103 protein-coding genes and 2 pseudogenes (2 of these 105 only partly in view) are annotated in these 115,343 nt (G+C 56.1%); 80 read left to right on the top strand and 25 right to left on the bottom strand.

Annotated elements, in window-relative coordinates; translation table 11 throughout:
- Both ABVR31_RS17425 and ABVR31_RS17420 read left to right on the top strand, forming a co-directional pair.
- On the top strand, window positions 1-3,271 hold the 3' portion of the coding sequence (locus ABVR31_RS17425) for an autotransporter outer membrane beta-barrel domain-containing protein (protein WP_372773677.1). Its footprint begins 2,789 nt before the window's first position; the window shows 3,271 of its 6,060 coding nt (coding positions 2,790-6,060); the start codon falls outside the window, past its left edge; the stop codon is at window positions 3,269-3,271.
- A gap of 373 nt (window positions 3,272-3,644) precedes the next feature.
- Entirely contained in the window at window positions 3,645-5,189 is a 1,545-nt protein-coding gene (locus ABVR31_RS17420; protein WP_372773675.1) for a methyl-accepting chemotaxis protein, read from the top strand.
- 3 nt (window positions 5,190-5,192) lie between these two features.
- Here ABVR31_RS17420 and ABVR31_RS17415 read toward each other — a convergent pair whose 3' ends face one another.
- Window positions 5,193-6,149 carry an AraC family transcriptional regulator gene (locus ABVR31_RS17415; protein WP_021507815.1) on the bottom strand — a complete coding sequence of 319 codons (957 nt, stop codon included), beginning with the start codon at window positions 6,147-6,149 and terminating at the stop codon, window positions 5,193-5,195.
- 102 nt (window positions 6,150-6,251) lie between these two features.
- On the opposite strand from ABVR31_RS17415, the gene ABVR31_RS17410 reads away from it, so the two are divergent.
- From ABVR31_RS17410 to ABVR31_RS17395, 4 genes are all read left to right on the top strand, one after another.
- Window positions 6,252-7,439 (top strand): MFS transporter, encoded by a 1,188-nt coding sequence (locus ABVR31_RS17410; protein WP_058757539.1) that lies wholly within the window; start codon window positions 6,252-6,254, stop codon window positions 7,437-7,439.
- A gap of 291 nt (window positions 7,440-7,730) precedes the next feature.
- Window positions 7,731-7,940, top strand: a complete 210-nt coding sequence (locus ABVR31_RS17405) for a DUF1471 domain-containing protein (protein WP_058757538.1) — start codon at window positions 7,731-7,733, stop codon at window positions 7,938-7,940.
- A gap of 211 nt (window positions 7,941-8,151) precedes the next feature.
- A complete protein-coding gene (locus ABVR31_RS17400) occupies window positions 8,152-9,207 on the top strand; it encodes a YncE family protein (RefSeq protein WP_222951368.1) in 1,056 nt (351 codons plus the stop codon).
- Window positions 9,208-9,328: 121 nt separating this feature from the next.
- Window positions 9,329-10,969, top strand: coding sequence for a dihydroxyacetone kinase subunit DhaK (locus ABVR31_RS17395; protein ID WP_372773672.1), 1,641 nt, complete (start codon window positions 9,329-9,331; stop codon window positions 10,967-10,969).
- Window positions 10,970-11,171: 202 nt separating this feature from the next.
- On the opposite strand, the gene sbmA is transcribed toward ABVR31_RS17395, so the two are convergent.
- On the bottom strand, window positions 11,172-12,407 hold the full coding sequence (gene sbmA, locus ABVR31_RS17390) for a peptide antibiotic transporter SbmA (RefSeq protein ID WP_021507809.1): 1,236 nt from the start codon (window positions 12,405-12,407) through the stop codon (window positions 11,172-11,174).
- Window positions 12,408-12,701: 294 nt separating this feature from the next.
- Between sbmA and ABVR31_RS17385 the strand changes: the two genes are divergently transcribed.
- The 4 genes from ABVR31_RS17385 (at window position 12,702) to ABVR31_RS17370 (ending at window position 20,219) form a co-directional block, all read left to right on the top strand.
- Entirely contained in the window at window positions 12,702-13,439 is a 738-nt protein-coding gene (locus ABVR31_RS17385) for a gluconate 2-dehydrogenase subunit 3 family protein (RefSeq protein WP_058780874.1), read from the top strand.
- A 2-nt stretch (window positions 13,440-13,441) separates the two neighbouring features.
- Entirely contained in the window at window positions 13,442-15,226 is a 1,785-nt protein-coding gene (locus ABVR31_RS17380; RefSeq protein ID WP_021507807.1) for a GMC family oxidoreductase, read from the top strand.
- A gap of 11 nt (window positions 15,227-15,237) precedes the next feature.
- On the top strand, window positions 15,238-16,557 hold the full coding sequence (locus ABVR31_RS17375; protein ID WP_372773669.1) for a cytochrome c: 1,320 nt from the start codon (window positions 15,238-15,240) through the stop codon (window positions 16,555-16,557).
- Window positions 16,558-16,754: 197 nt separating this feature from the next.
- The gene (locus tag ABVR31_RS17370; protein ID WP_372773667.1) at window positions 16,755-20,219 is read left to right on the top strand and encodes an Ig-like domain-containing protein; all 3,465 of its coding nucleotides are present in this window, start codon (window positions 16,755-16,757) and stop codon (window positions 20,217-20,219) included.
- Between the two features lie 140 nt (window positions 20,220-20,359).
- On the opposite strand, the gene ABVR31_RS17365 is transcribed toward ABVR31_RS17370, so the two are convergent.
- From ABVR31_RS17365 to ABVR31_RS17350, 4 genes are all read right to left on the bottom strand, one after another.
- Entirely contained in the window at window positions 20,360-21,769 is a 1,410-nt protein-coding gene (locus ABVR31_RS17365) for an MFS transporter (RefSeq protein WP_372773664.1), read from the bottom strand.
- Window positions 21,770-21,955: 186 nt separating this feature from the next.
- On the bottom strand, window positions 21,956-23,476 hold the full coding sequence (abgT, locus tag ABVR31_RS17360; RefSeq protein WP_058759275.1) for a p-aminobenzoyl-glutamate transporter: 1,521 nt from the start codon (window positions 23,474-23,476) through the stop codon (window positions 21,956-21,958).
- A 182-nt stretch (window positions 23,477-23,658) separates the two neighbouring features.
- Entirely contained in the window at window positions 23,659-25,104 is a 1,446-nt protein-coding gene (locus tag ABVR31_RS17355) for a M20 family metallopeptidase (protein ID WP_372773662.1), read from the bottom strand.
- A complete protein-coding gene (locus tag ABVR31_RS17350) occupies window positions 25,101-26,414 on the bottom strand; it encodes an amidohydrolase (protein ID WP_059011921.1) in 1,314 nt (437 codons plus the stop codon). The genes ABVR31_RS17355 and ABVR31_RS17350 overlap by 4 nt, the downstream gene beginning before the upstream one ends.
- A 113-nt stretch (window positions 26,415-26,527) precedes the next feature.
- Here ABVR31_RS17350 and ABVR31_RS17345 point away from each other — a divergent pair, with 113 nt between their 5' ends.
- Complete coding sequence (locus ABVR31_RS17345; protein ID WP_021507800.1) at window positions 26,528-27,427, top strand: LysR family transcriptional regulator; 900 nt, start codon at window positions 26,528-26,530, stop codon at window positions 27,425-27,427.
- 71 nt (window positions 27,428-27,498) lie between these two features.
- Entirely contained in the window at window positions 27,499-27,936 is a 438-nt protein-coding gene (gene yjdN, locus ABVR31_RS17340; protein ID WP_058770044.1) for a VOC family metalloprotein YjdN, read from the top strand.
- Window positions 27,937-27,981: 45 nt separating this feature from the next.
- Here the strand turns inward: yjdN and ABVR31_RS17335 are convergent, their stop codons facing one another.
- The 3 genes from ABVR31_RS17335 to ABVR31_RS17325 all read right to left on the bottom strand — a co-directional run bounded on the left by ABVR31_RS17335 (window position 27,982) and on the right by ABVR31_RS17325 (window position 31,194).
- Complete coding sequence (locus ABVR31_RS17335; RefSeq protein WP_021507798.1) at window positions 27,982-28,848, bottom strand: nucleoside-specific channel-forming protein Tsx; 867 nt, start codon at window positions 28,846-28,848, stop codon at window positions 27,982-27,984.
- Between the two features lie 331 nt (window positions 28,849-29,179).
- Window positions 29,180-30,538, bottom strand: coding sequence for a sensor histidine kinase (locus ABVR31_RS17330; protein WP_372773659.1), 1,359 nt, complete (start codon window positions 30,536-30,538; stop codon window positions 29,180-29,182).
- Window positions 30,535-31,194, bottom strand: coding sequence for a response regulator (locus tag ABVR31_RS17325; protein WP_021507795.1), 660 nt, complete (start codon window positions 31,192-31,194; stop codon window positions 30,535-30,537). The genes ABVR31_RS17330 and ABVR31_RS17325 overlap by 4 nt, the downstream gene beginning before the upstream one ends.
- A 188-nt stretch (window positions 31,195-31,382) precedes the next feature.
- Here ABVR31_RS17325 and ABVR31_RS17320 point away from each other — a divergent pair, with 188 nt between their 5' ends.
- The 3 genes from ABVR31_RS17320 to ABVR31_RS17310 all read left to right on the top strand — a co-directional run bounded on the left by ABVR31_RS17320 (window position 31,383) and on the right by ABVR31_RS17310 (window position 34,074).
- A complete protein-coding gene (locus ABVR31_RS17320; protein ID WP_021507794.1) occupies window positions 31,383-31,751 on the top strand; it encodes a helix-turn-helix domain-containing protein in 369 nt (122 codons plus the stop codon).
- A 108-nt stretch (window positions 31,752-31,859) separates the two neighbouring features.
- Window positions 31,860-32,750 (top strand): LysR family transcriptional regulator, encoded by an 891-nt coding sequence (locus ABVR31_RS17315; RefSeq protein ID WP_058759280.1) that lies wholly within the window; start codon window positions 31,860-31,862, stop codon window positions 32,748-32,750.
- Between the two features lie 112 nt (window positions 32,751-32,862).
- Entirely contained in the window at window positions 32,863-34,074 is a 1,212-nt protein-coding gene (locus ABVR31_RS17310) for an MFS transporter (RefSeq protein WP_059011917.1), read from the top strand.
- 77 nt (window positions 34,075-34,151) lie between these two features.
- Here ABVR31_RS17310 and ABVR31_RS17305 read toward each other — a convergent pair whose 3' ends face one another.
- Window positions 34,152-36,539, bottom strand: coding sequence for a glucose/quinate/shikimate family membrane-bound PQQ-dependent dehydrogenase (locus ABVR31_RS17305; RefSeq protein ID WP_372773656.1), 2,388 nt, complete (start codon window positions 36,537-36,539; stop codon window positions 34,152-34,154).
- A 282-nt stretch (window positions 36,540-36,821) separates the two neighbouring features.
- Window positions 36,822-37,421 (bottom strand): hypothetical protein, encoded by a 600-nt coding sequence (locus ABVR31_RS17300; protein WP_150059166.1) that lies wholly within the window; start codon window positions 37,419-37,421, stop codon window positions 36,822-36,824.
- 418 nt (window positions 37,422-37,839) lie between these two features.
- On the opposite strand from ABVR31_RS17300, the gene ABVR31_RS17295 reads away from it, so the two are divergent.
- The 6 genes from ABVR31_RS17295 to ABVR31_RS17270 all read left to right on the top strand — a co-directional run bounded on the left by ABVR31_RS17295 (window position 37,840) and on the right by ABVR31_RS17270 (window position 45,103).
- Complete coding sequence (locus ABVR31_RS17295) at window positions 37,840-39,078, top strand: MFS transporter (RefSeq protein ID WP_031279748.1); 1,239 nt, start codon at window positions 37,840-37,842, stop codon at window positions 39,076-39,078.
- Between the two features lie 310 nt (window positions 39,079-39,388).
- On the top strand, window positions 39,389-40,810 hold the full coding sequence (locus ABVR31_RS17290; RefSeq protein ID WP_058759283.1) for a sodium:solute symporter family protein: 1,422 nt from the start codon (window positions 39,389-39,391) through the stop codon (window positions 40,808-40,810).
- Window position 40,811: 1 nt separating this feature from the next.
- Window positions 40,812-42,002 carry an exo-alpha-sialidase gene (locus tag ABVR31_RS17285; protein ID WP_059011852.1) on the top strand — a complete coding sequence of 397 codons (1,191 nt, stop codon included), beginning with the start codon at window positions 40,812-40,814 and terminating at the stop codon, window positions 42,000-42,002.
- Complete coding sequence (locus tag ABVR31_RS17280) at window positions 41,999-42,676, top strand: SDR family oxidoreductase (protein WP_059011851.1); 678 nt, start codon at window positions 41,999-42,001, stop codon at window positions 42,674-42,676. Before ABVR31_RS17285 ends, ABVR31_RS17280 begins: the two co-directional genes overlap by 4 nt.
- Before the next feature lie 210 nt (window positions 42,677-42,886).
- Window positions 42,887-43,855, top strand: coding sequence for a glycosyltransferase family 8 protein (locus ABVR31_RS17275; protein WP_372773653.1), 969 nt, complete (start codon window positions 42,887-42,889; stop codon window positions 43,853-43,855).
- Window positions 43,856-45,103 carry an O-antigen ligase gene (locus ABVR31_RS17270; RefSeq protein ID WP_223815699.1) on the top strand — a complete coding sequence of 416 codons (1,248 nt, stop codon included), beginning with the start codon at window positions 43,856-43,858 and terminating at the stop codon, window positions 45,101-45,103.
- Between the two features lie 29 nt (window positions 45,104-45,132).
- Here the strand turns inward: ABVR31_RS17270 and ABVR31_RS17265 are convergent, their stop codons facing one another.
- A complete protein-coding gene (locus ABVR31_RS17265) occupies window positions 45,133-46,062 on the bottom strand; it encodes a glycosyltransferase family 2 protein (RefSeq protein WP_058774904.1) in 930 nt (309 codons plus the stop codon).
- A 205-nt stretch (window positions 46,063-46,267) separates the two neighbouring features.
- Here ABVR31_RS17265 and ABVR31_RS17260 point away from each other — a divergent pair, with 205 nt between their 5' ends.
- Window positions 46,268-47,362 carry a YncE family protein gene (locus ABVR31_RS17260; protein WP_125311530.1) on the top strand — a complete coding sequence of 365 codons (1,095 nt, stop codon included), beginning with the start codon at window positions 46,268-46,270 and terminating at the stop codon, window positions 47,360-47,362.
- A gap of 75 nt (window positions 47,363-47,437) precedes the next feature.
- Here the strand turns inward: ABVR31_RS17260 and ABVR31_RS17255 are convergent, their stop codons facing one another.
- The 3 genes from ABVR31_RS17255 to ABVR31_RS17245 all read right to left on the bottom strand — a co-directional run bounded on the left by ABVR31_RS17255 (window position 47,438) and on the right by ABVR31_RS17245 (window position 49,730).
- A complete protein-coding gene (locus ABVR31_RS17255) occupies window positions 47,438-47,728 on the bottom strand; it encodes a DUF1330 domain-containing protein (RefSeq protein ID WP_372773650.1) in 291 nt (96 codons plus the stop codon).
- A complete protein-coding gene (yghU, locus tag ABVR31_RS17250) occupies window positions 47,728-48,609 on the bottom strand; it encodes a glutathione-dependent disulfide-bond oxidoreductase (RefSeq protein WP_021507780.1) in 882 nt (293 codons plus the stop codon). Before yghU ends, ABVR31_RS17255 begins: the two co-directional genes overlap by 1 nt.
- A gap of 101 nt (window positions 48,610-48,710) precedes the next feature.
- Window positions 48,711-49,730, bottom strand: coding sequence for a LacI family DNA-binding transcriptional regulator (locus ABVR31_RS17245; protein WP_059011843.1), 1,020 nt, complete (start codon window positions 49,728-49,730; stop codon window positions 48,711-48,713).
- Window positions 49,731-49,830: 100 nt separating this feature from the next.
- Between ABVR31_RS17245 and ABVR31_RS17240 the strand changes: the two genes are divergently transcribed.
- Window positions 49,831-50,841: a Gfo/Idh/MocA family oxidoreductase gene (locus ABVR31_RS17240; RefSeq protein ID WP_141496182.1), complete on the top strand. Its 1,011-nt coding sequence runs from the start codon at window positions 49,831-49,833 to the stop codon at window positions 50,839-50,841.
- Between the two features lie 78 nt (window positions 50,842-50,919).
- On the opposite strand, the gene ABVR31_RS17235 is transcribed toward ABVR31_RS17240, so the two are convergent.
- The gene (locus ABVR31_RS17235) at window positions 50,920-51,804 is read right to left on the bottom strand and encodes a sugar phosphate isomerase/epimerase family protein (RefSeq protein WP_372773647.1); all 885 of its coding nucleotides are present in this window, start codon (window positions 51,802-51,804) and stop codon (window positions 50,920-50,922) included.
- Between the two features lie 320 nt (window positions 51,805-52,124).
- Between ABVR31_RS17235 and ABVR31_RS17230 the strand changes: the two genes are divergently transcribed.
- Entirely contained in the window at window positions 52,125-53,144 is a 1,020-nt protein-coding gene (locus ABVR31_RS17230) for a LacI family DNA-binding transcriptional regulator (protein ID WP_372773645.1), read from the top strand.
- A gap of 29 nt (window positions 53,145-53,173) precedes the next feature.
- Here ABVR31_RS17230 and ABVR31_RS17225 read toward each other — a convergent pair whose 3' ends face one another.
- Window positions 53,174-53,344 (bottom strand): hypothetical protein, encoded by a 171-nt coding sequence (locus ABVR31_RS17225; RefSeq protein WP_372773643.1) that lies wholly within the window; start codon window positions 53,342-53,344, stop codon window positions 53,174-53,176.
- On the opposite strand from ABVR31_RS17225, the gene ABVR31_RS17220 reads away from it, so the two are divergent.
- Window positions 53,343-54,266, top strand: coding sequence for a TIM barrel protein (locus ABVR31_RS17220; RefSeq protein WP_059011837.1), 924 nt, complete (start codon window positions 53,343-53,345; stop codon window positions 54,264-54,266). The genes ABVR31_RS17225 and ABVR31_RS17220 overlap by 2 nt on opposite strands.
- 10 nt (window positions 54,267-54,276) lie before the next feature.
- Complete coding sequence (locus ABVR31_RS17215; protein WP_058774901.1) at window positions 54,277-55,446, top strand: Gfo/Idh/MocA family protein; 1,170 nt, start codon at window positions 54,277-54,279, stop codon at window positions 55,444-55,446.
- Between the two features lie 94 nt (window positions 55,447-55,540).
- Here ABVR31_RS17215 and ABVR31_RS17210 read toward each other — a convergent pair.
- A pseudogene (locus tag ABVR31_RS17210) lies at window positions 55,541-55,795 on the bottom strand (LysR family transcriptional regulator); the annotation flags it as partial.
- 405 nt (window positions 55,796-56,200) lie between these two features.
- Here ABVR31_RS17210 and ABVR31_RS17205 point away from each other — a divergent pair.
- The 34 genes and pseudogenes from ABVR31_RS17205 to ABVR31_RS17040 all read left to right on the top strand — a co-directional run bounded on the left by ABVR31_RS17205 (window position 56,201) and on the right by ABVR31_RS17040 (window position 87,498).
- A complete protein-coding gene (locus ABVR31_RS17205) occupies window positions 56,201-56,566 on the top strand; it encodes a type II toxin-antitoxin system RelE/ParE family toxin (protein WP_372774082.1) in 366 nt (121 codons plus the stop codon).
- Window positions 56,553-56,852, top strand: coding sequence for a helix-turn-helix domain-containing protein (locus ABVR31_RS17200; RefSeq protein WP_010615565.1), 300 nt, complete (start codon window positions 56,553-56,555; stop codon window positions 56,850-56,852). The genes ABVR31_RS17205 and ABVR31_RS17200 overlap by 14 nt, the downstream gene beginning before the upstream one ends.
- Window positions 56,853-57,063: 211 nt before the next feature.
- Window positions 57,064-57,987 carry a ParA family protein gene (locus ABVR31_RS17195; RefSeq protein ID WP_104187892.1) on the top strand — a complete coding sequence of 308 codons (924 nt, stop codon included), beginning with the start codon at window positions 57,064-57,066 and terminating at the stop codon, window positions 57,985-57,987.
- Window positions 57,977-59,344 (top strand): SPI-7-type island replicative DNA helicase, encoded by a 1,368-nt coding sequence (gene dnaB-PI, locus ABVR31_RS17190; RefSeq protein WP_372773640.1) that lies wholly within the window; start codon window positions 57,977-57,979, stop codon window positions 59,342-59,344. Before ABVR31_RS17195 ends, dnaB-PI begins: the two co-directional genes overlap by 11 nt.
- Window positions 59,341-61,047, top strand: coding sequence for a ParB family protein (locus ABVR31_RS17185; RefSeq protein ID WP_372773638.1), 1,707 nt, complete (start codon window positions 59,341-59,343; stop codon window positions 61,045-61,047). The genes dnaB-PI and ABVR31_RS17185 overlap by 4 nt, the downstream gene beginning before the upstream one ends.
- A complete protein-coding gene (locus ABVR31_RS17180; protein WP_372773636.1) occupies window positions 61,040-61,297 on the top strand; it encodes a TraR/DksA C4-type zinc finger protein in 258 nt (85 codons plus the stop codon). Before ABVR31_RS17185 ends, ABVR31_RS17180 begins: the two co-directional genes overlap by 8 nt.
- Window positions 61,287-62,030, top strand: coding sequence for a DUF2786 domain-containing protein (locus ABVR31_RS17175; RefSeq protein ID WP_166712267.1), 744 nt, complete (start codon window positions 61,287-61,289; stop codon window positions 62,028-62,030). Before ABVR31_RS17180 ends, ABVR31_RS17175 begins: the two co-directional genes overlap by 11 nt.
- Before the next feature lie 84 nt (window positions 62,031-62,114).
- On the top strand, window positions 62,115-62,723 hold the full coding sequence (locus tag ABVR31_RS17170; protein ID WP_104187900.1) for a DUF2857 domain-containing protein: 609 nt from the start codon (window positions 62,115-62,117) through the stop codon (window positions 62,721-62,723).
- Complete coding sequence (locus ABVR31_RS17165; RefSeq protein WP_059012802.1) at window positions 62,723-62,953, top strand: hypothetical protein; 231 nt, start codon at window positions 62,723-62,725, stop codon at window positions 62,951-62,953. The genes ABVR31_RS17170 and ABVR31_RS17165 overlap by 1 nt, the downstream gene beginning before the upstream one ends.
- A 78-nt stretch (window positions 62,954-63,031) precedes the next feature.
- The gene (locus ABVR31_RS17160; protein ID WP_255152401.1) at window positions 63,032-64,264 is read left to right on the top strand and encodes an STY4528 family pathogenicity island replication protein; all 1,233 of its coding nucleotides are present in this window, start codon (window positions 63,032-63,034) and stop codon (window positions 64,262-64,264) included.
- Between the two features lie 365 nt (window positions 64,265-64,629).
- Complete coding sequence (locus tag ABVR31_RS17155) at window positions 64,630-65,352, top strand: PFL_4669 family integrating conjugative element protein (protein WP_372773633.1); 723 nt, start codon at window positions 64,630-64,632, stop codon at window positions 65,350-65,352.
- A 17-nt stretch (window positions 65,353-65,369) separates the two neighbouring features.
- The gene (locus ABVR31_RS17150) at window positions 65,370-67,382 is read left to right on the top strand and encodes a DNA topoisomerase III (protein ID WP_372773631.1); all 2,013 of its coding nucleotides are present in this window, start codon (window positions 65,370-65,372) and stop codon (window positions 67,380-67,382) included.
- A 636-nt stretch (window positions 67,383-68,018) separates the two neighbouring features.
- Window positions 68,019-68,510 (top strand): STY4534 family ICE replication protein, encoded by a 492-nt coding sequence (locus ABVR31_RS17145; RefSeq protein ID WP_372773629.1) that lies wholly within the window; start codon window positions 68,019-68,021, stop codon window positions 68,508-68,510.
- A gap of 72 nt (window positions 68,511-68,582) precedes the next feature.
- The gene (locus tag ABVR31_RS17140) at window positions 68,583-69,131 is read left to right on the top strand and encodes a single-stranded DNA-binding protein (RefSeq protein WP_372773627.1); all 549 of its coding nucleotides are present in this window, start codon (window positions 68,583-68,585) and stop codon (window positions 69,129-69,131) included.
- Between the two features lie 143 nt (window positions 69,132-69,274).
- The gene (locus ABVR31_RS17135) at window positions 69,275-69,559 is read left to right on the top strand and encodes a DUF1778 domain-containing protein (RefSeq protein WP_088515933.1); all 285 of its coding nucleotides are present in this window, start codon (window positions 69,275-69,277) and stop codon (window positions 69,557-69,559) included.
- Window positions 69,550-70,032 (top strand): GNAT family N-acetyltransferase, encoded by a 483-nt coding sequence (locus ABVR31_RS17130; RefSeq protein WP_372773625.1) that lies wholly within the window; start codon window positions 69,550-69,552, stop codon window positions 70,030-70,032. The genes ABVR31_RS17135 and ABVR31_RS17130 overlap by 10 nt, the downstream gene beginning before the upstream one ends.
- 230 nt (window positions 70,033-70,262) lie before the next feature.
- Entirely contained in the window at window positions 70,263-71,561 is a 1,299-nt protein-coding gene (locus ABVR31_RS17125) for a TcpQ domain-containing protein (RefSeq protein WP_372773623.1), read from the top strand.
- A gap of 1 nt (window position 71,562) precedes the next feature.
- Complete coding sequence (gene pilM, locus ABVR31_RS17120) at window positions 71,563-72,006, top strand: type IV pilus biogenesis protein PilM (protein WP_372773621.1); 444 nt, start codon at window positions 71,563-71,565, stop codon at window positions 72,004-72,006.
- Between the two features lie 19 nt (window positions 72,007-72,025).
- Window positions 72,026-73,698, top strand: a pseudogene (locus ABVR31_RS17115) (PilN family type IVB pilus formation outer membrane protein).
- A gap of 3 nt (window positions 73,699-73,701) precedes the next feature.
- A complete protein-coding gene (gene pilO2, locus ABVR31_RS17110) occupies window positions 73,702-74,982 on the top strand; it encodes a type 4b pilus protein PilO2 (RefSeq protein WP_372773619.1) in 1,281 nt (426 codons plus the stop codon).
- Window positions 74,969-75,466, top strand: a complete 498-nt coding sequence (pilP, locus tag ABVR31_RS17105) for a type IV pilus biogenesis protein PilP (RefSeq protein ID WP_059009391.1) — start codon at window positions 74,969-74,971, stop codon at window positions 75,464-75,466. Before pilO2 ends, pilP begins: the two co-directional genes overlap by 14 nt.
- A 7-nt stretch (window positions 75,467-75,473) precedes the next feature.
- Window positions 75,474-77,051: a GspE/PulE family protein gene (locus tag ABVR31_RS17100; protein WP_059009393.1), complete on the top strand. Its 1,578-nt coding sequence runs from the start codon at window positions 75,474-75,476 to the stop codon at window positions 77,049-77,051.
- On the top strand, window positions 77,038-78,153 hold the full coding sequence (locus ABVR31_RS17095) for a type II secretion system F family protein (RefSeq protein WP_059009395.1): 1,116 nt from the start codon (window positions 77,038-77,040) through the stop codon (window positions 78,151-78,153). The genes ABVR31_RS17100 and ABVR31_RS17095 overlap by 14 nt, the downstream gene beginning before the upstream one ends.
- Before the next feature lie 9 nt (window positions 78,154-78,162).
- Complete coding sequence (locus ABVR31_RS17090) at window positions 78,163-78,759, top strand: type 4 pilus major pilin (RefSeq protein WP_088515942.1); 597 nt, start codon at window positions 78,163-78,165, stop codon at window positions 78,757-78,759.
- 4 nt (window positions 78,760-78,763) lie between these two features.
- Window positions 78,764-79,243: a lytic transglycosylase domain-containing protein gene (locus tag ABVR31_RS17085; RefSeq protein WP_372773616.1), complete on the top strand. Its 480-nt coding sequence runs from the start codon at window positions 78,764-78,766 to the stop codon at window positions 79,241-79,243.
- The gene (locus ABVR31_RS17080) at window positions 79,240-79,908 is read left to right on the top strand and encodes a prepilin peptidase (RefSeq protein ID WP_349843977.1); all 669 of its coding nucleotides are present in this window, start codon (window positions 79,240-79,242) and stop codon (window positions 79,906-79,908) included. Before ABVR31_RS17085 ends, ABVR31_RS17080 begins: the two co-directional genes overlap by 4 nt.
- Window positions 79,908-81,230, top strand: a complete 1,323-nt coding sequence (gene pilV / locus ABVR31_RS17075; RefSeq protein WP_372773614.1) for a shufflon system plasmid conjugative transfer pilus tip adhesin PilV — start codon at window positions 79,908-79,910, stop codon at window positions 81,228-81,230. The genes ABVR31_RS17080 and pilV overlap by 1 nt, the downstream gene beginning before the upstream one ends.
- 310 nt (window positions 81,231-81,540) lie before the next feature.
- The gene (locus ABVR31_RS17070) at window positions 81,541-82,392 is read left to right on the top strand and encodes a plasmid transfer protein (protein WP_372773612.1); all 852 of its coding nucleotides are present in this window, start codon (window positions 81,541-81,543) and stop codon (window positions 82,390-82,392) included.
- Window positions 82,393-82,409: 17 nt separating this feature from the next.
- Window positions 82,410-83,123 (top strand): TIGR03759 family integrating conjugative element protein, encoded by a 714-nt coding sequence (locus ABVR31_RS17065; RefSeq protein ID WP_260642318.1) that lies wholly within the window; start codon window positions 82,410-82,412, stop codon window positions 83,121-83,123.
- A complete protein-coding gene (locus ABVR31_RS17060; protein ID WP_222985794.1) occupies window positions 83,102-83,713 on the top strand; it encodes a transglycosylase SLT domain-containing protein in 612 nt (203 codons plus the stop codon). The genes ABVR31_RS17065 and ABVR31_RS17060 overlap by 22 nt, the downstream gene beginning before the upstream one ends.
- On the top strand, window positions 83,710-84,237 hold the full coding sequence (locus ABVR31_RS17055) for an integrating conjugative element protein (RefSeq protein WP_372773610.1): 528 nt from the start codon (window positions 83,710-83,712) through the stop codon (window positions 84,235-84,237). Before ABVR31_RS17060 ends, ABVR31_RS17055 begins: the two co-directional genes overlap by 4 nt.
- 103 nt (window positions 84,238-84,340) lie before the next feature.
- Window positions 84,341-86,452 carry a type IV conjugative transfer system coupling protein TraD gene (traD, locus tag ABVR31_RS17050; RefSeq protein WP_372773608.1) on the top strand — a complete coding sequence of 704 codons (2,112 nt, stop codon included), beginning with the start codon at window positions 84,341-84,343 and terminating at the stop codon, window positions 86,450-86,452.
- Window positions 86,439-87,200: a TIGR03747 family integrating conjugative element membrane protein gene (locus tag ABVR31_RS17045; protein WP_372773606.1), complete on the top strand. Its 762-nt coding sequence runs from the start codon at window positions 86,439-86,441 to the stop codon at window positions 87,198-87,200. The genes traD and ABVR31_RS17045 overlap by 14 nt, the downstream gene beginning before the upstream one ends.
- 49 nt (window positions 87,201-87,249) lie before the next feature.
- Window positions 87,250-87,498, top strand: a complete 249-nt coding sequence (locus ABVR31_RS17040) for a hypothetical protein (RefSeq protein ID WP_372773604.1) — start codon at window positions 87,250-87,252, stop codon at window positions 87,496-87,498.
- On the opposite strand, the gene ABVR31_RS17035 is transcribed toward ABVR31_RS17040, so the two are convergent.
- Window positions 87,488-88,399, bottom strand: coding sequence for a hypothetical protein (locus ABVR31_RS17035; RefSeq protein ID WP_372773602.1), 912 nt, complete (start codon window positions 88,397-88,399; stop codon window positions 87,488-87,490). The two genes, ABVR31_RS17040 and ABVR31_RS17035, sit on opposite strands and share 11 nt — an antisense overlap.
- A gap of 186 nt (window positions 88,400-88,585) precedes the next feature.
- On the opposite strand from ABVR31_RS17035, the gene ABVR31_RS17030 reads away from it, so the two are divergent.
- The 12 genes from ABVR31_RS17030 to ABVR31_RS16975 all read left to right on the top strand — a co-directional run bounded on the left by ABVR31_RS17030 (window position 88,586) and on the right by ABVR31_RS16975 (window position 98,480).
- Window positions 88,586-88,903, top strand: coding sequence for an RAQPRD family integrative conjugative element protein (locus ABVR31_RS17030; protein ID WP_372773600.1), 318 nt, complete (start codon window positions 88,586-88,588; stop codon window positions 88,901-88,903).
- Window positions 88,894-89,139 carry a TIGR03758 family integrating conjugative element protein gene (locus tag ABVR31_RS17025; protein ID WP_058770096.1) on the top strand — a complete coding sequence of 82 codons (246 nt, stop codon included), beginning with the start codon at window positions 88,894-88,896 and terminating at the stop codon, window positions 89,137-89,139. The genes ABVR31_RS17030 and ABVR31_RS17025 overlap by 10 nt, the downstream gene beginning before the upstream one ends.
- A gap of 12 nt (window positions 89,140-89,151) precedes the next feature.
- On the top strand, window positions 89,152-89,514 hold the full coding sequence (locus ABVR31_RS17020; protein ID WP_104187946.1) for a TIGR03745 family integrating conjugative element membrane protein: 363 nt from the start codon (window positions 89,152-89,154) through the stop codon (window positions 89,512-89,514).
- Window positions 89,515-89,523: 9 nt separating this feature from the next.
- Window positions 89,524-89,898: a TIGR03750 family conjugal transfer protein gene (locus ABVR31_RS17015; protein ID WP_104187948.1), complete on the top strand. Its 375-nt coding sequence runs from the start codon at window positions 89,524-89,526 to the stop codon at window positions 89,896-89,898.
- Window positions 89,895-90,539: a PFL_4703 family integrating conjugative element protein gene (locus ABVR31_RS17010; protein WP_372773597.1), complete on the top strand. Its 645-nt coding sequence runs from the start codon at window positions 89,895-89,897 to the stop codon at window positions 90,537-90,539. The genes ABVR31_RS17015 and ABVR31_RS17010 overlap by 4 nt, the downstream gene beginning before the upstream one ends.
- An 11-nt stretch (window positions 90,540-90,550) precedes the next feature.
- Window positions 90,551-91,444 (top strand): TIGR03749 family integrating conjugative element protein, encoded by an 894-nt coding sequence (locus ABVR31_RS17005; RefSeq protein ID WP_372774080.1) that lies wholly within the window; start codon window positions 90,551-90,553, stop codon window positions 91,442-91,444.
- On the top strand, window positions 91,444-92,964 hold the full coding sequence (locus tag ABVR31_RS17000; protein WP_372773595.1) for a TIGR03752 family integrating conjugative element protein: 1,521 nt from the start codon (window positions 91,444-91,446) through the stop codon (window positions 92,962-92,964). The genes ABVR31_RS17005 and ABVR31_RS17000 overlap by 1 nt, the downstream gene beginning before the upstream one ends.
- Window positions 92,965-92,975: 11 nt before the next feature.
- The gene (locus tag ABVR31_RS16995; RefSeq protein ID WP_211725654.1) at window positions 92,976-93,236 is read left to right on the top strand and encodes a hypothetical protein; all 261 of its coding nucleotides are present in this window, start codon (window positions 92,976-92,978) and stop codon (window positions 93,234-93,236) included.
- Complete coding sequence (locus ABVR31_RS16990; protein ID WP_321474377.1) at window positions 93,223-93,639, top strand: TIGR03751 family conjugal transfer lipoprotein; 417 nt, start codon at window positions 93,223-93,225, stop codon at window positions 93,637-93,639. The genes ABVR31_RS16995 and ABVR31_RS16990 overlap by 14 nt, the downstream gene beginning before the upstream one ends.
- Window positions 93,639-96,437, top strand: a complete 2,799-nt coding sequence (locus ABVR31_RS16985; protein WP_372773593.1) for a conjugative transfer ATPase — start codon at window positions 93,639-93,641, stop codon at window positions 96,435-96,437. Before ABVR31_RS16990 ends, ABVR31_RS16985 begins: the two co-directional genes overlap by 1 nt.
- A gap of 11 nt (window positions 96,438-96,448) precedes the next feature.
- Window positions 96,449-96,853, top strand: coding sequence for a hypothetical protein (locus ABVR31_RS16980; RefSeq protein ID WP_372773591.1), 405 nt, complete (start codon window positions 96,449-96,451; stop codon window positions 96,851-96,853).
- A gap of 508 nt (window positions 96,854-97,361) precedes the next feature.
- Entirely contained in the window at window positions 97,362-98,480 is a 1,119-nt protein-coding gene (locus tag ABVR31_RS16975) for a hypothetical protein (protein WP_372773589.1), read from the top strand.
- 390 nt (window positions 98,481-98,870) lie between these two features.
- Here ABVR31_RS16975 and ABVR31_RS16970 read toward each other — a convergent pair whose 3' ends face one another.
- The 4 genes from ABVR31_RS16970 to ABVR31_RS16955 all read right to left on the bottom strand — a co-directional run bounded on the left by ABVR31_RS16970 (window position 98,871) and on the right by ABVR31_RS16955 (window position 104,421).
- Window positions 98,871-101,087 carry a hypothetical protein gene (locus ABVR31_RS16970; protein WP_372773587.1) on the bottom strand — a complete coding sequence of 739 codons (2,217 nt, stop codon included), beginning with the start codon at window positions 101,085-101,087 and terminating at the stop codon, window positions 98,871-98,873.
- Entirely contained in the window at window positions 101,065-102,288 is a 1,224-nt protein-coding gene (locus ABVR31_RS16965) for a hypothetical protein (protein ID WP_372773585.1), read from the bottom strand. Before ABVR31_RS16965 ends, ABVR31_RS16970 begins: the two co-directional genes overlap by 23 nt.
- A 790-nt stretch (window positions 102,289-103,078) precedes the next feature.
- Window positions 103,079-103,789 carry an aspartate/glutamate racemase family protein gene (locus ABVR31_RS16960; RefSeq protein ID WP_372773583.1) on the bottom strand — a complete coding sequence of 237 codons (711 nt, stop codon included), beginning with the start codon at window positions 103,787-103,789 and terminating at the stop codon, window positions 103,079-103,081.
- Between the two features lie 398 nt (window positions 103,790-104,187).
- The gene (locus tag ABVR31_RS16955) at window positions 104,188-104,421 is read right to left on the bottom strand and encodes a PerC family transcriptional regulator (protein ID WP_372773581.1); all 234 of its coding nucleotides are present in this window, start codon (window positions 104,419-104,421) and stop codon (window positions 104,188-104,190) included.
- Window positions 104,422-104,551: 130 nt separating this feature from the next.
- Here ABVR31_RS16955 and ABVR31_RS16950 point away from each other — a divergent pair, with 130 nt between their 5' ends.
- The 6 genes from ABVR31_RS16950 to ABVR31_RS16925 all read left to right on the top strand — a co-directional run bounded on the left by ABVR31_RS16950 (window position 104,552) and on the right by ABVR31_RS16925 (window position 111,794).
- Window positions 104,552-106,978 carry an ATP-binding protein gene (locus tag ABVR31_RS16950; protein ID WP_372773579.1) on the top strand — a complete coding sequence of 809 codons (2,427 nt, stop codon included), beginning with the start codon at window positions 104,552-104,554 and terminating at the stop codon, window positions 106,976-106,978.
- Window positions 106,979-107,111: 133 nt separating this feature from the next.
- Complete coding sequence (locus tag ABVR31_RS16945; protein WP_059009527.1) at window positions 107,112-107,519, top strand: TIGR03757 family integrating conjugative element protein; 408 nt, start codon at window positions 107,112-107,114, stop codon at window positions 107,517-107,519.
- Window positions 107,520-107,521: 2 nt separating this feature from the next.
- The gene (locus ABVR31_RS16940) at window positions 107,522-108,487 is read left to right on the top strand and encodes a TIGR03756 family integrating conjugative element protein (protein ID WP_372774078.1); all 966 of its coding nucleotides are present in this window, start codon (window positions 107,522-107,524) and stop codon (window positions 108,485-108,487) included.
- 11 nt (window positions 108,488-108,498) lie between these two features.
- Window positions 108,499-109,923: an integrating conjugative element protein gene (locus tag ABVR31_RS16935; RefSeq protein WP_233209822.1), complete on the top strand. Its 1,425-nt coding sequence runs from the start codon at window positions 108,499-108,501 to the stop codon at window positions 109,921-109,923.
- Between the two features lies 1 nt (window position 109,924).
- The gene (locus ABVR31_RS16930) at window positions 109,925-110,263 is read left to right on the top strand and encodes a hypothetical protein (protein ID WP_211725669.1); all 339 of its coding nucleotides are present in this window, start codon (window positions 109,925-109,927) and stop codon (window positions 110,261-110,263) included.
- A gap of 10 nt (window positions 110,264-110,273) precedes the next feature.
- Window positions 110,274-111,794: a conjugal transfer protein TraG N-terminal domain-containing protein gene (locus ABVR31_RS16925; RefSeq protein ID WP_372773577.1), complete on the top strand. Its 1,521-nt coding sequence runs from the start codon at window positions 110,274-110,276 to the stop codon at window positions 111,792-111,794.
- Between the two features lie 49 nt (window positions 111,795-111,843).
- Here ABVR31_RS16925 and ABVR31_RS16920 read toward each other — a convergent pair whose 3' ends face one another.
- Window positions 111,844-112,065 (bottom strand): hypothetical protein, encoded by a 222-nt coding sequence (locus tag ABVR31_RS16920; RefSeq protein WP_372773575.1) that lies wholly within the window; start codon window positions 112,063-112,065, stop codon window positions 111,844-111,846.
- Window positions 112,066-112,681: 616 nt separating this feature from the next.
- Between ABVR31_RS16920 and ABVR31_RS16915 the strand changes: the two genes are divergently transcribed.
- Window positions 112,682-113,014 (top strand): hypothetical protein, encoded by a 333-nt coding sequence (locus ABVR31_RS16915; RefSeq protein ID WP_372773573.1) that lies wholly within the window; start codon window positions 112,682-112,684, stop codon window positions 113,012-113,014.
- On the opposite strand, the gene ABVR31_RS16910 is transcribed toward ABVR31_RS16915, so the two are convergent.
- Window positions 112,995-113,357: an alpha/beta hydrolase family protein gene (locus ABVR31_RS16910; RefSeq protein ID WP_372773571.1), complete on the bottom strand. Its 363-nt coding sequence runs from the start codon at window positions 113,355-113,357 to the stop codon at window positions 112,995-112,997. The genes ABVR31_RS16915 and ABVR31_RS16910 overlap by 20 nt on opposite strands.
- A gap of 286 nt (window positions 113,358-113,643) precedes the next feature.
- Between ABVR31_RS16910 and ABVR31_RS16905 the strand changes: the two genes are divergently transcribed.
- Window positions 113,644-115,343, top strand: the 5' end (the start) of a protein-coding gene (locus ABVR31_RS16905; RefSeq protein WP_372773569.1) for a P-loop NTPase fold protein. The gene runs 2,116 nt beyond the window's last position; the window shows 1,700 of its 3,816 coding nt (coding positions 1-1,700); the start codon lies at window positions 113,644-113,646; the stop codon falls past the right edge of the window.

Raw genomic sequence — 115,343 nt, 5'->3', positions numbered from 1 at the left:
GGTGAATATCGCCGCCGGATCGACGCCGATCTTTAACAATAGCGACCAGATCGCCTATCACGCTGCGGGTAACGGTTCACGCATCCGCGCCGCCACCAGCGCGCTGGATGTCAGCACGCGTGGTTCCACCGGCTACCGCCTTGACGACGGCGCGGCACTGAGCTTCAGCACGCCGAACAGCCTGAGCGCCAGCGCCGCCAGCAGCACCGGCGTGATTGTTTCCGGCAGCGGCAGTAACCTCAACAGCGCCAACCTCAATCTGACCGCCAGCGGCGAGGAGAGCACCGCCGTGCGCGTCGAGGGCGGCGCAGCGGCGACGCTCGACGGCAGCAGCACCATCACGCTCAGCGGCAACAACGCGGTGGGCGTGCTGGTGAATACGCTGCGCAGCGATCTCAGTAATGCGCTGGACGGCAGCGCTGCCGCCACCCGCGTCACCAGCAACGCCCGCATCAGCGGCGCTGGCAACGGTGCCGTTGGCTTTGACCTGACCAACGGCGCGGCACTGGAGAACAATGGCGCACTGACGCTGACCGGCAGCAACAGCGTCGGCATGCGATCGCGCGCCGGCAGCACGCTGACCAACAATGGCGTGGTTAACGTCAGCAGCGGCACCGGGTTAGACGTCGGCGGCAGCGGCACCACGCTGGCGCAGGGCGGCAGCATCAATGTTGATAACGGCGTGGCCGGCGTGCGCATCAGCGACGGCGCACAGCTGGCGCTGACTGGCAGCGATACGCTGATCACCACGCGCGGCACGGCGCATGGCATTTTGCTCGACAGCGGCGCGGCGGCGCTCAGCGCGCGCGACGCCACCATCAACGTACTGGGCAGCGGCAATGGCATCGAAAACCGCGCGGAGCTGGACAACGTTAGCCTGAGCAACCTGACGCTTAACGTCGGCGATGGCAACGGCATCCGCACTGCCGTCGCGTTCGATCCTGCCTCCACCGTGACCACCAATGTAACCGGCAGCGGTAACGGCCTGACTATCGCCAACGCCGATGGATCGACCACCGGCGGCGATCTGACGCTGGCTTCGGGTTACGTTTTCAATGTTACCGGCGCCGGCGGCACCGGGATTCGCGCCAACACCACGGGAAATATCGTCACCGCTGCCAGCGTCAATATCACTAATGCGGCAGGCGGTTCGGCGCTGGTCTCCAGCACCGCCGGCACCATCGTCAACCGCGGCACGCTGCGCTCCAGCAGCCTGACGGCACCGGTGGTCGATCTGCGCGGTGGCAAAACGGTGTTTGAGAATCTCGGTACTATCGTGACGGCCACGGCGCAAAGCGTGGCGGTGGCGGGCAGTAACGCCGACGATGTGATTTTGCTGACCCAGGGTGACGTGCTGGGCGACATCAATCCTGGCGGCGGCAGTGACACGTTCCGCTGGACCGGCGGCACGCTCAACGGCAGCCTGACCATGGGCGCAGACAACAACAATATTGCCGACGTCAGCGGCGTCGATCTCAGCACCACTTACCATCTCACCAGCGGCAACGGCACCGGTAACAGCCTGACCTTTGACCAGATTACGGCGCGCGGCGGCAGCTTCAGCGCGGATGACCTGAGCAAAGGCGTTAACCTCGGCAGCGGCTGGAGCATCATTAACTTCGCGGATAGCCGCTGGACGCTGACCGACAATCTGCAGCTGGCGCACAGCACCATTAACATTGATGGGCGCTCAACGCTGTATGCCGGTGACAACGTGCATCCCACGCTGGCGGGCGGCACAGCGGATTCGCTGCAGGTAAATAACAGCGGCACGCTGGATCTCACCAATGGCAGCGGTTCGCCGGGCAATACGCTGGACATCAACGGCTCGCTGGCGTCGATGGGCGGTCAGGCGAATCTGGTGACGCGCCTGAATGAGGGCGGCACGCTGAGCAACCAGTTTAACGACCACATCAACGTCAGCGGTAATGCCAGCGGCACCACGCTGCTCAACGTCAGGCTCGATGCGGCAAGCAGCGCGGCGCTCACCGATCGCAACCGCAACGGCGGCATTGAGGGCAACGAAGGCATTTCGCTGGCGCAGGTAGGCGGCAACGCCGGCCAGAACAGCTTTGCGCTCAGGGATGGCTATCTCGGCGCCGGACCGTGGCAGTACCGGCTGTACAGCTTCGCGCCGGGCAGCAGCGATCCGGCGCAGCGCCTGCTGAGCGGCAGCGGCAACAATTACTGGGACTACCGGCTGGCAAACTACTACGTGTGCGAGGACAGCGACAGCTGCCAGCCGGCGCTGGTGACCAGCGGATTTGGTACGCCACAGCGCTACGATGCGCGTCCGGCGGTGGTGCCGCAGGTGCCCTCGTACATTTCGGCACCGGTTGGCCTCGCCTATTACACCGCCGCGATTATTGATGACCTGCACAAGCGTCTCGGCGAACTGCGTCACGAGCAGACGCGCCCGGCGGGTAACGGCGGTGAGATGTTCCTGCGCTACATCGGCTCAAACCTGAAATACAAAAGCGACCGCAGCTTTAGCGATTACGGCTACGGGTTTGATCTCGATTACAGCGCGGTGCAGCTTGGCGGCAACCTGCTGCGTCTCGACGGTGAGCAGGACAGCCTGCGCGGCGGCGTGGCCTACACCCGCGGCAATACGCGCATTCGTCCGCAGGCGGCAGACGGTTACAGCAGCACCAGCTTCGATAGCGACAGCCTGGCGCTGTACGGCACCTGGCAGCGCCAGAGCGGCTTTTACCTTGACGGCGTGCTGTCGTTTGACTGGCATCGTGGTGAAACCGACATTGCGCGCCAGCAGCGCGAGGCCAGGCTGAAGGGCCACGGCTGGAGCGCCTCGCTGGAGAGCGGTTATCCGTTTGAACTCGGCGAGGGCTACAAGCTGGAGCCGCAGGCGCAGCTGATGTACCTGAAACTGAACATGAATGATTTCACGGACGAGGACAATAACCAGGTGCGCTATGGCGATTATCACCAGACGATTGGCCGTCTCGGCGCGCGTCTCGACCGCAGCTGGACCGATGACAGCAACCGCCAGTACACGCCTTATCTGCGCGCGAATTATTACAAAGGCTGGGGCGGTACGGCGCAGACATCGGTGTCGGCAGCCGATAACCCGGCGCTCGGCGCCAGCTTCAGCAGCGGTAATTTTGGCCAGATGTGGGAAGTGGGTGCCGGCGGCACGGTGACGCTGCAGCAGGATGTGTCGCTGTACGCCGAAGCGGATTACCGCAAGGAGTTCGACGGCAACGGCGCCAGAGGCTGGCGTTACAACCTTGGCGTGCGCTGGCAGTTCTGACAGTATGTGCGCATGACGCGGTCGCCGTGAACGGTGTAATGCCGACCGGTCAGGGCAGCCGCAAATCGCACAAAATTTGTAGCGGCGCGATTTATCGCGCAATAAATTGCGCCGCTACCAAATGTGCAACGATTGTCGAACAGTTTGAGGTTCAACTGACAAACTTATCGTACTCAGCCAAAGCTCGATCTCATTTACCCTAAATGATTTTTTATCGATCCCGCCCGCGGCCAGAACTGTGAAGCGCCGCGCACTCCGGCTTTATTAAGAACAAAAATTAAATAGCCGCGCTAAAGCCAGGCCATTGTGCTGCCGAAAAGGTAAAAAAGTATTATCGATTTCTCTTCAGCCTGCGTTTTGCAAGGACTCACACATGCGTAATAACCAGCCCATCACCCAGCGTGAATTCGTCTTTGACGATCGCGCCACGCTGATGTCGACCACCGATCTCAACAGCCACATTACCTACGCCAACGACGCCTTTATTGAGGTCAGCGGATTCAGCCCGGAGGAGGTCAACGGCCAGCCACACAACATGGTGCGTCATCCGGATATGCCGCCGGAAGCGTTCGCCGATATGTGGAGCACGCTGAAGCAGGGCGAACCCTGGACCGCGCTGGTCAAGAACCGGCGCAAGAATGGCGATCACTACTGGGTGCGCGCCAATGCCATTCCGGTGGTGCGCGAGGGCAAGCTGCAGGGCTATATGTCGGTACGCACCAAACCGTCGGCGGAGGAGGTCCATCAGTGCGAGGCGCTGTACCGTGATTTTCGTGAAGGACGTGCCAAAGGGCGTCGCTTTCATAAGGGACTGATTGTTGGCAGCGGCTGGCGGCGGCTGACCTCAGTGCTGAAAACGCTGCCGCTGCGCTGGCGCATCCGCAGTACGCTGATCGCGCTGCTGCCGTTGTCGGTGCTGAGCGTCTGGCTGCTGGGCATGGCACCGCTGGCGATCGGCTGCTTCAGCGGCGGCATGGCCGGGCTGCTGCTGCTGGCCAGTCTGTGGCTGGAGCAGCAGATTTCGCGCCCGATGGAGCGCATGTGCCGCCAGGCGCTGAGCGTGGCCACCGGCGCCAGCCACAAAGTCGAGCACATCGATCGGGTGGATGAGATCGGCATGACGCAGCGCGCTATCGGCCAGCTGGGCCTGATGTTCCGCTGGCTGGTGGATGACGTCAGCGGCCAGGCGATCAACGTCCTGAGTGCCAGCGACGCCATCGCGCGCAGCAATGATGAACTGAGCCGTCGCACCGAGCAGGCGGCGGCGAACGTGCAGCAAACGGCGGCGACCATGAACGAAATGACCGCCACGGTCAAAAGCAACACGGAAACCGCCAGCGAAGTGAATACGCTGTCGGCCAGCACCAGCGCAGCGGCGATCAAAGGCGGTGAAGTGATGCAGGAGATGGTCGGCATGATGGCGGAAATTGCCGACAGCTCGAAGCGTATCGCCAACATCACCAGCGTGATTGACGGTATCGCTTTCCAGACCAATATTCTGGCGCTGAACGCGGCGGTGGAAGCGGCACGTGCCGGTGAGCAGGGCAAGGGCTTTGCGGTGGTGGCGGGCGAGGTGCGCAGTCTGGCACAGCGCAGCGCCAAAGCCGCCAGCGAGATCAAAAACCTGGTGGAAACCAGCGCCGGCCGCGTGCAGTCGGGCAGCGATCACGCCGATGCGGCCGGCCACACGATGCAGGCGATTGTCGATCAGGTGCAGAATGTCACCGCCCTGATCGCGCAAATCAGCGCGGCGACGGCCGAACAATCCATCGCGCTGAGCGAAGTCAGTAGCGCGGTGGAGGATCTCGACGACATCACCCATCAGAACGCGGCGCGCGTGGCGGAAGGCGCGGAAGCCTCCGGCCGAATGGCGCATCAGGCCAACCGGCTGGTTGAAGCGATCAGCGTGTTTCGCTAAGTTTCACGACGCTTCACGTCCGGCGCGCAGTGCGCCGGGCGGTGTGCCGACAATGCGTTTGAAGGCGCGACTGAAGGCGGCCAGTGAACCGTAACCGAGGTGGAACGCCACGCTCTCCACCGCTTCGCCATCGTTAACTATGCGCTCCACTGCCAGACGCATGCGCAGTTCGGTGAGGTAGCGCAGCGGCGTCATGCCGGTGGCGTTTTGAAAGCGCGCGGCAAACACCGAGCGTGAGCTGCCGGATTCGCGCGCCAGCCGCTCCACCGTCCAGTTTTCGCCGGGCGCGCGGTGCATGGCCGCCATCGCCAGGCTGAGGCGCGGATCGCGCAGGGCCTGCACCAGCCCGCTGCCCTGACCACAGCCATTCTCCACCCAGCCCCGTACAATTTGCGCCGCCACCACATCGGCCAGCCGCGACAAAATGCCGGCAAAGCCCGCCTTGCGCTGACGCGTTTCACGCTCCATGGCATCCAGAATCGGCTGGATTTCCGGGTATTGCGCCAGTAGCGTGCTGACCAGCATCACGTCCGGCATGGTGTGCACCAGCGGCTGCATGCCGCCCAGCTCAAACGCCATGCAGGCGCTGAATAAAATCACATCGCTGTCGTCCGGGCAGGCATCCGCGTCCGGCGCATCGTTAATCGCGCACACGCTGTCACAGATGGGTTTGCTGTTAAACGTGGCGATTGGCACGCACACCGCATCTTCGCCGGAGATCAGCGCGTGTGGCTTACCGTGCGGAATCAGCAGTGCATCGCCCGCCTGCAGCGGATAGACGGTGCCGGAAGCGGAGCGAATCAGCAGCGAGCCGCGGCCAACAAAGTGCAGCTGTGCCTTGCCCGGCGCGTCATCATATTGCAGGCCAAACGGCGCATGCAGCGCGATGCGCTGATATTTGACGCCGTACAGGCGCATGCCCATCAGCAGTTCGCTGGTCAAATCTTCATAGCGGCTCATACAATCCAGACGAATTATCAAAAAACAAAGTTTCTGTATCATAGATCGTCTTGCGTCGTCTCTCTATGCTTACAGCCTGATATTTTGTGATGGGGATCGCAGATGAGTCTGGATACTGAAGTAGTGGAAACAAGCATTGCGGTAGAGAAACCCGCATGGGGCGCGGTGTTCGCCATGGCGTTTGGCGTCTTCGGCCTGATCACCGCAGAATTTCTGCCGGTGAGCTTGCTGACACCGATTGCCGACTCGCTGCGCGTCAGCGAAGGGCAGGCGGGCCAGACGGTCACGGTTACCGCGCTGGTGGCGCTGCTGACCAGCCTGGTGATTGGTAACGTCACGCGCCGCCTCGACCGCCGCCTGGTGATGCTGGCGTTCACGTTGCTGCTCATCGCCTCGGCGCTACTGGTGGCGTTTGCCGAAAATCTGCCGATGATTTTACTGGCGCGCGTGCTGCTCGGCATGGCGATTGGCGGCTTCTGGACGCTGTCGACCGCCATTACCATGCGGCTGGTGCCCGCCGATCAGGTGCCGCGCGCGCTGTCGATTGTGTTCAGCGGTATTTCGCTGGCCACCATCATTGCCGCGCCGCTGGGCAGCTATCTTGGCGGGCTGATTGGCTGGCGTAACATCTTCCTGCTGACCGGTGTTTTGGGCGTGCTGGCGCTGTTCTGGCAGTTCTTCACCCTGCCATCGATGCCGCCGGAGAACAAAGCGCGCAGCGGCGGCGTGCTGGACCTGCTGCGTCAGAGCGTGATGCGCTGGGGTATGCTGGCGGTGATCATGATGTTTACCGGCCATTTCGCCTTCTTTACCTATCTGCGCCCGTTCCTGGAAACCAGCGCGCAGCTGAATGTGAATCAGCTGTCGCTGGTGCTGCTGGCGTTCGGCGTGGCGAACTTCTTCGGTACCTCGCTGGCTGCGTGGCTGGTGACGCGCAGCGTGTCGCTGACGCTGACCGGCATGGCGCTGGTGATGAGCGTGACGGCGGTGCTGCTGGTGAGCTTTGGCCACGTCTCCTGGCTGGTGGCGAGCGGCGTCGCGCTGTGGGGGCTGGCGTTTGGTTCAATGCCGACTGGCTGGTCAACCTGGCTGTCGCGCGCGGTGCCGGACGACGCCGAATCGGGTGGCGGACTGCTGGTGGCCACTATTCAGCTGGCGATCACCGCCGGTGCGGCAGCCGGTGGCTGGATGTTCGATCTGCAGGGCGCGGGCGGCGTCTTCCTTGCCAGCGGCGTGCTGATGCTGCTGGCCGCCATCACCATCTTTACCCGCGTGCGGCATCACGGTTAAATCCGTTTACCGCCATCAGGCGCGCCGCGACACGCTTCAGGGTGTGTCGCGGTGCCGCTTTTGCCGCGTACGCCTAGTCTCACCAATCACAGCAATAAATCCTGCCTTTTATTCAAATCTTGGTTTTTTAACCCTTTGCGCACAGGTTGCGCTAAACGTGCTTTTTATAGTCAAAATATTCGAATGACTTAGGCAAATCTCTGCGCTTTTTTTTGATCGGTTGCCAGCCTATTATATCTCTCATCAAGGCGATGTCGCCTTATTTAATCAAACATCATTAAGGAAATGACCATGAAAACCATCAAAACTTTTGCTGCTGTTATTGCTCTCTCTGTTCTGCCATTTGCCAGCTTCGCGCAAAGCGTGACCGCTACCGCCTCTACGCTTGACGGTGCTGAAGCGCAAATCGCTGCTAAAGCGCAGGAACTTGGTGCTTCCTACAAAGTGACTGAAGCCAACTTCAACAACGGCGTTCACATGACTGCAGAACTGACCCAATAAGTTCGCCTTACCCTCTGTGCTGACAGGGTGCCTTCGGGCGCCCTGGCGGCGTTGCTAACGCCATAAAATCCTGTCCCTTTTCCGCATAAATGATTATTATTCGCAAAAACTAACATCCTTATCGGCTCGCCTCGGGCTGAATTTCCTATTGGTTGCAATGTCGGGCTTTCATTTCACTGCCGCACGGCGGTGGTTTTGCTATGGAGAAGTTATGAAAGCGAATAAAACAATGCAGTGGGCGCTGCGTCCGCTACTGGTGGCCACGGCGCTGCTGTCCTGCAGCGCGCTGCAGGCGGCGGAAACGCAGCCGCTCAATCAGCCGATCGCCAAAGGTGCCTACGAACTGGCCTTCAGTAACAGCGACAACGCGCTGTTCCTCGCCACGGCGCAAAACGCCGGCAATCCGCAGGGCGGTACCGTGTACCGTCTCGATCCGCAGAATCTGGCGGTGAAACAAACCATCAGCACTGAGCTGAAGACCTTTGGTGCCGCCATCAATCAGCACACCAACGTGCTGTACTTTGGCAACACGGTTAACGGCGCGCTGACGGCAGTGGATGCCAGCAGCGGTGAGGTGATCAACACGCTGGTGCTGGATGGCCGCAAGCGCGGTGACACGGTTCGTCCGCTGCAGCCGCGTGAACTGGTCGCGGATGCGCTAACCAATCGCGTGTACATCACCGGTCTCGGTGCGCAAAGCGTGGTGTGGGTGGTGGATGGCAAAACGCTGCAGCTCATCAGCACTATCCCGAATACCGGCAAAATGGGCACCGGGCTGGCACTGGATGCCGCCGCGCAGAAACTGTATGTCACCAATGCCGATGGCGAACTGGTCACCATCAATACCCGCCTGAACGCGATTGAAAAGCGCCAGAAAATTGACGGTGATAAAGAGCACTTTTTCCTGAACATTGCGCTGGATAGCAAAGGCCACCGCGCTTTCCTCAGCGATGCGAAGCAGCCGCAGGTGCTGGTACTGGATACCCGCACACAGCAGGTGATTCAGCGTATTGAGGTACCGGAATCGCTGGCGGTGCTGTTCAATGCTGACCGTGACGAGCTGTATGTCACGCACCGTAAAGCCGGTGAGATCAGCATCATCGATGCCAGCAGCTATAAAGTGAAACGCACGGTGAAAGCGCCGGGCCTGCCGAACAGCCTGGCGCTCTCCGCCGATGGCAATACGCTGTTCGTCAGCATCAAGCAGCCGGGCTCACGCAAGGAACCGCCAAAAAACCCGGACAGCGTGTTACGCATCGCGCTGTAGGGCGTAATTATCCGAAACTCAGGGGCGACGTGTGTCGCCCTTTGCATTTCCGGCCTTGATCCCCCCTTTCCCGCCCGGCTTACGCTACCTTTAGGACGACAACACCTAAGGGGAGAGTGCAATGAGCCAGTTTTTTATGCATGAAAAAAACGATCTGGTGAACGAAGCGATCGAAGGCGTGTTACTCAGCACACCGTGGCACAACCTGACCCGTCTCGATCTGGGCGATGAGATTCGCGTAGTGGTGCGTTCGGACTGGGATAAAAGCAAAGTCGCACTGATTTCCGGTGGTGGCTCCGGCCACGAACCAGCGCACGCGGGCTTTGTCGGCAAAGGGATGCTGACCGCTGCGGTGTGCGGCGATATCTTCGCCTCGCCGAGCGTTGATGCGGTGCTGAACGCCATCGTTAACGTCACCGGTGAGGCGGGCTGTCTGCTGATTGTGAAGAATTACACCGGTGACCGCCTCAACTTTGGCCTCGCAGCGGAGAAGGCGAAAAATCTTGGTTACAAGGTGGAGCTGGTGATGGTGCAGGACGATATCGCGCTGCCGGAAAATCCGCAGCCGCGCGGCATTGCCGGCACCGTGCTGGTGCACAAAATCGCTGGCTTCGCCGCGGAGCACGGCCAATCGCTCGACGAGGTTAAAGCGCTGGCGCAGCAGGCGATTGACGCCACGTTCTCCATCGGCCTGGCGTTTGCCACCTGTCACATTCCGGGTGAAAAGCGCGACGATCGCGTGGCAGCCGGTCATAGCGAGCTGGGGATGGGCATTCACGGTGAGCCGGGCGTGATCACGCTGGATACGCAAAACAGCCGCAAAATTACCAGCATCATGACCGATCAGCTGGCGCAGGCGCTGCCCGACGGCAAACAGGCACTGTTGATGATCAACAATCTCGGCGGCTTTTCCCAGCTGGAGCTGGCGCTGCTCACGCGCGAGGTACTGCAGTCGCCGCTGGCGGCACGCATCACCCATTTAATTGGCCCGGCAACCCTGGTCAGCGCGCTGGATATGAAAGGGTTTTCGCTGACGCTGCTGGCGCTGGAAGAGGCGTTTTTCGAGGCGCTGCATGCGCCTGTGCAGGTGCTGGGCTGGACGCCGATGTACGACTTTGCGCCCATCAGCCTGCAGCGCGCTGAACGCATCGGCAGCGTGCTGGATTTCGATCCTTCTGATAACGCTGAAGTGGCGCAGGTGGTTGAGCGCGTGACGCAGACGCTGATCGATCTGGAGAGTGAGCTGAATGCGCTGGATGCCAAAGTCGGCGATGGCGATACCGGCTCGACCTTTGCCGCCGGCGCGAAGAAAATCCAGCGCGGCCTGCGTGAACAGCAGCTACCGCTGGATGAGCTGCCTACGCTGCTGGCGCTGGTAGGCGAACAGCTGGCGACGGTGATGGGCGGATCGAGCGGCGTGCTGATGTCGATTCTGTTTACTTCGGCCGGACAGCAGCTGGAGGAGGGCAGCACGCTGCCGCAGGCGCTGATGCACGGGCTGGAACGGATGAAGCACTACGGCGGCGCGCAGCCGGGACATCGCACCCTGGTGGATGCGCTACAGCCGGCACTGGAGGCGTTAGCGGCCGGAGAGTCGCTGGCTGCGGCGGCGGCCGCTGCGCAACAGGGTGCCGACGCGACGGCGCAGATGCAGAGTGCGAAGGCAGGTCGTTCGGCTTATCTCAATCAGCAGAGCCTGGATGGCGTGAAGGATCCGGGCGCGTACGCTATCGAGAAGGTGTTTGCGGTGCTGGCGGGCTGAAGATGGGGCGGATGGGTGCGGGGTTTGCCCTCACCCTAACCCTCTCCCGCGGGCGGGAGAGGGGACTGTCCGGAGCGATGTCGAAGTACAGTGCGGTTCTGCACCCGGCCCTCACCCTAATCCTCTCCCGCGGGCTGGAGAGGGGACTGTCCGGAGTGATGTCGGAGTATAGCGCGCGCTCCTGCCGCCCAGCTTTTTCCGCTTACTCCGAGGCTTCGCGCAGCATCTCGTCGTGCGGAATATCCTGCAGAATCTGCTCGAAGCTGCGCAGACGTTTATAGATAGACATCAGCGTAATCAGCGTGGACCACGAGGTGATCAGATACTGGAATGAGGAGCGCACCTGGTCGAACACGTTGGTGATCTGGTTAAGCAGCCCCAGCGTGATGGTGCCCGCAACAATCGAGGGGAACAGCACGAACAGCCCGAACACATTGTCCACCTGCAGATAGAGAATGCGCGTGATGTTGAAATAGAGATAGTGGAAATAGAGGCGGAAATAGTTGTGACGCACGCGGCTGAACAGCTCCTGCACCGTAGGCGGCGCGGCGCGCTGCGGATCGTCCTCGCCGTACACCAGTTCTTTACGGTACGCGGCTTCCACCCGCTGATTGCGGAACTCCAGCCCCGGCAGTTTAATCCCCACCAGCGCCAGCAGCGCGGTACCAAACAGCGACCACAGCAGCGCGGCGATCACCAGCGCATAAGGGATATTGCCGAGGATCGGCACTTCTTTCACATGATGCGATAGCGTCACCAGTACCGGCAGAAACGCCACCAGCGTCATGATGGCCTGGATAAAGCTGATGCCCCAGTCCTGCAGCGTACTGGCGAAGCGCATGGTGTCTTCCTGCACACGCTGTGCGGCACCTTCTACCAGACGCAGGCGCTGCCAGTTATGCATGTAGTAGTTGTTCATCGCGGTACGCCAGCGGAACACCCAGTGGCTGACGAAAAACGAGTTCATCACGCCGATCACTACCGCGATCAGCGCAATGCCGAGAAACGCCAGCACCTGCACATAGAACTGATTGATGCTCACCGAGCCGGCTTTGGTCAGCGCCTGCTGAATCATGTCGTAAAACGGACCATACCAGGCGTTAACGCCGACGCCTACCTGCACGCCAAACCAGGTGACAAAGATAATCAGTAACGATCCCCATACCGACCAGCGCTGCCACGGATGGTTGTCGATGATGCGCCACACCAGCGCAAAGGCGCCGCCCATGATCCAGTAATAGGCATAAAACCACAGCTGGCTGGCGTGGATAAAGCGGCTGGCGTTGGTCGGCAGCGGCTGCTGCATCGCCGCCTGCAAAGCGGGAAAGCGCGCCGGAAAATCATTGAAAAAGCCAAACCAGGCAAAAATGGCAATCAGGCTCCAAATCGCGGCCGAGCTGAAAAACAGCGCCGGCCGCGGAAAATAGGACTTAAACATAGGCACTCCGCTGTTGTGTGTACTCTTTATACCGCTTCCGGCATTTATCTGTCTGTTGTCGGTTGTATCCGACGATGACAGCATCGCCGCATTTATGTAAAGCGGCAGAGTTAGTTGTTAAGTTTTTTGTGCTCATTTGTTTCGGGAAACTAAATTATTAACGGCGATGGTGTTACACTATGCCAACTGTTACCGGTAACAGTCTTGCTGTATCCCTTAAAACGCCAATAAAAATCATTACAACGCAACTACTTAACTTTCATGCCGCATTATATGCGGTAATGAGGCAATGTCATGTCAGAAGAAAAAAAGGGTCACACTCGCCGGGATTTCCTGCTGAGAACCATTACCCTGGCGCCGGCAATGGCGGTAGGCAGTACGGCGATGGGCGCACTGGTCGCGCCAATGGCCGCCGGTGCGGCAGCGTCGTCGGCCGCGGCGCCGCAGCAGGCGCGCGAGTATCAACCGGTGTGGTTTACCGCCGAAGAGTTTGCCTTCATCAAAGCCGCCGTGGCGCGCCTGATCCCCAACGATGAACGCGGTCCTGGCGCGCTGGAAGCCGGCGTACCGGAGTTTATCGATCGCCAGATGAATACGCCGTATGCCACCGGCAGCAACTGGTATATGCAGGGACCGTTCAATCCGGATCTGCCGAAAGAACTCGGCTATCAGCTGCCGCTGGTGCCGCAGCAGATCTACCGTCTCGGCCTGGCCGATGCCGATGGCTGGAGCAAACAGCAGCACGGCAAGGTATTTGCTGAGCTGACGCCCACGCAGCAGGACGCGCTGCTGAGCGCCTTCGAAAACGGCAGCGCGCAATTCCCGCAGGTGCCGGCCAAAACCTTCTTCGCCTTTCTGTTGCAAAACACCCGCGAGGGCTACTTCAGCGATCCGATCCACGGCGGCAATCAGGGCATGGTGGGCTGGAAGCTGATCGGCTTCCCTGGCGCACGCGCCGACTTTATGGATTGGGTAGAGCGCGGCGAACGTTATCCGTTCCCGTCAGTTGATATTCGCGGCGAGAGGGCGTAACCGTGGCAAATGCGTTAAAAAAAGTGGATGTGGCGATCGTCGGTTTCGGCTGGGCCGGGGCGATCATGGCGAAAGAGCTGACCGAGGCCGGTCTGCATGTGGTGGCGCTGGAGCGCGGGCCGCATCGCGATACCTATCCGGATGGATCCTATCCACAGTCGATTGATGAACTGACTTATAACATCCGCAAAAAGCTGTTCCAGGATCTGTCAAAAAGCACCGTAACTATCCGTCACGATGCCTCACAAACCGCCGTACCGTATCGTCAGCTGGCGGCATTCCTGCCGGGCACCGGCACCGGCGGCGCCGGGCTGCACTGGTCGGGCGTGCACTTCCGCGTCGACCCGGTCGAGCTGAACCTGCGCAGTCACTACGAGCAGCGTTACGGCAAAAACTTTATCCCGGAAGGCATGACCATTCAGGATTTCGGCGTCAGCTATGACGAGCTGGAACCGTTCTTCGATCAGGCGGAAAAAGTGTTCGGCACCTCCGGCAGCGCCTGGTCAATCAAGGGCAAAGTGGTGGGCAAAGAGAAAGGCGGCAACCCGTATGCGCCGGATCGCTCCAGCGACTTCCCGCTGCCCGCGCAGAAGCGCACCTGGTCGGCACAGCTGTTTGCCCAGGCGGCGGAATCGGTGGGCTATCACCCTTACGATATGCCGTCGGCTAACACCTCCGGTCCTTACACTAATACTTACGGCGCGCAGATGGGGCCGTGCAACTTCTGCGGCTACTGCAGCGGCTACGCCTGCTACATGTACTCCAAAGCGTCGCCGAACGTTAACATTCTGCCCGCGCTGCGCCAGGAGCCGAAGTTTGAGCTGCGCAACAACGCGTATGTGCTGCGCGTCAATCTGACCGACGATAAAAAACGCGCGACCGGCGTCACCTATCTGGACGGTCAGGGACGTGAAGTGGAGCAGCCGGCGGATCTGGTGATCCTCTCCGCCTTCCAGTTCCACAACGTGCACCTGATGCTGCTGTCCGGCATTGGCAAGCCGTACAACCCTATCAGCAACGAGGGTGTGGTCGGCCGTAACTTTGCCTACCAGAACATCTCCACGCTGAAGGCGCTGTTTGATAAAAACACCACCACCAATCCGTTCATCGGTGCCGGTGGCGCGGGTGTGGCGGTGGATGATTACAACGCCGATAACTTTGACCATGGTCCGTACGGCTTTGTCGGCGGTTCACCGTTCTGGGTCAACCAGGCGGGCACCAAGCCGATCTCCGGCCTGCCGACGCCAACAGGCACGCCGAACTGGGGCAGCCAGTGGAAAGCGGCGGTGGCGGATACCTATAACCATCACGTGTCGATGGATGCGCACGGCGCGCACCAGTCGTATCGCGCTAACTACCTCGATCTCGATCCCAACTACAAAGATGCTTACGGCCAGCCGCTGCTGCGTATGACTTTTGACTGGCAGGACAACGACATCAAAATGGCGCAGTTCATGATCGGCAAGATGCGCAAAATCACCGAAGCGATGAATCCGAAGATGATCATTGGCGGCGCGAAAGGGCCGGGTGCCCATTTCGATACCACCGTGTACCAGACCACACACATGAGTGGCGGCGCCATCATGGGCGAAGATCCTAAAACCAGCGCGGTGAACCGCTATCTGCAGAGCTGGGATGTGCCGAACGTATTTGTCGCCGGCGCTTCTGCCTTCCCGCAGGGACTGGGCTACAACCCCACCGGCATGGTGGCGGCGCTGAGCTACTGGTCCGCCAAAGCGATTCGTGAACAGTATCTGAAGAACCCCGGCCCGCTGGTACAGGCATAAGGAACATGGCGATGATCAAAAGTTTAACAGCCCTGTTGCTGGGCACCCTGTCGTTCGCCGCGCTGGCGGAGGACACCGCCGCCGATGCGCTGGTGCAGCGCGGTGAGTATCTGGCGCGCGCCGGTGACTGCGTCGCCTGCCACAGCACCGCAGGCGGCAAACCGTTTGCCGGCGGCCTGCCGATGGCGACGCCGATTGGCACCATCTACTCCACCAATATCACGCCGGATAAGGCAACCGGCATTGGTGACTACAGCTATGACGACTTCCAGAAAGCGGTGCGTCATGGCGTGGCGAAAAACGGCGACACGCTCTATCCGGCGATGCCCTATCCATCTTATGCGGTGGTCAGCGATGACGACATGAAGGCGCTGTATGCCTACTTCATGCACGGCGTGGCGCCGGTGACGCAGGCTAACAAAGAGAGTGACATTCCGTGGCCGCTGTCGATGCGCTGGCCGCTGGCGATCTGGCGCGGCCTGTTTGCGCCAGATGTGAAGGCGTTCCAGCCGGCAGCGCAGGAAGATCCGGCTCTGGCACGCGGTCGCTACCTGGTGGAAGGGCTGGGCCACTGCGGTGCCTGCCACACGCCGCGCAGCTTCACCATGCAGGAGAAGGCGCTGAATAACGGCCAGGGCAATGATTATCTTGCCGGCAGCAGCGCGCCGATTGACGGCTGGACCGCCAGCAACCTGCGCGGTGACAACCGCGATGGCCTGGGGCGCTGGAGCGAAGCGGATCTGCAGCAGTTCCTGCGCTATGGCCGTAACGATCACACGGCAGCGTTTGGTGGCATGACCGAGGTGGTGCAGCACAGCCTGCAGTATCTCAGCGATGCGGATATCAGCGCAATTGCCCGTTACCTGAAATCGCTCGGCGCGAAAGATCCGTCTCAGGCGGTGTTCCATGAGGATGACGCAGTGGCCCGGGCGCTGTGGAAAGGTGATGACAGCCAGCCGGGTGCCGGCGTGTATGTCGACAGCTGTGCGGCGTGTCATAAAACCGACGGCAGCGGCTATCAACGCTTCTATCCGGCACTGCGCGGGAATCCGGTGGTGATGGCAGAGGATCCGACGTCGCTGATTCACATCGTACTGGTCGGCGGCACGCTGCCGGGCGTGCAAGGCGCACCGACCGCGATCACCATGCCGGCGTTTGGCTGGCGTCTGAACGACAGTCAGGTGGCGGATGTGGTGAACTTTATCCGCAGCAACTGGGGCAACGGCGTGCAGACCAAAGTCACGGCGAAACAGGTGGCGAAACTGCGCCAGGATGACAGCGTGCAGCCAAAACAGGGCAGCGCGGATATCCGGGTGCTGGAAAAGCAGTAAGCCTGTCTTAAGCATTTCCTTCAGGTCATGACGCGGTTCATGGCCTGAAGAGTGCGAAAAATCCCACTTAAATTCATTACCTTAGATTTTCCTTTCAGACGTTTCTTGTAAGAGATTCCTTCCCCTGCGTTTAAAAATCCCTGCCGCTTATTAAGCGTTACTTTAACGATATTAACTCTGGCGAAAAGGATGACCATATGTCTGTAGGCTATTACGTCCCGACCAAACCGGGGCAGGAGAACTACGTCAATTCACCTTATCAGTACTGGAAAGGGGTGATTGAGGATAAGAGCGTCAGCTATATCGAATTTGCCATTAACGGCCAGCTGTTTACTACGCAGGTAAACGCGGACGGCAGCTGGGAGTATCAGCTGCCGCTGCGGCTGGAAGAGGGGAGCCACAATCTCACCATCCGCTTTTTCGACCGGGCCGGCAACGCCGGGATTCCGTTCCAGACGCGGCTGGAAGTCGATCTCAGCCCGCCCGATATGCCGGCGATTATGCGCGTACTGGATGATTTTGGACCGGTGCTGGGCCCGGTTGGCAACAAAGGCTTTACCGATGATAAAACGCCAGCTATTTCCGGTTATGCCGAGCCGGACAGCATTGTCCGCCTGTACAGCAACGGCGTGCTGACTGGCAGCGTGCAGGCAGCGAAAAATGGTCAGTGGACCATTACGCCGGCACTGAGCGACGGTGAACAGCGCCTGTCCGTCACCGCCACCGACAAATTTGGTCAGGTGAGTGTCGATTCCCCGGTCTATACGCTGTTCGTCAATACGCCGCGCATCGATAAGCCGCAGCTGCTGGAAGTATTTGATAATGAAGGGGTGAATACCGGTGTGATCAAAGCCGGCAGCGCAAGCGACGATCGCAGCCCGCGCCTGAGCGGCAACGCGCCGCTGGATGCAGAAAACGTCATCATCTACGTCAACGGGGTACGCGTCGGCGTGGCACCGGTGATTGACGGGCAATGGCGCTGGGAGAGCAACATTGATCTGCTGGGCTACGGTGAAAACACCATTACCACCCGTGCGCAAAATAACCGTGGTGAGTTGAGCCATGCGAGCGAGCCGTTTACCTATACGGTGGTGCCCACCGCGCCGGTGAAGATTGAGTATGCGCTTGATAATTTTGGCCCGGCACAGGGCAAACTGGAAAACGGCGCGATGACCGATGACTTCACCCCCACGCTCAAAGGCACGGCGGAAGCCAACAGTATCGTCTATGTGTATGCCACGCGCGAAAACGGCAGCTGGTGGCTGAAAGGCAGCACCCAGGCGGATGCCTTTGGCCACTGGCAGGTGGAAATCGCCCGACTGGATGGCGGTGCCGGCCCGTATCACTTCCAGGCCAGTAACAGCCCGACGCGCGATCCCGCTGCGCCGCTGTTCGACCTGTATGTGTCAGACAACGGCACCCGCCTGAAGCCCACCATCAACGCGGCGCACGATAATGTCGGGCCCGAGCAGGGCAAATTAATCAACGGTGCCACCACCGATGACATGGCGCCGACGCTGCAGGGCAAAGCCGAAGCCAACAGCATGGTGTATATCCATGCGCGGCATATTGATGGCCACTGGGTGGTGTTAGGCAGTGTTAAGGCCGATGCCTGGGGCAACTGGATAACGGAAGTGCGCGCGCTGCGCGGGGGATACGGCACTTATGAGTTTCAGGCTGCCAAAACTTTTGAGCGCGACACCAGCGCCGAGGTGTTCAGTCTCAACATGGTGCCGGAAAAACCCGGCATCGTTTCTGCCTGGGATAATTTTGGCGCGCAGACCGGCGTGCTGCATCAGGGCGATGTCACTGATGACCTGACACCAACGCTGAAAGGCCATGCTGCAGCAAACAGCGTGGTTTATATCTATGCCCGCCACGTGAACGGGGTGTGGGTGACGCTCGGCAGCGCCGTTGCGGATGCCCATGGTCACTGGCAAAGCGAAGTGCGCGCGTTACGCGGCGGCTTTGGCAAATATGAGTTCCAGGTCTCAGACAGCCCGGTGCGTGACGCCGCCGCCGACGTTTTCGACCTGACGATTATCTCCGGCAAGACGGAGATTATTTCTGCGTGGGATGATAGTGGACCAAAGCAGGGCCAGCTGAAAAGCGGTGATATCACCGATGATATGACGCCAACCCTGAAAGGCACGTCTGCACCCAATAAGGTGGTGTACATCTTCGGCTGCCATATTGAGGGCCACTGGGTATTAATGGACTCGGTCACAGCGGATGCTACGGGTAACTGGAGCTACCAGTCTTACGATCGCTCGCCGTGGAAAGGACTGACGCAATTTCAGGTCAGTAATAGCGCCATTCGTGATGTGAATGCGCCAACCTTTCTGCTGGAGATCAATGTCGATCCGCCGAAGGTCGATCACGGACTGGTGTGGAACTTTGATGATGGCACCTTGCAGGGGTGGCTTGCTGCTGGGGTGTACAAAAAATATAACCAGCTGAGCACCACCTACTGGAAAGGTGCCGACGGTTCTCATGTCCTCGGCACAATGACTGACTACGTAGAGGGACGTGATTACAGTGGCGACGTAGTTTATCGCTACATCGAAGTCGAAGCGGGTAAAACCTATGAATTTGGTTTTGATGGCTGCAGCCTGAATCAGAGCTGGGCAGTGCCGGTGATCGGCATTGAGATAGACGGCAAAAAGGTGATTGCACCGAGCGCGCTGACATCGTCATGGCAGCATAAAAGTGGCATCTATGTCGCAACCGAGACCAAAGTAGTCAAAGTTGCGGTTACTAATGCCACCGCCAATGGCTACGGCAACGATTTCCTGCTGGATAACCTCGGTATAAAGCCGGTCAACGTAACGCCGGTGGATAAACAGCGTCTCGACTGGAATTTCAACGACGGCACGCTGCAGGGCTGGATGGCCGCCGGACTGTACGAAAAATTTAACCAGCTACGCACCACTTACTGGAAAGGCAAGGATGGCTCCAACGTATTGGGCACAATGACTGACTACGTTCAGGGGCGCGATTACAGTGGCGAAGTGGTTTACCAGTATATCCAGGTTGAAGCAGGTAAGAGTTATACGCTGGGCTTCGATGGTCAGCGCCTCAATCAGGGCTGGGTAGCACCGGTCATCGGGATTGAAGTGGATGGCAAGACAGTGATTGCGCCCTCGGCGTTATCAACCACCTGGCAGCACAAAACAGGGACTTATGTTGCCACTGAAACCAAAGTGGTAAAAGTAGCTGTCGTGAATGACACGGCTGACGGTTACGGTAATGACTTCCTGCTGGACAATCTTTTTATCCAGCCGCGGACGCATAACGGTGCGATCACCGTAGCGGAAGCTGAAAGTGTGCTGGCAGAGAGCCTGGCCAGCGGTGAAGAAGCCGCGGTAATCGACATGCTCGGCAACGGTAAAAATACGCTTAGCGTTAGCGTGGCGGATGTTCTCAGTGCTGGCAGCAAAGACCTGTTTATTGTTGACGGCAAAACCCAGCTGCTGATCAAAGGCGATGCGCAGGACGTGGTGAAACTGGATGACATCCTCGGCGACGGCGGTGACGTGGGCGATTGGGTGAAACAGCAGGGCAGCACCACGGTGGCTGGCGTGAAGTATCAGGTTTACAGCCACAGCGGCGTCGATGCCGACGTGCTGATCCAGGAAGGGGTGAAAACCGAACTGGTGTAAATCCGGCGGGGGCGGAAACGCCCCCCAAAGGTTTGCACCAGGACGTAGCGGCGCGATTTATCGCGCGATGAATCGTGCCGCTCCAAAGGATGCGCATTGCCGGGCTGAACCGGCCGCCGCCCACCTTGTGCCCGTCCGGTTTAAATGTTTTCCAGATCCAGTCCCCGCGTCTTCGGCCCGTAAATCCCGACCGACAGCATCACCATCAGCATGCTCAGCACGATAAACACGATCACTCCCTGACTGCCGGCATACTGCAGAATCAGGCCAATCAGAATACTGCTGAAAGCGGTCGACAGCCGACTGAATGAATAGCAGAAGCCAACGGCGCGCGCACGAATGTGCGTCGGGAAGATCTCAGTCTGATAAGCGTGATAGCTGAAGGTCAGCCAGGCGTTGCTGTAGGTGATCAGGAAACCGCACACCACCATCAGCAGCGGGTTGCTGGTCAGCGCGAACAGCGTGCCGAACACCACCGTCATCAGCGATGAAAAAACGATCTGCCATTTGTTTTCCAGCCGGTCGGCGTAGCGGCTGCAGATCAGCGAGCCGAGCGGATAGGCCAGCGTGATGAAAAAGGCGTACAGCAGGCTGTGGGTGACGGTGGCCCCCTTGCCGGACAGCAGCGCCGGCAGCCAGTTACCGAAGCCGAAGAAGCCAATCGCCTGGAAGAAGTTCATCACCACCAGCATCAGCGTACGCTGGCGATAAGCCGGTGCCCAGATTTCGCTAAAGTGCCCTTTTTTCGGCAGCTGTGTCGCCGCATCGCGCTGAGAGAAATCGTCTCCCGGCGCAATGCCGCAGCGTTTTTCCATCTCGCTCAGCACCCGGTGCGCGTCCTGATGCCGCCCCTGCTGTGCCAGCCAGCGCGCCGACTCCGGCAGATTTTTACGGATAAACCAGATCACCAGCGAGCACAGCGCACCGGCGATCACGACCCAGCGCCAGCCTTCGAGGCCAAGCAGGGTTTGCGGTACCAGCCACCATGACATCAGCGCTACCGTCGGCACCGACAGGAACTGAATGAAAAAAGAGAAGGCAAACGCGCGGCTGCGCAGATGGGCCGGCACCCACTCCGACAGATAGGTATCAATGGTCACCAGCTCGACGCCCAGACCGATTCCGACCAGGAAGCGGCACAGAATAATCATCTCCGCGCTGTGCTGGAACGCCATCAGCAGTGAGAACGCACCGTACCACGCCAGCGCGCACATAAAGGTCAGGCGACGGCCGAAGCGGTCGGCATAGGGCGTCAGCAGGCTGGCACCGACAAACAGGCCGAGAAAGGTCGCCGAGGCGAACGCCGCCTGATCGGCGATACCAAACACGCCCGTGGCGCCGGTGTGGAACACGCCTGCGGCGACCAGCCCGGCGCTGATGTAGCCGGTTTCAAACAGATCGTACAGCTCGAAGAAGCCGCCGAGCGCCAGCAGCGTAATAAAGCGCCACAGCCCGGCGGAAGAGGGCAGAGCGTCGATGCGCCCGGCCAGCGTCTGGCGTTCGGTCGCGATGCGATCGGTCGCCACCCCTGTCGAATAGGTGGTTGTCATTATGATTGTTACCTCGGTGTTTGCAGGATCCGCCCGGTGGTGGTTTGTCAGAAATCATTAACCGTTAGCAAGCGAAGAAATAGCAGAATAATCAATTCGTCCGGGGTTGCCGAGAGGCGCAGCGATGACATTTTGGCAACGTGCGTTGCAGTTCACAGAAAGCGGTACGCCGTCCATGGCGCCAGGTCAGGGCAGATGCGGATAAACGCCCGGACCGATGGGCAGGCCCAGCAGATACCACACCAGCAGCAGCGCGATCCACGTCACAAAGAACACCAGCGGATACGGAAAGATCAGCACGTAGTAGGTCCCGAGCTGCGCGTCTTTTTGATAGCGCTGCAGGAAACCGAGGAACAGCGGCAGAAACGGCGACATCGGCGCCAGCGGCAGCACGGCGGAATCGGCGATGCGGAAAATCATCTGGGCAAACGCCGGGTGAAAGCCGAGCAGCATAAACATCGGCACAAACACCGGCGCGAGGATCGACCAGATCGCCGAGCCGCTGGCGATAAACATGCACAGAAATGCCGAGAGGAACATCAGGCCGAGAAAGGCCGGCGCACCGCTGATGCCGGCGCTCTCCAGCATATCGGTCAGGCCGATGGCCATAAACTTGCCCATGTTGCTCCAGTTGAAGAACGCCACGAACTGCGACAGCGGAAACACCATGACGATAAAACCGGCCATGCTCTTCATCGGATCCACCAGCAGTCGGGGGATGTCGTCAGCGCGGCGAATCTGCTGCGTCACCGCGCCATAGGCAATCGCCACCACAAAGAAGAACAGGATGATGATCGGCACGATGCCCTGAATAAACGGCGAAGGGATGATGCCGCCGGTTTTCGGGTTGCGCAGCGGCGCATGCTCCGGCACCACCAGCAGCGCCATCACGCCGATGAACACCAGTGCGGCGAGACCGGCCGCCTTCAGGCCGCGATTCTCCTGCGCCGTCAGTGGTGGCAGGCGATCGTGGTGGCCGCTGTTCCAGACGGGCAGGCGCGGCTCGACAAATTTATCGGTCAGCAGCGCGCCGGCCACGGTCAGTACGATGACCGAGCTGGCCATGAAGAACCAGTTATCGATCACGCTGACGTGGACCGTGTCGCTGACCGCTTTGGCGGCCTCTGTACTGATGCCGGAGAGCAGTACGTCGGTGGTGACGATCAGCAGATTCGCGGTAAAACCCGACGCGACGCCGGCAATCGCCGCCAGCAGGCCCGCCACCGGATGACGCCCGACGGCAAGGAAGATCAGCGCGCCGAGCGGCGGCATCACCACCAGTGCGGCATCGGAAGAGATATGGCTGAAGAACGCGATAAACAGCACCATATAGCTGGCGTAGCGACGGCTGACACGCGACGCCATCTTCACCATCAGCGACTGCAGCAGCCCGACTTTTTCCGCCAGCCCGGCCCCGATCACCAGCGCCAGAATGGAGCCCAGTGGGGTGAAACCGCTGAAGTTTTTGATGATGTTGGGCAGGATCCACTGAATGCCCGCCACGCTGAGCAGGTTATTGACCCGCACCAGTTCGCCATTGGCCGGATTTTTAACGGCCACATCAAGGCTGCTGAGAAGCGCGGTGGCGATCATCAGCACCACGATCAGGTAGACAAACAGTAAGAACGGGTTCGGCACTTTGTTGCCGACCCGCTCAATCCAGCTGAACAGCTTGCCGGGGCTGCGATTTTCAGTCATCACTTCCATCGGTAGATCCTCATGAGTCGTCTTGTCAGTTATGTTTGCGTACTGCTTATATTTTTTTAATGGTGATGCGTTGGCACCAGGTCGCCATAAATGGCGACCCTACACGGTAAGGAGCGGTGACCACCGGTCACGCCCTCGTAGGGTGCGCATTTATGCGCACCTGGCGTAATGCGTTGCTGAACTCAGGATGCTAATGTCGATGGCTGCACGCCGGCCGGAATCGGGCACACGTACGGCTGCTCGCGGCGCACGCGGTCAAACTCTTCACGACAGCGCGCCAGCGCGCCATCATCGTGCAACAGCGTCAGCGCGGTGGCGGCCAGCACTTTGGCGGCAAGGCACATCCCTTTGTGGGCAATCGGCGTGCGGCCCTGTGCCACCAGCTGCCAGGTGTGCAGCGGCGTGCCGAAGGCAAAGCAGGGGGCAAAACACTGCGCCGTCGGCGTTACCCAGCTCACATCCCCAACGTCGGTTGAGCCGTACAGCAGCTCGCGCGTGACCGCATACGGCGCTACCTCATCCATCAGTACTTTATCCTCCAGCGCCTCAGCCCAGGCGATGCCCGCTTCGCCGCCGGTGCGCGCCGCATTCAGTCGCGCGTTACGCAGATCGTCTTTGCTCAGCGTGGCGCGGATCTCTGCCGCAAATGCTTGTTCCTGCGCGCTGTAGTGCGGCAGACCGAAATGGTGCAAATTACGTTCCATCACCGCTTCCAGCGCGCGGTTGGGCACATAGTTGGAGCAGGCTTTTTCAAAACGTACCGTCATCTGCGTATCGGTCATCAGCGCCGCGCCTTTGGCGATGTTAATCACGCGCTGATAGATATCCTGGGCCTGGTCGAGCTGCGGCGCGCGAATCAGGTACAGCACTTCTGCATCGGCCTGCACCACGTTGGGCGATACGCCGCCGGTTTGGGTGACCGCATAGTGCAGGCGCGCCTCCTGCACAATGTGCTCGCGCAGAAAATTCGCGCCGGTGTTCATCAGCGTCACCGCGTCCAGCGCGCTGCGCCCGAGATGCGGCGAGTTAGCGGCATGCGCCGCCACGCCTTTGAAGTGAAACGCCGCCTGAATATTGGCGAGGGTGCTGAGGTTGAACATGCCGCTGAAGCCTTCCGGGTGCCAGGTCACGGCAGCATCGACATCATCAAATAGCCCCTCGCGCACCATAAAGGTTTTACCCGAGCCGCCCTCCTCGCCAGGGCAGCCGTAAAAGCGCAGCGTGCCACGTCCGCCCTGTTCTGCCCACCAGGCTTTGATGGCGAAAGCGGCGGCCAGGCCGGCGGTACCGAGCAGGTTGTGGCCGCAGCCGTGACCGTTGCCGTTTTCCACCAGCGGGCTGGGCGTGGCGCAGCCCGCCTGCTGGCTCAGACCGGCCAACGCATCAAACTCGCCGAGGATGGCGATCACCGGCTGGCCGTGGCCGATTGAGGCGATAAACGCGGTGTCGAGACCGCCGACGCCGCGCTCGACCTCAAACCCCTCCTGGGCCAGCGCATCGGCCAGCAGCGCAGACGATTGCGTCTCTTCGAAACGGGTTTCCGGCACGTCCCAGATGGCATCGCTGAGGGCACTGAAGCGCGCCTGATGCTGGTCGATGTAGCGATCGATAAAGTCGTGCGCGCTCATCGGGCACCGCCGAACTGCGTCTGATTAAGCGCCAGCGTAGCCAGCATCTGCACGGCGGTGGCCATCACCGCTTCATCAAAATCGAACCGCGCATTGTGGTGGCCCGCCGCCAGCTCGCAGCCGAAGATAACGTAAGACGCCTGGCCGCCGCGCTGCTGCACGCGCTCCATCATGTAGGTGGCATCTTCGGAACCGGCCGCCTGCTGTTTGCTGTCTATCACCGAACTGAACAGACCCAGCGCTTCGGCCTGCTGATGGATAAAACTGACCCACGCCGGGCTCGGCGTGCAGCTGCGTGCACCGCCCATCAGCGTGACCTCGTGCTCAACGCCGTACATCGCCGCGGCACCGGCAATCACGCGCAGCGCCTGCTGATAAATATCGTCGTTGACCTGATTACTCGCGCCGCGCGTTTCCACCTTCATTAGCGCAACATCCGGCACTACGTTGCGTCCGCTGCCGGCCTGTAAGACACCAACGTTAACGCGCGCCACGCCGCCGCTGTGCTGCGGCAGAGTGTGCAGCGCCAGCGTGGCCTGTGCCGCCGCCAGCAGCGCGTTGCGTCCCTCTTCCGGTTTGCCACCGGCATGCGCGCCGACCCCGGTGAAACGCACGTCCAGCTTGGTCGTGGCGAGAAAGCTGTCGCTGCCGCAGACGATCTCGCCGGGCGGCACGCCGGTGCCGAGGTGAATGGCGGTGAACAGATCGACATCATCAAGCACGCCCGCGGCCACCATGGCTTTGGCACCGCGTACGCCTTCTTCCGCCGGCTGAAAAATGAGTTTTATGCGACCGCTCAGCTGGTGCTTCATCGCCATCAGCACGCCCGCCAGCGCCAGACCTATGGTGGTGTGACCGTCGTGGCCGCAGGCGTGCATCATGCCGGGATTGCACGAGGCGAAGCCTTCGCGCGTCGGCAGGTGATCGGCAGCGGCGCTTTCCGTCTGGTCGAGCGCGTCCATATCAACACGAAAGCCCATCACCGGACCGGGACGGCCGGTGTCCAGCGTTGCCACCACGCCGCAGAAACCGCCGGAGAAGTGGGGCAGCCACTGTGGCAGCGCGCCCTGCTGCAGCGCACGCGCTTCCTGCTGCGCCAGCACTTCAGCAGACGGCAGACCCATGCGCGCATCGGCATCAATCACCTCACGGCCCAGCTGTAGCTGATAACCAAGACGATGCAGCTCTTCCGCCACCAGCGTGGCGGTGCGGAACTCCAGCCAGCCGGATTCAGCATACTGGTGCAGGTCGCGGCGCCATGTCTGCATCTGCGGTATCCGCGCGTTGACGAGGTCGGAAAGGGTGTTCATCGGCTGTTCCTTAGTGTTGGTTTTTTATGCATTCAACCGAATCTACACAATGGTATTAGGGCGCATAAGATGCGAATATCTTGTGACCGATAGACAACGGTTATCACCTGATCATGGCGGCCAATCTTAAACTTCATCAGCTGCGCGCCTTTGTTGACGTGGCGCGCCAGGGCAGTATTCGCGCCGCCAGCCGGCTGTCGGGCCTGTCACAGCCGGCGTTAACCAAAGCGATTCAGGAACTGGAGCTGGCGCTGGGCGCGCGCCTGTTCGAGCGTCGTCAGCAGGGCGTGATGCTGACCGATGTCGGTGAAACCTTTTTTCGTCATGCCTGTCTGGTGCTGGAGGAACTGCGCGTGGCGCAGGAGGATATCCAGCAGCGGCTCGGTCTGGCCGGTGGCAAAGTGAATATTGGGGTGGGCGGCAGCATTGCGCGTACCGTGATGCCGCAGGTGATAACCCAGTTTCATCGCGAATATCCACTAGTGAAAGTGCGTATCGTGGAGGGCCAGCTGGTGTCGATGGTGCATGAACTGCGTCAGGGCGCGCTGGATTTCACCATCAATACCTACGACCGGCATCACTTCGATCAGGAGCTGATTTTCGAGCGGCTGATGCAGCGCGAGTATCAGGTGGTGATGCGTAAAGGGCATCCGATGGCGCATGCGCGCTCGCTGGCCGAGTTGCAACATTGCGACTGGACCATGCCGACGCCGCAGGGCAGTTATTACCGATTGCTGCATGATCTGTTCGGTGAGCGCGGCATGGCACCCAAAATCGCGGTGACCTGCGAGACCTTTATGGCCTGCACCAGCCTGGTGGCAAAGAGTGATTTTGTCAGCATCATTGCGCGCGACGTGATTGAAGACCCTACGCACGGCGGGCAGCTGATCGCGCTGGATCTCGACGATCCGCTGCCGAAAGCCACCTTCTATCTGATTCAGCGTAAAGACACTGCGCTGACGCCGATGAGCGCTTACATGGCGCAGCTGTTCCGCCGCTACTGCCAGCCGTGACGGGTGAAAAACTGCATCGTCTACACTTTAGGTGTACGACACGCGTTAACGCACTCTCAACGGAGGTTACGATGCAGGTGAGTCCTTATTTATTTCTCTACGGCCGCTGTGAAGAAGCCATTGCCTTCTATCTGGAGGCCACCGGCGGCGAAATTCTGCAAAAAATGACGTTTGGCGATATGCCGGAGCAGGGCGAGCAGGTGGGCGATCAGTCGGCGCCGCCGCTGCCGCCGGAAAAGATTATGCATGCGCATCTGCGCATTGGTCAGGGCGAGCTGATGCTGAGTGATGGCAATACCGCCCAGCCACCGGCGTCCGAACATGCCGGTTATGCGGTGAGCCTGGCCACGCCAGATGAAGCGGAGGGTAAAGCCTGGTTTGATAAGCTCTCTGCGGGCGGCAAAGTGACCACTGAATGGCAGAAAACTTTCTGGTCGAACGGCTTCGGGATGTTTATCGATAAGTTCGGCATCCCATGGCGCATCAACGTGGTGAAGCCACAGGCGTAACAGACTGGCGTGGCCGCGATGGTGAGCGGCCACGCCGGAAGCGGTTTAGAAGTTGTAACCCACTACCAGGTAGTAACCCCAGCCGGTTGATTTCACTTCAAACGGACCGTTGCCGAAGTTCAGCTCCTGGCCATCAGCCCACTGGCCGCCGTTGTGGAAGTAACGCGCCACGGTAGAGACATGCCAGTGATCGTAGTTCAGCGACAGAATGTGGCTGGAGGCAATTGAGTTGCTGGTGCGCGAGCGGTCAGACTTGTCACGCAGATCGGAGCCCCAGTCAAAGTTGGTGAAGCCGATATAGCTCAGCTTGCCGCCCCACAGGTCAGTGATCGGCACAAAGTATTTCACCTTGAAGCGATAACCATCCCAGCTGTTTTCGTTCGCCGCACCGTAGTTTTCCCACTGGTATTTCGCGTACACGTTCAGTGACAGGCCGATATCGCTATGGGTATCGATGTCAGTACCCAGACCCATATACCAGGTGTTCTGCCGGCTGTCGCTGTTGCGACCCATGTCGTAGATGTAGTTGTTAGCGAAGTACCACTCTTTGAACGGTCCGAACGCCAGGCTGGTGCCGGTCAGCTTATCAATGGAGAAGCGTGGCTCAATTTCCATGAACATCGGCGAACCGTGGTCAAAAATACCGTTGGCATTGCTATTACCCACACCAAAGAAGTTGGTCAGGTCAAGGTAGCCGTAGAAATCAAACCAGTCCTTTTTAGTAAAGGCTTCGTATTCGAGATACACATCATTGTTGAACTGGGGTCCGAAGCGGGTGTGATAACTGCCTACCACGTTCACGCTCTGATGCCACCAGTCAGAAAGGTACTGCGGATCGCTTTCCGCCGCCTGTGCGGCGCCGGTCCAGCTACTGGCCAGTAAGGCCCCTGCTATCAACGTTTTAAATTTCATTATTTTTTAACCACTTGCTCGTGATCGCCGCGCAAATGCTGCGATCGGGTGAAATCGATCCCAGGGGATGGGCAGTGTGCTGTTGTCGCCGGTCTGACGCGCCGGATTTTCAGGCCCGCGTAATGTGCCTGTAACAGAGCGATAGAAAATAGATTTTGATCACGTTTGTCAAAAAGTGTTGCATTTCGATTCAGTAAATATGTGAGCTTGATCACATAAAGGTCGTGTAACGAACGGAACCCCGCAACCGTTTACGTTGTCGGGATACGCAGAGAACTGGCAGGAGAAGAAAATAGCCGGCGCGGATTAACGCGCCGGAGGAGGAAAGACGTCAGGGAAGGGTAACGCGCACCTGCAGGCCACACACTTCACCCTGCGGGTTCAGGCAATTCGACAGAGCCACCTGCATCTGATGCTTTTGCGCCACGCTGCGCACGATCGATAATCCCAGGCCGCTGCCCTGCGCCTGGGCATCCGGCGAGCGGGTAAAGCGATCGAAGGCGCGCTCGATAAACGACTCCGGCATGCCGGGGCCGTTATCGACAATATCCACTACCGTATGATGACCGACGCGATGCAGCAGCACATCCACCAGGCTGCCCTCCGGCGTGTGCAGCATGGCGTTGCCGATCAGGTTATCAAACAGGCTGCGCAGATCGGAGCGGCTGGCGTGCAGACGATAGTGCGCGGTGCCGTTGAAGCCGATATCAATGCCGCGCTTGTCCGCTACCACCATCAGCTGCTCAATGCTCTCCTTCAGCAGGTCATCAAGCTCAATGGTCTCGACGCTGGCGACCACGGACTGATCCTCCTGGCGTGAAATATTCAGCAACTGCGCCACCAGATGGCGCGTGCGCGTGACGCCCGCTTCCAGCTGATCAAACTGGCGGCTGGCTTCGCCCGGCAGGATGTGTTGACGCAGGTTCTCCAGCTGTAACGTGACGGCGGTGACCGGCGTGCGCAGTTCATGTGCGGCATCCTCAAGGAACTGGCGCTGTGACGACCAGGCCGCGCGTAGTTTATCCAGCAGTGAATTGTAAGCCTCGACCAGCGGCAGCACTTCGTCCGGCAGACCGTCCGGCGACACGCTGTGCGGATGCAGGGTTTCCTGCGCCGCAATCTGGCGCGACGCCACGCGCAGATCGCGCGTAATGGCCCGCACCACCAGCCAGATCACCAGCAGCGACAGCGGCATCATCAGGATCAGCGGAATAATGGCGGAAAGTACGCGTTTCACCATCAGGCTCTTCATGTAGCCGACGTTGTGCAGCACCTGAATATTGCCGATCTCGCTGCCCAGCTCGCCGGGTCGGGTGTAAACGCGCCACTGGCAGTCATCGCCGCAGTCGCCAACTTTTAAATCTGACCAGCCTTTTTTGCTCTGCAGGGGCGCATGCAGCGCCGGCCAGGAACTGGCGCGCAGGTGATTATTGGTGTCCCAGAGCTGAACGATATAGGTACTTTTCAGTTTCTCCTGCTGCATCACCATTGGCATCAGTGCCGGCATGCGCTGGCTGCTTGACCAGGCATCGGCAATTTTGGCGAGCTGGTCGTCCTTCATGGTGCCCATCATGTCGCCATAGCAGTGGTAGAAATACCAGGTGACACCGCCGATCATCGCCAGATGCAGCAGCACCAGCGTGGCCAGCAGTTTGTTGCGCAGCGACCGCATAAACGTAAAGGATCTCATATTGCCGGCACCCGCCAGCCCAGACCGCGTACGTTGCGAATCACTTCGTTATCGAGTTTGCGCCGCATGCCGTGAATCAGCACGTCCACGGCGTTGCTGGTGACCTCTTCGCCCCAGCCGTAGATGCGGTTTTCTAACTGCTCACGCGACAGGATCGCCCCCGGGCGTTCCAGCAGCGCATAGAGCAGGGCGTATTCACGTGCGGTTAGCTGCTCGCGCTGGCCTTTGTACAGCACTTCACGCGTCATCATATCGAGCTGCACGTCGCCGTTGCCCAGCAGGGAGTCCGCCGCACCGTGGCGGCGTCGGGTGATGGCTCGCATACGCGCCAGAACCTCTTGCAGATCAAAGGGTTTGAGTAAGTAGTCATCGGCGCCACTGTCCAGGCCCTGGATGCGCTGCTGCACGGTATCACGCGCGGTCAGCACCAGCACCGGCGTCATGTCACCGCGCGTGCGCGCACGGCGCAGCACATTGATGCCATCTTCACGCGGTAAACCGAGATCGAGCAGGACGCAGGTGTAACCGCCTTCCTGCCAGGCGTTGCTGGCAAATACGCCGTCACGCACCCAGTCCACCGACCAGCCGGCGGCCTCCAGCGCCTGCTGCAGGTTGGCGCCGATCATTTCATCATCTTCTACCAGCAGCACACGCATGATGCCCTCCTGAATAACTTGTCGCAGTGTAGCGCCCGATAATTAGCGCAGAATTAACCTGGCGCGCTGTTTCGTCGGGAAAGCCGTTTTTTGCTTGCTAATTCTGCGCTAATTTTCTGCTAATTAAGGGATAAATTTAACGCGCTACAGTGACGTCACTGGACATTTTACCGACGCCGGAGGAAGTCATGAATCAGCGCGAATTTATCCGTAGTTTGCTGGAGTGGATTGAAAAAAATTTAGGGCACGATCTGCATCTGGATGAAGTAGCACGCCGCTCGGGATATTCCCGCTGGCATCTGCAACGTCTGTTCCGTCAGCACACCGGTTTTTCACTGGCAGAATACATTCGCCAGCGCCGGCTGACTGAGTCAGCGCTCACGCTGATCAACAGTGATGAGGCGATTCTGCAGGTAGCGATGAGCTACGGCTTTGATACCCAGCAGGCTTACACCCGCACCTTTAAAAATTATTTTCGCGTCACGCCAGGCCAGTTGCGGCGTCAGCGTCGCGTCGAGCCGGACCGCCTGCTGTTTCCGCTAGCGGTGGCGGTGTGACATCCCTCGCCCGATTTCCCGTGGCCGCTGCGTAACGGGAAATCGGGTGCGCATTCGCGTGTTTACTTTTAAGCTGCGGTTCTCACTCTTTCGAATCAGCCAGAGAACATGGACAACAGCGATAATCTCACCGCCATGATGCTGTTTGCACGCGTCGTTGAGCGGCAAAGCTTCAGCGAAGCGGCCCGTACGCTGGGGGTATCAAAATCGCACGTCAGCCGCGAAATCGCCCGGCTGGAGGTGCGGCTGGGTATCAAACTGCTGCAGCGCACCACGCGCAAAGTGGCGCTGACCGAGCTGGGCCAGGCTTACTATCCGTTCTGCACCCGCATGCTGGAAGAGATGCATCGCGCCGACGCGTTTGTGCAGCAGGTGCATCAGCAGCCTGCCGGCAACGTGCGGCTGCAGGCGCCGATCACCTTCGGCTGTCAGTGCGTGGTGCCGACGCTGAACACCTTTATCCGCCGTCATATTCACATCAACGTCGATCTCGAACTGACCACCAGCGACGATCCGCAGCCCAGTGCGGACGTGGCGATTGTGATCCGCGCACGTGCGCCGGAGGTGGCGAACTACCGCGAGCTGAGCAGCATTGACTGGGGACTGTATGCGTCGCCAGCGTATCTGGCCGCGCATCCGGCCATCGATCATCCTGAACGTCTGATGCGCCACGATCTGCTGCTGTTTCACGGCCCGGCACACACGGCGGCGTTGCCGTTTCGCCGTGATAAGCAGCGCCTGGCGCTGGATGTGCACAGCCGCTTTCGCGCGAATAACAGCATGGCGCTGCTCAATGCGGCCCTGGCCGGAACCGGCGTGGCGTATCTGCCGGCCTATATGACGCAGGAGGCGCTGGCGCGCGGCGAGATTCAGCAGGTGCTGCCGGAATGGCAGATGGATCGCCTGCACAGTTACCTGCTGCTGAAAGAGCAGCCGCAGCCCTCGTCACCGATCACCTTGCTCTGCGACGCGCTGATCACTGCGCTGGGTGCGCCGTGATTGTTGTTTTCTGACAACAATAGCGCGCTGGCTGGCAAATATCCGCTTCTCCCTGTTTTCTGTGTGCTACCGCTGATAGCCTGCTAAAAAAGCCAAAAACAGGGATATCACTATGTCGCATTCTTCTATCGCGTTAGCGCCTGAGCAGCAACACTGGCGGCGCAATTTGTGGGTTTGCGTGCTGGGCTCGTTCAGTACTATCGTCGCCATGACCCTGCTGCTGCCCTTTCTGCCCCTCTACGTGCAGCAGCTGGGCGTGCAGGAACCGGCAGCGATTGCGCGCTGGTCAGGCGCCGCCTACGGTGCCACCTTTCTTAGCGCGGCGCTGACGGCACCGCTGTGGGGCAAACTGGCGGATCGCTATGGCCGCAAGCTGATGCTGATCCGCGCCAGCCTCGGAATGGCCGTCGCCATGTCGCTGATTGGTATGGCCACCGCGCCGTGGCAACTGGTGGCGCTGCGCCTGCTGGCCGGCCTGCTCGGCGGCTATGCGTCGGGTTCCACCATTCTGGTGGCGGCGCAAACGCCGAAAGCGCAGACCGGCTGGGCGCTGGGCGTGCTGTCCTCCGGCATCATGGCCGGTAACGTGGTCGGCCCGCTGCTGGGCGGCGTGCTGCCGCCGCTGATCGGTATCCGCCACACTTTCTGGCTCACCGGTGCGGTGATTTTTCTCGCGTTTCTCGCCACCACTTTTCTGCTGAAAGAAGCGCCACGTGCGGCGAAGAAAGCCGCAGCCGGGGAGGGTGATGAGCCGGAGGCGTCGATCAACCGGCCAGTGGTGCGGCTGATGTGGCTGTCGGGCATGCTGCTGATTTTTGCCAATATGTCGATTGAGCCGATTATCACGCTATATATCGCGCAGTTTGTTCACGGCGATCACGCGGTGACGGTAATGGCCGGGCTGGTGATGGCGGCCGCCGCGCTGGGCAGCATTCTCTCCGCGCCGCGCCTTGGCCGGCTGGCCGATCGCATCGGACATGCGCGCGTGCTGATTTATGGCCTGCTGGTCTGCGCGCTGCTGCTGATTCCGCAGGCATTTATTAGCGCGGCGTGGCAGCTGGTGGTGCTGCGTTTCCTGATGGGGATGGCGCTGGGCGGCCTGATGCCCTGCGTAACGGCGTTGATTCGTCATAATGTGCCGCAGCGGCAGGTCGGGAAAATGCTGGGCTATGCGACCTCAGCCCAGTATGTCGGCCAGGTGAGCGGCCCGCTGTTCGGTGGCTTTATCGGCGGCGCGTTTGGTATGCGCCCGGTGTTTCTCGCCACCTGCGTGATTATGGCGCTGTGCGCGCTATTGAATGCGCGGGTGCTGCGTAAACCCTGATCGCCAGATCGACCGTAATGCCGACCGGCGTGAAAAAAAAGCGGGCATTGCCCGCTTTTTTACTTCAGTGCGAAAAATTACTTCGCATCTGGCAGCGCATAGGCAATCACGTAATCGCCCAGCTTGGTACCAAACGAACCGTGACCACCGGCCGCGATGACAACGTACTGCTTGCCATTCACTTCATAGGTCATCGGCGTAGCCTGGCCACCCGCTGGCAGACGCGCCTGCCACAGCATCTCACCGGTGTTGGTATCGAACGCACGCAGGTAGTTATCTGCGGTCGCGCCGATGAAGAACACGTTACCGGCGGTGGTGATTGGGCCACCCAGCATTGGCATACCCATTTTGAACGGCAGCGGAACCGGTGCGCTATCGCGAACGGTACCGATACGTTTCTTCCACACGGTTTCGTTGGTCTTCAGGTCGATCGCTGAAACGTAACCCCAGGCCGGCTGTTTACACGGCAGACCAAACGGCGACAGGAACGGGTTCAGCTCGACGCCAAACGGCACACCGTACTGCGGCTGAATGCCGGTTTCGGTACCGGAACCGCCTTCTGCGCCCTGCGGTGGTTCAATCGGGTTGCCCGGACCGCGCGGAATCAGCTTAGACACAAACGGCAGCGCCATTGGGTTAGCAATCGCGATCTGACGATGGGGATCAACCGCGATGCCGCCCCACTCGAACATACCAAGGTTGCCCGGGAACACCAGCGTACCCTGCTCAGACGGCGGCGTGAACGGACCTTCGTAGCGCAGACGCTTGAAGATCACGCGGCACACCAGCTGGTCATACATCGTCGCGCCCCACATGTCCTTGTCCGTCAGGTTCTGCTTCGGACGGAAGGTCAGTTCGGAGTACGGCTGGGTCGGTGCCACGTGGTCACCTTTCGCCGCGCCCTGCGGTACCGGAGTTTCCGGCGCAGGCACGACCGGCTTACCGGTACGACGATCCAGCACAAAGATGTTACCGGTTTTCGCCGGGGCATAAATCACCGGTACGGTGTTGCCGTCTTTGTCCGTGATATCGGCCAGCGTCGGTTGTGACGGCAGGTCCATATCCCACAGATCGTGGTGCACGGTCTGATACGACCACACCAGCTTACCGGTGGTGGCGTTCAGCGCCAGAACGCTGCTCGCGTAGCGCTCCTGCTCTGGTGTGCGGTTACCGCCCCAGATATCCGGGGTGGAAACGCCCATTGGCAGGTAAACGGTATCCAGTTTTGGATCGTATACCGCCGGCGCCCACGAGTTCGGCGAGTTCATGGTGAAGGTGTGTTCATCAGCCGGAATCGCGTTAGGATCTTTCGCGCCCGGGTCGAACACCCACAGCAGTTTACCGGTGTTGACGTCGAAGCCACGGATGGCACCAGACGGCTCACGGGTAGAGTAGTTATCGGTGACCGCACCAGCAATGACGATGGTGGTGTCAGTGATGACTGGCGGTGACGTAGGCTCATACTGGCCTGGCGTCTGTACCGGCTGCTTGTGCTGCAGATCCAGCTCACCGTTGTTGCCAAAGGATGGGCAACGGGCACCGGTATCGGCATCCAGCGCGAACAGACGACCGTCGTTCACTGGCAGGTAGATGCGGCGTGAGCACAGCGCAGGCTGGCTGTTGGCGGCATCGGCAGCGGCAGGCACTTCATGGTATGAAACACCGCGGCAGGTCACGTGCTGGAAGGTAGGATTCGGCTTCAGGCCCGGATCGAATTTCCACTTCTGCTTACCGGTCGTCGCATCCAGCGCAAACAGAATCTGGTGTGGTGAGCAAAGGTACAGCGTGTCGCGGATTTTAATCGGCGTCACTTCGTCAGTGATTTCACCCGGATCGTTGGCGGTTTTAAGATCGCCGGTCTGGAACTGCCAGGCAACCTGCAACTCTTTCACGTTGCTGGTGTTGATCTGCTTCAGCGGCGAGAAGCGAGTGCCCTGCTGGTCACGCGCGTAGGCTGGCCAGTCAGCATCGTTGATGTTACTCAGCGGCTGGGCCTGCGGAACGTTAGCGGCTTCCGGCAGATTGCCATTCAGCTCCTGCGGATCGTGGAATACTGCCCACGCCAGCACCAGTAAGCTGGCTACCAGCGCAACGGCCATCGCACCCAGCGCACCTTTACCTGCATGATTCAGGCCGCGATACACAAACGGCAGAATCAGCCAGATACCGAAGATCACCAGCACGTCGGTACGTGGGGCCAGCGCCCAGAAGTCGAAGCCGACTTCCCATACGCCCCATACAAGCGTTGCCAGCAGCAACAGGGCATACAGCAGCAGTGCGGAACCGCTACGGCGCCACAGCAGAACAGCGGTGATCAGCATAATCACACCGCCAATAACGTAGTACCAGGAACCTCCAATGGCGGCTAACCAAACGCCGCCAATCAGCATAAATGCGCCCGTCAGCAGTGCAAACAGCACCGTCAGGAAGCGAATTACGCCAAAAGATGAGGAAGCTTTCCCCATAATATTGACCTCTTTCTTTGCCATAAAATCAAAGGAAACAACCGATTAGGCTGTATCCCGACATAGAGTACGAAGTGACTTAAGATGTTCTGTCAGTGCTTTTCCGTTAAGCAGGATGATCCCTTTGCGTTAAATTTTATCTTAAAAACGTTAACAGGTTTGATTTTTTTAGCGCTTTGCTCTTTTTATCAGGCAGTGACACGACATTTTATGAGGATATTGCGCCATCCTGTCCGGCGTAATCGGGTGATAACGCCGACGCGCAGAATTTTGTGTAAACGTTTACCCCGGGAAGAGCGGATGACAGCTCCGCTGCGTTTGCCAGCCGCTTAGCTGTAAATGCAGGTAATCTTCGGCCGGTAATTGGAGCTGGGGCGTACGTAATATTACCTCTGCTTGTGTTTCCCGCAGCGAAGCGAGCAGAAAAGGAAAGCTGAACTTGAGATAATTTTCGCGGAAGAAGTCATCGCTCAGAACAATACCGCTGAAGGGAAAATCGGTAATATTTTTCCACTCGGTTCCCGGCGGCGCGAGATCGTAAAGCCAGAAGGAAAAACGAGACGCCACAGCGCGTAAGGCGGATCCTGCCTGACGTAAAGTGGCATAGTTGATCGCCAGCCTTACATTCTCATGTTGCAGGCTGGAATAATTATCAACGTCATGCAAAAAGGACATCACACTATTTCCCGCCAGTGGAATAATTATTAATCCCGCAGCATCCGCTGACTGATAATGTTGGGTAATTATCTCGCCTTCATGAAGTAATGCATCACGCTCCGGCACGCAATGCATTAAGGACGCTGAATAACATGCGCCGACAGGTGTGCCGTCGAAGCGACAGACACGCTCAGTGACATAAGGATGGTATGAATTGTTTTCCATTTATCTCTATGAATAAATTAATGAACGATAGCGTCTTAATTATTATAAGGACGGGAAGACTGCTGTGATTATCACAGGGGGCAATATAGATCGATTCGCCGGCAAAGATCACCTTTTTTAGCTGTTTCTGATAAAGAGATAAAAAGGATTGGCCAGGCATTAATTAACGCTTTACTGAATTATCTGGAATGATTCGGCTATTTTCAAAGTAAAACAATCAGTCTGCTAATATTCAGAACGCCATGTTTAACTGTCAATCCGGATAAGCACCTGTTTTTACAGCGCACATCCAGCCATTGCCTGCCCCGGTCAGTTATCGCACTCTATGACGTGAAAAACATAAGGAAAGCCGATGGTGGCTTTTCACCAGGCAGGTGCCATGACGCCGGCCGGTTCTGCTTCAGGATGGGATAAAACTATGGGTTCACCGGTCACCGCAGCGGAAGATTCGCTGCTGCGACACAGGTCGTTCGTCGCCTTCTGGCTGGCGCGTACCTGTTCATCGTTTGGTTTTCAGATGTTCTCCGTGGCCGTCAGCTGGCAAATCTATGCGCTTACCCACAGTGCTATGGCGCTGGGCATGATCGGTCTGATGCAATTTTTACCTTCAGTATTGCTGGCGCTGCCGGCGGGCCACCTTGCGGATCAGTATGACCGTCGCCGCATCGTGCTGCTGGGGCAGCTGATTGAGTGGCTGGCGCTGCTCGGGCTGGTGGCGCTGACGCTGCTGCACTGGGCGGGCCGGATTGAAATCTGGGGACTGGTATTCCTGATTTCGCTGGCCAAAGCGCTGGAGTGGCCGGCAATCACCTCAATGCTGCCAGCGTTGGTACCGCCGCCCATTCTCGCGCGCGCCATGGCGGCCAGCTCGGTGGGCGGTCAGGCGGCGGTGATTGTCGGTCCGACGCTGGGCGGCTTACTGTATGTGGCCGGGCCGGAGGTGGTGTACGGTGTTTCGGCGCTGTTCTATCTGTTGTCGATTGTGCTGGTCAGCCGATTGCGCTACGAACGACCGCCGCAGGCACGTATTCCGGCCAGCCTCAGCACCATGTTTGCCGGTGTCCGCTTCATCCGCGAGCGCAAAGATGTGCTTGGGGTGATCTCGCTCGATCTGTTTGCCGTGCTGCTGGGCGGCGCCACGGCGCTGCTGCCGATCTTCGCCCAGGATATTCTGCATACCGGTCCGTGGGGGCTGGGCATGCTGCGCGGTGCCCCCTCGGTCGGGGCGCTGCTGGTTGGGGTGTGGCTCAGCCGTCACAAGCTGGAAAAGCACGTGGGCATGATCATGTTTGGCTCGGTCGCCGGTTTTGGTCTGGCTACGCTGGTATTTGCGCTGTCGACGCAGCTGTGGCTCTCGCTGCTGGCGCTGGCGGCACTCGGCGGCTTCGATATGGTGAGCATGGTGATTCGCGGCGCGCTGGTACAGCTGGACACGCCGGATGAGATGCGCGGGCGCGTCAATGCGGTCAACGCCATCTTCATTAATACCTCTAACCAGCTGGGGGAGTTCGAATCCGGCCTGTTGGCCGCATGGTTCGGTGCGGTGCCCGCAGCGGCGATTGGCGGTGTCGGCACCCTGGTGGTCGTGGCGCTGTGGATGGCGCTGTTCCCTCATCTGCGCAAACGGCAGAAACTGGAAAACGACAGTCTCGCCTGACGTTAGCGGCTGCCCGGCGCGGTGGCCGTGACCAGGTACGCAGTCTGCCTCGCTATCTCACACAGCCAGGTTTGATTATTATTAATCACATTTGACTGTTTGTGAGCATGATCAAACTAATTAAGCGCCAGTTAATCTATAAATTGCCCTGCCTGTGCGTAAATTTATTCATTTTTGAGTGAAGTAAATCATTTTGCACGGTGCGGGGTAGCCAGCGCAGCGACGCAACAACAATAATCATGGCCGCCTCATTAACGGTGCGTGTGAAGCCCGGCACGCACCAAGACCCTACGTTATCAATGAGGCGAATATGAAACAATTCTCTGCAGAAGGGATGGTGATTATTGTCGGGATTGTCATTGCCTACATCCTGTTCACTACCTGGCTGACCTGGCGGTTGCGCAGTAAAAACAGCGGCGACTTTATGGCGGGTTCAAACGTGATGCCAGCGTTTGTGGTCGGCGTGATGCTGATGTCTGAATACATTGGCGCCAAGTCAACCATCGGTACGGCGCAGGCGGCTTTTGAGGATGGCTTTGCCGCGTCCTGGTCGGTGATCGGTGCCGCCATCGGCTTTCCGCTGTTTGGTATTCTGCTGGTCAAACGCATCTACAACACCGGCAAAATTACCATTTCCGGCGCGATTGCCGAGCGCTATGGCAACTCCACCAAAAATATTATTTCCATCATCATGATCTACGCGCTGCTGCTGGTGAACGTCGGTAACTATGTCAGCGGTGCGGCGGCGATCTCTACGGTACTGAACCTTGATCTCACCACGGCGGCGGTGATCACCGCGCTGGTCAGTACCTTCTATTTTATGTTCGGCGGCATGAAAGGCATCGCCTGGGTGACGCTGCTGCACAGCGGCCTGAAATATATCGGTATTCTGGTCATTCTCGGCGTGGCGCTGCACATGACCGGCGGCGTCAGCCCGATGATCAAAGAGATGCCGCACTTTTACTGGACCTGGGACGGTAACGTGGGCGCCAGCACCATTTTTGCCTGGATGATTGGCACCATCGGGTCGATCTTCTGCACCCAGTTTGTGATTCAGGCCATTGCCTCGACCAAAAGTGCGGCGTCTGCGAAGCGCGCCACCTGGGTCGCCTTCTTCTTCTGTATGCCGATTGCCATCGCCATTGCGCTGATTGGCGTGGCGGCAAAGTATCTGCATCCGGAGATTAACAGCCTGTACGCGCTGCCGGTGTTCCTGCAGGACATGAGCCCGTGGCTGGCAGGGATTGTCACCACCTCGCTGGTGGCATCGATTTTTGTCAGCGTCAGCACCGTGGCGCTGGCCATCGCTTCGCTGGTGGTAAAGGACTTTTATGTGCCGTACCGTAATCCGACGCCGGAACGCGAATTTCGCATGACGCGCTGGCTGTCACTGCTGATCGGTTTCCTGCCGCTGATCTTCGTGCTGTTTGTACCGGAAGTGCTGAAGCTGTCGTTCTTTACCCGCGCCATCCGTTTGTCGATTTCGGTGGTGGCGATCATCGCTTTCTACCTGCCGTTTTATAAAAGTACACGCGGCGCGAACGCCGGCCTGATTGGTGCCTGCGTCATGACCTCGCTGTGGTATCTGCTGGGCGATCCGTTCGGCATCAACAATATGTACGTCGCGCTGGTCACACCGGCGGTGATCATGCTGATTGACCGTCTGATCCCGTCACGCCAGCCGCAGCGCAAAAATGCACCTGATTCATCAATGCAAAACAGTGGAGCCTGACATGACCGACTCAACCATTACCGTCGAACGCAACGGTAAGCTTCATCCGCACGCGCAGGACGCGCAGCAGCTCACGGCGATGCTGCCTTCGGTCTGTCCGCAGAACCACGCCGCTAATCTGCTGCCGTTACCGAACGGCGACCTGCTGTGCGTGTGGTTTGGCGGCACGCAGGAAGGCATCGCGGATATTTCGGTGTGGTGCTCGCGGCTGGCGCAGGGCAGCGAGCAGTGGAGCGATCCCTTGCAGTTATCCGACGATCCGGCACGATCGGAACAGAATCCGGTGCTGTTCCTCGATCCCGAGGGCGTGCTGTGGCTGCTGTGGACCGCGCAGAAGTCCGGTAATCAGGACACGGCGATTGTGCGCTATCGCCAGTCACACGATTTGGGTCACAGCTGGAGTGCCATCGATACGCTGCTCGATCAGCCGGGCACGTTTATCCGCCAGCCGCTGGTGGTGCTGCCGAACGGCAACTGGCTGCTGCCAGTGTTCTATTGTCGCACCCAGCCGGGAGTGAAATGGGTGGGCAACGATGACATCAGTGCGGTAAAAATCTCCAGTGACAAAGGCCAGAGCTGGCGCGATGTGACGGTGCCGGACAGCCTCGGCTGCGTGCACATGAACATTACGCTGCTGCAGGATGGCAGCCTGCTGGCGCTGTATCGCAGCCGCTGGGCTGATTATATCTACCAGAGTCGTTCGGACGACGGCGGTGAAAGCTGGAGCGCGCCGCAGGCGACCGATCTGCCAAATAATAACTCATCGATTCAGGTGACCACGCTGCACAACGGCCATCTGGCGCTGGTGTTTAACGCCATGAGCGCACGTGATGCCAGCGAGCGTCGCCTGTCACTGTACGACGAAATCGAAGACGAAGATGACGCCGCGGTGGCCGTGGCGGCGCAGCCGGTGGTTCAGGGCGCACGCACCGCCTTCTGGGGGGCTCCGCGCGCACCGATGACGCTGGCTATTTCTGCCGATGGCGGAGTGAGCTGGCCGTGGCAGCGTAATCTGGATGAGGGGGACGGCTACTGCATGACCAACAATTCACAGCAGAAACTGAACCGCGAGTTCTCCTATCCCAGCATTAAGCAGAGCGCGGACGGCGCACTGCACATTGCCTACACCTATTTTCGCCAGGCCATCAAGTACGTGCGCGTGGAGGAGAGCTGGGTGAGGGACAAAGCATGAGCCGCCATGCGCTGGTCACCGGTGTCAGTTCCGGCATTGGTGCGGCGATTGCCGATGAGCTGCTGACGCAGGGCTGGCAGGTCACCGGTTTTAGCCGTACGCCGGTAGAGAAAGATCATCCGGCGTTTACCTCCGTCAGCGTCGACCTGTTTGACGCCGGTCAGCTGAAACGGGCTTTGGCCGGGCTGGCGAAAGTGGATGCACTTGTGCACGCGGCAGGCATGATGCTGGCCGCGCCGCTGGGTGAGCTGGAGGAAGAGCAGGGGGCGGGGCTGTGGTATCTGCACGTGCAGGTGGCGCAAATCATGGCCAACACCTTGCTGCCGCAGATGGGCCACGGCGATCGTATCCTGCTGCTCGGCAGCCGCACGTCACGCGGCGCGGCGAATCGCAGCCAGTATGTCAGCACCAAGGCGGCGATGGTGGGCATGGCGCGCAGCTGGGCCGCCGAACTGGCTCCGCAGGGCATTACGGTCAATGTGATCGCCCCCGGTGCCACCGCCACGCCGATGCTGCTGCAGCCGGACCGCGCCAGCTCGCCGCCGCAACTGCCGCCTATCGGACGCTATATCCATCCCGAAGAGGTGGCCATGCTGGCTGGTTTTGTGCTGTCGCCGGCTGCCGCTGCCATTACCGGACAGGAGCTGGTAATTTGCGGCGGCGCGTCGCTGTAGCTTTATTCTCCAGCGTGCTTCTCCCATCGTAAATAACAGGATGGGAGAGGCTGCTTTTGTCTCGTCTGCGAAAACTCCTGGCTTACCGTGCTACGCTTTCTTTGGGTTTACCAAAGTGGTAATCTTTTACCGTTTTATGCTAAATCCAATTTTATTGTCTACATATTAAGTGGTTACGGAGTGTAGCGCTCCGCAGCAGAGAAGCGCGCAATGAATCATGATGTTCTTCAGGAAATAAACGCCGAACCACTTTTTCCGGTACAGAGCGATCAACATATTGTTTTTGGCGTTGACGGAAAGTTTAAAGCGCATGCGCTAATCACGATTCTGTCGATCATGAAACACGCCGGAGACCGCGTGTATCATTTCCATCTGATCTCGTCAGAACTGACACCGGCCGATAACCCCCGACTCGCCAGGCTGTTTCAGGGATCGCGCCACGGCGTGACGCTGCATCATCTGCCGGATCAACTATTTGCCACGCTGCCGGTCACCGAACTTTTTACCCGTGCGACCTACTATCGCTTTCTGGCACCGCTGATTTTGCCGCAGGCGGAAAAACTGCTCTATCTTGATGCCGATATGGTGTGCATTAATCCGCTCAATGAACTGTGGCAGATCCCGACCGGCCCCGGGGCGGTTGCGCTGGTGGTCGGTGAAATTGCCTCGCTGCAGCCGGTGCTGGCGAAGAATGCCGGCTTGCGCGGCGAGCGCTATTTTAACGCCGGCATGATGCTGATTGATGTAGCGCAATGGCGCGCTGACAATATTAGCGAACGCGCGTTTACTTTACTGTCCGAACACGGGCGAAACTTCCAGTATCTCGACCAGGATGCGTTGAATATTTTACTGGAAGATAAAGTGACCTTTATTTCTCCTCGCTTCAATACCCTGACCATGCTGGCCCATGACGATCGTGGTTATACGCTCGACGTGCCGGCGGAAACCTGCCTGATTCATTATGCCGGTGCGGATAAGCCCTGGCAGGTATGGAATCAACAGTTTGTGGTTCACCATTATCGCGATATTTATCAGGATTCACCGCTGTCCACCATGGCGTTTGACCAGCCAGCCAATGCGCAGCAGGCAAAAAGAATGTATAAGTCGCTTTTTCGTCAAAAAAGATGGTGGCAGGCCATGCTGTGGCGCCTGAAACATATCAAGATGAGGTATTGTTAAGTGCAAGCTCACGCTTTTCGCCAGCTGATGACGGGAAAAAATATTTACCAGCTCTGTTTTATGCTGCTGAGTATCGCGCTGGCGTCGTCACTGGTGGTTGAAGCCTTACCGCGCAAAATATTCTATTTTTCCAGTTATCTGGTGGCTCTGTATTTAGTAATTCTGGCGGTGAAAAAACAGTGGCTAACAGATAAAACGGCCATAACGGTAGCGCTTCCGCTGCTGTTCATTGGGCTGGTCAGGCTCATCTGGGCAAAGATGTTTTCCCACGCTGAATTCAGTGATGTGGTGAATAACTACTTCCAGGGCGGTAAGCTGTTTATTATCGCGGCTTTTCTCAGCTATTTTATCGTCGCCTGGCGCCACTATCTTAGCCGTCCACTCCTGATAACCTGCAGCGCCATCTTGTTTGTCGGGCTGCTGGTGACGTTAGGTTTCGCTATCAGTGAACACGCAAAAACGCTGACCCGCATCAGATTGCTGACCGACTCCGCCGGTACCGTCTCTTATCTGATTACCGCGCTGGCGCTCTGTACTTTGTATACCGGCCACCAGGTCATCACCCATCGCGGCGGACAAATGATCTTATTCAGTGCGGTTTTTGTCGTGAATATGATGCTGATGATTCTGACCGAGTCACGCGCCGGCGTATTAACCCTGCCACTGATTTATCTGGCCTGGTTTTATTTTACCCATCGCTGGGCGGGTAAAATTTCGCTGGTGGTGTTAGCGCTGTTTATTATCGTGGGCGCTTTATTTATGCCGGGCAGCGTCTGGCAGCGCTTAGACAGCATCCACAATGAAGTCGATACTTATCAAACCAACAACAACACCTCGATTGGTGCCCGTTTCTCTATCTGGAAAGGCGGCTGGCACAGCGTTTCGTGGTCGCTGCTGGGGCAAAGTCCGGATCAGCGCACGGCAAAAGCGCGGGAATACATCACGCAGCATGAGCGCCACAATCCCGAAGCGTATAAAAACGTCATGTATCACCTGCACGATGATCTCCTTGAAACGCTTTCGCTGCAGGGGATCGCTGGCGCACTTTCCCTGCTGATTTTTTACCTGGTGCTACTGATAGTAGCCGCACGCCGCGGCGTCGCCGGATTAACGCTGCTGCCGCTGTCAATTATCATCTTTGGGCTGACCGACACGGTGTTAATTCAGAGTGGTTCGGTGCTAATCCTGGTGATGGCGATTATCATCAGCTATGCCATGATTCATCCGCCTGAGAAAGCATCGTCCTGATAAACCGGCGCTGCCATAGCGCCCGGTAGTTACAGCGGTTTGTTTAACTTCAGAGCCAGATATTTCTTTTTAAAGCTGGTTCTGATTTTACTATCGAAAAGAAAAGACAGCGGCCTGATTTTAGTGATCGCCTCAATAACCTGCTTTCTGTCGTCAGGATTATCCAGGGCTTGCCGATGTTTATGTGCAATATTAATCCAGTGGCAGGATAGCAGATTGCGATAGCGCTCCTGCAACACCTCATCCATATGCTGCGTTGCGCTCACTAAGAGTGAAATTTTGTGTTTATCCAGCTGGCTGGATAAGCTGTTGCCGCGTTTAAAATAGAGATAAGGGCTCTGGCGGCTATAAGCGATTGCATCACTGCTGACCAGGATTTCCGGGAAAAGCCAGGCGTCCTCGTAGCAGGTATAATCCGGGAAGGGATGTGCCAGCAACATGGTGCGCTTAATAAACTGACCGATAAAGTGTGCCTGCAAATCGCGATGGATCAGGAATTTTTCAATGGCCTGATGCCGTGACAGTGTTTCCGCCTGCAGGCCCTGCCACGTGATGTGCTCAGGCCGGGATTCATATACCTCATTAAGCGCCGTGAACAGTGCGTCCGGACGATGGCTTTTCAGGTAGCGGACAATATCGGCGAGGGCGTCGGCCAGCAACTGATCGTCGCCATCCAGCATCGTAATATATTCACCGCTGCACTGCTGAACGCCAAAATTACGCACCCGGCCAATGTTGCGGTAATCAATATTAAATACTTTCGCCTGCGGATGCCGCCGGGAAAAATCATCGAGTAACGCTGCTGTGTTGTCGACGGATGCGTCATTGATAAGAATAAATTCAATATACTGCTCAACACCATGACAGGCCTTTTCTAAACTCGCCAGCGTGTCAGGCAAAAATTTTTCACTGTTATGGGCCGTTAGCAACACACTGATTAAATAGTCAGGAACCATCATTTTTTAAGTCAACATCTGAGGCAGGAATGCCGTCAAGCATACTACAAGTGGCAATTTGAGGGGAGGGCATTGACGCAGCGCAGCCCTGCGCCTGCTGTCGCCGATCAGGCACATTTACGACTGATACAATAATGCGTATGATTCTCATTCCTTTTTATGCTTCCTGCTCGCGCAGGTAACCCATCGGTCCTTACCGGAGACAGCAATGACTTCATCATTACGCCCGCGCGCCACCGCGCTGGCTCTGGCGCTGCTGGCAGCCATGAGCCTGAGCGCCTGTCAGGCGCCGGCTAAAAAATCAGTAGCGCCTGCCGCCGCGGCTAAGCCAGCGGCAGCGGAGAAGGTACAGCAGCGTGAACTGGGCGACGGCCTGTATGAAATGGCCTATGTGCCGGGCGATCCGGCTGCGCTGTATGTGGCCAGCGCGCAGGCGTTTAAAACCGTCAACGGTGGCGTGCTGTATCGCCTGGATGCCCGCACGCTGGCGACGCTGGGCGAAACCCACACCGATCTGAAAAACTTTGGCATGACGGCTTCACCGGACGGCAGCGTGCTGTACATTACCAACACGCTGGACGGTGGCGTGACAAAAGTGGACGCCAGAAGCGGTAAAGTGCTGCAGCGTCTGCTGTTTGGCCTGAAAAACGACAAAGGCAATCCGGTTGGCGCGCGTGAAATCCTGCTGCATGACGGCCTGCTGTACATCGGTGCGATCGAGAATCCGGCGATGATTTGGGTGGTCGATGCGAATACGCTGCGGCTGAAAACCACCATCAAAAACGCCGGCAAGTGGGTGACCGGGTTGCTCTATTCGGCGTCAACCGACCGTATTTACGCGGCGAACGGCAGTGGCGAAGTGCTGGTGATCAATCCACGCAGCCACAAAATTGAGCAGCGCTGGACGCCAGGCGATGGCAAAGAGTATCTGCTGTTAAATCTGGCCGAAGATGCCGCCAATGGCCGCCTGTACGTCACTGACAATTCTAAGGGCAAAACCACGCTGGTGTTCGATGAGCGCAGCGGTAAGGTGATCAAACGCCTGGATGTCGGCGATTCGCTTGGCATCAAATTCAATGCGAAGCGCAACGAGATTTACATCAGCCAGCGACTCGGCGGCAAAGTGCTGCAGCTGGACGCGACGACCTACGCAGTGAAAAATAGCTGGGCGCTGCCGACCCACCCTAACAGCCTGCTGGTGTCGCCAGATGGCCAGACGCTATACGTGACGGTGAAGCAGGGACTCAATAAAGATCGCTCGCCGCAAGGGCCGGATAGCGTGGTGCGGATTACGCTGGATTAACCGCGCTGGATTTAATCGCGGCGCGAGGGATCGCGCCGCAGATAACCCGTACTTAGCCACGGGTTACGTCATCCATTACGCCACGCCGTTCACCAGCATTACGCGGTAGTTGGCGCCTTTCAGGCGATGCGCTTTGGCTTCCTGGTAGGCCGGGCTGAAGTACCAGGCTTTGGCGGCCTCGGCATCTTCAAACTGCAGCACCACCACGCCTTCAGCATCGCGCCCTTCCAGTACCTCCAGATCGCCGTAAAACGCCAGTGGCGTGATGTGGTGATCGCCACGCGCCGCGCCGGCTTTCTGCGAATAGGTGGCCAGCTCATCTTTATCCAGCGTTTCGTCTTTAATCATAACGACATATGCGGTCATTATTGTTCGCCTCGCGCCTGACGCTTGTCTTCAGTATTGGTATCAAAATCGCTCGCATCGTGCCGTTCCAGCAGCTGATCCTGCGGCTCGGCGCCAAATGCCCGGTTTACTTTACGTCCGCGGATCACCGCCGGACGGTCGGCAATCTCTTTTGCCCAGCGCACCACATTTTTGTACGACTGCACATCGAGGAATTCGCCGCCGCCGTACTGGTTATTCAGCACCAGATTGCCGTACCACGGCCAGGTTGCGATATCGGCAATGGTATATTCGTCGCCGGCGAGGAAACGGTGGTCCGCCAGCTGGCGATCCAGCACATCAAGCTGACGTTTGGCTTCCAGCGTGAAGCGGTTAATGGCGTATTCAATTTTTTCTGGCGCGTAGTGATAGAAGTGGCCGAAACCGCCGCCAAGGTAGGGCGCGGATCCCTGCAGCCAGAACAGCCAGTTCAGGGTTTCCGTGCGGCCCGCCACGTCAGAGGGAATAAAGTGGCCGAATTTATCTGCCAGATAGAGCAGGATATTGCCGGATTCAAACACGCGCAGTGGCGGCGTGATCGAGTGGTCGCGCAGCGCCGGAATTTTTGAGTTGGGGTTAACCTCAACGAAGCCGCTGGAGAACTGATCGCCGTCGCCGATGCGGATCAGCCAGGCGTCATACTCCGCTTCCTGCACGCCGAGCGCCAGCAGCTCTTCCAGCAGAATGGTCACTTTCTGGCCGTTTGGCGTCCCCAGCGAATAGAGCTGCAGCGGATGCTTACCGACCGGCAGCGTTTGCTCATGCGTCGGCCCGGCGGTTGGACGGTTAGTCTTCGCCCCGTTACCTTTGGCTTCCGGGTCCCAGGTCCAGACTTTCGCGGGCTGATACTGATTTTCCGACATAATGCGTTCGCCTTGTTGTGAGAAGATTTTTGCTGCTACTGAGTGTAGCAGCACGCTATCACGCCGATTTAACCGCGCTGGCGATAAAAGACAAAGTCGAATCAGGCAAAATTCTCTTGCGTAAACAGCATAAAGTCGACTTTACCGGGCTGATAGGTCTCTGGTTGCTCACCCTCTTCCAGATGTCGCAGCAGCAGCGTTAGCGCCAGTTGTGCGTGACGCAGGGTGTTTTGGTCGAGCGTTAGCGTCAGCACGCGTTTGGCCAGCAGCTCACGGGTGGTTTGGTAAAGTTCGTGCGTCACATACACCACCTTGCCGCACAGCCGGTGGCGCGCCAGCGCTTCGTGAATCTGCGTGTTGCCCATGCCGGTATTGTACAAGCCGACAATCTGCTGCGATGCGGCCAGCGTTTTCTCCAGCAGCCGGCTGATGCGCTCGCGCTCGTCCTGGCCTGCGATGATCTCCCGCAGCCGCAGATGCGGGAAACGCTCCGCCAGCACTGCCTGAAACCCTTCGATGCGCAGACGGTGCGCGGCGTAATCAGCGCGACCGCTAACCAGCACCACATCTCCCGCCACGGGCAGCATGCTGCCGAGCATCAGCGCGGCGGTGCGTCCCGCCTTCAGCTGATCAATACCGACATGGCACAGGCGCGGCGCATCAGGCAGATCGGCCACCAGCGTGATGACCGGTACGCCACGCGCTTTACAGGCCTCAAGCGCCGCGTAAATCAGCGGATTTTCATGGGCGAAAACAATCAGCCCGTCCATCTTTGTGCTGCTGGCTTCGATATGCGCCGCCAGCTTTTCGGGCGCATGCTCCGGAATCAGCGTGCGGTGCAGCCGCAGGCGACGATAGCCGAGCTCATCAGCCAGCCGGGCAAAATCCTGCGCCAGCTGTTGAAAGAAGAAGGAACCGTTACCGCTCAGCAGCACCTCTATCTGCCACGCGTGGCGGTGCTCCTCCGGCAGGATGCGTTTCAAACCCGCTTCGCGCGCCGCCAGTAAAATCTTTTTCGTCATCGCGGGCGACACGCCGCCCCGGTCGTTCAGCACCCGATCTACCGTGGCGACGCCCACACCCACCCGCTTAGCCAGTTCGGCCAGCGTCATTGTTTTCATCTGAGTGAATTCCATCAAAAACCGCGTTCAGACAGCCTGCCAGAAAGCGATATTTTGACAAGACCGACGATGCCGAAGTGTGAGCAACAGGAGCGTTATCATGCGCAGTGCGCAACGTTTTGCCTTGATTGGCTGTGGATTTATTGGCCAGGTGCATGCCGCAAACCTGGCGCGCCATCCCGGCGTTGAGCTGGCGCTGGTGTGCGATATCGACGCCGCGCGCGCCGCTGCGCTGGCAGAGCAGTTTGGGGCGCGGGCCGCCAGCGTGCCGCAGGCGCTGAGCAGTAAGGCCATTGATGCGGTGCTGATTGCCAGTGCGACGCCGACTCATGCTCCGCTACTGGAGCAGGCGGTGCTGGCGGGCAAAGCGGTGTACTGTGAAAAACCGATCGATTTGTCGCTGTCACGCGCCCGGGAAGTAGTAGCCAGCATCTCCCCGCTGCAGGTGCCGGTGACGGTAGGGTTTAATCGGCGTTTTGATCGCAGCCATGCACAACTGAAAGCCCAGCTGCAGCAGGGCGTGATTGGACGCAGCGAGCTCATCCAGATGGTGTGCCGCGCCTCTGAACTGCCGCCGCTAAGCTATCTGCAGGCGTCCGGCGGACAGATGCGCGACCAGGCCATCCACTTTTTCGATCTGCTGCGCTGGCTAACTGAGGATGAAGTGGTCACCGTGGGCGCGCTCGGTGCCGCGCTGGCGATGCCGGCGATCCGCGACATTGACGTCGATACCTCGGTGCTGATTATGCGCCTGCAGCAGGGCGCGCTGGCGCAGCTCGATAATGCCCGTCGTACCGCTTACGGTTATGACGAGCGCATCAGCGTGATGGGCAGTCTGGGTATGCTGGCGTCGGAAAGCCAGGCGGTGCGCGGTGCGACCCTTTATCAGGGGCAGCACATCCGCCAGCCGGGACTGTATGCGGACTGGTTCAGCCGGGTACAGGAGACCTATTACAGCCATCTCGATGCGTTTGTGCGCCATCTGGGCGGCGAGAAAGTGGCTGGTCTGCCGGGGCTGATTGATGGGCTGCGCGCGCAGGCCATCGCGGAAGCGGCGCAGCTGTCGCTGACGCGCGGCGAGTTTGTGGAGGTGGAGTGGGTGACGGTTTGATGGGAAGTGGGCGATGGCGTTTACCCTCACCACAACCCTCTCCCGCAGGCGGGAGAGGGGGCTGATTGTGCATGCAACTTACAGATTCAGCAGCTCGCGCTCAATCAGCTCGCGGGTTTCCACCGCCTGAAACTTCATCTTCTCCGGATAGCCAAACAGCGCGGCGGAGATAATCGACTCGCCGCCCACTTTATAGTGGCGGTTAGCGAAATCCATCTCGCGCAGCGCTTCGAACAGCGCGTCGAAATTCACCTCACCTTCGCCAACGGCCACGTGCTGATGGATAGTGGCATCGACACCCGGCGGGTTAACGATGTAGCGACAGTGTTTGGTGTGGTTCATGGTATCGGCAATCAGCATGTGCGACAGATCGTCGCCAGCGTAATGCAGCATACTCTTCACGTCGCCTTTGCCCTTGTCATAGTAGAACGTATGCGGTGCGCTGTAGATGTATTTGACGTTGTCGCTGCGGAACGACTTGACGATATCGGCCGTTTCATTGCTCTCTTCACAGAAATCCCACGGATGCGCCTGAATTTCCACGCGAATCCCTTCACGCTCGAAAATCGGCAGCAGCTCGTCCATTGAGCGATAGAACATCTCTTCGCAGATTTCGGGCTCGTTCGGGTTACCGGAGAGCTCGGTATTGATCACCTGCACGCCCATCTCCACGGCAATCTCAATCATTCGCTTCCAGTTTTTCACCGCCGCCTGGCGCCGCAGCTCATCCGGTCCCGACCAGCGATAGACGGTGATAAACGAGGAGATTTCCAGTCCGGTAGCGTTGAGCGCATTTTTGTACTCGCGCATGATCTCCCGGCTGGCTTTTGGGTGTTTATAGAACGGATTGATCTGCGGATGCGGCGACTGTTCAATGTATTTATAACCCCACTCCGCGACCTGTTGCACCATACGCGTGATGCCGAGATCGCGGATAACATCCACATCAAAAGCGATTTTCATTGTTGTTCTCCTGCGCGTTACGTTACCCACCACCGCAATCGGCGGCTGGTGTCGCGTCAACTATAAAAACAGCCCGGCACCGGCTCTAATGCTTTGCTGATGCATTTCCATCAGTGCCGGCGGCCCGCTGCGGCAATCTTTTGCCAAATAATTATTCTATTTGCGTGAGAAATGAAACGAATGATGGTGTTTGTGCGACAGCGATCAAAAGAATGAGAGGATTTACTCATTAATTGAGGGATAACGACCGGCTTATATGGCGTGAAAGCATAACATCAGGCATTATTTTTGATAGTTTATTATCATTAAAGGGCTTAACGATGAGCAAAATTACCATGAGCGCGATTGCCGCCGCTGCCGGGGTGGGGATCGCCACTGTGGATCGGGTGCTCAATCGCCGCGCGCCGGTGCGGGCGCAAACCGAACAGAAAGTACTGGCAGCCGCGCATCGGCTGGGTTACCGCAGTAGCCACGCCCCGCTCAGTGCGCAGAGCGACGGCGTGACGCTGCACATGGGGTTTATCCTGCTGTCGGCTTCGTACTCTTTTTATCAAACGCTAACCGATGCGCTGCGCCAGCAGACGCAGCCATTTCATCCGGCCGGCAGCGAGCCGCTGTTTGTCTGGCACGAGATTGATGAGGTGGCAGCGGTGGTGGATTCGCTCTACCGGCTGGCTGAGCAGGTGGAGGCTATCGGCGTGGTGGCGCTGGATCATCCGCTGATCCGCCACGCGATAGCGCACGTTTCGCGTCAGGGCGTGCGCGTCTACGCGCTGTTTTCTGACTTCTCGCCCTGTGGGCATGCTGGCTATTTCGGCCTGGATAATCAGAAAGCCGGGCGCAGCGCGGGCTGGATCGCCAGCCATCTGTTGCATCAGCCGGGTCCGGCGGGCGTGCTGCTGGGGGATCACCGCTTTATCTGTCAGGAGAACTGCGAGAGTGGTTTTCGCTCGTATCTGCGCGAGCAGGACAGTGCGCGGCGCGTGCTGGAACCGCTCAAAACCCACGAATCGATTGCCGGTGGTTATCAGGCGACTCGCCAGCTGCTGGAGCAGCATGCCGATCTGGCGCTGATTTACGCGCCGTGCGGCGGCATTGAAGGGGTCGTTCAGGCGCTGCGTGAGCAGCCGCAGCGTAAGGTGGCGCTGATTTGTCACGGCCCGGTCAATGACGGCGACCTGGCGCTGATAGATGGCACCATCACGGTGATGCTGCGCCATCAGATCGCTGACATGGCACGACAGCTGGCACAAACCGTGCTGCAACGTCACGCTGAGCGCAGCGACCATTTTTCTCAGGTCACCCTGCCGTTTGAGATCGTCATGCGGGAAAATGTCTGAGGCGTTGCGCCGTCATCCTTTGTGATTGCTCACCGGGCGACAGCCACGCCAGCGCGCATGACGATTGTATTTGATAAAAAATTATCAAAAATTTGATAATTAAATTTATGATCGCTATCAAAGAATGAAAGTTCCATGATTGAGGTTGGTGAAATATCTATTTGATACTGACGCCAGCCCTCATCATAAGGAACCATCATGACCCTACACATTGCCAATGCGCCCTGCAGCTGGGGCGTAGACGATCCTGACAATCCTTTCCTGCCGCCATGGCAAACGGTGCTGCGCGAGGCGGCCCAGGCCGGTTACCGCAGCATTGAACTCGGGCCGTGGCGCTATCTGCCGACCGATGCCGCCGAACTGCGCCAGCAGCTGGAAGCGCATCAGCTGTCACTGGTGGCCGGCACCATTTTTGATGATTTGGTCAGCGAGGCGAATTTCCCGGCGATGGTTGAACTGACGCACAACATCTGCCGCAACCTGTCGCAGGTGCCGTGCGCGGCACGCACGCACGGTGATAACCGACCCGCGCCCTATCTGGTGATTATCGATTTCGGCAACCCGCAGCGGGCGCAATTTGCCGGCCAGACAGAGAAAGCGCCGCGCCTGGCACCCGCAGACTGGCAGCGCATGATGCAGCACATCACTCAGCTCAGTCACATCGCCTGGCACGACTACGGCGTGCGACCGGTGGTTCATCCTCATGCCGGTGGCTGTATTGAGTTTGCTGATGAACTGGAACAGCTGGTACAGGACATCCCGCACGAGGTCGCCGGACTGTGTCTCGATACCGGCCATCTTTTTTATTCCGGCATGGATCCGCAGACCTGGCTGCAACGCTACTGGTCGCGCATCGACTATCTGCATTTCAAAGACATCAATGCGGCCGTCTGGCGCGATGTGATTGCGCGCGGCGTCGACTTTTTCACTGCCTGTGCCGAGGGTGTGATGTGCCCGCTTGGCCAGGGCGCGATTGATTACCCGGCGCTGCGGGCGTTTCTCGCTGAACGTCACTATCAGGGCTGGATCACCATTGAGCAGGAGCGCGATCCGCGCAACGCCGCCACCAGTCTGCAGGACGTCACGGCCAGCCTGCATTACCTGCATTCCATCGGATTCTGAGGAGAACAACATGATTAACGGGAGCAAAGTACTGGATCGCGCGCTGCGCTGGGGCATGGTGGGCGGCGGCGGCACCAGCCAGATCGGTTACATCCACCGTTCCGCTGCTTTACGCGACGGCAACTTCACCTTAGTGGCGGGTGCGTTTGATATTGATGCGGAGCGCGGACAAGCGTTTGGTCGCGCGCTGGGCGTGGCGGCGGAGCGCTGCTATAGCGACTACGAAACCCTGTTTAAAGCGGAAGCCGCGCGTGCTGATGGTATTGAAGCCGTCTCCATCGCCACGCCGAACAATACGCACTTTGCTATCTGCCGCGCTGCGCTCAGCGCCGGGCTGCACGTGGTATGTGAAAAACCGCTGTGTTTCACCTCCGCTGAAGCTGAGGAACTGCAGCAACTGTGTAAAGCGCAGCAGAAGATCATCGGCGTGACCTACGGTTATGCCGGGCATCAGCTGATTCAGCAGGCGCGCACCATGATTGCTGACGGGCTGCTGGGTGAAATCCGCATTGTGAACATGCAGTTTGCTCACGGCTTTCATCACGAAGCGGTCGAATTACAGAATGCCAGCACCAAATGGCGCGTCGATCCGCGTTTTGTTGGCCCGAGCTATGTGCTGGGCGATCTGGCCACCCATCCGCTGTTTATCGCTGAAACCCTGTTGCCGCAGTTGCAAATAAAACGTCTGCTGTGCAGCCGCCAGAGCTTTGTGGCCTCGCGTGCGCCGCTGGAAGATAACGCCTTTGTGATGATGGAATACGACAACGGCGCGGTCGGTACGCTGTGGGCGTCAGCGGTGAACTGCGGATCGATGCACGGCCAGAAAATTCGCGTGGTGGGGGCCCGAGCCAGTCTGGAGTGGTGGGACGAACAGCCAAACCAGCTGCGCTATGAAGTGCAGGGCGAGCCGGTGCAGATTCTTGAGCGCGGCATGGGCTATCTGCATGCCAGCGCGCTGGCCGATGACCGTATTGGTGGCGGCCATCCCGAAGGATTATTTGAAGCCTGGTCGAATCTCTATCGCCGTTTTGCGCTGGCGATGGACGCCACCGACCGCGGCGATCACGCCTTCCTGCAGGACTTCTGGTATCCGGACGTGCACGCCGGGCTGATGGGGGTACGCTGGGTGGAACAGTGTGTCAAATCGGCGGATGCCGGTGCGGTGTGGGTTGAGTGCTGACTGGCTGACGAAATTTAACCGGAATGCGAGGCAGCGGGGCGGCATCCGTGCTTTATTGGGAGCCGCTGCGCATGCCTTCTGCAGTCGCTGCGGCGATCTGATCGATGGCGCGCTGTGCCTGTTCGCACTGGTGCAAAATAGTGAAGGCATGATGGTAAAGCATTTTCCCCGCTTCGGTAGGTGTTACGCCGCGTTTGGTGCGGATCAGTAACTGCTGATTCACTTCTCCCTCCAGCGTGGCAAGCTGCTGGCTTAGCGCCGGTTGCGCAATATGCAAACTTTCAGCAGCCTGCGTCAGGCTGCCCGCGTCGACGATTTTGATGAAATATTTAAGGCGACGAAGGTTCACGATTACTCCCTCTGGCGACACGATTCGGTGTATCAAATGCGTCCGGCACGATGAGATGCAGCAGACGCTGAGTTAAGGACAAACGCCAAGACGGCAGGCAGGCACTACGATTAACAGTTTTTTAACATCGACACGCGCCACGCGGCGTGACCGGTGGCGCAATTCGCTGGAAAGGTTTGGGCGCAATCGCAAAAGTGTGCGACGCGTCGCGCAAATGGGGCCGAAGCAGTCAGGGTCGTAATGGAGCTAATCGATATTGCATGGGATTGCAGTTTTTTCAGGTACTCCGCACAAGCTGAACACGTCTCCAGCGATGCTGGCATCCGGCATGATACAGGTCATCTTTTCAATATAACTTCCGGTTTATATCAGAGCGCTATAAACTACAGGTTATATGAGGTGATTTTGAACAGCTGGAAGGTAGAAACCACCGCGCGCTTTGCCACATGGCTGCAGGCGCAGGATGACGCGATGATTGAGGATGTGTTGGCCAGCCTGGCGGTTCTCAGGGAGTTCGGGCCCACGTTAGGGCGACCTGATGTTGATACCCTCGTCGGGTCGCGTTATTCCAATATGAAAGAACTCCGTGTTCAGAGTAATGGCCGGGCGATTCGTGCGTTTTTTGCCTTCGATCCGGTCAGACGGGCCATTGTGCTCTGCGCGGGAAACAAAACCGGAACGCATCAGCGGCGTTTTTATCAGGCGATGATTAAACTGGCTGACCGCGAGTATCAACAGCATCTGGAGGAGATGAATCATGCCAAAACTTGAAGACCTGATTGCTCAGCGTTCGCCTGAATCACAGGCGCGCATCAGAAATAAGGCGGCGGAAAAAATCCTCGAGATTCGCCTGCGCCAGCTGCGGGAAGAACTGGCGCTTTCACAGGTACAGCTGGCTGAAAAGATGGGGGTTTCGCAACCTGCTATTGCAGCCATCGAGGCGCGCGGTGACGAACTGAAACTCTCCAGCCTGAAAAAGTACGTTGAGGCGTTAGGCGGAAAATTGAGCGTAACCGTTGAACTGCCAGCCGGTGACGGGCGGATTTTCCAGCTTTAAGGGTTTCTGCCAGGCCGCAGGGTGAGCGATTCTGCCGACGCAGAAAAGCAAAAACCCAGCCATAAGGCTGGGTTTTCTGAATAGTGGTGCCCGGACGCGGAATCGAACCACGGACACGGGGATTTTCAATCCCCGTGTGTAAGTGTTAATTTTTCCGCTTTGATTGTTGTGAAATTGCTTATCTCACCTGAATAAACTTCAGGTGTTATAAATGCATTTAAAATCAGATGATTACAAATCACTTGGTGCCAGACCGAAAGTGATTCCAGTTGTTTCAACTAAAGGTGGCGAGGGTAAATCAACCCAGGCCGCAAATCTCGGCGGTTTTCTCGCGGATGCGGGTATCAAAACCCTCATTATCGACGGAGATCACGCTCAGCCAACTGCCAGCAGTATCTACCCCTTAGCATATGAAGCGCCTTGCGGTCTCTATGAGCTGCTCATGCAGACTGCAGACCTCTCACGGCCAGAAAACATAATTTCCCGCACCGAGATCGATAATCTGGACGTCATTGTCTCCAATGATCCCCGCAACCTTTTACCTACTTACATGCTTAATGTTGCTGACGGACGCGTGCGCCTGCGGAATGCGCTGGCGAATCCAGTGTTCAGCCAGTATGACGTCATCCTGATAGATTCACAGGGTTCACGTTCGGTAATGTCGGAACTGATTATTCTTGCCGCTACCGGTGAAATGATCGGCATGGTGAAGCCCGTTCTGCCCGATGTCCGCGAATTCATGCGCGGCACAGTTGCTCTTATGGAAGAACTCCTTCCTTATCTGGCCTTTGGTATCAAACTCCCGCAGATACGCATGCTGGTTAACTGTATGGATTATACGGTGCTGGCGAAAACCACCGTTGAGCATGCTGAAGCCATCATTTCAGGCGGGGATTACAGTCAGCATTCGGACAAAATAGTTATTGAGATGCTTCAGACCAGAATCTATGACCTGGATATCTATAAACATGGTCATGCAGCAGGGCAGCCAGTTCACAGGCTCGAGAAGAAAACCAGCCGTAAAAGTGATTCGGCCTTTGATTCCATGCACAACCTTGCATGCGAACTTTTCCCCGAATGGAAAGAGAAGTTTGACGAGCTTGCTGCAGAAGGGGAACGTAAAGATGACCTCTAATCGCAGAAATATCCCCGGTCTGTTTTCTCTTGATGCTGAACAGTCTGTCATCGGTGGCCTGATGCTGGATAACGATCGCTGGGATGAAGTGGCAATCCGCCTCAGCGCCAATGATTTCTTCCATAAGGTTCATAAAGCCATCTTTCAGGAAATGACGCGTCTGGTGGCGGCCAGTAAGCCAATAGACCTCGTGACGCTGGCTGAAAGTATTGAAAGCCGTGGTAAAGATGCCCTTGACCAGCTCGGTGGCTTTGCCTACCTGGCAGAGCTCGCTAAGAATACGCCCAGCGCGGCAAACATCGTTGCGTACTGTGACATAGTGGCAAAATACAGTCAGGGTCGTCAGTTAACCGCAATTGGTACAGAAATCACTGAATCGGTAAAACAACCGGGTGCTGATATTGAAAGGGTAATGGAAATTGCCGAGCAGAAAATCACCCGACTTGCCGAGCGAACTGAACCTGAACAGGCAGTCACTCTCATTGATGGTATGGAAAAACTGCTGGTTGAGCTGGAGCGCCGATGCAATGTCCCTGACGGTATTACCGGTACGCCTACAGGTTTTGAAGACTTCGATGCCATGACCAGCGGTCTTCAGGCTGGCGACTTAGTGCTTATAGCGGCACGTCCATCAATGGGTAAAACGGCATTGCTGATAAGTTTGCTGATTAATTCCTTAATGAAAAAAAAGGAGTCAAACGGGCAGTTTTACAGTCTTGAACAGCCAACAGAACAGATCCTGATGCGCATGGTTGCTTCACTGGGCAGCATAGACCTGACCCACCTCAAGAGTGGGTTGATGGATGATGAAGACTGGGCGCGCGTGTCAAACGCTTATGGGCTGTTAACAGGGGACCTCAAAGATCGCCTCATCATTGATGACACCGGTTCACTGACGCCCGCGATGCTTCGTATTCGCGCCAGACGCAACGCACGGCGCTATGGTCATCCATCGATTATCGGACTTGATTACCTGCAGCTGATGCGCTGCCCGGATCAGGAAAACCGCACGCAGGAAATTGCAGAAATATCGCGTTCTCTGAAAGCGCTGGCCAAAGAAATGGACTGCCCTGTTGTCGCGCTGTCACAACTGAACCGACAGCTTGAGAGCCGCGCAGATAAACGTCCGAATAATGGTGATCTTCGCGATTCCGGGGCTCTTGAACAGGACGCTGACGTCATCGTTTTTATCTACCGCGATGAGGTCTATCACGAAAACTCGGATGATAAGGGCGTCGCTGAAATCATCATCAGCAAACAACGCCAGGGGCCTACAGGCACAATTCGCCTGCAATATGAAGGTCGTTTCACCCGATTTTCTGACCTGACGGCCAGCGCAGGGAGGACAGCAGCATGAGTAACGTTCGTAACCTGAACATCGGTGCTGCCATGCTGCAACGGGGTAAATCGCCTTCTCAGATCACTGACCCAATGGATGCCGCTTCGTTGCCGGTCAGCGAAATGGCAATGGTACTGTCACTTGACCAGCTGCGCCCGAATCCAGACAACCCCCGTAAAGGCCGCAATCCGCGTTATGAAGAAATCAAAGCCTCCGTGCGTGCTCGCGGACTGGATTCCATTCCAAAAGTGACCCGCGATCCTCAGGGGGAAGACGTTTACATCTTCAGCGACGGCGGCAACACCCGATATCAGATTCTCTGTGAGTTATGGCAGGAAACCGGCGATGAACGTTTCTATCGCATACACACCATTTTTAAACCGTGGCCCGGGCGGCTGAAATGTCTTGTCGGACATTTGGCTGAAAACGACGTCAGGGGAGATCTGAGCTTCATTGACAAAGCATTTGGGATTCACAATGCGAGAATTATTCAGGAAGAGCAGCTGGGAAGGCCTGTTTCACTTCGTGAGTTGTCTGAACTCCTGAATGAGGAAGGCTATCCTGTTCACGCATCCAGTATCAGCCGGATGGAGGATACACTCAAATATCTTCATCCGCACATGCCTGACCTTCTGGAAAGAGGACTCAGTCGTGGGCAGGCCCTCCCCATCCTAAACCTCAGAATTCTGGCTGAGAAAGTATGGACTAAATATGACGTATCCGATGATTCGACAGATGAATTTGAGCGGGTATTTGGTGAAGCGTGCAAGAATTTTAATGATCCTGACAGCTTCTCCTTTGATCACCTGCGCGATGAATTAATAGGTCTTCTGGTTAAAGCTCTGCCCCATCCGAGCCTCAATTATGATCGTTGGCTGATTGAGCTTGACCCCCGTGAACAGAAGCGCCGTGAGCAGTTTGGTGAGCCGCCACCGCTGCCGGCAATGTCGCCACCACAGGAAAGAGCGGCAGGCCGGGAATCCCCGACATCAATTGTCACTGTTCTGCCTCCGGATACAGACTCCGAAACCCCGGTCACGGGGCTGCGCAGCGGCACCCTGATCACACGCGGTCGTCCCGAGCCAGCTCCGGAACTGCCCGCAGGCGCTGAACTGCCTGTAAACGCACTGGTAAACGCCGGCAGTGAACCGCGTCGCGAAGTCCAGGATGACCTTTTTGGCGGCCGGCCGGTAATTACCGGTGAAACGGCTGGTACGGACAGCATTTCTCTTACTGATTTCAGTCAGGGCACACTGTTATCAGCAATTGGTGAGGAAAATGACCCTCTGCCGGCGTCAGTCAGCTCAGTCTCCTTCGCTGCTACCGGCCTTGAGCCCGTCAGCGATATCTGGCACATCCCGGCACTCCAAGATGATATCGAGCATCTGCAGGATATGGCCTACCGGCTTGTCTTCGAGATTGCTGAGGCGATGGGCTGTGCGGACAATGTGCGGGAGGATAAACACCCTCAGTCATCAGGCTTTGCCGTCTCCGAAACCGGCAGCGAATTTGTCCTCTTCCTGGCGGGTCTGTCCGGCTCACTCCCAAATAAACAGTTCAATATGTTTATGTTCTGCCTGAATTTCTTCGGTACTCAGTCTCCGGCTGACGTGGCCGTATTCGACGATATTACGGTTGTGAAAACAATGCGTCTTATCCGCATTATCCGCCGTCTGCGTGAGCTGCAGCGACTTGCTGCAAAGGGAGGGGAAAATGTCTGATGATCTGAACGATGAAATGGCGCAAGCCAGTACGGCTCTGTTCACCCAGCGCGGCATAGATGCAATCCGGGCGCAGGTGCACTCTGTAAAACCGTCAAAAGCGTTCTGTGAATGCTGCGGAGCAGATATACCGGTCGCTCGTCAGAAGGCTGTGCCGGGCGTGGAATTCTGTGCTGGCTGTCAGGATGTCAAAGAGAAACAGGACCGTCACCGAGCTACCGGGAGCAGGGGGATGCGCTATGTCGGATAACGCAAAAGTCACAGCCCGTATCCGCCGCCTGATGGCGCTGGGCACGCGCAACAGTAACCCTCATGAAGCCGCCCGTGCGGTTGCACTGGCCCAGCGGCTTATGCAGCGTCATGGTATGACGCCAGACATGCTTTCTCTCAGTGGCATCTCCGAGTCAGTTTGCCTGAGCCTGACCAGTAATGCAGATAAAGTGCCAGCTTGGCTGAGCTCTCTGGCAACAGTGGTCTGCATGGCCACAGGATGTCGCTGCTGGTTTGGCTGGCATGTTCATGTCAGTTCACAGGGAACCAGCAGCGTTCGCCGTTCACTTCACTTTTATGGCTTTAGCGAACGACCCGAGGTGGCGCTCTACATCTATACCGTTCTGCAGCGCCAGCTGCGCGCCGCGTCTGAAACGCACATGGAACAGTATCGTACCCGTCGAATGCTGCTGCGTACGCGCCGTCGTCGTGCAGATCAGTTCAGGGAGGGCTGGGTATCCGGCGTCTGGCAGGTGCTGCGTTCATTTGCGCCCTCTGAGGAGGAAAATACCGTACTTCAGCGCTGGCTGACAAAGCGCCATGCCGGAGACGCACTGGCCGACGTGACTGTTCGTGAGGCGGGAAGCTGCCGCGGTGACAGCGCTGCCCGGATGGCCGGTTTTCTCGCCGGCCGGGATGCCGACCTTCATCATGGCCTCAGTGGTGAACAGGCTCCCCGGCAGATTTCAGCAGGGGGAGGTTCTCATGACTGATGTTTTTTTATGGTGTGCCTGCCTGTCGGGCTGGCTTTTTGATGTTCTGCTCGTCGCCGACCAGGCGATTTCAGGAGGTGGCCTGTGAGCCAGCATAACTTTTCTAATCTCTCTCAGGCTACCACGGCCATTCTTTCCGCACTGCTGATGGACATCAAAAACGGCAATATCCGCCGCTGCGAGTCGCTGGGTATGTCCGTTGAAGAGATCCGTGCGCTAAGTCACCTTAGTCTTGACGAACTGCACTACCTCAGCCAGTCACACGTTTCCGTGCTAGATGTCTCCCTCAATCATGAAAATTTCTGGCTAATGCTGAATCAGGCCCGGAACGAGCAGAAGCGGTTCATGATGATTGACCGTGCACTTGAACTCGGCGGCTCAATGGAGCTTATCGACCGGTACTTTGGCCTGTCACCCTCAGAAGTGAGTGCACGCCGCCGTCTGATGGGCATCGAGTCCCGGCAGGGGCGAACTCAGGCCCTGACAGAGCCTCAGGACGCAGCGCTCTGGATCGAATGGAAAGCCTCAGGTCTGACATCTCCTGATTCCCATCAGGCGCTTGAGGCGATGATGCTCGCGGCGGAGCAGTTGGGTCTTTCCCTGACAGCAGTCTGGAGCCGCGTATGTCAGTGGTGCCGGGAGGCGGGTACCACTGCCCGCACTGCGCCCGCACAAATACGTAAGGAGGCGTGATGGAACTGGAAGATTTTTCTCCTCGTCAGCAGGTTTCCCCGGCGGTACGCCGCCGGGCGCAAAAGTTATTCCATGCACTTTGCTGCGGCCAGAAAGTGTTCCGCCGGCTGACCATGAACGGATATCTCAAGATAGATGTAGGACCGTTCTGGCGCATCCTGAGCAAGGACGGTGGCCGGCAGTGGTGGCTGATGGATCATGAGACATACAACCGTGAAATACGCCGGTAACGGATTGCCGCTGATGACCACACTGTGCCGGGTTTATCCCGGCACAGTGCTGTCTCAGGCAGAAGAGGAGAGCATAAAATGACCATTCCCGCCGACAGTATCGTGGCGCATACGCTTGGCAGAATGCAGCAGAATCTTGAGCGGCGCGCTGATAACGGCGATGTAAGCCAGGAACGCAGCGGGCTGCTGTTTATGGGAAACGTGCACGATGCGTTCCCGCGCAGGCTGTTTCTTGATACGCGCCTGTCACCGCTGGATAAAACCGCCTGGGTGATGATCAGGCTTTATGCGCAGCAGAATGAGGGAGCCATCTTTCCGACCTATGACGAGCTACAGGTTCAGCTGGCCTCCGCGCATTCCGAAAAATCCTCACGCGATACGGTGAGCCGCGTTCTGCTGATGCTGCGCCTGACCGGCTGGCTCAGTCTGTGTAAGCGGGTGCGTGATGACCGTGGCCGCGTGAGGGGCAATATCTACGCGCAGCATGATGAGCCGCTGGGTTACCGTGACGCCGAAACCTTTGACCCGGGCTGGCTGACGCTTCTTGAAGAGAGCTGCCAGAATCGTAATAAAGCGGTCCGGATGACCGCGCTGGCCGTGGTGAATGATATCCTGCAGGACCCCGGGATGCGTCATCGTCACAGTCGCCTGGCCCTTATCGAAAGTCGCCTGAGCGAGCCGTCCACGCCTCAGCAGATGGTCTGCAATCGCCAAGCTGTGACCCGCAGTCCGGATTCCGGACTCAGTCAGAAAAGCGCAAAAAATCAACCAGATCCACTGAGTCCGGAAAACGGACTCAGTAATTCATTAATGGAGAAAACGCCGAGTCCGGAATCCGGACTCAGCCTTAAATCAATGACTTACACCGGAGTCCGAAATTCGGACTGTAACGTACGTTCTTTCACACAGAGTGTGAATAAAAAAACGTACGTACCGGGTGGAGAGCATTTTTTGCCTGAAGACTTTGTTAACGGGCTGAACAGTGAGGATCGGCAGATGCTCACCACCCAGATGGCCTCACTGCCGGAAGCGCTAGCGAAGGCGTTGGCTGACATGCTGCGCGAACAACTGCGACTTGGCAGGCTTAATAACCCGGTTGGCTGGTTGTTCACGATGCTGCGACGTGCCCGTTGCGGTGAGCTGAATTTGCAGGAACCCGCAGTACATGGCAGTTCCGGCAGCAATAATTCCAGTACAACCGTCCCGCGTGCTGTACCAGCAGCCAGTCTGCCTGTAAAGCCTGCGAGCCGGCCTTCTAAGGAGGATGTCAGGGCGATGATTGAAAGCATACGCCAGAGTGTTAGCAAATAATTAGACGGTTGAAGCTTCAGCTTACCTCCATCCGGTAAGACACTTGCAACTGACACAATCTACCCTGCGGTAATAAACGAGCAGTATTGCGGGATGCAACGGTGGCTAAAAAACAAGCAGTGTTGCGGGGTGCAACAGTGGCTAAAAAACAAGCAGTGTTGCGGGGCGCAACAGCGGTTAAAAAGTAAGCAGTGTTGCGGGGCGCAACAGCGGCTAAAAAACAAGCAGCGTTGCGGGGCGCAACCAAATCAATATCTAACCCGCCGTTAATTTCTTAATCGTAATTATGAGTTTCACATTGTTGGGAATACATCTGATTCAGGACTATGCCAGCTCTTCTTAACTGAATACAGGTGACGATAACGATGGCAGATAAACAGGTAACAAAGACAGGTTCTCTTCAGTCTGAAATGACAATTGCGCTCCATACCAATTATGCAATTGGTTTGTGGCTGGGGCGCAAACGGGAGAAGCCGGAGGGAGACGCGCCTGCGAAACACGGCATTATCGGAATGCCTCAGTTCTTCGCGCGCTCAACACAAATTAACCAGGATTCGCTGAGTAACAATCCCTGGGCTGATGAAGCTATGTACCGTCTGGAAGAAAAGCTGAAATCTGCATCTGAAACGATGTCCGGGCTTATCAGTAAGCTGGATGAAGATATGAGTGCGCTCCCACAGGGCGTAACATTGACGGAAGTTTCTTCAGCAGAGCCACTGGATATTCATGTTTATACGCGTACTCCGCTGGGATACCGGTGCGTGTTTCTGCTGGTAGGATTTGACCAATTTGCCAAAAAGGTGCTTCAGGCATCGCATTATGGACTGATCACGCGAAATGACCGGGACAGTTATCTCAGTGAAGGAGGGCGGCTGCTGCGTCAGATTTACGGGACGGTTTTATCTTACCGTAGGGTGGATGAAACACGCCTGGATGCAGCAGAAAACAATGCTGTCTGGCAGAAGGCCTGCCAGGATGCAGGTGAGCCCGATCGTGCCGTTCTGCTCGGCGAAAAGCGCTCAGCCTTTTCACCGCCGGTGAATGAAGCGAGCGTAAATTTGCTGCGCATGCGTTATCAGGCAGTCTGACTCACAGGAGGCTGGCTATGCGCCTTTATATCTGTGAAAAGCCCTCTCAGGGGCGCGACCTGGCAGAAGTAGTCGGCGCCACCCGTCGCGGCGATGGGTTTCTGTCAGGCAGTGGCGTCACCGTCACCTGGGCTGTAGGCCACCTGCTGGAAACCGCCCCGCCGGAGGCCTATGGTCAGCAGTATGGTAAGCCCTGGTCGCTCTCTGCGCTTCCCATCCTGCCGGCCCCCTGGCAGGTCGTTGTTAAGAAGGAGACGCAGGATCAGTTTAAAGTCATTGAGCGGCTGCTGCGTCAGGTTGACGACGTGGTGATTGCCACTGATGCTGATCGTGAGGGTGAAGTCATCGCGCGCGAGCTGCTGGATTACTGCCGCTGGGAAGGCCCGGTGCAGCGGCTCTGGCTCTCCGCTCTGGATGAAATCAGCATCCGCGCAGCACTTAAGGACCTTCGCCCCGGGCACGCCACGCTCGGGATGTATCACGCCGGTCTCGGGCGAGCCCGGGCCGACTGGCTGATAGGCATGAACCTCTCCCGTCTTTATACCCTGCGTGCAGCCGAGGCAGGCTTCGATGGCGTTGTCTCTGTAGGTCGTGTGCAGACACCGACGCTGGCGCTGGTTGTTCGCCGGGACCGGGAAATCGCCTCTTTCGTGCCCAGGCCTTACTGGCAGGTTAAAGCGATTATTTCGGCCGGCGGCATCACTTTTCCGGCGCAGTGGGTGCCGGCGAAGGTGTATACCGACGAAGAAAAGCGCTGTGTTCACCAGAACATCGCGCAGCAGGTGGCTCAGCTCTGCCGTCAGACGGGGCACGCAGTGGTGACAGAATGTGACACTAAGCGCGAAAAATCCGCCGCACCGCTGGCTTTTTCGCTGGGCACCCTGCAGCAGGCCTGTGGCAGAATGTGGGATATGTCACCCCAGCAGGTGCTTGATACCGCGCAGAGCCTGTATGAAAAGCACAAGGCAACCACTTACCCCCGCACCGACTGCGGTTACCTGCCTGAATCCATGCGGGAAGAGATTTCCGGTGTGCTCGATGCCATTGGCCGTACCGATCCGGAATGTGCACCGGTGCTGGCAGGCCTCGACAGGGAATTTGTCTCGCGCATCTGGAACGACAAAAAAATAACGGCACACCACGGCATTATCCCCACGCGCAATGCGTTTCAGTTGTCCGCGCTGTCGGAGGCGGAACGTAACGTCTATCTGCTCATCCGCCGTAACTACCTGGCGCAGTTCCTGCCCCTACATGAGTCCGATATCACCCGGCTGCAGTTCGATATTGGCGGGCAGCTGTTCCGCAGCACCGGACGAACAGAGGTGATAAAGGGCTGGAAGGTCCTGTTTGAACAAGACCGGGATAATGATGTTGATGAGGACGATGAAGCAGACGCTGCCCTGCCGCCGCTCAGCCGTAGTGACCGCTGCGCGGTGACCGGTGCTGAGGTGGCGCAGCTGATGACCCGTCCGCCGGCACACTATACGTTTGCCACCCTGATTGGCGCCATGATGAATGCGGCCGCTTTTGTTACGGACGTTGCGCTGCGTAAGGTGCTTAAAGACAATGCGGGGCTGGGCACCGAAGCTACCCGGGCAGGCATCGTTGAGCAGCTGCTGAACCGGCGCTTTATTGTGCGTAAAGGCAGCAAAATAATGGCGACCGAACTGGGAACCGACGTGATCGATGCCCTGCCGCCCCAGCTGACCGAGCCGGGCATGACCGCGCTCTGGGAGCAGGCGCTGGATGAAGTTGCCGCCGGCCGTATGTCGCTGGACGACTTTCTGCGGCGCCAGGCTGGCTGGACGCGTAACCTGGTCAGCCAGGGGGCTCAGCAGCAGGTCCGTATCCGGGTTCCACCCACGCCTGCCTGCCCAATATGCGGAGGGAAAACCCGCCTGCGCAAAGGGGACAGGGGGGAGTTCTGGAGCTGCCAGCGCTATCCTGGGTGCAAAGGCGTTATAAACATCAGCGGCAGCAAAAAGAAGCGTTCCCTGAAACCTAAGTCTGCTGAATCAAAGAAGAATTAATCCGTCGTCTCCGATTGCGGGCCGTCAGGGGCTTTGCTATTGTGGCACCGGCTCTGAAGCCGCACCCCGTGACTGCGGGTTTCGTCAGCATCTAATGCATATGCTGACGGAATACAGTCTGACCGGCCCTGTCCACACCTGAACGGGAGCCGGTAAGGCACGAAAACTCCGTGAAACCCGTGCCGGGAACTGAACACGCCAGCGGAGCAACTGCTTTAAGCAGATTAACATCAGGTCGATGGTGCAGACCTCAGAGGGCGGTGCCGCAGGGTGCCGCTTTTTTTATTTTTATGTGCTGATGATTTTTTGCACGCTGCAACGTTGACATCCGCGGCGTCTGAATGAATGATTAAGTGGCTAATCGTTGTCGTTCGGACAACTGCCAATGTTCCGGTGATTTGAGAGGAACGCCTTCGGGTAATCACATGCCAATGCCATCACAACCTGAGAGATGGCGCTTTCGGGCGGTTCAAACCTGTTTAACCTTTGAAAACAGGAACCTGATATACAGGTTAAGGTCCATTTCACCAATTCAGCCAGTCGGCAAATTTTGCTGACATCCCTGCGGGAAACACTTCCCGTAAGGGACAGATGTTTCTCCGCAACCTGTTTAGTTTTTACTCCGGAGAAATCATCATGACTGCAACTACCAATACCCCTGCTTCAAACAGCTCTGCTTCTGCTAATCAGAAAAAAGAGTTTTTCAACCTCAACGTCAGCGGTATCGGATATCTCAATTCGATTCGTCGTGTTCAGGGACCCAATGGCGAAGTCACCTGCGCCGTTATTAATGCCCTGACCGGCCCTACTGATAATGCGTCCTATACCCGCTTCGATGTCACTGTCGCTGGCGCGGACACCACCAAACTCATTAACCGCTGTCAGAAAGCCGTTGATGAAGAGGAAAAAGTGCTGATTGGCTTCGTGCTAAGCGGACTCAAAGCCGATGTGTTTACCCTTCAGTCGGGTGATCATGCCGGTGAAAGCCGCCCTTCCCTGAAGGCCCGCCTTATCAAGGTGGAGTTCATCAAGAAAGGTCAGGACGTAGTCTATCAGGCACCCAATGCTTCCCAGACGCCAGAATCCGGCTCGTCGGCTCAGAAAGAGTACGATCCGAATTCGTTCTAAGCGTTACGGACACACCACCGGAACATCCCGGTGGTCGTGTTTCTCACCCCACATTTCTGAGAGGAAAACATTATGTCCGCACGCGGCGTCAACAAAGTTATTCTGGTCGGTCATCTCGGTCAGGACCCTGAAGTTCGTTACATGCCAGATGGCAAAGCAGTGACCGGCTTAAGCCTGGCCACTTCTGAAACCTGGCGTGATAAACAGACCGGTGAAAACCGGGAAATTACCGAATGGCATCGCGTCGTGCTGTTTGGCAAGCTGGCTGAAGTTGCCGGTGAATACCTGCGTAAGGGATCACAGGTGTATATCGAAGGTCAGCTACGCACCCGTAAATGGACGGATAACAGCGGCACCGATCGCTGGACTACCGAAGTCGTTGTGGGAATAAACGGAACGATGAAGATGATGGGCGGAGGTCGTAACAATGGCACCAACACCAGTGGAAACAATGCGCAGTCAGGTCAGCAGAGTGCATGGGGGCAGCCTCAGCAACCTCAGCAGCCTCAGTCAGCGCCACAGAATCCGGCGAATGAGCCACCAATGGATTTTGACGATGACATACCGTTCCTCGGACACGGTTATGGCATATGCCGGAAAGCCATTTACGCCATTTCTTAACGGAATCATAGGCTTATACCCTCTTATGCGCCAGCTCAGTCTGGCGCTTTCTTTGCAGCATCTACTGAATGGGCATGTATAGCAATTTGCTACCATTCGGGGTACCATATGCGTATAGCAATTTGTTACCAACAGGAGGAGTTATGCAAACAACTTTCCGTAAATCCGTTCGTGATAAGCAAATCAATATCCGTGCCACGGATGAAGAGCGCGCAGTGATTGATTATGCTGCGAGTCTGGTGAATAAAAACCGTACTGATTTTATCATTGAAAGGGCTGTGCATGAGGCACAGAACATTATTCTTGATCAACGCGTGTTCATTCTTGATGACGAACGTTATCAGGAGTTCATCAGGCAACTCGAAGCCCCTGTACAAAATGTTGAAGGTCGTCAGCGTCTGATGGATGTAAAACCTGAATGGAAATAAAAGTCACTGCGCCTGCTTTACTGACAGAGGGGCATGATCTTGAGCCGTTCGATAGCGGAAATGTGGTTCTTGATGACTGGCTTCGCCGGCGTGCATTGAAAAATCAGCATCTCAATGCCTCCCGTACATTCGTCATCTGTCTTGAAGGAACCATGCGTGTAGTGGGTTATTATTCCATCGCGACCGGCTCGGTAAGTCATGTCGATTTGAGTCGTAGTCTCAGACAGAATATGCCCGATCCCGTACCGGTTGTTTTACTGGGCCGTCTTGCAGTCGATGTAACTACTCAGGGCAATAAATTCGGGAAATGGTTGTTGAATGATGCCGTGATACGCGTTTCAAATCTGGCGGATCAAGTCGGGATTAAGGCTATCATGGTGCATGCAATAGACGAGCAGGCTAAAGCGTTCTACGACTACTTTGGCTTTGTGCAATCACCGGTTGCCGCTAACACGTTATTCTACAAAATATGATGGTTTCATGCTGTTATCCAACTGCTGAACTCATGGACTTCAAATTACTTTCAACGCCGGTTCTCCGGCGTTTTCTTTTCTGATTAATGTTAATAGCCAGGTCCGTTGATTAACCCGTACCGACTCTGCAGTATTTTTCTTCAATTTCAGGAAAGAGTTTCGCATTGCCTGCTTTTTCCTCACCGCGAGAATAGCACTCCTGACTAAGACTATTCCTGGGGTGAATCCTGATGGCAGTACCTTCAAGACGCGCGGCAACGGGAGCCGGCCTGCTTGCCTGCTCTGTCATGCTGGCCAGCTGCAGCAACCCGGCCTCTGACGCAGCGCCATTAATCAATGGCCGTTTTCAGCAGCCTGCCCGCTTCGATGACATTTACCGAAATCGTTCCCCTGAAGTGGTGCGCTACGACCGTTACACGCTCGTCAGTACACGCCCCGATGATGCGCAGCGCGATCCGCTTAACCAGATTATCGATATTACGATGCCTGCTCAGCTGGTTAACTCTGTGGGGGAAGGATTTCGTTATCTCCTGCTGGAATCCGGCTATTCACTATGCTCAGCCACTTCTTCAGCATTTTCAGAACTGCTCAGCCGCCCCCTTCCTGCCGTGCAGCGCGATATCGGTCCCGTGAAACTGAGCGAAGCCCTGCAGGTGCTGGCCGGTCCGGCCTGGCGCCTGAAGGTGGATGAAGTGAACCGTGAAATCTGCTTTGAGTTGCGTGACCAGTTTCGTAGTTTTGCTACCCCCCAGACGGTGCCGATCTCGCGTGCGCCACAGGCTGTAAATGTGAATCGTCCGGTTGTGACGCAGCCTGTTCAGCCCCCGGTGGTGACGGGAAAAGGCAATACCGTCTCACGCAATCCTTTTACCAGTGACACCATCAGCGCCAATGCCCCGGCCACCGCGCCGGAAACGTCGCTCAAACCGCAGAATCTCGCAGTTCCGTCTCCGGTGCTGACGGCGGCGAACGTGTCGGCACCACAGAAAATCCCTTCGGTGGCCCCGGTAAAAAGCAAACCGGTGTCATCCCCTGCTGCGACTCATGCACCTGATCAAAGAACAGCGCTGTCGCAGAAACCAACTGTTGCCGCAGCGCGCCCGGCGGCCGCGCTGCAGACTACAGTGAACGGCACCTCACCGTCGGCCCCGGTCCGCCCCGTTACAACGCTGCCGCCGGCGCCTCCCGTCAGCAGCCAGGCCTCATCTTCTTATGCGCCGGGTACGCCAGTTGCTGCGCTTCCCGTCGGGCAGACCTGGCGGGCGGAACCGGGTTCGACCCTGAAAGAGACGCTGACCAGCTGGGCTTCGAAAGCACAGTGCAGTAATGGCGGCAACTGGGTCGTTATCTGGCCCGTGACGCTTGATTACCGCATCGATGCGCCGCTGGTTTTCCACGGCAACTTTGAGTCGGTCATGGTTCAGGTTTTTGACCTCTATCGCAAAGCCGAAAAACCCCTTTTCGCTGAAGCCAATCGTATTCAGTGCCTGATTTCCGTGAGCGATACGCCAGCGGGAGGAGGTCACTGAGATGGGGTTTGCGCTGCCCATACTCGTGTTCTGTCTGGTCATTTCGCTGATGGCGGGTGATGCGCAGCGCCATTCTGCTGAACACATCCGGCTTTCAATGCAGCAGACCCTGCCGGATCGGCTTGCCGGCGACATGCTGCGCACCGCGGACGCGGTAAATAACTGGCGCTACGGAAAAACGGTGGCTGATGGTCCGGTATCCCTTGCTCAGACAGGTATTGTGCCGCTCCCGGACAATCGCATTAAGACCGTTATCCAGGGGGGGCGCCTCTGGATATGGGTGCCTGAAACTGCCGGTGTTTTTGCCGCGCTGCGTGCGAGGTCAATGACCTCGGCGCTGTCCCTGACCGTCAGCGGTGGCCGTCTGCGCATGGCGGATGGCACCGATATGAATCTCTCTCTGCCGTCCGGCGTATCGGAGGGCAGCATTGTTTACCTTAACTAACAACACCAGGGGGCTGCGGATGCCGCGTTTACCTTTCTGCCTGACAGCGCTGGCCGCCGCGTTTGTGCTGTCATCATGTTCGCTGAGTGAAATCAGCAAAATGGATAAGGAGGCCACAGGTCAGGCTGAAACGGCACAGCGGGTGCTGCAGAGCCGCCAGGCTTTGTCTCAGCCTACCGTTGTCTGGTCTGATAAACCCTGGGTGAACCTGCAGCCGGTTGCACCGGTCGTGTCCACGCCGGATGAAAAAAAACTGCCTTCCTGTCAGATAACGATTAACCGGCCGGAAGGGATTTCACTACCGGAGCTGGGTCAGCGCATCACCGCGCTGTGTGGTATCCGGGTGTCGATCACCCCCGATGCTTATGCAGCGCTCAGCAGTGTCACAACCGGAGGTGTGGTCACCTCCCCGATGAGCGGTCCGTTACCTGCACCCGATGATAACGGTCGTGTGCCGCTTTCACAGATCGGCGCTTCTGCAGGGCAGGCCGCGCCTGTTCAGCAAAGCACCATGATCGCGCGTGGCCTTAAGTTCCAGGGCGACGTCCGCGATCTCCTTGATATTGAAGCCAGCGGATACGGCCTGTCCTGGCGAAGTGACAGCAGCGGCGTGTATTTCTATCTTCAGGATACCCGCACTTTTCAGCTGGTTATCCTGAATACAAAGGTTAACAGCAGCGCCTCGATTAATTCCGGTTCAGGCAATCAGCTGGGCAGCGGCGGCGGGACGACCGGCGGGACAACGGGCGATATCAGCTCTAATCAGAAAACTGATTACGGCATGAACAGCGACCTTTACGATGATATTCGTAAAACGGTTGAGCAGATGCTGACCCCGAAATCCGGGCGATTCTGGCTTTCGGCCGCCACCGGCACGCTGAGCGTGACGGATACGCCTGACGTGCTTAACCGCGTCGGTCGCTATATCGAATATCAGAACAAGGTCCTGAGCCGTCAGGTACAGCTCAATATTCAGATTGTCAGCGTCAGCCAGACACGCAACGAGCAGCTGGGCCTTGACTGGGGGCTGGTTTATAAATCCCTGCATAACTTTGGCGCCAGCCTGACAGGTTCAATGGCCAATGCCTCTACGTCAGCCGCCAGCGCCGGTATCTCTATCCTCGATACGGCCACAGGTAATGCGGCTAAGTTTCCGGATCAAGCCTGCTTATCAAAGCCCTTTCCGAGCAGGGTAATGTCAGCATGGCGCTGAACCAGACTGACCCTACCGCCAACCTGACGCCGGTGGCGTATCAGCTCTCGGGCCAGAAAGGCATCCTGTCCAGTTCCAGCACAACCGCAACGGCAAACGTGGGCGTCACCTCATCAATGACGACGACGACCATTACCACCGGCCTGTTCATGACCATGCTGCCGTTCATTCAGGAAAACGGTGACGTGCAGCTGCAGTTCGCCTTCAGCTATACCAGCCCGCCGCAGATTGAGAAATTCCTCAGCGCTGACGGCAATACCCGTAACGATCTGCCCACAACGTCAACCGAAGCGCTGGCCCGCAAGGTCAATCTGCGCTCTGGTCAGACGCTGGTGCTGACCGGTTCGGAACAGCAAAACCTTTCTGCAGACAAACAGGGCACCCTTACGCCAAACAACTTCATTCTGGGCGGCGGCCAGACAGGCTCCCGCGGCCGCACGACGCTCGTCATCATGATCACCCCTGTTCTGCTGAGGTAAACCATGTCAGTACTGAAAAAAATGAGCCTCCGGGCCGGCATCCGTTTGACGCATCAGCGGCGGGACTGGATGGCAGGTCTGCACTGGGAGCCGCAGCGTAATGCGTTAAGTACCCGGTTTCGCAGTAAAGCGTCGCCTGATACGCATTATGCCGCTGCCGGAAGAGGAAATGCTTCCATGCGCGGTCTGGTTTCTCCGGGGCGCGTGCGCCGCAGCCAGCACGCGCTGGCCGTGGCATTCCTGCTGGCCGAGGGCGGAAATGCCTGGGGTATTTACCGCCTGAGTCACACTGAGGATTCGTGGGTCTTTTTCGCGGCTATCGGCGGGCAGTTATCCGTCATGGGCGATGTGACCGGCTCCCGCGCTATCATTGAACAGTCGGCGGCAAACTTCCTGCGTTTTAATGATGCTGATTCGCCGCGTTTACGCTGTGCAGCAATGGCAGACGACAACCTGCACGCCGGCACACTGACTGACAGGCTCAGCCGGGCGCAGATAAAACGTTGCCGGCTTAATAAGCGCGTGACCGCCCTGTCAGTCATTATCCCGGCAGCCGCAGTCACCCTCGCGGTGGCCTGTGGCGTTTACTGGTTCGATGCCGCATCAGAGAAGGCTGAACAGGCCGCTGCAATGGCAGCGTTTCGCGCCCGCATGGCATTGACGAAAGAACAGCCTGCTGAACCCGTACGCGCACCGCACCCGTGGGCCTCACTGCCTCCAGTTTCAGTGCTGCTAAGCAACTGCTGGCTCACGCGTGAGCCCGTATTCGCATCCGTTGCCGGCTGGCGCTTTACCGACGGGGAATGCGTCCCGGAGGGCCTGCGCCTGCGCTTTGTTGCCACTCCGGGTGCAACGGTCGAGGATTTCTCCCGCCGCGCCCGCGAGCTGTTCGGTCACTCAGCCGTCTTTAATCTTCAGGAAGGCGGTAAAAACGGTGATGTTTTCATTCCCTTTAACCATACCCCCCCGACCGGGTTCACTGACGAAGCACTGCCCGGTGCTGATGCTCAGCTTATGCGCTTTATATCCCATCTACAGCGCCGCAATCTCGACGTCAAATTTACCGAGGTGAAGCCGCCGCCGGTCGCGCCGGGTGAGGAAAAAATTACTCCTGTACAGGACTGGCGGGAATTTAACTTTTCTGTCAGCTCACGTCTGCAGCCCGAGCGACTGCTGCAGGATTTTGATGCCACGGGGCTTCGCCTCAGCAGCCTTTCGATCACCATGAGCCCGCAGGGGCAGTTCGACTACACCATGAAGGGGAGCATCTATGCGCAGAATTAATCCCGCCCTGCCTGGGCTGCTTCTGTCCGCTCTGCTCTGCGGACCCGCGCCCGCGGCCGCTACCGGCGATGTGCTGCCGCCGAATGTCACCCTCGGGGAGCTGGAAGCTGCGCAGGCCCGCAATCTGATTCTGGAGCAGAAAGTGCAGACGGCGCGGCTGGAGCAGCAGCTGCGGGAAAGTCAGTCCGGACAGGGTGCCGACCGGAATTATCTGGCCACCGCCAGCCAGCCGGCCATGCCGGTTATGGCGCAGCCTGCCCCCTCTCAGCAGACTGCGTCTGCCGGCACGGAGAAGCGCGCCGGCAGCGTTCGCCTGCAGGAAATTTACGGGCGGGGTAATCAGTTACGCGCGCGCATTGTCCTGCCTGACGGCGGGGTCACGGAGGTGGTAAAAGGCGATCAAATCCCGGGCACGGCTAAACGCGTCACTGAGGTAACGTCAACGCTTGTGCGCCTCAGCGACAATTCTGAACTCTCCTTCTGAGGCCACGATGACACCTGATAAAGAGATAATGGATTTTGTGTTCGCCGAGCTGCATGCCACCGGTGGCGTAACACTGTTAATCGACGGCAACCGCCGTAAAGAAGCGGCCATACAACGCTGGGTGATGGACGTCACCCGGACGCATCCCACGGCAAAAACCGAGTTTGTGACGCTGAGCGAGCTGAACCGCCGGCGTGAAGTGGCAGAGCAGCGCGGCCTGAGCCTGTCACAGAGCGTCAGCGAAGGCGATCTGGACAAGCTCGACATCAGCGTATCGCAGGATAAGGTCATTAACTATATGAGGCTCGGTCACGAGTTCAATGCCTCTGATATTCATATTGAAATCAGCAGTGATCGCAGGATTTCCATCGTCCAGCTGCGTATTCACGGCGAGCTGGAGGTGGTGGATGAAGTGAAAGATGTGGAGGGGATGACACTGGCCTCTACCTCATATCTTTCCATGTGCGACGTGCGCGAACAGTCATTTTTTGCCGGTCGCGAGCAGTCAGGGCGCATAGATGCAAAGTTTGCCCGCCGCGCCGGTCTTTATGGCGCGCGATACGAGCATCGTCCAACGCCCGACGGGTTGATAGTTGTCATGCGTCTTATTCCGGACGACGGTGACAACATACCGACGCTGCCGCAGCTGGGTTTTCTGCCGGAGCAGATAAAGCTCATTATGCAGATCCTTCGCCTTCCGGAAGGCATGGTGCTGCTCACCGGCCCAACCGGCTCGGGCAAAAGCGCCACGCTGCGCGTGTTCAGTGACATCTGGCTTGATCTGACGGGCGGTAAAAAGCGCCTGCTGACGCTGGAAAATCCGCCTGAGGGTCGGATTCCGGGTGCCATACAGACGGCCGTCATGCCTGCCGATAACTCGCCGGAGGCCATCAGTCGCGCCTGGACTAACGCCAATGCCTCCGCGCTGCGTCTCGATCCGGATGCCATTCTGAACGGCGAGATGCGTGACCTGCACTCCCTTATCGCCGGCATTTACGCCAGTGAAACCGGCCACGCGCTGTTCTCCACCCTGCACACGCAGAGCCCCATTGGCTCCCTGCGTCGTATGGAGCACTTCGGTATTGACCGCCATCTTCTGGCAGATGCCGCACTCATCACCGGCTTAATAGGCCAGCGTCTCGTGCCGCTGCTGTGCGAACACTGCCGGGTGCCGTGGGAAAAAAAAGCCCCTGAGCTGGACGCTGATACGCGGGAACGTCTTGAACGGTACTGCACTGTTGAGGGCTTCTGCGATACCAGCAAACTCTTTTTCCGCAATCACGAAGGCTGTCCCCACTGTCAGAAAACGGTGCCGCTGACCGGACGCATCATCAGCCGGGGGGTGACCGGGCGCACGGCCATTGCCGAAGTAATACGGACCGATGCCCGCCTGATGCAGCTCTGGCTGTTACACGGCCCGGCCGTTGCCCGTCAGTACTGGGTGAATCAGGGCGGTATTACCCGCCGCATGCACCTGATGAGATACCTGGCTGAGGGGCGTGTTGACCCGCTGGAAGGCGATCTTATCTGTCCGCTGGATGAAGATTCGGTAATGGAGTGCGAGGTACCCGATGGCATCCGCTGATCGCTTCACGCCTGACAGGCATATGTCGATAGCAGAAAACCTGCGCTACCGCCTGGTCAGGGCAACATTCACCGGCCAGTACCGCCAGCCGTTTTACGAGACCCTACGCTTTCTGCTGGAAAACCGTAAACAACTCAAAGAGGCCCTGACCATGATTGGCGAGGTGCACACCGACTTTGGCAGCCGCTGGCATCCTTACCACGAGCTGGTTCAGGACTGTCTTGAAGGGGTGAACGATAACCGCCCCGGTCGCGCGCTGCAGGACGTGCTGGCCGCCTGGGCACCTTACGAAGAGGCCGCACTTATCAGCGCCGGCATGGAAACCGGCAATATTCCCGGTGCCCTGATGCAGGCGGATAAACTCATTGTGGCCCGTCGTCGCATTCTCGGCCAGGTGGTATTCGCCTCAGTATTCCCGATCGTGCTGGTATTGCTGGGGACGGGGTTGCTGCTGGCCAACAACCTGGCGCTGGTCCCCACCCTGAGCAAAATGTCCGATCCGGCAGGCTGGACTGGCGCACTCGGATTTATGAATGGGGTTGCGCAGTGGAGCAGCCGCTGGGGACTGACTGCTGCCGGCGCGGTCGCGGCACTTGTGACGCTGGCGTTCTGGTCCCTGCCCCGATGGCGGGGGCGACTGCGTCGCTTCGCTGATTACCTTTTGCCCTGGTCGGTTTACAAAGACCTGCAGGGGGCGGTGTTTCTGATGAATATCGGGGCGCTGCTGGGTGCTGGCGTGCAGGAGCTTAAGTCGCTGCAGATCCTTAACGGATTCGCTCCGCCCTGGCTGCAGGAGCGCATCGAGGGCGCAATGGACTGCATGAGCGAGGGCGATTCTCTGGGTCGCGCAATGCGCAACAGCGGTTATGACTTCCCCAGCCGTGAGGCGGTGAACTACCTCTCTCTTCTCGATAAAGGCAACAGCGCAGCATCGCTGATCACCAACTATGCCGATCGCTGGCTGGAGCAGGCGCTGGCGCGCGTTGCCCGCCGCGCGAACGTCACCAAGCTCTTTTCTCTCGTCCTGATTATGAGTTTCTTCTTACTCATACTGCTGATGGTGATGCAGATTCAGGATATGAACACCTTCAGCACACATTAAGGAAACATCATGTCATCAAAGGCATTCCCGCAACATCATCGCCAGCCTGATCGCGGCTGGGGCATTATGGAACATGGCGCCATTGCACTACTCACCATCGTTGTTATCTGTATCGTGGGTGCATGGATCTGGAGCCTGTGGGGTAAAAAGTCCGTAGGCGTGGAGGTATCCAATCTCCAGTTTATCGTGACCAATGCTCAGCAGCTTAAGCAGACTCAGGGAGGGTACAACTTTACCAGCAGCACCACGATGACCGGCACCCTGATCCAGCAGGGTGGCGCGCCGAAAGCCGGCTGGACCATTCAGGGAACGGCGAGCTCCGGCACGGCGACGATGTGGAACAGCTATGGTGGCCAGGTCGTGATAGCACCGGTGGCGACCAACGGGTTCAACAACGGATTTTCTGTTACGACCCAGAAAGTACCGCAGGCAGACTGCATCTCTATTGCCACCCAGCTCGGTTCCGGCGGTGCATTCAGCGCAATCAGCATCAACAGCACGGATTTCAGCGACGGCATTGTCAGCGCGGAAGCGGCAGGAAAGTCCTGCACGGCTGACAGCGGCATGACCGGGAATAACACGCTCGTCTTTACGCATAACGGCTGATGACATGCTGCGCCTGTCCACGGTTCTGTTCCTGATATTGCTTTGCCCCCGTGCGGGGGCGTTTTGCTTTGACGCAGCGGGTGTGAAGTACCATCTCGATCCGCTCCTGCTTAAAGCCATCGCTACGGGCGAGAGCAGCCTCCGGCCGGCAATAACGAATATTAACCGGGATAAAAAAACCGGGCGGGCGCTCAGCACGGACTATGGGCTGATGCAGATCAATTCCTCACATATTCCTGGACTGATCGCGCAGGGGGTCATCAGCGGTCCACAGGATTTGCTGACGCGCCCCTGCCTTAATGTACAAATCGGCACCTGGATACTTGCCAGACATTTTCAGGTCTGTGGCTACAGCTGGAACTGTCTCGGCTCGTATAACGCCGGGTTCAGAAAAGACCGCCATGAAACGCGCGAGTCCTATGCCAACCGCATATATGCCATTTACCGCCAGATTTTACTAAAAGAACGGGGAGTTAAATTGTGACGCTGCTGACGCTGAGCATGCCGTGGCCAATGCTTATCATCATTTTTCCGCTTGGCTTGTGCCTGTTCTGTTTTATGACAAACCTGGTACGCCTCAGCTATCTGACCACCGATGATGAAAAAGAATGGCTGGCCATTTTTTTAAATCCCGCCCCCGCCGGCATTACCTGGCTTTTTGCGGCAGCGGCGACCAGCATCGTACTGTCGCCGGCGCCGGCTCTGGAAAGGCTGATGGCGCTGTTGCTCAGCCTTTTTCTCTTCAGGATGACGCTCATCGATGCGCTCACCGGATTTCTGCCCCGTTATATGACTGTGAGCTGCCTGATTGCAGGTCTGGCTGCTGCTCTGTCAGCCCCCGGATTCTGGGGGCATGCATTCTCTGCCGCGACGGCGCTGGGGTTATTCGGGCTCTGGCGCTACGTCACTGGAAAAGTCTCGGCGCGCGAATGCCTGGGGCTTGGCGACGTCTGGCTGGCCGGCGCTGTTGCGGCCTGGCTCGGTGGTTGTGAGGGTCTTTATGCACTGCTCACAGGCGTCTTTTTATTTGTGCTCTGGCAGCTTCTGGTGCGCCGCGTTCAGCAGGGAGGACCTATGGGACCCTGGCTGTGCGCCGGCGCCATGCTGGTCGCGCTTATCAAACTTTATCATCCACTCATTACATGGTGATGCCTGTGAAATCGACTGAAAAAAACGACAGGGGCTGGGCGATCATCAGCACCGGTGCCGCACTGATTATTCTGTTACTCGTCAGCGTCTGGGGGTATTCGCTTATCAGTGACTGGATGGATAAGCGGACCTGGATGAACACCGCTGCGCAGGTTTCCCGTTTCACGCAGGCCGTCAAAAGCTATACGGGACGTTATTACGATACGCTGCTCTCCAGCGCCACGACAACGTCCCCTGTTATCGTGACGCCGGTGATGTTGAAAAACACCGGTTTTCTGGAGCAGGGTTTCAGTGAGAACACTATCGATGGCCAGGTATATCGCGCTGCGCTTGTCCGGAATGCAACTAACACGGACCAGCTGCAGGGGCTGATTTTTACACAGAATGGTTCCGCGCTGCCCTTTCTGGCGCTGCGACAGATATCAATGGATATCACCTCTGGTATGGGAGGCTATATCTGGACGTCAGGGATCGCCACCGGCGCGATGAGCAGCTGGAGCATACCGCTCGCACAATTTGGCGTCAGCACCACGCAGGGCCATATCGCCGTTCTGCTGACCACGGATGAACTGGGTGCCGCGCAGGGTGAGAGCGATCGCCTGTATCGTTTCTCCGTTACCGGTAAGCCAGACCTGAATACGATGCATACCAGCATTGATATGGGAGGAAACAATCTCAATAACGCGGCTACGGTGAACGCGGTAAACGGTGCATTCAGCAGTAACGTCACTGCACGCGGCAACATCACTGCTAACGGAACCGTTACAGGCCAGAACGTCACCGCAGGGTCCGGCGTCTCAGCAGGCGCTAACGTCACTGCAGGTAACGCGATTACCGCGAATAACGACATCAGGTCTAATAATGGCTGGATGATTACGCGAGGCTCTAAGGGCTGGCTTAACGAGACATATGGCGGTGGATTTTATATGTCTGATAATGACTGGGTTCGCGCAGTTAATAATAAAAACATCTATACCGGCGGTCAGGTTCGTGGCGGAAGCGTGCGGGCAGAGAGGGACATGTCTGCCGGAGGACTTATATACCAGGACCAGGTCAACTCGCCAGGCGCAGGCTGCAGCATTATTGGCGCGATCAGTCATGATTCGAGCGGCGCCACACTCTCCTGTAAGGACTGGGTGTGGCAGAGCGGCTCTTCATCTCCCGTGCGCGTCTGCGCTAACCGCTGCGGCGGGCGCTGGCCGCTTGAAATTGGCCGCGTAAACCATGACGGCGACTGGTCTTCATGGAATACGCTTGGCGAGGGATGTGGTGGAACATATACCCAAAACTGGCTCGTGCCTGTTTTCTGCAGCATAAACTGACGGCCAGACTGGTGTGTGGCGTGTCAGTTAACATTCAGGGCGCAGTGCTTGACGCCTGAACGCGTTTTATAGATCCTGTCAATGCACCTATAACAACGAACCTCTAATGACATTTTGATGCCGCGCACCGGGACACTGGCCGCGGTTTTTTTTTAACGCCTGAAACAGAGCCTTCTAGGCCCTGTATAATTTACCGATGTATCCGCCGCCCGGAAATTTTTACAAACGGCTAATGAGTTAACCATCGTTATTCGTCGCGCATTTTTGCACCTTATGGCCGTTCTGCTGTGCAGCCATAAGGAAACCCTGTATGTCACTCAGTCATGCCTCGCCCGAGGAACTGCTCCCTGACGCTCCTGAACATCAGGCCGGAGCGTTCGAGGCGCAGCCCGCCGCGGCGGATAAGCCCCGAATCCGGCCTCCGTTTAACCACCGAAAAATCATCAAAGGTGGCAGCATCGTTTTGCTTACGGTCAGTCTGGCGGGTTCCCTGATCGCGCTGGTTGTCATGGGGCGTCAGGTATCAGACCTGACGATACGCGTCAACACACTCGATGCGGCCTTTCGCAGCGGCCAGATTGGTCAGCTCGCCTCCAATATCTCATCGATGGAAGCGCGCCTGAAAACACTTGAGCATCAGACAGCCTCCTTAGCCTCACTCCCCGCGGAACTGCAGTCGGCCGGTGATGAACAGGCCAGCCTGAAAAACGCCGTCAGTCAGCTGCAGGATGCCGGCAGCAGCAACGGCCAGGTGGTTGCTCAGCTGCAGACGCGCTTAAGTTCTCTTGAGCACGATGTTCAGCAGTCATCCTCCGCACTGAAAGAGCTCAACCGGCAGCTGGCGCAGAAAGCAGCTGAGCCTGAGAAGAGCCGGACTGCCACTGAAGCAGCGAAAACCCGCGCGGCGACACCTGCAAAAAAGATTAACCGGTCAGCCAGGCGCACGGTGACGCTGGCTGCACCGTTTGTGCTGACCGGCATTGAACGCCGTGGCGGGCAGACCTTCGCCGTTGTCATTCCGCGCGGTGCTTCACAGATATCCGCCATGCGCCTGCTTTCACCAGGTGATTCCCTGCTGGGCTGGACGCTCCGGTCAACAGAGGGAAGTCGCACCGCGCTCTTTACGGTTAACGGTAGCGAGCAACGGCTACATGTTGAATGAACGGAGATAGATCTGTGATTAAAAAAAGCTTACCTGCCGTGCTGATTCTGATGTCATTTCTTTCAGATGCGGCAACGGTTCAGACGCCGTCAGCGCAGAGCAGCGTATCCCCGCTGCAGGAGTCATCCTCGGGCACGCTGAGTTCACAGCAGCAGGCGCAGCAGTGGGGGCTTTCTGACAGTGACTGGAGCCGTTATCAGACGCTCATGCGGGGCGAGCGCGGCATTATGTCTCCCGGTCTCGATCCTCTTACTGCTCTGGGCGTAGAAAGCAGTAACAGCGCAGAACGTCGTCGTCTGGCCGAACTCTGGGTCAGGCATGAATACCAGCGAACTGAAAAAGAACTGGCCTTCCAGCGCGAAATTAATGCCGCCTGGCTCCGCCTGTATCCCGAGACGCTGGCCGTAAATATGGGCAGCAATGCTGCCGGGATAGCACACGATACGCAGGGACGGCTTGCATTGTTTGTTAAAGAGAACTGCTCCCGCTGCGATGCACGTCTTGCGGCTGTGCTTGCAGACAATCGCCCGGTTGATATTTATCTGGTCGGTGGAAACAGCGATGAGGCCATCCGAGCCTGGGCTATCCGGCATAACATTCCGGTGGAAAAGGTTCGCAGTCGCCAGATAACACTTAACCACGACGGCGGCCTGTGGCTGCGTTACGGACAGGGGCAGATGCCTGTGATTCTGCAGCAGGGGGAAAACGGATGGCAGCTCGCCGCGTTCTGATGGTTGTATCTGGTCTGCTGCTGGCATCGGCAGCTCACAGTGCGCCGGCACTCCAGGTCATCCCGGATGCTTACCGGGAAATTGCTGCAGCCGAGCGGGTACCTGCTGAATCGCTGTACTCGCTCGCTATGGCTGAAAGTACGCGCAGTACCGCATGGGGAGCAAAGCCGTGGCCCTGGACCATCAACGTGGCAGGCAGGGGATATCACTATGATACCCGGGAGGAAGCCTTTGCTGCGTTGCTCGGATTTATGCAGCGCTGGCCACTGAAAAATATCGATGTCGGGCTGGCGCAGGTGAATCTGGGATGGAATGGCCATTTCTTTGCCACCTATCGTGATGCTTTTGACCCTTACACCAATCTTCGCGCTGCTGCCCGTATTCTGCGGGCCTGTTATGACGCCCGTCCCGGAAGCTGGCTGCAGGCTGCAGGTTGCTACCATCACCCTGCGGGCGGGCGCCACGCCGCAACCTATATGGCGATAGTGCGCCGCAAGCTCAGCCAGATTGCGCCAGCCGATATGCCCTCCCGCAGTGAGCAGCCTGTCACCCTTGCCCGTTCAACACTTACCTGGATTGAACCTCAATGAAAATTCAAATCCGTAACATCCTGCCGGTGACTCTCATCCCTGTCATGCTGATGGCAACGTTTAGCGCATTTGCAGCGCTCACCGTTATAGGGGATCTTGGCGGTGAAAGTACCGCACCTTTCTTCGACGCAATTAACGCGGCTCCTGCGGGCGATCCGGCAGCAACAGCGCTTCCTCCGCCTCCTGTGTCGCTATCCATTTCCGATATGCTGCCCGTCAGCACACCAGAAATGTCCCCAGGCACCGTGACTGCCAGACCAGTAAACCTGCCGGGGATGCCACCGGTATTTGTGCTGGGTGACGATCCCTCATCCCGCAGCTGGCTACAGCATAATGCCGCTGCGCTAATGCGTATGCAGGCAACCGGCATGATTATCAACGTGCAGGATGAAAGCGGCCTGAAATCGCTGCGTCAGATAGCCCCGGAGGTTGAAATGGTGCCTGTCAGCGGCGGAGATCTGGCCCGCCGGCTGGCGCTGACACATTATCCGGCGCTGATCACCGCAACAGGAATTTCACAGTGATGCCGGCAACCCTTTTCCCGGAGCTGTTCAGCCAGCATCGCGGGCTGGTTGTCGCGGCGAAACGCCCCGGATTTTTCAGCTGGCTGACTGGCAGGGGACGCAGATGAGCGCTCGCTATGTTATGGAGTCCCTGCTGCGCCCGGCGGTAGAGCTCTATTCCGCTACGGTTGCGGCCAGTGCGACCTGCATATGCCTGACCGCCCCCTGGGCGGTGGCACTCGCGCCTTCCGTAAGCTGGGTTACGGCTGCCGGCTTCGGCGTCATTGCCCTGAAGCGGACCCGTCAGGGCATGAAAATTTTGCGCTACCGGCAGAATATCCGCCGTCTCCCCCGTTACGTGCTGACCAGCGATCAGATCCCGGTCAGCCGGCGCCATCTTTTTCTGGGCAAAGGGTTCCAGTGGTCGGCACGTCATACCCAGCGACTGATGGAGGCGCGTCGTCCTGAATGCGAAATCTACGTGCAGCCCTCCGTGCTCTACCGCATGGCACGCGAAATGGAAAAAAGGATGGAATACAGCCTCCCCTGGCTGTGCCGGCTGACGCGTGCAGATATGGCGCTCAACCCTTTTCGACCATTGCCGCCGGTCGGCGGCAGCCCGATTTATCACGGCGTCGAGCCAGATGAGACGACGGTGACCTACGATCTCGGCGAGCGCGTCGGACATATGCTCGTTATCGGCACCACCCGCGTGGGCAAGACCCGTCTGGCGGAGCTGCTCATCACCCAGGATATCCGACGTAAGAACGCCGCCGGCGACCATGAGGTGGTCATCGTGTTTGACCCCAAAGGGGATGCTGACCTGCTGCGCCGGATGTACGCGGAGTCGCACCGCGCGGGTCGTCAGGATAATTTCTGGGTCTTTCATCTTGGCTGGCCCGATATCAGCGCACGGTACAACGCCGTCGGACGCTTCAGCCGTATTTCGGAGGTGGCGTCACGCGTGGCTGGACAGCTCTCCGGTGAAGGTAATTCCGCCGCATTCCGGGAATTTGCCTGGCGCTTCGTCAATATCATCACGCGCGCGCTGGTCGCCCTCGGTCAGCGACCGGATTACGGCCTCATTCTCCGCTATGTCACTAATATCGGCGAGCTGTACGAAACCTACGTTGATAACCTGCTGAGTGAAAAAGCGCCGCAGCTGCTGAATACCGCAGAGGCCATGATGCAGAGCGGGATCAGCGATAAGGACCTGCCGCGTCATCTTCAGGGCAGGCCTAACGGCGCGAAAATCTGGGTATCGGAGCAGGTGCTGGGCAGTCCGGAGGGGAAGAAGCTCTGGGACCCGGTGCTTGATGGTCTGCGCAGCGCAGTCCAGTACGATCGCACCTACTTCGATAAAATTGTGGCCTCCCTGTTGCCGCTGCTGGAGAAACTCACTACCGGTAAGACGGCTGCGCTTCTTGCGCCTGATTACACAGACCTTGACGATCCGCGCCCTATTCTCGACTGGCACAATATTATCAAGTCACGCGGCGTGGTGTATGTCGGCCTCGATGCGCTCTCTGATCCGGTGGTGGCCGCGGCCGTTGGCAACAGCATGTTTGCCGATCTGGTCTCTGAGGGCGGTCATATCTACAAGTTCGGTCTTGGCGATGAGGAGGAAGGTAAATCCGCAAAGGTGGCCATCAACCTGCACTGCGATGAGTTCAACGAGCTGATGGGGGATGAGTTCATTCCGCTCATCAACAAAGGGGGCGGCGCCGGCTTTCAGGTGACCGCGTACACCCAGACCCTGTCCGATATTGAGGCACGGATCGGCAGCTCGGCTAAAGCGAATCAGGTGGTGGGGAACTTCAACACGCTGGTCATGCTCCGCGTGCGCGAGAAAAACACCGCCATGCTGCTCACCGATCAGCTCCCTGAAGTGGATGTTTACCAGAAAACGCTGACTTCCGGCGTCACGGATGTTTCCCGTCCCGGGGAAGGAACAGACTTTAACAGCAACGTTAATGACCAGGTGAGTCTGGTAAAAGTCCCGATGATAAGCCCTGCAGATATCATCAACCTGCCAAAGGGTCAGGCCTTTGCGTTACTTGAAGGGGGGCGGTTGTGGAAAGTACGCATGCCGCTGCCGGCAGATAATGACGATCCACATATGCCAGCCAGTCTGAAGCAACTGGCTGACAATATGGAAAAAAACTACCACACCGGTGAGACATGGTGGACGGGTGGTGACATGCCGTTGGCAGGAGGTCCGGATGTCCCAGCATGATGGTGACAGCAGACAACGAAGCGCCCCTGCGCGCCAGCGGCAGTCAGGACCGATTGGGCTGCTTCTGTGGGATTTTCCTGTGGGACTTATCGGCGTGCTGCTCGGATCACTGCTCGTCAGCCTGCTGATTGAATATGCCTGTATCGCGCTGTTGTGGCCGGAGGAAGGCGCCGCCCACAGCTACCGGGTGATGGTGGCTGAAAGTCACTGGCTGTCGGAGGGGTATACGCGCAGCCTGCTGATGGCCGCTCCGGTTGAGACGGTCAGCCGTTGGGTGCATGTAGCGTGGCAGTGGCTGTTCGTGGACAGCGGATTCAGCGGCTGGCTGCAGTCATTTAAATCCCTGAGCAAAAAAGGCGGCGGGCTTATTCCGGCGCTCAATGGGCTGGGTGCTTCACTGGTGAGCTGGCTGGGTGTGTACCTTCAGGCCACATTCTGGGTCACGCTGATTTTCTTCATCCGGGTAATGATCCTTTTTCTCAGCCTGCCGCTGTTTGCGCTGGTAGTCATCATGGGCGTGGTGGACGGGCTGGTCAGGCGTGACTTACGGCGATACGGCGCCGGCTATGAATCAAGCTTTGTCTATCACCACGCCAAGCGCTTTATTAAACCCGCTCTGTATGGTCCCTGCATGCTCTACCTGGCATGGCCCACAGCGGTCTGGCCAAATCTTCTGCTGCTGCCATCTGCGCTACTGGTGGGTGCAGTTCTTGCCGTCACGACAGCAAGCTTTAAAAAGTATTTATAGCGCCCTCATGCTGAGTGAGGGCTGTATCTGGGAATATCTGTGAGGAAATATGGTGAACAAATATAATTCTGGCAATCCGTCTGAACTGAATCAGGCGCTTCCAGTGGCAGCTGTCAGACCATCACCAGAGATGCAGGAGATGAACTTTGTTCTGCAGGACAGGTGCCACACTATGCTGATGCCTCTGGAGACGCTCTTGAGATGCCTGCGTGATGCGGAAAAACTGGGTGAGGTGCCTGCCATTCCAGAAATATGGTGGTCCCTGCTGAAACATAAATACCCTGAAATCATTGATTGAGCAGGTGCGGCCCGAGGATTTCAGCCGCATGTTTCAGCAGCCTCTGACCGGCGGCTGAGCTGTTCCACTCAGAAAAATTCACAATATTATTAAAATAATTGAAGTCAAAATCGATTTCACGACGGTAAATCTCACGCGGATTTTCATAACCGCACCTTATCGTGACCACCAAATCCATTGTCTCGCTAAGAATATCATTGGTCACCGATGCGGTGTGACAGGTGTAATAAGCCCCAACCGTCAGAAACTCAGTGCAGGCGGGGGCTTTTACAAGATAACCATTCTCATTCAAAGACAGCCTTCGCGGCTCAGCATTTATCAGTGCCTCAGCCATTTCCTTGTTTTCCATTTTTTTGTAAAAAATATCCTGCCAGTCTGCCATATACGCAAATATCCATGGAATGTTCATCAACGTCGCCCGGGAATACAGCCACCCTTCCTCACGCGCATATTGTCGAAGCATGGACACTGCCAGCTTTTCATCAATTCTGATGCCGATAGTCTTGCTCAGAAGCCAGATCACCTTATCAAAATGTTCGATAAGCAACTGAAGTATCTGCCGTGAAAGAGCGCCAGGTGATCTTTTACCTTTATCTGAGCCAGAACTTTTCGTTTTGTCCGCGTATGGACAATGTTCATATGCTTCCCTGTCATAGAACCCTACACCAGGCAGCGCGGTATTATAGTGTTTTGCATAGGGAGCGGACACATTGGCGGGGAGCCTGTAGAAGCCTATTATCTGGATGGGATTATTGCAGGCGGGGCAGACGGCAAAATAACGGGGAGAACCTGAATCGCTCACTTTGTACCACGGTGAACGACGGGCAGTGCGCTGTTCGTAATCATCTTTATCGAGCGCCCAGTATCCCTGCTTTTTTACGTCAAGCTTGTAAACATTCACCTTCCAGCGCGTCCTTTCTCAGTCATATTGTTCATTTTTATAACATACCAGCCGCAGAGTCTGAAACACCCGCAGGTAAAGCGACTGCTGTAACAGGTTATTTTCGTGAATGCATAAATAATTTCCTGCTGTAAGACCTGCGCCTTTACGTCACTCTCCCGACGACCAGATAACCGGGAGAGCCTCATGCGTCACACCAGAAACCTCATTGCCCTGCTGATAGCCACACTTCCCGTCCTGCAGTGTCACGCCTCCGAGAAAGACGAGCTGGCGCTTGTCATGCGTCAGCTGGATCAGGTGCAGGCGGGGCTTAACCGGGCCCGTGTCGCGGCAAACCAGACTCAGGATGCCCGCTTTTATTTCGACTATCTGCAGGCGACACGCGATATCACCACCATGAAGCAGGGTATTTCCGCCTATCTGGAACCCTCCCGGGCACAACCCGCGTCCCGGCAGTCCGCTGTTACCGGCCAGTATCGTGCTGAGGAACCGGCATGGCGATGAACGGCGCGCAACTGAACGGGTGGAGCGCTGGCACCGGCAGCAGCCTAACGCCCGGACAACTTAACACCCTCATTCTGGGGTTGCTGGCCGTCGTCATTCTTCTGTTCTGCGCCTGGGCGCTGGTTCAGGCCTATCGCGGGATTGCCTCCAAATCCGTGACGTTTCGTCAGTTCAATGAACTTGCGGTAAGGCTAATCGTGCTTTACCTGGCAACGCTGTTTCTGTTTTTCCACTAAAAGGACACCTCAATGAAATCCACATTACTCAGGCTTTACCACTCTGCATTCGCACGCGCCGGGCTGCTGCTGACGGGTTTTCTCATCAGTGGTCAGGCGCTTGCTGATCTGCCGCCGGTTGAGCAGCCCACGACCGGCGGTGGTGGCGGCACCTATAACACCATGATGGGGTACGCCAAAATGGGTGGGCTGGCACTCGGGCTGTTGATAAGCGTTGGGGCCTTCCTCGCGGTCGCCCATGCCGTCATTACCTCTTTCCACGACATCCGTAAGGGTAAAGGCTCCTGGACGGAATTCCTGCTTTACGGGGTGGTTGGCATCATTCTCATCCTCGCCGTCATCTATCTGGCCACCAAAGCCTCTGACATTTTGTAAGGAGCAAGCATGGCCGTCATCGACTTCCTTCCTGATCGTCTGAACAATCCGCCCGTGGTGTGGAAAGGCTTCACGTCTGGTGAGTTTCTTCTGGCGGCCATCATTGGCGTCGTCGCCGGCATTCCCCTGGCCGTGCCGCTGGCGCTGGTGCCATTTATAGGCTGGCTGGCTTTTCCCACCTGCATGCTGCTGATGCCGCTCATTGTCATCTTTCTGGGTGGCGGCTGGATTGCCGGCTACAAACGTGGCAAGCCGGAAAATTACATCTGGCAGCGGCTGGAGGAAATCCGCTGCAGGGCCCGCCTTTCACGTTCACTGGTACTCGACAGCCGGGCGTGGGAGATGAAGCGAACCCGGGCCATGCCGCAGAGAGGTGAGCGATGAGCCGGTTTCGTAACGGTATGACCGCGCGTGATAATCACATCATTTCGCTTCGCATCGCCTGTGTGCTGCTGTTCGCCGGCCTGCTGGTCACGGGGATTGGCTGGATGCGCGCGCCTTCCGAACTCACCATCCATAACCCACCCGACCTGCGATCGGGCAGCACGCGAAAATGGTGGGAGGTTCCGCCGTCCACCGTATACAGCTTTGCGTTCTATATCTTTCAGCAGCTGAACTCATGGCCCAAAAATGGTGAGGTGGATTATCCGGCCAAAATTGCCCAGATGAGCCCTTATCTGACGCCGTTCTGCCAGGACTTTCTGAATAAAGACGCAGAGATGCGTAAAAACAGCGATGAACTCCGGGACCGCGTGCGGGTGGTATATGAAATTCCCCGCCGTGGCTACAGCAGCCGCAGCGTCACCATTCTCGATCAGGACAACTGGATCGCACGGCTGGATTTAGTGGCAGACGAGTATTACCACACCGAGTCGGTCAAGCGCGCGCTGGTCCGGTATCCCCTGAAAGTGGTGCGCTGGGAAGGCGATCCAGAGCGCAATCCCTTTGGGCTGGCGCTGGATTGCTATGCGGCTACGCCTCAGCGGCTTGAAGCTGTCACCCTGCCTGAGCCGGAGAAAAAGTGATGGCAAACCGGATGAAAAAGTATTCACTCATTTTTCTCGTCAGCCTGTGTTTTCCCTGGGTGACGAACGCCGTTGAGCTGATGAAATGGGAGCGTATCCCGCTGCAGGTCCCCCTGACGGTGGGCCAGGAGCGTATCGTTTTTGTGAATAAAAACGTACGCGTTGGCTTTCCGCCCTCGCTCAACAACAAGCTGCGTATACAGAGCAATAGCGGCGTGGTCTATCTCAATGCCAGCGAAGCGTTTCCGGTGACGCGACTTGAGCTGCAGAACAAAGAGAACGGGGAGATTATCCTGCTGGATGTCTCTGCGGCATCCGGTAAAACCACGCGTGAACCCGTGAAAATTGTTTATGACGGTGAAGTGGCCACCGTATCAGCCAGTGACAGGCAGTCCGTCAGCAGCGACGGGGACAGCACCGGGCGTCAGGCGAAGCAACCGGATGTGGATGCTCCTCACCAGGATCGTAAGCCCGCAAAACTCAATGCCCCTCTGCCTGTTGTTCTGACCCGCTATGCGGCTCAGAACATGTATGGCCCGCTGCGTACGGTTGAGCCGGTGCCGGGTATCAGTCCGGTTTCACTGAAGCTGCCGTCCGCTGTTACCACACTGATGCCCTCAGAACCCGTCAGCGTTACACCAATGGCAGCATGGAGCCTGCAGGGCAGCAGCGTGGTTGCGCTGCAGGTCCGTAACCGTTCAGCCGGCAAAGTGATTCTCGATCCGCGCGCGCTGGAGGGGCAGTTTATTACGGCCACCTTCCAGCACCGCTGGCTCGGCCGTGCAGGTACGCCTGAGGATACAACGGTTCTTTATCTGGTTACGTCCGGGCGCCCGGAGGGGGCATTCATTGCCGAACCGCCGTCTCAGCAGCCTGCTGACAGCAGTAAGCGGAGAGTAAAATAATGAAAGCACCTGCCTCTAATCTCATCGTTAAAATTGCCGTGCCGGTGGTGCTGGCCGGTGCCATTGTCGTCGGCGTGAAATCCTGCTCAGGGGGCGGAAATCATCCGGCGATGACAGGCAACGCAGCCAGTTCTGCGCTGAAAGACCTGTCGCCGGAAGACCTCAAGGCCGCGGGGATCGAGGGTGACACGCCGCAGGACACGCTTCGCACGGTGGTGGGAAATTTCCGCAAAGTTCAGGACCGTCTCGATTCGCTCGCGGACGATAACAAAAAACTCACTGACGAAAATAAAGCCCTGAAAACCACCAACAGCAACGTGGACGCACAGATCAGCCAGGCGGTGAGCAATGCCCGCAATGAGGAAGCGCAGAAACGCCAGCAGCTCAGCGCTCAGGTCACGGATCTCAGCTCACAGGTCAAACGGCTGATGGATCAGCTGCAGAATGGCGGTGCCGGCACAGAATCCGGAAAAAGCAGCAGTCCCGGCAGTGATATTCCGATCGGGCTGGGCTACGACAGCGGGCTGAACAGCGGCGCTTCCGGCGTATCGTTTTCTTCTGATGGCCTGCAGTGGGTTGAGCCCAGAGACGGGGTATCCGTTGATGCCAGCGGCCGGCCGGTGACCGACAGCAACAGAAAAAACGCGACCGGTTTCTCCTTTGCTACTTCGTTCTCCGAAGCGGGTGAAGCAGGAAAGCAGGCGGCAGGAAAAGCAACCGCAATGGTTCAGACTCAGCTTACGGATGCGCAGAACGCGACCGTTCCGGTATTTACGCTTCCGGAAAACTCCACGCTCGTAGGCAGTCAGGCGATGACCGCCTTACTGGGGCGCATTCCCGTGGATGGTAAAGTCACTGATCCCTATCCTTTCAAGGTCATGATCGGCAGGGATAACCTGACAGCTAACGGAATCGAACTTCCCGATGTTCAGGGGGCAATCGTGTCCGGTACCGCGACGGGGGACTGGACCCTGTCGTGCGTGCGCGGGTCAATTACCAGCATCACGTTTGTTTTTACCGACGGCACCGTCAGGACGCTGCCCTCTCCCGATGGCCAGAACGGTGGCGGCAACCAGAACAGCGGCAACGCGAACGGTAATAACAGCAGCATTGGCTGGCTGTCAGACGACAACGGCATTCCCTGCATTTCAGGCACGCGTAAAAGCAACGCCTCAACCTATCTGCCGACCATCACCACACTTGCGGCCGCCGGTGCGGCGGGTGATGCCGTGGCGGAAAATCAGAATACCGGCCAGACCAACGCCTACGGAGGCGTGACTTCAACTCTCACGGGTGATGCCGGTCAGGCCGTACTTGGCAAAGCGCTTTCCGGCGGCATGCGGGAAACGATCGACTGGGTAAAAGCCCGCTACGGACAGACATTCGACGCCATTTATGTACCGCCGGGTCAGAAGGTGGCACTGCATATCACGCGACAGCTGGCCATCGATTACGAAGAAAAAGGCCGCAAGGTTAAATATGACTTCAGCCTGGCCGGCAATGGCACAGGCATGGACTGACGGGGATTTCAATGCAAAACACCAACCTTGAGTATCGGGTGGGGTATACCCCACTCAGTGGACGCCTGTATGCCGGTTATGTCCGGAAAGATAATGGAAAGTGGGAGGGATCACCCCATGAGGTGACCGACTGGGCCATGTTTGCGGTTGGCCAGAAACTGGCCCGGGAAGAGACCGATATGCTGTTTCCCCTGCCTGACGGTCGGGTAATGCGTGTGTCTGCAGTCATTACAGACCCTGAAACAATGGAGGACGCGAATGCACAGCGTTAAACCCCGCCTGGTGTTGCCTCTGACACTGATGCTTTCGTTATCACTGGCCGGCTGCAGCACGTCCAAAGACGAGATGCTGCCGCCCGGAGACAGCAGCATGCTTGAGCTCTGGAATGATGGCGCCTCTGCGACACATGCAACCGGCGAAAGCCGCACGACACTGCGCCGCCCGGTTACGGACAGCGAACGCGTGATTTCTCAACAGACGCGCGAAAGCTACAGCCGCACGCAGGAAAATGAAATACAGCAGACGTTTCCGCGCCTGCCTAATCCCGACATGGTCATGTACGTGTTCCCGCACCTGGCCGACGGCAATACGCCGGTGCCCGGCTACAGCACCGTTTTCCCGTTTTACAGCCAGGTGCAGTATGCGCTGCCTGGTGAGCGCACGGAGGATCTGTAATGGCTTTTTCTCTTTTTCGCCGTCGGGCCGACGCGCAGGCGCCGCATCAGTTTGGAGATGGCCCGTTTTCCATTAACGGGCATGAACCGCTGACGCGGGAGGGGCGGCTTACTCGCCGTGATGAAGCTAAGCTGTATGATACTGCGCCTTCCATTATCGACCACATCCCGTGGGGCGAGTATCTACCTGAGCACCAGTGCATTCTGCTTGATGATGGCGTGTCGGTCGGCGCCGTTTACGAAGTGATCCCGGTTGGGACCGAGGGACGACCTGACACACGGCTCGATGAAATTCGTGACGTGGTGGAAAACGCCCTGCAGGACAGCTTCCCGGAACTGGATGCACACCAGTGGGTGGTGCAGTTTTACTGCCAGGACGAGTCAGATCTGACCGTCTACATGGACGGAATCAGGGGATATGTGAAGCCCAATGCTCAGGGAACGGCTTTTACGGAAGCCTGGCTGACAGAGCAGGAGCGGCATCTGCAGAACGTGGCCAGCGAAAAGGGCCTGTTTCTGGATGAGGCTGTTACCGGTGCGCCCTGGCGCGGCCAGATCAGACGTACACGTATGGTGATTTACCGCTGGGTTGAATCACCGTATCGCGACCCGATGGCGCCCGAGGTGTTGCTCAAACAGGTTTGCGATCGTCTGACCTCTGCAATGAGTGGTGCGGGTATCCAGTGCCGGCGTCAGAACGGAGAGCAGATCCACAGCTGGCTGCTGCGCTGGTTCAATCCCGATCCGAAATGGGTTGATAAATCGACACTTTATCGTTGTGCGAAACACACTGACGATGCGGCGGGTGATTTACCTCTGCTGAACGATTTCAGTGAAAGCCTGTGGTTCACTCGCCCGCGCAGCGACGGGGATAAAGGTGTATGGTGGTTTGATGACGTGGCGCATAAAGCTGTTCCCGTCGCGCGTCTGCGCAATGCGCCTTCAACAGGTCACCTGACGGGTGAGGTGAAACGCGGTGAACATATTAATGCCATTATGGACCTGCTGCCTGAGGGCACCGTGCTTGCCCTGACGCTGGTCATTCACCCTCAGGATAAGCTGGAGGAAAACTTTGCCCGCCTGAGCCGCGATTCAATGGGTGAAAACGTGGACTCCCTGCGCGCGCGCGAGGATGCCGCCACAGCCCGCACTTACCTGGGTAATAAACATAAACTGTATCGGGCTGCCATTACCCTGCTGATTAAAGCCCGGGACCTTCCTTCGCTGGATAAGCGCTATCTTGATCTCAGCAGCAAGCTGCTCAACTGCGGCCTTGAGCCGGTTAACCCGGAGCATGATATCGGTCCGCTCAGCACCTATATGCGCGCATTACCCATGTGCTTTAATCCGGCACAGGACCGGCATAACTGGTATACGCGCCTGATGTTCGTGCAGCATTTTTCCTGCCTGGCACCGGTCTATGGTCGTGATACCGGCACCGGCAACCCGGGCTTCACCTTCTTTAACCGGGGCGGTGGCCCGCTCTCGGTCGATCCGCTTAACAGAAATGACCGCACGCAGAACGCGCACCTAATGCTGTTTGGGCCAACCGGTGCCGGCAAGTCCGCCACCGCGCTGGTCAAGCTTGCCCAGATGATGGCCATCTATCGCCCCCGTATTTTCCTGATAGAAGCTGGCAACAGCTTCGGCCTGTTTGGTGATTACTGCGCCTCCCTGGGACTGAGCGTACATCGGGTCAGTATCAAGCCCGGTAAAGTTATTTCTCTCGCACCGTTCGGTGACTCACATCTGCTGATGCAGGCAAAACCGGATGAACTGATCATCAGTGAAGACGCTCTTCCGGATATTGATGACGATGAAGATAAGGATGAAGAGCGTGACGTACTCGGTGAAATGGAAATTGCCGCCCGCCTGATGATCACCGGCGGAGAAGCTGCAGAAGAATCACGATTAACACGCGCAGACCGTGGCATGATCCGTGAGGCCATCATGATCGCCGCCCACACGGCTTTTGAGGAAAGCCGGCAGATGTTGCCTGAAGACCTGATGTTTGCGTTGCAGAATATTGCCCGGGACAGCAGCCAGGGAGAAGACGGCCGGGAAAAGCGAACTGCGGCACGTCGTTCCCGTGCGGAAGAAATGTCCGAGGCGCTACGGATGTTCACTGAAGGCTTCGAAGGCGAACTCTTCAACCGTCCAGGCACCCCGTGGCCAGAGGCGGATGTCACGATCGTTGACCTGGGTACGCTGGCCCGTGAGGGCTATGAGGCGCAGATGGCCGTTGCGGTCATTTCGCTGCTTAACTCAATCAACAATATCGCTGAGCGCGATCAGTACAGCGACAGGGATATTATTGTGCCCATTGATGAAGGACATATCGTAACGACTAACCCGCTGCTCGGACCTTACGCGACAAAAATTGCCAAAATGTGGCGTAAGCTGGGCACCTGGCTCTGGATTTTCACCCAGAACCTCGAGGATTTCCCTGATACTGCCAAAAAAATGCTGAACATGGCGGAGTGGTGGATCTGTCTGGTAATGCCTCCGCAGGAAGTCGAGCAGATTGCCCGCTTCAAGACGCTGACAGCTGAACAACGGGAAATGCTTCTTTCAGCGACGAAGGTCCCCCGGAAATATACGGAAGGCGTCATTATTTCAGAGAAGGTTCAGGCGCTCTTTCGTGCGGTGCCACCCAGCCTTTACCTGGCGCTGGGGATGACTGAAAAACCAGAGAAAGCCGAAAGACGACAAATCATGAACGAATTAAATTGCAGTGAGCTTGAGGCTGCGTTTCACGTTGCGCGCCGGCTTGATGAAAATCGCGGACTGAGTATCTGACAGGGGAACCCATGAAAAAACTGACTATGGCACCGCCAGTGGTCGTAACGGATAAGGCGCTGATTGCGTCTGTCATTTTTACCGTGCCACCGCAGGGGACGGCATCAATTGGTCAGTCCGACAGTGTCTCACTGGAAATACTGCAGCGCGAGATCTTAAGTCGGCTTGATAAGCCGGTTCTGATTTCAGTCTTCCCTCACCGCGTTGGGCGCCGCAGCTGCGTGGCGGTACACCTGACGGATGCCGGCGGGAAAAAACTGGATATTCTCATCACGGTAACCGGTAACACGCTGTGGCCTGGTGAAGCTGAGTTCGAAAGCAGTCTGCGCTGGAATATCTGCGTGCCTGATGCCACCGATATGTTATGGGTGCTGAAGGAGATCGACAGAGTTACAGACGGCGAGGTGTTCAGTTAAATCGGCCCTGCCTGTTTGTCAGGCAGCGGGTTCAGGCTGTCTGACAAACAGGGAGGCTGCGGGTGCGGGCGGCATAGAGCCCGCGATTATTTTGACTCATTCGGGTTGAGCCTTTTCAAACTTACTTTATTGACTGCGTAATTACACCTGACTTGACTACCCATTTGCATTTTACTTGGCGACCGTTTGCAGATTACCTGACCATCGCCAACTAAAGTTGGCGTATGGCTCACATCTTATGACGAAGCCCGAACTAAACGGCAGCAGTGTGCCAAAGGCAGACATAGCTACAGAGTTAGGGTGTTAACCTGGGTGAGGTCAGCACATCTAACTCTATTCTTCTTTCTTGCTCGACGTAAAATAATAGCACCCAAACCATTAAGAAATGTTTAACCGATTGTAAAAATAATATAAAAGATTTAATATTAAGAGTCGAATTGCAGTGAAATTGCTAATTTTAGTTAAGTTATAGATAACCAATTTATTTAAAGCTGAAGTTGGAGGGAACATGTATAGAAAAATAGCGGACTTATTGGCTTTTAAAACAAACATACTTGAAGTTTTCGTTGTGGCAGTTTTAATTGCCTTGGGCGTGAACATACTATCATCAGGGATTGTTGAATATTTTGGGCTCTCATTTTTGACAATGGTTATAGTTGGCTCTCTACTAATGACTTTAGGTGCCGTAATTTTCCTACGCAACGCTTACCCAAGGAATAATGGTAAGTATGACATTAAAGGAGTGGTCTGCTTAGATTTAGAAAGCAAAGAATTAATATCAATTGAAGGTTATGACTTCGCAGAGGAAGTCAGTCATTACTTAAAAGGTTTGTGTGCTGAAAATAAAGCCATCCATAAATTATGGACTGAAAACCCAATTGGTTTCAGTTATGATGTTCAGGGTGGCATGGTAACCATGAAAAAAAGCAAAGCAAATGACCTATATATTGAAGCAATCGAATACTATGTATTGAAAAGGCTCGCACTACATTTAAGTAGTCATTTCAATGGCAATAAGTCTGTTTCTGAAGATTATTTATTAATGTTAGATAGAAAGAGTATCCCCGGTGTTCTTATGCAGAACAGATTTATTGATACTTTCTCAAGACCCATGGACGAACGCGAGCAATTTATTGACCATGGTCCTTCACCATCTAAAGGTAAGATTGTATATGCGCATGGAAAAGGAGGCGCGATTTTTGACCATTTTGAAATGGTTCTTCCCAAAAGCAGTTCGATCATAAGAGAAAGAGACTCCAGCATAAGTGTTATTACTAAAAGATTTAAAATAAATTATCGACCTTTGTTCGAAGGATGGGGTGACAACCTACCAAGAAATTTTGAGAAGCTATACTTAGGTAAGGAACTTCATTCATTGTCAACATACTCCGTGAGACTGATGGTTACTGTGGATTTTAATGTTTGGTCGTTACTAACAACTAAAGGCTGGGAGTATTATTGGTGGCTAGATTCCTTTTTAGGTAAATTGGAAGAATCATTTTCAAAAAAATCATTTTTATCTAAGATTTCGTGGGAGCAGAATGCTGCAATGTTTCTTATGGTTGAAAACAAGAGCAAAATGCAACAAAAGAACGAAATTTTAAACAAGGTTGCAGATCAAAAATAGTTGTGATTTTTAACATACGAGCACGCTAGGAAAATTATTCGATTTATAACAGAGCAGCAGGTGATGGATAGAACACAGCCCCGGGCGGCAGCTTTTTGCCGGTCCGGTCCTTAACGGCCGATGAGACTAGTGAGCAGTGAGCGCACCGGCGCGAGCTAGCTTCAAGTGTTGGACATTGCCATCAGACACCTGCCGTTAGGCCCGAAACGCCGCAACTGGCGGTTCATGCCGGATAGCGTAGTCCCGGTAATCCGTTCAGTTATTAAATGGCATAGGGTTCCAGAGTCAATATTGTTGACTGGCTCATATCATCCGATTAACCCGGATTAAATGAGGGTGCGGGTATGTCGAAACTCCGCACACCTAATTTTCGAAGAACTTAGAACTGGTCTATAACTTGTTTTTGATTTTAGCTGCTATTAGTAACGCATACAAACAGCCTTTTTCTAGCCTCCCTTCATATAAAACATCATGTATCAAACTTTTCAAATGCTGTTCTTTCAGCCTTAGTTTTCCGGTCGCTAATGCGGCGGCAAACTCTAACGCTGCATATCCGTATGGACGGTTATGTCGGTTAAATAGCTTTAATAGAAACTCACTCATTACTAAACTCAGGTCGTAGTCAAATGAATAGTCAATTTCATTTGGAAGACTGGCTCTTAAAATGCAAGCCTGAAGAATATCATCGTTAAAGCGAAGGAAATTCTCAGGTGAAAGCACAACAGATTGATAATTATCTGACTTAAGGCATAATTCAGCTACTGAGTGCTCACGAGCAGCTTGTAACACAGATGCAATTGCCAGCAAAACAACACTTTGATTTATTTCAGAAAGCCTATTTTCAAGCGTTTCTGAAAAAAACACAAAACCACTCGTTAGCTTTAATTGGGTATTAGCTGTATTAGGAAGAAGTCTACTCCTTGATTCTTTAACAACCTTTTGAAGTAAGGCAAGGGATTCACTTTCTTCTTCAGACAGTACAGGACCATCTTCACTTAATGATAATGAGTTTAAATATGCAACGAGGCCTGTTAAATCACTCCAGGAGTCAGACATTATGTCAGGCCCTATAGGTAGGGTTTTCCAAGCTGAAAATCCATATTTTCTATCCATTGCGCTCTGAACCAAGAATCTTTTAAGCCGGCTCCACTCTTCCATTGTCTGCGAAATAACAACACCGGTCAGGAAATGACGAGGAATGACGCGAGGTTCATACTCTCTTAAGCTTCTGCTTATTTGTCTTAACTGACCGCCATCTCCTGTGAACGCAGAAACCACCATCACTCCAGAACAGTCCATTAATGAGTCATGTTTTAAATCATCTGCTTCAATTAGTGATAGACCTTTCTTGCTCTGTCTCAATTCATCCAACAATTTTTTAACTTTCGCGGCAAGAAGTTCTGAAGCACCATCTTTTTTATACACAATGGTAGAAATAGAAGCCGCAACTTCCCATTTGAGTTCAGCCTCAAGCCATTCATTAAATACTTTACATTCCATTAATGCTTCTGGTTTCAAACTTAGTACTGGTGCGGATGATGAAAATGAATCTAACTTAGTATTAAGATCATTGAGACCATTAAAAGCAAAAGTATTTAAAACATCTTCAAGCGCATCTGGTTTATGCCGGATGCCTAGAATAATTTCTCTTGGCTGCTTTGCTTTGGATGTGAATTGTTCCCCAACCAGTTCAATTTCAGCTTCATGATTCTTAGTAGAATCAGTTTTTTTCTGAATATCTTTCTCAAGAGGGATTATAATTGGTGTGGAGCATAATTTGTTGCGAAGACTAACCTCGACAAGAGTAATAATTCTTTTGTGCGAAAACCCAGATTTGACGAGTAACTTCGCCATTCCACCAGAAGTAGATGCAGAAATGATCACTAAATAGTCATCTGCAGGAGCATTAATTTCTCCAACTTTTTCATACGAATGGAAGTTAATAATTTTAGCATCTGATCCTGAAAATTTTAAAGCTTCTTTTACTATTCCATAAATTCCCATCGAATCAATGAACACGCTTTTCAACTCATTCCATGCTATCTCTTTTGAAGAAAGACATATCCCTCTAGCAATGAATTGCAACTCTGCTTCATTTCGTGCAATTTCTTTTGCCTGAATGAATAACTTACTGGTTGTTCCTGAAGGATGTCTAAAACTATGACCAGAGGGAGCAACATGTAATATCTTATTTTTTACGGCAAGACCATTCATACCAAAAAGGTATAACTTATAATAATCACTTTCCTTTAAATAAATTGATCCTTTATTAAATCCAATCGAGCCATCTAGTTTAAGCCCATCCTGACTCATTGAGATGAAAAATATTGATTTAGCAGATATACCTGTTCCTGGACCTAGTCTTGGTAAAAAGGCTTTATTTTGAGATAAATCATTCCATGCATTAATCACTTTCGACTCAATAATTGTAGAGTAAAAAACAATTATAGCGTCAGGTAGCGTATTGCTACCTCTTATTGAATCTGTTAACTGCTCATAAAAGTCAGAATTATTTTGGATTGACTTATCTGAAAGATAAATACAAAGAAGATCTAGATCATGATCACTGCTTGCATGTGCGATGTTAAAATAAACTGTACTGATCACTTTCTTTCCTTAAAGGCACAATTACAGAAACGACTGTTCCAGCGGCTGGGGATAACTCCCTGTTTGACCAATCATCAAAATTCATTAGCTTCTCTTCAAGTAGCTCCACTTGTTCTGTTGGATTTGTCATCCAATTATCTTGATCTTCTTTAGTGAAACAGTTGAATATGCATTGCCGTCCCGTACGGATACGTATCAACCCGCCAATTTTACTAAGCTGAGTTAATATTGTGGGGTAGCCATGCCCAGCACCCACTTGATTTTTAGATGAAAAATTCTTCTCTATACATTTAAGAAGGCCTTTTCTCTCTTCCTGATATGACGCATTTTTATATTTATCACCAAAAGCCCTTCCCGTTATGCCAGGACCTGTATCAAAAAAACTAATTTGGAAACAACGAAATTTCTCACGCGTTCCTTCATCATTATTTTCTGAACGAGAATCCCAGTAATCAAGTAGCCTCTTATGTCCGCTATAATCCCTCTTGTAAACTGATGCATCCATTTCGATAAAGGAGGTAATCATACCCTCAACGTGACTAATATAGTCCTGACCATACTCGTCTCGACAAGCATGTTCCTGAGTATTTTTAAACAATTCGTTGGCAAATACACCAAATGCATCTAATAGACCATAATCAAGGAGGTTGAAATCGCTTGTGGTCACCAACTTTAAGATATCAACAATTGTTCTGCTCATTGCGGCTGGTGATTTCACAGCCAATGATTTTTTTGCAGTAAAAAGGGGAGACATATATTGTCGTTCTGCACCACTAATACAGCAAATGTCTATAGTCCTTCCATTAAGGACCTTAGCAAAATCCTGATTGTCTGTTTCAACCATTTTTTTTGTCGCATAAGGCAGGATATTTCTTCTCGAAATCACCCTTCCCCCAAGGTTGACTCCTGCATCATTGATCCTTAATGCTGTCAGCCCAGGAGCATAAGTGCATAGTTCACTCAGGGTAGACTCTTGGTTCTGTGTTGCATTCAGATGCAATTGTTGGTCTTTTGATTTCTTAGCGATAGTTACAAGAGCCTGAAGCCGAGCTGCATCACGAAGAGCCCCATGGCGTTTACTAATTGCTTCTGCTGAAAATCTTACAATGGCATCTTCCTGCGCCCTATCTATAACATTTTCAATATCATCTAATGTTAATATTCTTTCATCATGAATGGGGGTCATTTCAGGTTCCCACATGTGTTTAAGTCCATCTAATGATTCTCATTAGGCCCATTTAAACATCTGTTGCTGTGATCATACTGTTATCGGTTCATTTGACAGTTATTTCAATGAAAATTTTAAAAATCATGTAGATCCTTTTTCTGTAGTGTATGACATTTGCAGCGCCCCTCATCAATGGTTTCTCACTAGTTCTGGATCTGTTCGAGCAATACCATCATTGAAAAACAGAGCTAACTTTATAACACCATTTAGTTCATGAGCCATTTGACAATATAATTAAGTGAACCTGCTTGCAAGACTACGACCGCATTTGCTAACGAGTGTTGACCTGTTCCCAGCGAATTGATACACGGCGTTGTTAGCCAGATCCATGGCGACTCCATTACGAACGTCTGCTGATCGCTCATTGCGGACCATGCTGCGAGCAAGTCCGCTCCGTGCCAGAACCGGACGTTTACAACATCAGCATGCACTAACGAGTGGAGAACAGATCTTACTGCATAGCCATGCAGACTCGCCGGAATTCATCAGGGGCATTTTTCAGGGAAATGGAGAGAGAAAGGTACCGGAAACGAGCCGCTCGCGGCAGGACCGCGCTGAGGCCCCGGTAGATGGGCGAGAAGAACTCTTATGTTGAAAACTCATGTCTGGCAGGTCCACCCGAAAATTGCGGCTCCTGTTCTGCTGTGGTCGTCATTTAAAACTGCTAATCACCGGGTAAGAATGTATCTGGTGCCAGAAATGCGAATAAACCTGTCAGGAGGACATAATGTTCCGCCTGGCAGGCCAGCATCTTTAATTTCAGCTACTTATTTGACCTCGCCCGGGCAAAATTGAGAATGGCAGCTTCAGCCAGACTTGATGCCGTATCAACAATCCACAGGGGCTGCTGAGGATAGCTTTTAATTAAGGGGCTGATGTCCGTACAGGCAACAAGTAGCGCCTGGGCACCAGCTTCCTGCGCCAGAGAAATCAGGTTTTGCCACTGCGTTATCACTTCAGGATAGGTAAATCCGTGTTGCTTAATCAGCGATATCAAACGCGTAGTGATTGTGCGCAATGGTTCAGAAGATACACAGTGCTTTCCTATCAAATGCAGACGTTGCTGATAAAAACCCGCATCGATTGTAGCCTCAGTAGCAATCACGGCGATGTTTTCCGTTTCGGCTGGGAGGCGTTCAAGCGCGCAATCAGCAATATGTAGGACAGGAATGCCAGCACTGGCGTCCTGCATCTCAGTAAAATAGCTGTGTGCCACATTGCAGGGAACCACAATCAAATTAACCCCAGCTTGTACCAGATTTCTAATGCCTTCGCGCAATGCCGCGGACATTGCGGCATCGTCAACCGGCCGGTCAGGGAAAAAAGGTGTCGGCAAGGAAATAATATGCATTTTGGGATAGTCGATATCGAATCTTGCCCCGTATTGCTTTTGGCACTCATCTACCAACATATCGATAAAAGGCGCTGTGGAACGAGGCCCCATACCGGCTAACACCCCAAGACTATAAGACATTACTCGTTCTCTCTATGATAACGGAAAAAATCATCATACATACATCAGGCAACAGGTTCACAACAGATTTGTTATGACAAATATGGCAGAACTTCCCTACCGCTATCTTTTTGACGTCCGCTTTTCGCTCTTAGCTGCCAGTTAATCTAGCCGGGTTTTGACTGCTTTTTTGTTTGAGATGACCAAGTGAAATGCAAATACGCGGTCAAGTAAAATGCAAACGGGTTGTCAAGTGAATGCAAAAAAACAATTGACAAAACAAACGTGTTTTTGTATTTAAATACTTGCCTGGTGTGATCTATATACCCGTCCAATCATTCCTCTCACACCGGGTCAAAGCCTTATCCAAACGGATGAGGCTTTTGTTTTGTCGTTACGGCAGCTCCACTTTTCCTGCATCAATATCCATCACTGAAACGGCTCTGAATCTTATACAGACGCCGTGTTTCGCTTCTGCGACCATCAGGCGTGAGATTGGCCGCCATATCCAGACATCGCTCTCTGCGGCGGGCTATGACCTCGCGTTCGGCATCTTCCGTAATCTGATCCATCACGGTCAGCCAGCGGCGTGCAGCGCGTCGCCATAAGCCCCTTCTTTCCCGCGATTCTGCAACAGTGTCTTTCAGTTCCATATGTCTCCAAAGGCGTAACTGCCACCTCATCAGTGCCATCTATTCTTTCATAATGGTAATCACAGTTGTTTATTTCACCCAGCGCACATTCCCAGAAAATGGACTTCCGTCTATAAACAGGAGCCTGTTGATGCGCTATCCCTTTGAACTCGATCCGCAGATTATTCACCACATCATATACAGTCAGGCCGGTTCTGTCGGCAAGGCCGTCATTGAACTCATCATGAACAGCGTCGACGCCGGTGCCGGCGCGGTGATCATCGAAATTACCCCGGAGGGCTTCTCCTGCCGGGATGATGGACGCGGTTTTACCTCATACGATGACGTAAAGCGCTATTTCGGGCGTTTCGGCACGCCACATCAGGAAGGTGATGCAACCTACGGGCGCTTTCGTCTGGGCCGGGGCCAAATCATGGCGCACGCCCGTACACTCTGGCGCTCGCAGCGCTGGCAGATGTCGGTTGATACGCGTGAAATGGGTTATCACTATGACCTGGAAGAAATTGCGGAGGCTGAGCCAGGCTGCCATATCACTGGTGAGTGGTATGAGCCGCTCACCAGTCAGGAGCGTATGTCATGTATTCAGGAAATCCGCGATTTGGTGCGCTATACGCCCGTCACGGTGCACCTCAACGGCACCATCATTACCCGCCAGCCGGCACTGGAGAAGTGGGATGCGGAGGACGATGAAGCCTGGTATCGGCTCCGGGAAGACGGTGCCGTGTCGGTTTACAATCAGGGCGTTCTGGTGCGTCATGATCCGGGTCACATCTGGGGTGTGGGTGGCCTTATCGTCAGTAAAAAACCCATCGCGCTTAACGTCTCGCGTACTGAAATCCTTCGCAAGACCTGCCCTGTCTGGAAAACAATTGCCGCCCGGTTTGGCCAGCTTGCCACCGCCTTCTCTGACAATCAGGGGAAACATCGTAAAACTGAAGCGCGTCGGGAGAAAACCGCCCGCGCTTTGCTTTCCGGAGAAGGCGACCTGCAGAAGCTGATGCACGATGAAGAGGTCATCACGCTCCTGCCCGGCAAACGTCACGTCACGCTTGAGCACTTCATCCGTAAGTGCCGCTATTACCCGGCGGCAACCGACAAAAACTGCTTCACCCTCGCGCGGTATGCTCGCGATGTTCCGCGCGGGGAAATCATTGCCCGGGCTGGTATCGCGCCAGTGTTGCATCCTGTCACGCTGTCCCGCTTCGGCTGTTACGAGCCGGAAGAGTTTATGGAATGTCTGAGCCGCGTACGCGCAAACCTGATGGCGTACCGAGAACAGTTACCCCGGCACCGGCGATGGGGTTCCGGCTGGCAGTCTGAGCTGGTACTTATTGATTTCGACACCCTCAGCGCAAACTTTATCGACCGCACGCAGATGGTCAGCGAGAAACAGCTTGATAAGGAAACGCGACGGGCGTGGACAGCGCTGCGCTGGTGCCTTACCCAGTATGCTGCTGTCTGCTCGGGTGGCGAAGCGGGTTATCAGTCACGTTCTTACGGGGGGAAGCGCTTTCAAATTTTGCTGGGTGAGTCCACTTCGGCGGATGCCTGGACGGACGGAGAGACCTACATTGCCTACAACATCGATATCGTCCGCCGGCTAAAATCCGATGCGCTGCAGACTGCCAGTCAGCTGTTCAGCCTGACTGAGCACGAGGTGGCACACCAGGGCGACAGCCTGGACTGTGGCCACGACGAGACTTTTTATCAGCGTTTCCATGATATCAGCACCCTGTGCGCACCCGATCGCCAGCGTTACATGCACGTCTGGCTGATGAAATACACGTCCAGCCTGGAGGCAGAGGATAAACGCGCAACCGGAACAGCCTGGAAAGAGCGTTATCTGACTGAGCGTGCCAGCACCGGCCGGGAGAAAAAAGGACTCCCCGGCGTTATCAGTGATGCCGGAATTCGTGATGCTGTAAGTGCACAGCCGGACCCAGAAGATATGTCACGGCTTGATTTTCTTAACCAGCAACTGACGGGCACCGGTGCAGCGGCGCCTGTCAGGTCCGACTGGGATAGCGCGGTGGCCGCCGGCATTGAGCAGGCCCGTAAGAATCAGTCAGAACGGTTACGGGAACAGCAGGCTCTGGGGGACTGGTACGCTGCAGAGGATGATGCATCCGACATTCTGAACGATGAGCAAAGGGCAGCTGAAGCTGAAGAGCAGATGTGGCTGGCTTCCCGTAAAACACATTACCTGTCCCTTTTACCCGACGCTACTGAGGAGGCTTTGAACGACTGGGTGGTTGAGTTCCTTGCCATTGCGACCGATTCAGATGAGGAAGCACGTGCTGCGTGGGCCATGCGTGCCTGGGAAAACAGCGACCTCTGGTTTGCCAGAAATACTCCAGCCAGCATTGAGGCGGAAGACCTCTATGAACAGGACGCTGGACACCCGCCTGAACAAAGCCTTCCTGCAGAGTGGCTTCCATTTATCGTGGAGGGCGAAACCCGATGGAGCATAGAGCGTAACGCAGCTGCAGCAGGTTTTGTCCGTGAAATGGATTATCTGGAGTGGCGCCGCGACAGCACCATCGGGGGGGCATCCTGATCATGCGGAATCACGGTTTTCTCAACCAGCCTGCGCGCTGAGAAATTATCAGCGCCGGGCTCAGAGTTAATTACTGACCGGCCCCGTTATTGAACGCACCCTGAGCAGGTTACTCACTCAGGGAGTGTTCTCCATGAAATTTTCATTTTGCTGCCTCGCAGCACTGTTCCTAACCGCCGGCGCCCATGCCGGCACCGTCATTTATACCGACAGCGCCCACCCGGTAACGGGTAACCCCGGGCCTGACGTGACTGTCATTCTGCTGGATGCGCCTGACCGGCTGCAGGCAGATCTCTTCGGCCCGCTGCCGGCAGACCCGGCGCAGGCTGAACAGCAGGCGCGGGCTGTCATCAGTTCGCCCGCGTTTAAGCAGCGTCAGCAGGACCTTGCCGGAACCTATGCCGGTCTCACGCACGCCTGGTCGCTGGGTCTTGAGAAATACCCCGCGGTGGTGTTTGACGATAAGTGGGTGGTCTACGGCACCACGGACGTCGGCGTGGCCACGCAGCAGCTGAACGCCCGGAAGGAGTCTGCACAGTGAAAATGTCTTTCTCCCGCCCGCGCCGGCTGGCACTCGCCACGTTAATGGCCTGCACCGGCACGATGGCCAGCGTCAATACCGCGAGTCTGCTCTCAAGCGCCGCCAGTCCTGACTGTATCAGTTGGCGCATCAGCGGTATCTGTTACTGGCTATTCTGCACGCCTTTCGGCTGTTCCGTTAAAACCTCCGTGAAGGTCACCCATTTCATTCCGGAAGCCGTGGTTTCAGCCTACCTGAGCCCTGGAGCCAATCCCTGGACGGAGATGTCGGCCGTCAGCAGCCTGGCTGATGGCGCCGAGAGTGCGCTCCTGGGAGGCGCTGCAGGTGTGGCGACCGGTGGCGGACGGCAGGAAATGAAGGCGCCCGGCAATCGTAAGCAGAACCTGCACTTTTACTACGGCGATGCGTATGGCCATCCAGCTACCAGACTCATCGGCGGAATGGTGCCGGGGTATTCCTGTGACAGTGCCGCCACGCCTTTTATGCCGTACTTCACAAGCAGCCTCGATGCGCTTGCCTGGCGCACTGGCGTACCGGAATCGCTCTACCCGGAGGCGTTAATCCCGGGACAGCGTGAGATTGGCAGCACGGCCAGCGGCAACATGTGGGGGAATGTCTACCCCCGCAGCGGCTTTGTCACTCAGACCGACAGCTACAAGTCGGCGGCCGTTGTGGTGCAGCGCGTGGCTGACATTATCACCCGCCAGGGACAGCTGCATGTCTACAGCCCACTCACCGGGCAGCGTTCGCCGGGCTACTGGCCACCCGACCCCGTTCAGGAAAATACCGGCACAAAAAATCACAAATGGCAGCGTCTCTCTCCCCAGCTCTCGCAGAGCTGCGCAGTGTTCCCCGACACCGGCGGGCAGATAGCTGAAAACGGCAACTATGCCTGGGCGCTGTGGCAGCCCTACAGCTGCTGCAAACGACGTGGCCAGACCTTCCTTTACAGCACCGATTTCTCCTGAGGACTAAGCAGATGAAACAGCAGTATTCTCAGCGGCTCTACCGCCCTCTGGCGGCATTAGCCTTCTCCGCCTTTCTCTCCCTGCCGGCACTGGCTGTGGACACGTCACTTTCGTCCGGCGGTGCGTCAGTGAGCGGCGCGATTAATGATGGACTTTTTTACTCTATTGGTGGCGGCTCAGTGATCTCTCCGCCACCGAGCCGCAGCAATATGTCCCGACTGGGGCTGAACGGTGGGTGGAGCAGTGACCTCATGTGCGGCAACTTTGACCTGAAAACGACCGTAGGCAATCAGCTCAACGGCATCACCAGCGGATTCAAGGACCTTATGGGCAACGTAATTCAGGGCGCGACCGGCGCGGTCATGAGCATGCCGGCAATGGCCATTCAGCGTGCTAATCCTGGACTGTATGAAATGCTCACCAACGGGGTGCTGCAGGCAGGGCTCAACTTCGATAAAGCGCAACTCAATTGCCAGAATATGTCGAAAAAGCTTGCTGACTATACCCTGGGCAGCAAGTGGCAGCAGGCTGCTGTATCCGAAGAATATAAGGATATTGTGGCGTCCAGCGGCGGAGACGCCGTCTCCAGCGACCAGCAGCTGCAGAAGGCCACCGGTGAAGAAGGCGTAACCTGGGTTGGCGGTCAGAAGCGCGGAGGCAAAGGCCAGCAGGCCATTCAGCCGACCCGTGACCTGGCTAAAGCCGGTTATAACATGATGAACAGCCTGCCGGTGACCAGCAACAGCAGCGTGGGCTCCGCCAGCTGCAACGGCACGGTCTGCCAGCGCTGGAAAACCTCGGATGATGCGGCAGCGGCGGTGGTTAAGGTGCTTGGCGATCGTTCGATCCGGACCTGCAGAGAAACCAGCGAATGCACAAGCGGCGGGGCTGAAAACCAGCCCGGCAGTTCTGTCGCCGGCACGGGATTCTCGCCCGTGCTTGAAGATGCTACCAAAGCCAATCTGGAACAGCTGGGTAAACTGGTCGGCGGTGAACTGCAGCCAACGGCCGATAACCTGGCGGCGCTTAAAACCGGCAGCCTTGTTGTAACGCGCGGCGTTATTCAGTCACTGCGCGATGACCCGGACAAGGTCGCGCTGGTTCAGCGCCTGGCCGGCGAGCTGGCGATGGCTGACACCGTGGAAACAGCACTGACCATGCGGCGCATGCTGACCACCGGAGAATCCGAGCCAAACGCCGCTGAGCAACCCGAGGCGCTTGCTGAAGGCGACCGCCGCATTGATGCTCTTGACCGCGAGCTCAGCGCCCTGCGTAACGAGATGGAGTTGCGCAAATCCATCAGCAACAACAGCCTGCTGACCACGCTGGCGCGTCAGGGAGAGCGTAACCAGGATAACCAGCTGCAGCAGAAAGCCGGCAATCAGGATCAGGGCTTCAGCCAGATGAACCAGACGCAGTCTTCCGGAGCAAACTGATATGACACTCTCCTCTGTTCGCGGCCGTGCGGGCCGCATATTACTCATGCTTCTCCCCTTACTGCTGGTAACCGTGGCCATGTTTGCGCTGGCTTCGGTCTTTATGGCGTATGACCCGGACGGCCAGCTGACACGCCGCTGGCTGCATGAGAGCCGGTGGGGGCTGTTTGCCTGGCGACTTGTGATGTATGCCGGCATCGCTGCAGCCTGGGGCCTGAAGATCCGCCCGCAGCTTCTGAAGCGGTGGCCGGAGGCTCGTGCCCGCCTGCCGCGCACCGAGCTGCTCGGGGTGCTGTTTATTCTGGCCACGGAATGCGTGGCCTGGACCGGCACGGCATAAGGGGAAGATCATGACAGCAAACAGTTACCTGGAATATTTTCTGGTCCTCTTTGGCTGGGTGATGAACAATGCCATGTGGACCATTCTCAGCAGCACAGGGCTCTTCGCGCTGCCGCTGGTTTTTAAGGTCATGGGCGTGTGGCTCAAGGTGCGTGAGGAAGGTGCAGACGAAGGGAATAAAGGATTACTAGCGCTCCCGCGCATTGAGCATGCCATTTATGTTTCGTTTGTAGTGATGCTTTTTTGCTGCATCCCGCTGCTGCCAGTAGATATCAGTACCATCAAATTCGACAGTTCCCGGGCAAAGCAATGTGGCATCAGCGTACCCACGCCGCAGAACTCGGGGTACAGCGGTTTAGTCAATGACTTTGACGGTCGTACCGCCCAGGTGCCCATCTGGTGGTATCTGCTGCATATGATGTCTAAGGGCACTACCCAGGCCATGATTGCGTCCATTCCCTGCGGCACGCAGCTGCGCCAGATGCGTTTTGACGTGCAGAACACGAAGCTACGTGACCCGGTATTGCTGCAGGAGGTCCAGGACTTTGCAGATCAGTGTTATTCAAGGGCCTATTTCCGGCTCAAGAACAGCAACAGTCAGCTCAGCGATGCCACCATTAACTCGGTAGGCTGGATTGGCAGCGACTACTTCCTGAACACGTCGGGCTATTACGACTACTACACCGCCACCACCCCGAGGAGCCAGTGGCCCTATAGCAGCTCCCGCGACAGCGGCTATCCGGACACCGGTCAGGGCGGCTATCCCACCTGTAAAACGTGGTGGTCCGATGGCTCATCGGGGCTTCGTACTCGCGTGCTGGCCACCTTTAGTGATTACACACGTAAAGAAGTGCAGAGGCAATTTCCCGGTCAGCAATGGGAAGAGGTCGTGCTGCGATGGATAGTAAGCCCGCGAAATGCCGGACTTTCGGGGGGCGGTGTTACTTACATGGCCGGTGCAGATGACACCGCCTCCGGTATTGGCGGAAATCTGTCACGGCTGGCATCTACTGTAGGTTTAGGTATGAAGCAGGTAGAAGCACTTCCTGGCTTCGATGCGCTGAAACAGGCGCTTCCGATGATTCAGGCGCTTCTGCAGATGATGATTATCACTGTGATACCGGTGCTGATGATGTTCAGTGCTTACGAGCCCAAAACAGTGGTTACCATATCATTTGCAATGTTTGCATTGCAGTTCATCACCTTCTGGTGGGAGCTGGCAGGATGGCTCGATGACAGATTGATCACTATTTTGTACTCGAGTCTTGCGGCTAATGGGCTTGCTTCAGGTCAACCTATAGCGGATTTCCTTAGTTCACCTCGTGATGGATGGATAATGAATCTTGTGCTGGGAATGATGTACGTAGTTTTTCCGGCATTCTGGGTGGGCATGCTTGGCTGGATAGGGGTAAAAATTGGTGGCATTGCTGAGGGATTCATTAAGGGTGGCGCTCAAGCTCAACAGGCTGGACAAGAAGGGGGAGCGATGGCTGGAGAGGCTGTTAAAGGTGGGGTGAAGAAACTCGTCTAATACTCATTATAACTAGTGCTGAGGCTGGCAGATTCATCGCTGACAGCCTCTAATCACGATCTATCCTGAAATTGCCTACATACCACCCATAACCTTCAGCACCATCACGAAACCCGTCTTTAGGTTTTTTGGTCTTATTAGTCGAAGCAGGTAGTTTTGAAACAATCAAAGAAGCTGCTGTGCAAGCTGTCTTTACAGAGTCTCTCAAGTCGTCTCCGAAACTACGCCCACTCTCGTATTTATCTAACTCTTCATTCCAGTCACTTGCCATCAGAACTTCCTCATTAACAACACAAAGCAAAAATTGTCATGTCGAATCAAAGTACTAAAAAATAGCAATGCTGGCAAATTTTTGTACAGTAATCAGGCTCGGTTCATCAGTCACCATATTACTGAATCTAACTAGTTATCTTATCGGGGCCTGAAGCCCAATGGAACGAAAACGTGCGTTAGTGACGTAAGCTTATGATATATCAAAACATAATGGACATAGTAAAACGCCCTTAAAATAGTGACTTTTTAATCGAAAAATGGCATTTAACAGACAGTATTGTCTACTAATCGATTTTTCAGATATTCGTTTTTTGCTTACCGTACGTTTTTGTACGGTTGGCCCTCAACCTCTTGGATTTACCGCTCGCTGAGCGACAGCGAGTGGCACGGGCGTAGGGCGCTGCGCCTTAACCTTGGCGTATGGGGCCTGTACTTAAACCTGACCAGCCAGGAGCATGGGGTCGACGAAGGCGGACGGCAGACCCAGCCACTGCCCGCCCGGATCACGGGCGACCTGGCGGCTCTGTATAATCTGCTGAGCCGTTCAGGCGGGCGACGTGAGCCCGCCGCGGGCGGTGACCCGCTGCTGCACCACCTGCTGGCGGAGGAAGCCCGTGGAGCGTGGCGACATCCTGCGCGTGCTGCGCGCCTATCCGGACAACTGCATCCGCGCCTTTCATTGCGATCGGTTGCTTATCCGCCACTACGGCGGGCTGGTGCCGGACGAAATCGTGCTGAATTACGTGATGTTCGTGAACGTGCAGGACGCGCTCTGCGTGACGAAGACCTGGGGCTGCGAAAAACTGGGCGGCTGCACCTGGCGCCGAAGCTGCAAAGCTGAGTATGACCTGTGGAGACCAGATGCTGGTACGATCTGCAGCTCCGTTTATAAAATGTCCCTCCTGGGACAGCCTGATGAGAGCCGCATCAAGGCCTGCGGATGTTAAAGCCTGATAAAATTGACAGGCTTTCAGTAAAAGGAACACTGGGATCATTCTCGCTAGAGACAATCAGCAGAGAGGAGTAGATTCTGGTGCTGTTGTTGACGGGAGCAGTCTGTGACATAAAACGCCGAACAGACGGTATTTGTTCATCCCCATACTCTTTTCTACGCAGATCTTTTCGGTAGGCTTCCGTGTTCTCGATATAAGTAATGAGGTTTGCAAGCCCCATGAGGTCAATCCCTGCAAAGATTTTGTGAGGAAATATGGTTGGTGAATCCAGAACCACATAGCCGCCATAGGTGATGGCCGGGCCTACTTTACTGACCGTCAGGTTGTCAGTCGTCACTGTCAGCGGTATCTTCTTTCCGTCATCCGTAGGTTAACTCAGGTCGGATTTGCGGAAGCAGGTGATGGAAACGAATGAACAACTTAATAAAAACTGTTTTTCTCTACTAAGGACCGATTATTTCAGCCAGCTAAGGGTTCAGGTACACAGCATATAAAGCTTAAAATTCATTATGTTACCATGTAACGGGTCCGCTCCCATGCCATGTCGGGACATCTCAGGTTGTATTCCTAAAGGCTGTAAGTTTATTGCAAACCGGCAGTTATTTTCCCGCTGAAGGATAAAAATGAAACTCTTTATGGATTTGAAAATGAAATACAAAGAAATTACCTCTGGCAGAAAAGATAAAGCTTTAACTGACATCAGTACTGAGCAGGTCTACGATGCACTGACCCCGGTGATAATTAAAGACGCCCGTACCGAAGAGTACTTTACTGCCCTGGATTACGCCTTTTCAAAAAATCAGGTAAGAAACATTGCCGTTACCGGCCCCTACGGGGCGGGGAAAAGTACGGTGATACTTTCTTATCTTGATGAACGGAAAGAAAAAGATTTTATCAGTGTGTCCCTGGCCGATTTTTCCCTTTCAGGAAAGGACCAGGAACCGCCAAAGAATGCAGAAATTGAGCTGAGTATCCTTCAGCAAATTCTTTACAAGGAAGACAAGTCGACTCTTTCCGATTCACGTATCGACAGAATTCAGAAAAGAGACATAAAACACATTTTAGGCATCTTTTTCTCCTCACTCAGCATTGTAATGCCGCTGTTTTTATTCAGCCTGTCAGTCATGCCAAAAAAAATACTGTCTTACTTCGGTGCGGATGAGAAGACGCTTGCTTATGTCGAGAATGCGTTTCCGGCACGTTTATTGATAAGTGTGATACTGGCGTTAATTTCCCTTTTTTTTACTGTCAGGGTGGCCTCAAAAGCGGGCTTTTTCGATAAAAAGCTGAAGCTGAGTAAAATAGCCTTTCTCCAGGCAAGTGCTGACGTATCCGCGCAGGAATCCTCCTCACTGCTGAACAACTGCTTGGACGAAATCGTCTACTTTTTTTCCCGTTCCAGAAGCAAAGTGGTCGTGTTTGAGGACCTCGACAGGCTGGGGAATTCGGACATTTTTGTGAAGTTAAGGGAGATGAATCAGATAATAAATAATAACGTCAGAAATGAGCCGGTCAGATTTATCTATGCATGCCGTGATGATATTTTTCTTGGCTCTGATGTGCGAACCAAGTTTTTTGACTTCATTCTCCCCGTCGTTCCCGTGCTAGACAGCCGGAATGCTTACACCCACCTCAGAAACAAACTGAAAGACTTCCCTGCCAGAGACAATGTCCTTCTCAAGCAGACTTCTCTGTATATTTCCGACATGCGCTCTCTGAAAAACATAGCCAACGAGTACAACGTTTTCAGGAAGGTAGTTGATGAAAATAAAAATGAAGCGAAAATTTTCTCCGTCATTTTCTACAAAAATGTTTACGCGCAGGACTATAACCTGACCGACAAGAAGTCAGGGGTACTGTTTTCCTATATAAAGGATTACAGGTTAAGAAAGCTCCATGAACACTATTTTAACTCTCTGGATGAGAAAAAAGCCGAACTGGAAAAGAAAGCTCAACGGCTTGAAAAAGAAACCGCATCGTCAGCTGCCGACGTCAGAAAGGAAATTATCTGCAGATATATATCGGAAACGCTGTGGTCAGGGGTTTATTTTTCTACTTCTCAACATCCGCGTTATAATAATGGCATCTATTCTGATGCCGAACAATTATATAAGAGTGAGGAGCATTTTCTGAATTTTTTTGGCAGGGGTGGCTATTGTTTTATCGGGTATGATGAGCGAAACTCAAATAGTTTTCGTGCTTTTCAGATAGATATAAGTGATGTTGTAGAAGAATACAATAAAAGAGCAGAGCTGGTTTCTTCAGGCAGAAGGCAGGAATACCAGGAAACCCTTTCGTATCTGAACGATGTCAATGAAAAAAT

This window comes from Pantoea sp. WEP (assembly GCF_041678305.1).
Classification (GTDB): Bacteria; Pseudomonadota; Gammaproteobacteria; order Enterobacterales; family Enterobacteriaceae; genus Pantoea; species Pantoea dispersa.
This window is presented reverse-complemented; position numbering and strand designations above follow the sequence as displayed.

Bases quoted from the DNA above. Each gene is read 5' to 3' on its own strand.
- ABVR31_RS17420 (WP_372773675.1), top strand. From the start codon at position 3,645: ATGCGTAATAACCAGCCCATCACCCAGCGTGAATTCGTCTTTGACGAT.
- ABVR31_RS17195 (WP_104187892.1), top strand. From the start codon at position 57,064: ATGCATTTAAAATCAGATGATTACAAATCACTTGGTGCCAGACCGAAA.
- ABVR31_RS17305 (WP_372773656.1), bottom strand. From the start codon at position 36,539: ATGGGGAAAGCTTCCTCATCTTTTGGCGTAATTCGCTTCCTGACGGTG.
- pilV (WP_372773614.1), top strand. From the start codon at position 79,908: ATGCCTGTGAAATCGACTGAAAAAAACGACAGGGGCTGGGCGATCATC.
- ABVR31_RS17030 (WP_372773600.1), top strand. From the start codon at position 88,586: ATGCGTCACACCAGAAACCTCATTGCCCTGCTGATAGCCACACTTCCC.
- ABVR31_RS17260 (WP_125311530.1), top strand. From the start codon at position 46,268: ATGACTTCATCATTACGCCCGCGCGCCACCGCGCTGGCTCTGGCGCTG.
- ABVR31_RS17020 (WP_104187946.1), top strand. From the start codon at position 89,152: ATGAAATCCACATTACTCAGGCTTTACCACTCTGCATTCGCACGCGCC.
- ABVR31_RS17005 (WP_372774080.1), top strand. From the start codon at position 90,551: ATGAAAAAGTATTCACTCATTTTTCTCGTCAGCCTGTGTTTTCCCTGG.
- ABVR31_RS17215 (WP_058774901.1), top strand. From the start codon at position 54,277: ATGATTAACGGGAGCAAAGTACTGGATCGCGCGCTGCGCTGGGGCATG.
- ABVR31_RS16985 (WP_372773593.1), top strand. From the start codon at position 93,639: ATGGCTTTTTCTCTTTTTCGCCGTCGGGCCGACGCGCAGGCGCCGCAT.
- ABVR31_RS17130 (WP_372773625.1), top strand. From the start codon at position 69,550: ATGGAAATAAAAGTCACTGCGCCTGCTTTACTGACAGAGGGGCATGAT.
- ABVR31_RS16935 (WP_233209822.1), top strand. From the start codon at position 108,499: ATGAAACAGCAGTATTCTCAGCGGCTCTACCGCCCTCTGGCGGCATTA.
- ABVR31_RS17160 (WP_255152401.1), top strand. From the start codon at position 63,032: ATGACCATTCCCGCCGACAGTATCGTGGCGCATACGCTTGGCAGAATG.
- ABVR31_RS17025 (WP_058770096.1), top strand. From the start codon at position 88,894: ATGGCGATGAACGGCGCGCAACTGAACGGGTGGAGCGCTGGCACCGGC.
- ABVR31_RS17275 (WP_372773653.1), top strand. From the start codon at position 42,887: ATGAATCATGATGTTCTTCAGGAAATAAACGCCGAACCACTTTTTCCG.
- ABVR31_RS17300 (WP_150059166.1), bottom strand. From the start codon at position 37,421: ATGGAAAACAATTCATACCATCCTTATGTCACTGAGCGTGTCTGTCGC.
- yjdN (WP_058770044.1), top strand. From the start codon at position 27,499: ATGCAGGTGAGTCCTTATTTATTTCTCTACGGCCGCTGTGAAGAAGCC.
- ABVR31_RS17070 (WP_372773612.1), top strand. From the start codon at position 81,541: ATGTCACTCAGTCATGCCTCGCCCGAGGAACTGCTCCCTGACGCTCCT.
- ABVR31_RS16925 (WP_372773577.1), top strand. From the start codon at position 110,274: ATGACAGCAAACAGTTACCTGGAATATTTTCTGGTCCTCTTTGGCTGG.
- ABVR31_RS16945 (WP_059009527.1), top strand. From the start codon at position 107,112: ATGAAATTTTCATTTTGCTGCCTCGCAGCACTGTTCCTAACCGCCGGC.
- ABVR31_RS16975 (WP_372773589.1), top strand. From the start codon at position 97,362: ATGTATAGAAAAATAGCGGACTTATTGGCTTTTAAAACAAACATACTT.
- ABVR31_RS16930 (WP_211725669.1), top strand. From the start codon at position 109,925: ATGACACTCTCCTCTGTTCGCGGCCGTGCGGGCCGCATATTACTCATG.
- ABVR31_RS17265 (WP_058774904.1), bottom strand. From the start codon at position 46,062: ATGATGGTTCCTGACTATTTAATCAGTGTGTTGCTAACGGCCCATAAC.
- ABVR31_RS17000 (WP_372773595.1), top strand. From the start codon at position 91,444: ATGAAAGCACCTGCCTCTAATCTCATCGTTAAAATTGCCGTGCCGGTG.
- ABVR31_RS17200 (WP_010615565.1), top strand. From the start codon at position 56,553: ATGCCAAAACTTGAAGACCTGATTGCTCAGCGTTCGCCTGAATCACAG.
- ABVR31_RS17045 (WP_372773606.1), top strand. From the start codon at position 86,439: ATGTCCCAGCATGATGGTGACAGCAGACAACGAAGCGCCCCTGCGCGC.
- ABVR31_RS17240 (WP_141496182.1), top strand. From the start codon at position 49,831: ATGCGCAGTGCGCAACGTTTTGCCTTGATTGGCTGTGGATTTATTGGC.
- ABVR31_RS17010 (WP_372773597.1), top strand. From the start codon at position 89,895: ATGAGCCGGTTTCGTAACGGTATGACCGCGCGTGATAATCACATCATT.
- ABVR31_RS17220 (WP_059011837.1), top strand. From the start codon at position 53,343: ATGACCCTACACATTGCCAATGCGCCCTGCAGCTGGGGCGTAGACGAT.
- pilP (WP_059009391.1), top strand. From the start codon at position 74,969: ATGCGCAGAATTAATCCCGCCCTGCCTGGGCTGCTTCTGTCCGCTCTG.
- ABVR31_RS16955 (WP_372773581.1), bottom strand. From the start codon at position 104,421: ATGGAACTGAAAGACACTGTTGCAGAATCGCGGGAAAGAAGGGGCTTA.
- traD (WP_372773608.1), top strand. From the start codon at position 84,341: ATGAGCGCTCGCTATGTTATGGAGTCCCTGCTGCGCCCGGCGGTAGAG.
- ABVR31_RS17145 (WP_372773629.1), top strand. From the start codon at position 68,019: ATGACTGCAACTACCAATACCCCTGCTTCAAACAGCTCTGCTTCTGCT.
- ABVR31_RS17140 (WP_372773627.1), top strand. From the start codon at position 68,583: ATGTCCGCACGCGGCGTCAACAAAGTTATTCTGGTCGGTCATCTCGGT.
- ABVR31_RS17235 (WP_372773647.1), bottom strand. From the start codon at position 51,804: ATGAAAATCGCTTTTGATGTGGATGTTATCCGCGATCTCGGCATCACG.
- ABVR31_RS17245 (WP_059011843.1), bottom strand. From the start codon at position 49,730: ATGAAAACAATGACGCTGGCCGAACTGGCTAAGCGGGTGGGTGTGGGC.
- ABVR31_RS16990 (WP_321474377.1), top strand. From the start codon at position 93,223: ATGCACAGCGTTAAACCCCGCCTGGTGTTGCCTCTGACACTGATGCTT.
- ABVR31_RS16995 (WP_211725654.1), top strand. From the start codon at position 92,976: ATGCAAAACACCAACCTTGAGTATCGGGTGGGGTATACCCCACTCAGT.
- ABVR31_RS17345 (WP_021507800.1), top strand. From the start codon at position 26,528: ATGGCGGCCAATCTTAAACTTCATCAGCTGCGCGCCTTTGTTGACGTG.
- ABVR31_RS17255 (WP_372773650.1), bottom strand. From the start codon at position 47,728: ATGACCGCATATGTCGTTATGATTAAAGACGAAACGCTGGATAAAGAT.
- sbmA (WP_021507809.1), bottom strand. From the start codon at position 12,407: ATGTTTAAGTCCTATTTTCCGCGGCCGGCGCTGTTTTTCAGCTCGGCC.
- ABVR31_RS17150 (WP_372773631.1), top strand. From the start codon at position 65,370: ATGCGCCTTTATATCTGTGAAAAGCCCTCTCAGGGGCGCGACCTGGCA.
- ABVR31_RS17375 (WP_372773669.1), top strand. From the start codon at position 15,238: ATGATCAAAAGTTTAACAGCCCTGTTGCTGGGCACCCTGTCGTTCGCC.
- ABVR31_RS17225 (WP_372773643.1), bottom strand. From the start codon at position 53,344: ATGATGGTTCCTTATGATGAGGGCTGGCGTCAGTATCAAATAGATATT.
- ABVR31_RS17095 (WP_059009395.1), top strand. From the start codon at position 77,038: ATGGCATCCGCTGATCGCTTCACGCCTGACAGGCATATGTCGATAGCA.
- ABVR31_RS17295 (WP_031279748.1), top strand. From the start codon at position 37,840: ATGGGTTCACCGGTCACCGCAGCGGAAGATTCGCTGCTGCGACACAGG.
- ABVR31_RS16965 (WP_372773585.1), bottom strand. From the start codon at position 102,288: ATGTGGGAACCTGAAATGACCCCCATTCATGATGAAAGAATATTAACA.
- ABVR31_RS17280 (WP_059011851.1), top strand. From the start codon at position 41,999: ATGAGCCGCCATGCGCTGGTCACCGGTGTCAGTTCCGGCATTGGTGCG.
- ABVR31_RS17335 (WP_021507798.1), bottom strand. From the start codon at position 28,848: ATGAAATTTAAAACGTTGATAGCAGGGGCCTTACTGGCCAGTAGCTGG.
- ABVR31_RS17230 (WP_372773645.1), top strand. From the start codon at position 52,125: ATGAGCAAAATTACCATGAGCGCGATTGCCGCCGCTGCCGGGGTGGGG.
- ABVR31_RS17290 (WP_058759283.1), top strand. From the start codon at position 39,389: ATGAAACAATTCTCTGCAGAAGGGATGGTGATTATTGTCGGGATTGTC.
- ABVR31_RS17325 (WP_021507795.1), bottom strand. From the start codon at position 31,194: ATGCGTGTGCTGCTGGTAGAAGATGATGAAATGATCGGCGCCAACCTG.
- ABVR31_RS17100 (WP_059009393.1), top strand. From the start codon at position 75,474: ATGACACCTGATAAAGAGATAATGGATTTTGTGTTCGCCGAGCTGCAT.
- ABVR31_RS17320 (WP_021507794.1), top strand. From the start codon at position 31,383: ATGAATCAGCGCGAATTTATCCGTAGTTTGCTGGAGTGGATTGAAAAA.
- ABVR31_RS16950 (WP_372773579.1), top strand. From the start codon at position 104,552: ATGCGCTATCCCTTTGAACTCGATCCGCAGATTATTCACCACATCATA.
- ABVR31_RS17385 (WP_058780874.1), top strand. From the start codon at position 12,702: ATGTCAGAAGAAAAAAAGGGTCACACTCGCCGGGATTTCCTGCTGAGA.
- pilO2 (WP_372773619.1), top strand. From the start codon at position 73,702: ATGTCAGTACTGAAAAAAATGAGCCTCCGGGCCGGCATCCGTTTGACG.
- ABVR31_RS17365 (WP_372773664.1), bottom strand. From the start codon at position 21,769: ATGACAACCACCTATTCGACAGGGGTGGCGACCGATCGCATCGCGACC.
- ABVR31_RS16940 (WP_372774078.1), top strand. From the start codon at position 107,522: ATGTCTTTCTCCCGCCCGCGCCGGCTGGCACTCGCCACGTTAATGGCC.
- ABVR31_RS16960 (WP_372773583.1), bottom strand. From the start codon at position 103,789: ATGTCTTATAGTCTTGGGGTGTTAGCCGGTATGGGGCCTCGTTCCACA.
- ABVR31_RS16920 (WP_372773575.1), bottom strand. From the start codon at position 112,065: ATGGCAAGTGACTGGAATGAAGAGTTAGATAAATACGAGAGTGGGCGT.
- ABVR31_RS17330 (WP_372773659.1), bottom strand. From the start codon at position 30,538: ATGAGATCCTTTACGTTTATGCGGTCGCTGCGCAACAAACTGCTGGCC.
- yghU (WP_021507780.1), bottom strand. From the start codon at position 48,609: ATGTCGGAAAATCAGTATCAGCCCGCGAAAGTCTGGACCTGGGACCCG.
- ABVR31_RS17370 (WP_372773667.1), top strand. From the start codon at position 16,755: ATGTCTGTAGGCTATTACGTCCCGACCAAACCGGGGCAGGAGAACTAC.
- ABVR31_RS17315 (WP_058759280.1), top strand. From the start codon at position 31,860: ATGGACAACAGCGATAATCTCACCGCCATGATGCTGTTTGCACGCGTC.
- ABVR31_RS17155 (WP_372773633.1), top strand. From the start codon at position 64,630: ATGGCAGATAAACAGGTAACAAAGACAGGTTCTCTTCAGTCTGAAATG.
- ABVR31_RS17350 (WP_059011921.1), bottom strand. From the start codon at position 26,414: ATGAACACCCTTTCCGACCTCGTCAACGCGCGGATACCGCAGATGCAG.
- ABVR31_RS17015 (WP_104187948.1), top strand. From the start codon at position 89,524: ATGGCCGTCATCGACTTCCTTCCTGATCGTCTGAACAATCCGCCCGTG.
- ABVR31_RS17285 (WP_059011852.1), top strand. From the start codon at position 40,812: ATGACCGACTCAACCATTACCGTCGAACGCAACGGTAAGCTTCATCCG.
- ABVR31_RS17400 (WP_222951368.1), top strand. From the start codon at position 8,152: ATGAAAGCGAATAAAACAATGCAGTGGGCGCTGCGTCCGCTACTGGTG.
- ABVR31_RS16980 (WP_372773591.1), top strand. From the start codon at position 96,449: ATGAAAAAACTGACTATGGCACCGCCAGTGGTCGTAACGGATAAGGCG.
- ABVR31_RS17175 (WP_166712267.1), top strand. From the start codon at position 61,287: ATGTCGGATAACGCAAAAGTCACAGCCCGTATCCGCCGCCTGATGGCG.
- ABVR31_RS17395 (WP_372773672.1), top strand. From the start codon at position 9,329: ATGAGCCAGTTTTTTATGCATGAAAAAAACGATCTGGTGAACGAAGCG.
- ABVR31_RS17090 (WP_088515942.1), top strand. From the start codon at position 78,163: ATGTCATCAAAGGCATTCCCGCAACATCATCGCCAGCCTGATCGCGGC.
- ABVR31_RS17085 (WP_372773616.1), top strand. From the start codon at position 78,764: ATGCTGCGCCTGTCCACGGTTCTGTTCCTGATATTGCTTTGCCCCCGT.
- ABVR31_RS17185 (WP_372773638.1), top strand. From the start codon at position 59,341: ATGAGTAACGTTCGTAACCTGAACATCGGTGCTGCCATGCTGCAACGG.
- ABVR31_RS17135 (WP_088515933.1), top strand. From the start codon at position 69,275: ATGCAAACAACTTTCCGTAAATCCGTTCGTGATAAGCAAATCAATATC.
- ABVR31_RS17310 (WP_059011917.1), top strand. From the start codon at position 32,863: ATGTCGCATTCTTCTATCGCGTTAGCGCCTGAGCAGCAACACTGGCGG.
- dnaB-PI (WP_372773640.1), top strand. From the start codon at position 57,977: ATGACCTCTAATCGCAGAAATATCCCCGGTCTGTTTTCTCTTGATGCT.
- ABVR31_RS17165 (WP_059012802.1), top strand. From the start codon at position 62,723: ATGGAACTGGAAGATTTTTCTCCTCGTCAGCAGGTTTCCCCGGCGGTA.
- ABVR31_RS17180 (WP_372773636.1), top strand. From the start codon at position 61,040: ATGTCTGATGATCTGAACGATGAAATGGCGCAAGCCAGTACGGCTCTG.
- ABVR31_RS17415 (WP_021507815.1), bottom strand. From the start codon at position 6,149: ATGAGCCGCTATGAAGATTTGACCAGCGAACTGCTGATGGGCATGCGC.
- ABVR31_RS17125 (WP_372773623.1), top strand. From the start codon at position 70,263: ATGGCAGTACCTTCAAGACGCGCGGCAACGGGAGCCGGCCTGCTTGCC.
- ABVR31_RS17410 (WP_058757539.1), top strand. From the start codon at position 6,252: ATGAGTCTGGATACTGAAGTAGTGGAAACAAGCATTGCGGTAGAGAAA.
- ABVR31_RS17405 (WP_058757538.1), top strand. From the start codon at position 7,731: ATGAAAACCATCAAAACTTTTGCTGCTGTTATTGCTCTCTCTGTTCTG.
- ABVR31_RS17060 (WP_222985794.1), top strand. From the start codon at position 83,102: ATGGCAGCTCGCCGCGTTCTGATGGTTGTATCTGGTCTGCTGCTGGCA.
- ABVR31_RS17055 (WP_372773610.1), top strand. From the start codon at position 83,710: ATGAAAATTCAAATCCGTAACATCCTGCCGGTGACTCTCATCCCTGTC.
- ABVR31_RS17355 (WP_372773662.1), bottom strand. From the start codon at position 25,104: ATGAGCGCGCACGACTTTATCGATCGCTACATCGACCAGCATCAGGCG.
- abgT (WP_058759275.1), bottom strand. From the start codon at position 23,476: ATGGAAGTGATGACTGAAAATCGCAGCCCCGGCAAGCTGTTCAGCTGG.
- pilM (WP_372773621.1), top strand. From the start codon at position 71,563: ATGGGGTTTGCGCTGCCCATACTCGTGTTCTGTCTGGTCATTTCGCTG.
- ABVR31_RS17040 (WP_372773604.1), top strand. From the start codon at position 87,250: ATGGTGAACAAATATAATTCTGGCAATCCGTCTGAACTGAATCAGGCG.